Consider the following 82,744-nt stretch of genomic DNA (forward strand, 5'->3'; position numbering starts at 1 on the left):
CTGACATCTGCTCACCCCGTCCAGCAGCGTGTCGCTGCGGACGCGATGAGGTGGAGTGCGTTAAAGGGACCGGCCGCGCCGCGCGCCAAGCCCCGCGCACCGACGTGCGCGAGCGCAGACCGTGCCGCCACGAGAAGGCCGCGCGGGCACGCGGGACGCCGCAGCCCCACAAGGATGGCGTCCCGCCGTACGCCGTCGTTACGCGTCGAGCTGATTCGGCTCCCGCTGCGAGGGGGGGGGCTGGCGGCCGTCCGCAGCCGGTTGCGTCATGAGGGAGCGGCCATGGGGGCTTCGGAGAGGTGGCGGCGGTCGGACGAGTGCTCACGGAGGTGCTATGCCCACGGTGGAGGCTGACCCCGCTCGGTCCAAGTTCCTCTGTTTGCTGCCTAGTTGGTGCAGGCGCCGGGCCGCGAAAGCGGCTGGACAGGGGGTCAGGGCGATCGCCATGGCGGTCGGTTGTTGGGTGAGGGGATCGGTCAACAGCCCCCCGCGGCGCAGCCATTCCACGTCTACGGCGGTGCGTTCGCGCGGTATCTCCAGGGCGGCTACGGCGCACGCGTGCTCGACGGCCCGTCGGTGTTCCCCACCTCGACCACCCCGGTGGCCGGCAGGTCCGCGAGCGGCCGACGCGGCGCCGAGAAGCCGTCCGGGCCGTCGAACGGGTCGCCCGGCGTCGCTGTGTGGGGGCTGCGCCGCCGCCGGCCTGCCCCTCGAAGAGGGCCGGACGCTCCAGCAGCGCCGTGCGCTGTTCCCGGTCCCACAGGCGGGCCGTCTCGATGGCGGCGGCCCTGCCCGTGCGGAACGTCCGGCTGGAAGGTGCCTCTCCGTGCCCCAGGGCCCCCTCGATGGCGAGGACCCGGTGCGCCGGGTCCGGCGGCAGCACGGAACAGGAGTCGTAGCCCAGCAGTCGGCAGGCCGTCCTGGCCTCGAGTCCCGTGGACCAGGCCACCGGCGGACAGGACCGGTTCAGCGGCGCAGCACGTTGAAGGCGAAGGCGTCGCCCCGGTGGTAGTCCTCCGCGTACAGCACCGGCCGCCCCGCGGGCGTGATCACTGTCTCCGAGATCAGCAGCCAGGGCCCGAAGCCGCCCAAGGAGTACCGCCGCTGCACGTCCTCGGGCAGTTCCACCGCGCTCAGCCGGGCGGCGGAGGACACCGGTGGATGGCCGTGGGCGGCGAGCATGTCGCTCAGCGACCCGCTCCAGTCGAAGTGCCGCACGGGCCCCGGAATCGCGTCCCTGACGATGCTGGCCACGCTGTAGACGAGCGGATCGTCGCCGTCGGACCGCAGCCGTTCCAGCCGGATCACCGTGTCGTCGTCCGAGAGGCCCAGCGCCTCGCGGACGACATCGCCCGGGGCCTGCTCCGCGACGGAGAGCACGACGGTGTGCGCCTGGTAGCCCAGGGCTTCCAGCATGCTGCTGATCGACTCGAAGCGGGTGATGGGACGTTCCACCTTGAGCGCGCCGAGGGGGGACATGAACCGTCCGCGGCCACGCTCGGCGACCACCATGCCCTCCTGCTCCAGCAGCTTGAGCGCCTCCCGGGCGGTGGACCGGCCGACCCCGCACAGTTCCGCGATCTCCGCCTCGCTGGGCAACTGGTCGCCGGGGACCAGCCCACGGGACCGGAACAACTCCACCAGCCGGTCGCGCACTTGGGCCGACATGGGGCGTTTTGCGGGCATGTGGGGCTTCCTGTCGGGCGGAGCGGATCCGGCTGCGGACTAAGGCACCGCACAGTGTATGACGAGTGCCGTGCGGCGGGAGCGTACGGCGGACGCCCCCGTGCACCGGGGCCGTTCACCCGGCCGGAACGGTTTCCTGCGGCCATGCTCCCTCGTGGGCGCAGGTCTCGGCGGCGGTGCGGGAGCCCGCCCGCATCGACTGTGCGACGTCCGCTCCGGCGGTCCGCGCCGCGAGGAAACCGGCGATGTAGCTGTCCCCCGCGCCCGTGGTGTCCACGACGTTGGTCGGCAGGGCCGGCACCTGCCACCAGGAGCGCCCGTCGTGGCCGATGCTGCCGGCCGCACCGCAGGTGACGATCGCCAGTGCCGCTCCGCCGGCGACCGCCTGACCGGCCAGCAGGCGGGCGTGGGACACGTCCTCGCCGGCGGAGCAGAAGGCGATGCCGAGTCCGTCGAAGCCTTCGGTGACCGCGCAGTCCTGGCTGAGCAGTACGCCCCGGCCGGCGAGCGTGCGGCGGACCAGTGCGGCGGACTCGGCCGGCAGCATGCCGATGTGCACGGCGCCGCACCGGCCGAGCCGCTCCAGTTCGGCTTCGTCCGGCCGGTACTGGGCGCAGACGGCGAAGTCCTCGTACTCGAAGGACCGGTCGCCGGTGGCGTCCACCCGTATCCGGGAGACCGAGGTGTGGCCGGGCAGCACCACGAGTCCGTCGGTGCGCACGCCGTGGGCGGTGAGGGCCGCCCGGACGCGTTCGCCCGCCCGGTCGGGGCCGACGGCGCCGGAGTAACGGCAGGCGTTGCCCGCGCGGGCCAGGTCGACCGCGACGTTCAGGGCGTTCCCGCCCACATAGCTCCTGCTGAGGGTGCCGACGTACTCGTCGATGGTGTTGTCCCCGACCGTGGCGAACAGCAACGGGCTCTCCTCTCGTGGTGGACGCCGGTGTCAGTAGGACACGCGCTTGTAGTAGCGGCGCGTGGTCAGCGGGTGGTCCCGCTTGACCTCCAGGTGTGCGCTGACCCGCTCGAACACCGTGGCCAGCAGCACCGGGGAGATCAGCGACCGGGTGCGGGCGCCGACGCCGGGCAGCTCGAAGGCGGCGGTGTCGAAGACGGAGAGCTTGTCGGTGTAGCGGGGGGCGAAGGCCTCGACCCGCTCGACCAGCGCACGGCCGTCGTCCTCACCCTTAAAGGTGATGACGCTGACGTCCTTCTCGACCAGTTCGAGGGTGCCGTGGAAGAAGTCGGCCGCGTGCACCGGGCGGGTACGGATCCACTGCATCTCCTCCAGGATGCACATGCCGTAGTAGAAGGCCTCCGCCCAGGTGGAGCCCGCCCCGGTGATGATGTGGTACGGCTCGTCCTGGATCTGCGCGGCGAACCGCTCCGCCCTCTCCTCGAAGGCCTGCTTGACGTCCACCAGGAGCTTCGGCAGCAGCTTCAGGTCGGCCACCACCTCGTCGTAGTCGGTGATCTCGCCGCGCTCCTGCATCAGCGCCAGGGCGAGGATCAGGGACTGCACGTAGAACGACTCGCAGGAGGTGTCGTCCTCGGCGAAGTTCACGAAGGAGTGGTCCGCGCCTTCGGCGAGCGGGGTGTCCGCGTGCCCGGTGAGCGTGATGACGGTGGCGCCCCGGCTCTTGCAGTACGCGAGCGCCTCGACGCTCTCGGCCGTGGTGCCGGACAGGGACGGGATGACCACCACGGAGTGCGGGCCCAGGTGCACCGAGCCGCCCGCCACCAGCTCCGCCGGGGCCTCGACGTGCACCGGGAAGGTCGAGCGGGTCTGGAGCAACCGGGCGGCAGGCAGCATCAGGATGCCGGCTCCGCCGGAACCTACGAAGAAGAGGTTCTGCGCACCATCGCGCAGGCATCGGGCGACCGCGTCCCGCAGCCCGTCGGCCAGGTCGATCGCGCCGGACTGGATGCGCAGGAAACGGTCCGTGTCGAAGTTCAGCATTGACGCCTTCATCTCAGGTGGTCGGACGGCCGCGAGGCCGATTTGTTGTCTGACAAGTACGAATTGAAGTCAGACAAGTAGCGCCTGTCAAGGCGCCGGGAAACTCTTGACACCCGTCGTTCACCTCCGTGACAGTGGCCTCCACTCACGTCAGACTTCCGCAAATCCTGTCTGACAAGTTTTCCGTGAACAGTGCGAGAACCGAACCGGGAGGGCGCCCATGCCCGTCGACCACACATCGGGAACCGTCCGAGCCGGCGGGGAGAAAGAGCGTCCGCGTGACGGAGGAAGCGGCGGCGCGCCCGCCGGGCTACGCCGCAACCTCAGCCTGTGGCAGGTGCTCGGCGTATCGATCGGCGTCATGGGCCCGACCCTGTCCGCCAACATCAACCCGCAGGGCGCCGAGCCCGCCGTCGGCCGGGCCATTCCACTGGCGATCGCCATCGCCACGGTGGGCGTGCTCCTGCTGTCGTACAGCTTCGTGCGGCTCAGCCAGCACTTCAACACGTCCGGATCGGTGTTCGGCTTCGTCGGCGCCACCCTGGGCGCCCGCGCGGGCACCGTCGCCGGCTGGTGCCTGCTCGGCACCTATCTGCTGTTCGGCATGAGCAGCGCCTACTCGGCCGCCATCTTCTCGACCTCGCTGATCGAGTCGCTCGGCCTCCTGTCCGACCCCCCGAACTGGCTGCCCCACCTGATCGCCCTGCTCGTCCTGCTGGCCGCGGCGGTGATCACGGTGTTCCCGGCCCGACGCGGCGCCGACCTGCTGCTGTGGATCGAGGGGGCCACCGTCGTACTCATCCTGCTGATCAGCGCGGTGGTCGTCTACCGGATCAGCACCGCGCACGGCCCGCAGGGCCAGGAGTTCACCCTGTCCGTCTTCCGGCCCGCCGAAGGCACCGGCAGTTCGGCGCTCTTCCTCGGCGCCGTGTTCGGCTTCCTGGCCTTCGCGGGCTTCGAGAGCGCGGCCACCCTCGGAGAGGAAGCCCGCGAACCACGCCGCACCATCCCCAGGGCCGTCATCGGGACCGTACTGATCGGCGGCGTCTTCTACATCGTCACCAGCGCCGTGGAGGTCATGGGGTTCGGCACCCGCGCCTCGGATCTGGCCCGCCTCCATGCCAGCGGTTCGCTGTACGGTGATCTGGGCGCGGCCTACCTGTCCTCCTGGGTCGGTGACATCGTCACGGTCGGTACCACGGTCTCGGCGCTGGGCGGCGCGATCGGCTGCCTGATCGGCGCGTCCCGGATGCTGCTGTCCCTGTCCCGGGCGGCGACGACCAGGGACACGGTGGTCACCCGGGTGTCCGCGCGGTACGGCACGCCGGTCGGAGCCGTCGGCGTGGCCTTCGCCGTGATGGTGGCGTCCGTGGTGGTCTTCGGATGGGTGGCCCGCGTGCCCGTCGCCCTGCCCTGGGCGTGGATCGGGACCGTGGGGACCCTGATCGTTCTGGTGGTGTACCTGCTGGCGACGGTGGGCGCCGCCGGGATGCTGCTGCGCACCCGGCGGGTGCCGCGCCGGGAAATGGTCATCCCCGCCGCGACCGTGGCCGTGCTCGGCTACACGCTGTACCGCAACATCGTGCCCTACCCCACGGGCGCGGCCTTCTGGCTGCCGATCACCGCCGGCGCCTGGATAGCGGTGGCACTGGCCGCCGTCCTGCTCTCTCCGGCACTGGTACGGAGGATCGGGCACCGGCTCACCGAGGAGGAAGGACTCGCCTGACCCCGCCCCGCCCCGCCTCGCCCCGTGCCGGGTGGTGAGGCCGAGGCGAGGAGGACGGGGGACCCTCTGGCCGGGCGGCCCTCCGGCCCGGCGACCCTCCGGCCCCGCAGGCGTGACCCGTGTGCGCGGCAGCTGAGCCGGAGGATCGTCTTGTCATGGACCATCGCGTGGGCGAGGCGGAGATCGACGCCCGGGTCGGCCCGGAGTTCGTCGACGCCCCCTGCCTCCCCGCGGGCCGCCGCCTCCAGGACTGGCTGCGCGCGTTCCCGGACGACACCCGTCCGCTGAGCCTGGAGTTCGGCGCGGGCTTCAACACCCCTGGTGTCGTCCGCCGGCCCGGCGAACACCTCGTCCGCCACTTCCCCCGGGCGCGCGCTGTACGCGTCCATTCCGCGCACCCCGAGCGGGCGCCGCCCGCCCCGCAGACGCCGACCACCTGCTCGGCGTACTCACCGCCGGCGGGGGATGCCGACGCCCGTCGCCGGAGTCGTCGGCGAGCCGCGGCCGGCCGCAGGGGAGACCGGTGACCCATCCGCCGAACCGATGGCGGCGCGCACACGGGCCGACCCAACTGCCGCAGCGGACACGGCACTTGACCAGTCCCCCCGTGCGGCCCGGCGCCGTCGGCATCGATCTGCCGGTGCGGGTGGAGGGCGACACCCGCTTGGGTCCGTGGTCGGTGCGCAGCGCGGCGGGGTGACCGTACGGAACGACGACCCGAAGCCCGACGATCACCGTGGCGCCCGGGGCTGAGGAGGTCGCCGAGGGGCGGGACCCGCGACGCGCCAGGCACCGCTGTAGACGTTCATCGAGTCACCGCGCAGGAAGCCGACGAGTGTCATCCCGCTCTCGTCGGCGAGCTCGCACGCCAGTGACGAGGGGGCGGAGACCGCCGCGAGGACCGGGATGCCGGCCATGACGGCCTTCTGCACCAGTTCGAACGAGGCCCGCCCCGATACCATCAGCACACTGCGGAGAGCGGCAACAGCCCTTTCTGGAACGCACGTCCCACCAGCTTGTCCACCGCGTTGTGCCGGCCGACGTCCTCCTGGAGGTCGAGCAGGGTGCCCCGCTCGTCGAAGAGCCCGGCCGCGTGCAGTCCGCCGGTCCGTGAGAACACCTTCTGCTCCTGCCGCAGGCCGTCCGGCAGGGAGGCCAGCAGATCCGGGGAGAGCGAAAGAGAGGGGTGGTCGGACAACGCCCAGCGCGCGACCGTCCGTACGGCGTCCAGGCTCGCCTTGCCGCACAGGCCGCAGGACGACGTGGTGGAGAAGTTCCGCTGGAGCGTGAAGCGTTCGGCGCCGACCCCTTCGGCCGTGCGCACGTCGACCACGTTGTAGGTGTTGCACCCGTCCTCGGTGGCACCGGCGCAGTACGTCATGGTCCGCAGCTCCTCGACCGAGCCGAGCACACCCTCGCTGACGAGGAACCCGGCCGCCAGCGCGAAGTCGTCACCGGGTGTGCGCATCGTGATGGCCAGCGCCTCCCCGTTCAGCCGGATCTCCAGCGGTTCCTCGGCGGCCACCGTGTCCGCCCGCGTGGAGACGTTCCCCTGCCGCACGCGCACGACCTTGCGGCTCACCGCGGCTCTTCCCATGGCTGACGTCCTCACCGTGTGTCGGATGGCCGGCTGTCCGGGCGCCCGCCCCGTGTGGGCACCGCGCCGCACCCCTTCACCGTAGGCAGGCCGCGCGGGCGGAGGCATCCGTCATCCGACGGCGATACCCCCTCCGCCGCCCCTCCGCATCACCCCCTCACCGCATGTTCATGCGATGCGCGCCGGCTCGTCCCGCCCGCACACTGCGGGGCAGTGGCGAAAGGAGTCGTGGTGAGCCCTCTGTTCCGCACCGATGCCCGGACCGACGCCCGGCAGGACCCTGGACAGGGCCCTGGACAGGACCCCAACCGGTGGCGCGCCCTCTGGGTCACCCTGGTCGCCGGGTTCATGATCCTGCTGGACGTGACGATCGTGTCCGTGGCCCTGCCGTCCATGGCGCGCGACCTGGGCGCGAAGCCGTCGTCGGTGCAGTGGGTCGTGTCGGGCTACGCGCTCACCTTCGCCCTCGCCCTCGTGGTGGCGGGGCGGTTGGGCGACGCCGTGGGCCGCCGGCGGATCTTCCTCGTGGCGCTCGCCGCCTTCGTCGTGTGCAGCGCGGCCGTCGGCGCGGCCCCTACGATCGGGCTGGTCGTGGCGGCGCGGCTCGCCCAGGGGGTGTCGGCCGGCTTCCTGGCACCGCAGAACTCCGCGCTGATCCAGCAGCTCTTCACGGACTCCGAACGGCCGCGCGCCTTCGGTCTGTTCAGCGCCACCGTGGGCATCTCCAGCGCCGTCGGCCCCATCACCGGCGGCGTCATCCTCGCCCTGGCCACGGGCACGGACGGCTGGCGGTGGATCTTCTACGTCAACGTGCCCATCGGTGCGGCGGCCCTGCTCCTGGGCCGGCGGCTGCTGCCGAGGTCGGCCCCCGGCGTACGGGGGCACCTGGACCTGGTCGGGGTGGGCCTGCTGGGTGCGGGTGTCCTGGCGCTGATGCTGCCGCTGGTCGAGGCCGACTCCGGCGGGCTGCGCCGCATGGCGTGGTTGTTCCCCGTCGGCGCGCTGCTCCTGTGGGGCTTCGCCCGCTGGGAACGCCGTGTCTCCGCGCGTGGCCTGGAGCCCCTGCTGGACCCGCAGTTGCTGCGCGGGGTCCGAGGCTACGCGGCGGGGGCCGGGCTGGCCACCGTCTACTTCGTCGGCTTCAGCGGCATCTGGCTGGTGTTCGCCCTCTACTTCCAGGACGCGCTGGGCTACTCGCCGCTGGAGTCCGGACTGGCGGTCACACCGTTCGCGTTCGGTTCCGCGGCGGCCGCCGTGGTGGCCAGCCGGCTGGTGCAGCGCCTGGGGCGGCTGCTGACGGTCCTGGGCCTGGTCGCGGTGGCGGCGGGCCTGACGGCCACCGCGCTGCTGCTGTGGCTGGTCCCGGGGGCCGCCGCGATCTGGGCGGTCGTGCCGGCGCTCCTGGTGAGCGGGATCGGCAGCGGCTTCGTCATCTCGCCCAACGTGACGATGACCCTGCGTGAGGTCCCCGTGAGCATGGCGGGGGTCGCGGGCGGCGCGCTCCAGACGGGCCAGCGGCTGGGCGGCGCCGTCGGTACGGCCGTCCTGCCGGGGCTGTACTACCTGCTCCGGGGCACTCACGGCTCGGCGTCCGCCGCTGTCGCCGCGTCGGTGGGCGCGGGCATCATCGCGGTCCTGGCGGCGCTGCTGCTGGCGGTGGCGGACTGGCGGGTCGACCGGCGGCAGGGCCCACGCGAGCTGCCGTCCCCGGACCACCATGCCCACCTGGGATGAGCGGCGGGGGGAGGACCGGGAAGCCGGCTCCGTGACGAGGGAGCCACGGACGGCGGACGGCGGACGGCCGGGCGGGGGAGGGGGACGGACCCGCCCGGGCGCGGACACCGTGGTCCCCCTTCCCCGAGTACGGCCGCCGGACGGGCGCCGTCACGGGACGGACCGGACCGCCGGCCGCGCGTACGGGGAAGGCCCGCGAGGGGTGCGCGGGGGATTTCACCCGGCGGCTCCCCGCCGGTCGACCTCCGTCAGGTAGAGACGGGCCAGCTGCACACGCGACCGGATGCCCAGCTTCTCGAACGCGTGCCGCACATGGGTGTTCACCGTGTGCGGGGACACGAACAGCCGCTCCGCCACCTGCCGGTTGGTCGCCCCGTGCGCGATCAGGCGTACCACACCCAGCTCCGACGGGGTCAGCCCGCGCCACCCGGCGGCCGGTGCGTCGGCCGCCGGGGCTGTCGTGCCGGGTTCGGCGCCCGGCTCGACCCCGAGCTTGCGCAGTCGGCTCCGGACGCGCCGGACGTCCCGGTGGGCGCCGCACGCCTCGTACTCCTCCAGGGCCCGTTCGAAGCGGACTCGTGCCTCCGGTGCTCCCGCTGCCGCCGCCGGTCCGCCGGCGTCCTCCCACGCCTGCGCCGCGAGCAGCGGTCGAGCGGTTCCGTACCGCTCCACCGCCGCCAGGAGCCGGTCCGGGTCACCGTCCAGGAGCCCGCGCACATGGGTGGCCACTGCTCCGAAGAGGTGGAAACGGGGATTGCGCCGCGCCCGGTGCTCGGCGAACTGCACAGCGCGGGCGGCGACCTCACGCAGCCCCGAGCCGAGCGCGGTACGGACCAGCAGGACCGTCTCCGCGGGATCGGCCGGTGCCGCGTGGACGTGGCCTCGGCGCGAGTAGGCCACGGCGAGCGACATGTCACGCTCGGACAGGCCGGGATCGTCCCGGTAGGCCAGGGCGAGCAGGTTGATCCAGGCGCCGGTCCCGCGGCGCTGCGGGTCGTCGCTCGACAGGCAGGCGCCGGCCCGGGCCACGCACTCCTCCATCGTCGCGTCGTCCCCCATGTGGAAGGCCACGCGCGCCCGGGTGCACAGCGCCGCCGACGCCCCGGTGAAGGAGACCCCGGTGGCCGTGGCCTCGGCCTCGGCGGAGGCCAGTTCCCGCGCGGCCTCCGCCAACCGGCCCGCGTCCAGCAGGAGTCGGGCCCGCGCGGTCCGCCACAGGGGCAGCAGTGCCTGCCGGCCACGCTGTTCCGCCTCGTTCGCCGCCTCCTCCACGAGGTCCCGCGCGCTCCGGTCCGCCCCGGACAGGCCCAGCAGCGCGGCACGCCAGCTCGTGGCGAGGGCCACCTCGGGCAGGGTCGCGGCGCGGGCGGGGTCGAGGCGCGCGATACCCGCCGCGGCGGCCTCGCTGTGCTTCAGCGCGTCGGCCCAGTGGTGCCGGTGGCAGGCGCTCATCGACCGCATTGTCCGGTGCGTCAGTTCACCGACCGGGTGCGCACCGCGTGTCCGCATCAGGGACTCGGCCATGCCGTCGCCGGCTTCCTCGGCCTCGCCCGCCAGCAGGCGGTTGAGCAGGGTCGTCAACAGCAGTTGATCCTTCAGGGCGACCGGGACATCGCGCCGGCGGTGGACCTGGCGGACCTGGGCGTCAGGCTGCCGGACGTGGAACTGGCTTCCCATGCGGGCCAGTTCCAGGCATGCCTCGGCGTGGGTGAGGGCATCGGGCGGGGCCTGGACGACCCGGTGGGCCAGGTCTCGTGCCCCGGCGATGTCCCCGGACTGCCACAGCAGGGGGATGAGTTCCGCCGACAGCCGCTGTCGCTCGGGGCACACGTCCTCGGTGAGTTCCACGGCGCGCTGGAGATATCGGACCGCGCTGCCCGGCGCCACGGCGGCCAGCTCGTGTGCGGCGGCCCGCAGGACGCGCCCGGCCTGAGCGTCGCCGGGCTCCGCGAGGTCGAGGAGCTCGGAGGCCAGCGACACCGCCGGCACACCCGCCTTCATCCGCGCCTCCACCGAGCGCCTGCGGATGGACAGGCGCACGGGCCGGGGGAGGGTGGCCGCGATCGCCTCGCGCACCGCCGCGTGCGGGAAGGACAGCCGGTCGTGACCGGCGTGCAGCAACTGGGCGGCCAGGACCTCGCGCAAGGGCCGCAGCAGGGTCGGCTCGCGGCGGCCCATTACCTGGGACAGGTGCTTGACGGTGAGGGAACGGCCCAGCACCGAGGCGATCAGCACCAGTTCCCGCCCGTCCTCGGAGAGCTGGTGGAGGCGCCGGGTGACCAGCGGGGCGAGGACCGTCGACGCGTCGGCCGGGCCCTGCGCGGTGGTGGGGGAGCCGTGCTGGAGATGCGCGCAGAACTGCCGTACCAGGCCCGGGAGTCCGTCGAGGTAGGGCAGGTAGGGTGCCGCCGCCGCGACTCGCGGGCCCAGGATGTCCTGGGCCATCTGCCGTACCGCCTCCGGGGCGAGCGGCGGCAGTTCGAGGTGGGCGGCCTGTCCGGAGAGCAGATCCCGGCGCAGCGTGCGCACGGCCGGGGCGTCCGGGTGGGCGCGGGAGGCGAGCACCCACAGCAGGGGGAGCCCGGCGAGCCGCGCCGTGAGTGTGCGCACCGCCACCAGGGTCAGTTCGTCGCAGTCCTGCACGTCGTCGAGGAGCAGGACGACCGGCCGCTCCAGAGCGAGAGCGCGGAGCCGGTTCCCGACCTCCCGCAGCAGCCGGTACGACTCCCCCTCCTCGGGCGAGCCGGTGCGCGGCCCGTGAGCGAAGCCGCCGGTCTCGGCGCAGAGGGCGTCCAGCAGCGGCGCCAGCGGAGTGAGCTCCCCGCGTGCCGGCCCGGCACCCGTGAGCACCCGGGCCCCGGCCAGGGCCGCCTCGGTTCCGGCACCGGCCAGCATGCGGGTCCTGCCCGCACCGGGCGGTCCCTCGATCCACAGGACTCCGCCGCCGTTGCGGTGAACGTGCCGGCGTACCCACTGGGTGAGCCGTTCCTGTTCCGTGCCGCGTCCGCGTACGGGGAGCGCGGGCGCCTCGTCGGCGGCACCGGTCGCTGTCCGTGGGTCGTCAATCGCCTGGCTCAAGGCAACCTCCAGGGGTCCGTGTTCACAGCGGTGGACGGGGCGCCACACCGTGAGGCGTCGATGCCGGGGAACCGGTGCCCGAGGGCGGTACGGGTGCGGACACCGCATCGCCGGCCGATCGGGCGTATGGCCGCCCCCGGGCCAGGAGCGCGGTCTTCCCCGCGTCCACGGACATGGTGGTCGGTGCTGGACCCGCCTGGCTGTCGAGACCGCCTGAGAGGTGTTCCGGGTGCTCCCCAGGGGAGAAGTCGGGAGAACCCCACGGTTTCACCGGACCGTCCGTCGCCGACGCCCCCTGCGCTGCGCCGCGGTTTGCCGCGGTCCTCTCCCGGGTTCACACGCCCCAGCCGGCAGGCCCGCCACACATGTCTGCCCGCTGACACTGCCGTCCGGTTGTGGGGCCCTCCCCATGCCTGCCTCCGGGATGTCCCGTGGATGTTGTCGAGACCGCACTACAGCCGGGACGGCAGACCGGCCGTGAGACTGGAGGCCCGCCGATCACCGGCCGGACCACCACCATGACGAGGCACATGTGCCGGGTGCACTGGACGTGCCCCGGTCCCGAGGGACGGGGAAGCGAAAGAGATGGCGCAGATGGAAGCCGTGCGGTTCGAGGACCGGGCTGTCCCGGTCCGGGCGAGGGTGAGCGCGGTCCGCGGCATCCGCGTACGCAACCGCCCCACCAGGCTGACCGGGGCCTTGGTGTCCGTGGGTGTCGGCGGCACGCTGCTGCTGATGCCGGAACCGACCCGGATGGCGACGGGGATCGTCTTCGGGGTGCAGTTCGCCGTCCAAGGCGTGCTCCAGTTGTTCGCCGCGCGGGAGGCGAGGGTGCCACGGCCCGTCCGCTGGCTGCTCGCGGCCGGCGGAGGCGTCGTCCTCTTCCTGGCGGTCTCCTTCTTCCGGGGCCACGCCGACTCGGTGTTCCTGCTGGGGCTGTGGACGGGCTTCGGCCTGCTCCTGCGCGGCTTCACGATGGCGGTCTCGATGATGCCGTCCTCGGTCGTTCCCGTAGTCGCCTACGACGACCTGCTGAACGCGGTGATCGTCTCGGCCGGCCTCTTCATGACCGCCTTCCCCTTCTCGTCCCTGGGGCAACTGGCTTCCCTCGCCGGCCTCGCCCTGATGCTCACCGGGCTGGTGGAGACCGTCGGCGCCTCTCGCCGGCCGAGCCGCACGGCGCGAACCAGGTCCTAGGTCAGTTTCAGCAGAGGGGTGACACCAGGGCGAACCCAGGTGGTGGCACCGGACCAGCCATGGCAAGAGGACGAGACCTAGTATGTGTGGCAGTACATGAGACATGCCCCGCGTGACACACATCGACGTAGCGCCTTCGTCCGAGAGCCGAACCACAGGGAGGGTCCGCGGCATGCCGGAAGCCAAGTCGCCCGCCACTGAGCTGCTGACGCACTACAGTTCCCAGCCGGCACAGGACCTCGAACTGAATGCGCAGGAGCAGGACCAGGTCCGCAGCGAGATCGAGTCGCTTCAGGCCCGCCTGCTGACGTTGCAGCACGACCACACGGTGCTCGCGACCATGCGGCAGGCGCTGGAGAGCGGTATCCCGCTCCAGCAGGCCCCGGTGTCCGCGCCCGTGCGGGGGTACGGCCTGCCCACCGCCCCGGCGCCGGGTGCCGTCCGGCGGAAGCAGAAGACGCCGACGCTGGTCGCCCGGAGTACTGTGCAGCGCCTCAGGCAGGAGCATTCCGTGCGCTACACGAGCCCCGAACCGAACGGGCCGGACGAGGAAGGTCCTCGCTGAGGCCGCCCTTCTCACCGGCTCACCAGTTGCCTGCCGGTGGCCTCCGGCAGGTGCACGGATTCCCGCTTCCCGCACTCGTCACTGAGCCGGATCTACGCCGCCCCCTTGAGACCAGCCCGTCGCCTCGGCCTTCTCCGGGCGTCGCAGTCCGTAGCGGCTCCGTGGCGGAAGCCATCGGATGTCCACCCTCATCTCTCCGCGCCTTCGGCCCATGACCGTCATATGACGGATGGGAGCGGCCGAGTGCGACCCGCATGATGAGGACGCGGTACGGGGTGGTGCGGGACGGCCGCGCACCGGAAAAGGGAAGTGAGCCGATGGAACACCCGGAAACAGCGAATCACCACCTCTCCTCATTCCGGCCGGGAGCGAACGGAATGAGGAGAGCGCATCTGACCTTCGCGGCCACGTACTGGATCGCCAGACGGCTTCCCGTGATGATCAACTGCGAACTCTCGTACAGTGAGCGGGATCCCTACGCCGCCACGCTGATCCTCGATTCGGAGGGCGAGCATCCGGTGCGGTGGGTCTTCTCCCGGGAACTGCTCGCCGACGGGCTGGCGGGCAGCGCCGGCGAGGGTGATGTCAGCGTGTGGCCGGAGAACGCCGGGGCCGACGAGTGGTTCCTCTGGCTGGAAGTGGGCCGTGCCCCCCACACCGCCCTCTTCGAGATGGGGGCGGAGCCCATCACCAAGTGGCTCCTCGACACCTATCGCCTCGTTCCCGAGGGATACGAAGGGGCACATATGGGGTGGGACCGGATGACACACCTGATGGAATGAGTCGCGGATTCTCCTGACGCCGCGCCGCCCCGTCGTCCGGCCGTGGTGCGGCGCCTTTCCCACCCCAGGCCGGCGTCCACGCGATGCGGGACGCCGGTCGGCCGACGGCCTGCGGTAACGGGCGGCCCGCACGTCACCGGTCTTCGCGGCTCCGGTGTGAAGCGACGCCGTACGCCGTGCCGGAGAGCAGGCCGGTGATCGTGCCGCCGGCGGCCAGGAGCACTCCCGCGCCGGCGAGTCCGGCGGGGAGGGCGAGGTCCGTCGTGAACGGCAGCGGGTCCAGTGCCACGGTCACCAGCTCGGCGATCCAGGCTGTGCCGGCAGCGGAGGCACCGCGATCGTGGTGCGGATCCCGGTCCCGGACCGATCCGCCGGGTGCACCGCGCCCCCGCCGGACCAGGTCCCGCACCGCGACCGGACCACCCGCACAGCAGGGCCGCCTTCGCCCGGCGGGCGCCCCGGTGCTCGGGTGCGGATCGGGGTCCACCCGCGCCGGACGCGGCCGGATCGCCCGCCCTCACCGCCGGTCCTCTCGGCATCGCCTCGCGCAGGCCCCGCGTGAGCCTCCGTCGCGCTTCGGTGGTGTTCGGCCCTGGTCCGAACCGGATTCGGGTCGCGGCAGGCCCACGTCACATGACGGATGCGTCGCGGGGCCGTCCGCTGGAAGAGTCGTGCCATCGAGGCACGTTCTCGACATTTCCAGGAAAGGGGAAGGGTGATGACGTCAATCGCCGCCGAACTGATAAGCACCCTTGACGTCATTGAGCAGCCGGCCTGGGCCGTGGACGTCGATCACCGGGTGTCGTACGCCAATCCGCGGGCTGCCACGTTCACGGGTCACGCCCGTCCGTCCGATCTCCTGGGCACCGACGGCAGGCCGGCCGGACACCCCGGCGCGCGGTCGCGAAACAGCGCCGCCCCCTCCAGCCGGTGCGGCACCCTCACCCACGCGGACGGTTCCCTCCTCCACGTCGAGTGGTCCCTGGTGCCCCTGGCCCGGCCGGACGGCGAGGCGGCCGTGTACCTCTTCCGCACGAGCACGGGCGCGTCCGGCACCACCCGGGAATCCTCGCCGGAGGACGGGCTGCCACGGGCGCTCGCCGCGCAGGTGTGCGCCGACCGCTGCCGCACCGCCGCCGGCTCGCTCCAGCACGGTGCCCAGGAGCGTCTGGCCTCGCTGCTGCTCGGCCTGAGCCTGGCCCGTGAACAGCTGGCCGGACCGATCGTGTGTCGCCGGGGGCCCGGCTGGTCGACGACGCTGCCCGGGACGCCGAGGAGGCGCTGGCTCAGGTCCGGGAGGTCACGGCCGCGCTGTATCCGAGCGTGCTCAGACTCCGCGGGCTCACGGCCGCGCTCACCGCCCTCGCCGAGCAGTGGCCGCTGCCCGTCGCCGTCGTAGGGAACCTGCGGCGACGGCTGCCCGACGCCGTGGAGATGCACGCGTACTTCCTGGTCAGGGACGCGCTCAGCCGGGCGGTTCACGGCGCTGGAGCCGGCCGGGTGCGGGTGGTGGCCGAGCTGGGCCCGGACCTGGTGGTGACGGTCGCGGACGACGGCACGGCGCCCGGACACGGCCCGGAGCCGGCGCTCCTGGCGGCGGTCGCCGACCGGGTGGCCGTACTGGAGGGCACGCTGACCGTGCGGCACACGCCGGAGGAGGGCACCACCGTCCGCGCCGTCATCCCCGTCCCGCACTGATCCGCCGCCCCGCCGGAACAGGCACCACCGGGCGTCTCACCATGGCGTGACGTGACGGACGCCCTGGCGTACCGGCGTGCCGTGGTGGCCCTGTCACCGGCCCCGGCCGGCGCCTGACGCGGGAGCGGCACCGGGTGGACGTGGCCACCCGGTGCCCCGCCATGGCTCCAGCGGGCGGCGGCCCGTCCGGCGCGCGTGACGTCAGTCGAGCGGGCCCGTCGGCTGCGGCGGGGGAGTGCCCCCGGCCAGCACCGAGGTCAGCCGCGGTGCCCCCAGCCGTACGGCGAGCCCGGTGGTGACGTGGGAAGCGTCGGCCAGGCCGCCGTTGATCACTGTGATCGCGCTGTTGCCCGAGGTGACGAGGGCTACGTCGACCGATACGGTGAACGGCACGCCCTCCGTCGTCCCCTTCGCGACGACCGACAGTGCCTGCCGGGTGCCGTCGCCCTCCGGTACGGGCAGGGACGTGACCCGTACGTTCTCCGTAGTGCCGTCGGGCCGGGTGGCGGCGAAGACACCGCAGGTCTGCGCCAGGGTGCCGAACCAGCGTCGCTCTGCTCGGAGTCGGTCCGCCGAGTAGGTGCCGACCGCGTAGCGCAGCCGGTTGCCGTCGTCGGCGTCGAACACGGCCACGGCCTGTGTGCCGGGCAGCGGCGTGCCGAGGATCCGGTCGTCGCCCAGCCGGTCCAGCAACCGCCGGCAGACCGCGGCGTCCTCCTCGTGCGTGAGCCAGTCGCGGGCGTTCACGGTGCCGCGCAGCAGACCGTCGCGCCGGTCGGCGGAGTCCGTCACCTCGGTCCACTGGGACCCCAGGTACGCCTCCGTGAGCAGCGCGTGCCGCGCCTGTCGCGAGGTGAGCGTGCCGGCCGGCGCCGCGGGGCCCGCCGGGCGGCCCTCCCGGCCGCTCTCCGCGCCCTGCCGTTCCTGCCCCGCGCCGGCACAGGCCGCCGCGAACAGCGAGGTGCCGACGACGAAGGCGGCGATGTATCCCAGACGGCCCCGGAACACACGCCGGGCGCGGCGCGCACCGGACCCGGGAGGCCGTCCCGCGGTGCCCGCCGGCGGATGCGCAATGGTCGTCCTGGTCATCTCCCCGTCCTCTCCAGGGACTTGTTCCGCGGCACACAGGACGCGGATTCCGTTGATGCGCGCACACCATGCTGATCACGCCGGATCGGCCCTGCATCACTCGATCGCGTGATGAACGCGGATCCGCCGGACGACTGCCGGACGACTGCGGGACAGCGGCGTGCGGCGGTGGCACGCGCGGGACCCCGACCCGTCACGGCGCTCCCGGGAACGTCCCCCGGAGCGCCGTGACGTGCGGGCCGGTCAGTCGTGCGAGACGACGACCTTCTTCTCGTGCAGCGCGGCGATCTCCTCCTCGCTGTACCGGAGCGACGCCAGCACCTCGTCGGTGTGTTCACCGAGCAGGGGAGAACCGGTGATCGTCGGCGTGAACCCGGTGAACTTGATGGGGCTGCCGACCGTCAGATAGGTGCCGCGCTCCTTGTGCTCCACCTCCACGACGCTGCCGCTGCTGCGCAGCGCGGGATCGTAGGCGATCTCCTTCATGCTCAGCACCGGAGCGCACGGGACGGCGTACTTGCGCAGGATGTCCACGGCCTCGTACTTCGTCTTGTCGGCGAGCCACCGCTCGATCTCGGCGAAGATGTCGAAGATGTGCGGCTCGCGGGCCTTCGCCGTGCTGTACGCCGGGTCGTCGATCCACTCCGGCTTGCCGAGCGCCTGGCAGGTCGGCCCCCAGTCCTGCTCCTGGATGGTGAAGTAGATGTAGGCGTTGGGGTCCTCCTCCCAGCCCTTGCACTTGAGCACCCAGCCGGGCTGGCCGCCGCCGCCGGCGTTGCCGCCACGCGGGACGACGTCGGTGAACGTCCCGTTCGGGTACTGCGGGTACTCCTCCAGGTAGCCCACCCGCTCCAGCCGCTGCTGGTCGCGCAGCTTGACCCGGCACAGGTTGAGCACCGCGTCCTGCATGGACACCGATACGCGCTGGCCCCGGCCGGTGCGCTCGCGGTCCAGCAGCGCGGTGAGAATGCCGATCAGCAGGTGCATCCCGCTGTTGCTGTCGCCGAGTGCGGCGGCGCTGACGGTCGGCGGGCCGTCCCAGAATCCGGTGGTGGAGGCGGCGCCGCCCGCGCACTGGGCGACGTTCTCGTACACCTTGAGGTCGGACCACGGCGAGTCGTCGTTGAACCCCTTGACCGAGCCGAAGATCAGCCGGGGGTTCAGCTTGTGGAGGTGCTCCCAGCCCAGGCCCATCCGGTCCAGGGCGCCGGGGGCCATGTTCTCCACCAGGACGTCGGCGTCCTGGATCAGCTTCTCCATGATCTCCTCGCCCTCGGGTGTCTTGGTGTCGATGGCCAGGGAGCGCTTGTTGCTGTTCAGCATCGTGAAGTACAGGGCGTCGACGTCCGGGATGTCGCGAAGCTGGTGGCGGGTGACGTCACCGCCGTTGACGCGCTCCACCTTCAGTACGTCGGCGCCGAACCAGGCCATCATCTGGGTGCAGGCCGGGCCCGCCTGGACGCCGGTGAAGTCGATCACCTTGATTCCGGTGAGGGGCAGCTGTGACATGGTCGTACATCCCTTTCTTGAGGAGTGGGGGCGGGGCGGGAGGCCCTACTTGCCGGTGCCGGAGGGCCGGACCGCCACGCTGGGGTTGAGGTTCGTGAGGTGACCGCTCTCCGTGCCCGCCGTGGGATCGATGTGGCAGTCGATGAGCGCGGGCCGCCCGGACTCCAGGGCTTCGGTGAGTGCCGCGGCGAGCTCCACGGGGGACTCCACGTGGTACCCGCGTCCGCCGAAGGCCTCGATGAGCTTCTCGTGCCGGGCCGTGAGCGAGAGGGTGGTGGGGGAGGGGTCGGCGGAGGCGGGGTTGACCCCGTCGCCGCGGTAGACGCCGCCGTTGTTGAGGATCACGACGACCACCGGAAGGCCGTACCGGCAGATGGTCTCCAGCTCCATGCCGCTGAAGCCGAAGGCGCTGTCGCCCTCCACCGCGACGACCGGGCGGCCCGTCTCCACGGCCGCGGCGATGGCGTAGCCCATGCCGACGCCCATCACGCCCCAGGTGCCGCTGTCCAGGCGGTGCCGGGGCACCTGCATGTCGATGACGTTGCGCGCGAAGTCCAGCGCGTTGGCACCCTCGTTGACGAGATAGGTGTGCGGGTGGGCGCGCAGTACGTCCCGGATCGCCCGCAGGGCGCCGTAGAACTGCATGGGATGCGGGTCGGCGGCCAGTCGCTGCGCCATTTTCGCCGTGTTCTGCTCGGTGCGCTCGGCGAGTTCCCGCCGCCATGCCTCGGATACGGTGATCCGCCCCGGCTTCATCCGCTCCACCAGCGCGCCGACCACCGAGCCGATGTCTCCGACCAGCGGCGCCGCGATGGGCTGGTTGCTGTCCAGCTCGGTGGGTTCGATGTCGATCTGGAGGAACTTCGCGTCCGGGTTCCACTGCGGCGGTTCGCCGTGGCCCAGCAGCCAGTTCAGCCGCGCCCCGACGAGCAGCACCACGTCGGCCCGTTTCAGCGCCAGCGAACGGGCCGCGGCCACGGACTGCGGATGGTCGTCCGGGATCAGCCCCTTGGCCATGGACATCGGCAGGAAGGGCAGTCCGGTGGAGTCGACGAACTCCCGGATCACCTCGTCCGCCCGGGCGTAGGCGGCGCCCTTGCCGAGGACGACCAGCGGTCGCTCGGCGCCCGCGAGCAGTTCGATCGCCCGGTCCACCGCCTCCGGCGCGGGCAGTTGCCGGGGTGCCGGGTCCACCAGGCGCCACAGCGATGCCGCGCCCCGGTCCGCGTCGAGGGTCTCGCCCAGTACGGCGGCCGGGATGTCGAGGTAGACCCCGCCGGGACGGCCCGACGCGGCCGTACGCAGCGCCCGCGCCACGCCCCGGCCGATGTCCTGTGCCCGGCTCACCCGGTAGGCGGCCTTCACGAAGGGCCGGGCGGCGGCCAGTTGGTCCAGCTCCTCGTAGTCGCCCTGCTTGAGGTCCACGATGTGCCGCTCGCTGGAGCCGGAGATCTGCACCACCGGGAAGCAGTTGGTCGTCGCCTCCGCCAGGGCCACCAGACCGTTCAGGAAGCCGGGCGCGGACACGGTCAGCGACACGCCGGGACGGCCGGTGAGGAAACCCGCCGCTGCTGCCGCCCGGCCCGCGCTGCTCTCGTGCCGGAAGCCGATGAACCGGATGCCGGACGCCTGGGCGAGCCGCGCCAGGTCGGTGACGGGGATGCCGACCAGGCCGTAGAGGGTGTCGACGCCGTTCAGTTCGAGCGCGTCCACCACGAGGTGCGCACCATCGGTCAGCTCTGCACTCGTCATGATGTCAGTCCGCCTCCCTTATGTTCAGTCATTTTCGTCACTCATGCTGACATTACTTCTGGTTCGCTGCACTCTAAGGTGAGTCATACTGTTCAACACAACTCGGGTATAAAAGTCAGGAGTGCGTGTGTCTCTCGCAGTCAGCACGGGCGACCCTCATGCGGGCGGCTACCGGCCGCCACAGATCAGCGGCCTGCACGACGTGATCGACGCTCAGGTCAGGGACCGGCCGGACGCGCCGGCACTCGTCCTCGGCGAGGCCCGCGAGACGGTGTCGTACCGGACCCTCACTGCCCTGGCCAACGAACTGGCCCAGCGGCTGCTGGACGCGGGCCTGCACCCGCACCGGCCGGTCGGCCTGGTCAGCGCGGACAACCTGGAGTTCGTCGTCGCCCTGCTGGGCGCGGCCCGCGCCGGCCTGGTCCTCGCGCCCGTCGATCCGGCCCTGCCGGAAGCGGAACGACGGCACCGCTACACCGCCCTCGGAGCCCAGGTGGTGCTCACCGGCCCGCCGGTGCCCCCGCCCGCGCCGCCGGCCGCCGGCCCGCCGCACTGGCCGCTGACGGTACGCCGGTCCGGCGACGGGCGGTACGGCGTGGCGCTGGACGCCGGGACCACGGCGGGCGGCGCCCCGCACGGCGCCGCCGCCCGGCTGACCGGGGACGACGCCCTCGCCCTGTTCACGGCCGGCACCACGGGCCAGGCCAAGATCGTCCCGCTGACCCACGCCAATGTGGCCGCGTCCCTGCACGGCATCACGACGACGTACGAACTCACCCCCGCGGACGGCACGGTGGCGGCGATGCCGTTCTTCCACGGACACGGGCTGCTGGCCGGGCTGCTGGCCACGCTCGCCACCGGAGGCCGCCTGCTGCTGCCGGAACGCGGCCGGTTCACCGCCCATACCTTCTGGGACGACATGCGCGCGGTGTCCGCCACCTGGTACACGGCCGTGCCCACGATCCATCAGATCCTGCTCGGACGCGCACCCGAGGAGTACCCGGGCCGGTCGGTCCTTCCCCTCCGGTTCGCCCGCAGTTGCAGCGCCCCGCTCCCCGCGGCCGCCGCACGCGCCTTGGAACGCCTGCTCGACGCACCGGTGCTGTCCGCCTACGGGATGACCGAGACGACCCACCAGGCGGCGAGCGAACCGCTCTCCGTGCCCCGCGACCGCACACCCGGTTCCGTGGGCCGGGCGACCGCCGGGGAGATCCGTGTCCTCGACGCGGGCCGGCAGCCGTGCGCGGCGGGCGCCGAGGGCGAGGTCTGGGTGCACGGTCCCACGGTCGCGCGGGGGTACCTGGCCGAGCCCGCCGAGACGGCCGCCGCCTTCCACGACGGCTGGTTCCGCACCGGCGATCTGGGCTACCAGGACGCCGCGGGCCGGCTGTTCCTGACCGGCCGGATCAAGAACCTGATCAACCGGGGCGGAGAGAAGATCTCCCCGGAACACGTCGAGGAGATCCTCGCCGGCGCCCCCGGTGTCACCGAGGCCGCCGTCTTCGCCGTACCCGATCCCACCTACGGCCAGCGTGTCGGCGCGGCGGTCGTGCTCGCCGGGGGCGCTGCCGTCACCGAGCGGGACCTCCTCGCCCACTGCCGTGACCAGTTGGCCCCCTACGAGGTGCCGGAACGCCTCGCCATCGTGCCGTCCCTGCCCCACACGGCCAAGGGAGCACTGGACAGGAGCGCGGTGACCGCCCTGTACGGCGCCTGAACCGACGTGCGCCCGGGACACGGCAGCCGTGACGACGGCCCCGCAGCACCGCCGGGCACCGGGACCTGCGCCTGGGGCACGTGACGTGTTCCTCGGCCGCGGACCGAGGGCCCGAGCCGTACCGGCGGCGCGGACCGGACACCTCCGCGGCCGGGAAGCACACCTGGGTCCGCACCGCCCGCAGGCACGGCACCCCGCCACCGGAGCGCCCGCGGACACACCACCCCGCCTTCCGGACCGGTGCGACCGCTGGTCCCGGCATCCCGCGCCGGTTGCCGCCGAGGGGCCCCGCCCAACCGCTGGAGGCCCGTCCGCGGACCGGTCGGTACGGTCACCGGCCGTTACCGACCCCGTCGCGACGGCTGTGCGGCCCGCAGCCGCCGGCGCACACGGAGGTTGGGTGACAGACATCATGTGTTTCCCACCTGAACATGCAACGTGTCAGTGTCCTCGCAACACCTACCGGCACCCTCGGCCGTCGTCGCCCCCAGTTGGGAGAGCGCGTCACGCAGCGCCGCCCGCGAGCTGATGCCGAGTTTGGGGAAGGTCCGGTACAGGTGGGTGCTGACCGTGCGGGATGACAGGAAGAGCCGCTCGCCGATCTGCTTGTTCGTCAGCCCCTCGGCGGCGAGGAAGGCGACCTTCACCTCCTGCGAGGTCAGCCCCGCGGGCGCGGCACCGTCGTCGGCGGCGCTGTCGGCGGCGGGTCCGGACCGCGGCCGGCCGGCGGCCCGCAGTTCCGCGGCCGACCTCGCCGCCCAGGGAGCGGCACCCAGGCGTCTGAAGGTCTCCGTGGCGGCGCCCAGGTGGTGGCGGGACTCCGTGACCATGCGCAGGCGTCGTAGGCGTTCGCCGTACAGCAGCCGCACCCGCGCATGGTCGAACGGCCAGTCCCGCGCGCCGGGTGAGTCGACGGCCGCCCGGAACAGGAGCAGGGCTTCGGCGTCAGGGGCGACGAGGGCGCGGGCCGCCAGGGTGAGCATCGCGAACCGCGGTGAGGTGCCGCCCAAGCGGGCCTCCGCCATGGCGCGTGCATGGGCTTCGGCTTGCGCACGCCGGTTGGTGCGCAGGGCGGCCTCGACCAGATCCAGCGCCACCCAGGCAGCGTTCGGGGCGTTCGGCGCGAGGGTGCCGGCCGGGCTGACTTCGCAGAGGTGGTGGTACGCGGCCTCGAAGTCGCCTTGACCGAGCGCGCCGAGGGCCCTGGCGTGATGGGCGAAGCGGGCGGCGCCGTGGGCCCGGCGCAGGGTGGTCACGTGGGTCAGTTCGTCCGCCCGGGTGGTCCAGTCGGCTTCATCGCCTCGTGCCGCGGCGAGGAGGGCCAGGTGGAACAGGAAGTACCAGCCGGTGAATTCGTAGCCGTGGGCCTTGGCGAGAGCCAGGCCCTCGTCGGCGAGGCGCCGGCCCTCCTCCCAGCGTCCGGTGACGAAGTCGTCGAGGCAGAGGTGCATGAACCCGGTCAGGCCGCCGGCGACAGCGTTGCCGGCCCGGCCGCTCTCGACCAGCTGCCAGGCACCGGCTCTGCCGTCGGCGGGCAGATCGAGGAAGACGGCGGCGGTGTTGACCCGGACGAGACTGCGGGGATGTGCCCCGGCGGCCCGGTCCCGGACCAGTGCCGCCAGACGCCCTCGGGTGCCCTCTGATGACCGGGCGGGGTCGGGGACGGCCTCGCGCATGAGCAGCAGTTCCTCCGGCGGCTCGGGGACCAGGCGGTCGATCGCCCGCAGGAGCGGCGGCCAGTACTCCGCCCGGCCCGCCCACCGGCAGATGGCCAGGAGCGTCGACAGGGCATCGATCAGTTCGCTGTCGGTGGCGTCGTATCCGTGGGAGCCCTCCTCGATGGCGTCCACCACCAAGCGGTGCGCCGTTTCCACGGTGCCGTCGCCTTCGAGGAGGACGAGGGCGGTGGCCGCGGCGGCGTGCAGGGAGCCGCGGCCTGCCGTGGCGACGGTGCGGGCCCGGCGCAGCAGGTTCGACGCGTTCTCCAGTTCTCCGGTGACGCAGGCGCCGAGGTAGGCGGCCTCGGCCAGCCGGCGGCTCTGGTCGGCGGGGTGCGGGCTGAGGTCCGCGGCGCGGACGAGAGCGGTGACCGCGGCGGTGGCGTCTCCTCGTCGGACGGTGCGGTGGGCGGTCTTCTCCAGCAGTGCCGCGGTGGGTTCGTCGGGGGTGGCACAGGCCTCGGCCCGGTGCCACGCACGCCGGTCGGGGTCGCCCACGTGGCCGGCCAGTACGCGGTGTGCCCGGCGCCGCTCGGCACGGGTGGAGGAGCCGAGGACCGCCGACCGGACCAGCGGATGGCGGAAGAGCACCCGGTGGGCCTCGTCGTCCACCTCGACGAGCTGCGCGGTCTCGGCCGCTTCCAGCGCGGCCAGGGCCGCGTCGCCTCCCGCCCCCCGCAGCACGTTCATGTCGCCCTCGCCCTCGAGCGCGGCCAGCAGCAGCACGGTGCGCGTCGGTGCGGGAAGCCGCCCGACGCGTATGCTGAACAGGGCCTCGACGCCCTCGGCGAGGGGCACCACCTCCGGGAGCGCCTCCACCGGTGGGAACCGAATGGTCGGGGGAGCGACCGGCAGGTGCAGCAGGGCGAGCGGAGTTCTCCCGGTCCTGGCCAGCACGTGCCGCCTCTGGTGGAGGGGCATGGCAGGGAAGGCATGGTGCAGGAGCCGGTCCGCGGCCTCCTCGTCCCCGGGCCTCACGAGCAGCCCGGGGACGTCCGCCGACGGGGAACGGCTGCCCGCGTCCGTGCCGGCCCTGCTTCTCGGCAGCTCGTGAGCGAGGACCTCCAGCGCTGTCGTGGTGGGGCGGTGGACGGCGGACGGATCGTCGGCGGTGAGGAGCAGCGGGTGTCCCGCCGCCTCGTGCCGCACCACCAGCAGGTGAGCGCGGGCGACCACCGTGCCGTCCGCGACGTGGCCGGGCGGCAGCCCGAGGGCCACCGAGACCGCGTCGCGTTGCTCCTCGTCCAGACCGGAGAGTGACATCCCCACATGGGCGCCCCGGGCGTCGTGTGTCCTGGTCTCCATGATGTTCACCTGCTTGGATCGGCTCTTCGTTCGAGCAATCAACGCCTTCGCCGAGAGATTCCGCGGAGTAACGGGAGTGATCGTGGCAGACGAGGCACGGCGCCACATCGCCCGTTCTCACGGAGTACGGCGGACGCCCAGGTGATACGAAGGGGTCACTCTACGTGTTCACGGGCCCTGACGAGCTGGGTGAGTTCCGCCCGGGAGGTGGTTCCGAGTTTGGTGAACGCGTGCCGCAGGTGTGTGTTCACGGTGTGCGGTGAGTTTTCGAGGCGCTGCGCGACCTGTCTGTTCGTCAGCCCCTGCGCCACCAGCCGGATCACCGTCACTTCCGAGACCGTCAGCTCCGGCCACCCCTTGACGGTGCCCCTGGACGTCGTACGGCGCCGGGGTGCCCCCGCCGCACGCAGCCGACGGCGGACCCGCGCCGCCTCTCGCTCGGCGCCCGCCTCGGTGTACAGGTCGAGTGCCCGGTCGAGGTACGGCACCGCGTCCACCGTACGGATGGGCAGGAGTTTACGTCCGACGTCTTCGAGCGCCGAGGCACGGGGAAGCAGGCGGGGGATGTCCTGGTACAGGTCGACGGCTTGCAGCAGGAGGGACAGGTCGTTGTCGAACAGCCCGCGGGCGTGGGCAGCCGCCGCCGGCAGGATCGGGTACCGCGAGCCGACGGTCGCCCGGTGCACGGCGATCCGCACCGCGGCAGCGGCACGCTCCACCGCCCCGGCCCGCAGGGCCATGCGGACGAAGACGGGAAGGTCGGCCGGATCATCGGGGGTGGCGAGGGAGGGGCCGGCCTTGTCGAACGTGCTCACCGCCTCGTCGAGGACCTCCATGGCCTCCTGGGGGCGGCCTTCGGCGTCGGTCACCAGCGCGATCAGCCACGAGCCGGAGTTGCGTACGAGGATCGCCGCATCGTCCAGCATGCGTTCGGCTTCCTTCGCGTACCGCCGGGCCGCCTCAAGGTCGTTCCGGTACACGGCGGCACGGCCGAGCGCGTACAGCAGGGTGGTGTCGGCGAAGTTGCCCGTGCTCAGGTCGTCGAACATGGTGACCGCGGCTTCCGCCTCGACCTGGGCGTCCTCCAGCCGGCCCGCGTCCAGCAGGGCCCGGGCGCGGTTCGTGGTCCACAGGTACGTGGCAGCCGCCTGGCCCTGCCGCTGCGCCTCGCGAATGCCGGCCTGGGACTCGGCGAGCGCCTCGGGTGAGCGGCCGGCCGCGTTGAGCAGGAAGGCCTCCCACAGGGCCTCCGGTACCCAGAGCGAATGGTTGATCCCCACGTCCGCCGCCACGGCCGCGGCCTGGTTCGCGCGTGCGAACGCGGAGTCCCAGTCCAGTTGGTAGAAGCGCACCACCGACTCGACGGCGGTCGCTGTGGCCCAGGCCGTCCTGTTGCGGGCCCGTGCGGCGACCTCGAGTGTCTCGGCCACCACGGTGGCGGTCGCGTCGAGATCGCCCACCATGGAGAGGTTCAGGCACCGCAGTGCCAGCAGTTCGGCTCGCAGTGTGTCCGGAAGGCCGGCGAGAGCGGCTCCGACGCCGGCCTGCTCGGCCGCCTCCGCGAAGCTGTACTGGCTCGACACGCGTGCCAGGCCGAGCCGCAACCGTGCCTCGGCCTCAGGCTCCCGCTCACCTGGCAGCGCGGTCGAGGCGAGTAGTCTGGCCTGGGCCGGCTGTCCCGTCTGCCAGAGCAGAAGAACCGTTTCTGCAAGGAGTGCCGGCCGTTCCGGGTCGTCTTCGGCCGTCAGCTCCAGCGCCCGGCGGCTGAGGTGCACCGCCGACACCGGCGAGGTGGCGGCGAGTTCCTGCGCGGCCGTCCGCAACAGCCGGACGGCCGCCTGATCGCCCGGCTCCGCACTGTCCACCAGCAGGGCGGCCACCTCGGTCAGCGGCGCGTTCCGTTTCAGCAGGGCGTCCGCGGCGCAACGGCGCAGCGCCGTACGCACCGACGAGGGCAGGCCGCTCTCGACGGCCTCGCGGATCAGGTCATGGCGGAAGTGCAGGCGGTCGTCTTCCTCGAACAGCAGGTCGGTGCCGAGCAACTCCTGTACCGGTGCGATGAGTGCCGCCGGGGACCGATCGAGCAGTTCGGCGAGCAGACCGACGCTGACACTGCGGCCCACCGCGGACGCGGTCTGCACCACGTCCCTGGCCGGTGCGCCGAGTTGATCGATCCGTTGTCGCACGGAGGCGTGGAAGCTGGCGGGAAGGCGGTCGGTGGTGATCCGTGCCCTGTCGTTCTCGACGATCACGGCGTGTTCGTCGCGCAGGCCACGCAGCAGTTCGATCAGGAGCAGGGGAACGCCCTGCGCACGGCGGACGGCACGCAGGGTCCCGGCGTCGGGCGGCGCCCCGAGGACGTCCTCGGTGACCCCGGCGACGTCCTCGTCGGTCAGGGCGTTGAGGCGCAGGTGACGGGCACCGGACTTCTTCAGGTTCTCCAGGACCGAGGACACGGCAGGCGCCCGGACCCCGCTGCGTGCGGCCACGATCCACAGGATCCGGTGGTCGGCCAGCCGGGCCGGGAGTACGCGCAGAGCCAGCAGTGTCATGTCGTCCAGCCACTGGCCGTCGTCCACGGTGACGAGCAGCGGGGTGTCGAGCGCCGCTCGTTCGAGCCCGTCCTGCAACTCCTGGAGCAGCCAGAACCGTTGCTCGGGCTCCGCCGCGAGACCACGGAGCCTGTCCGTGTCGAAGAGCTGTCCGCCACCCGTCGACACACCGTCCAGCACAGGGCCCAGAGGGACGAACCGGTCATCCGGGTCCGCACCCGCCTGGAACACCCGGATTCCCTGCTGGAGCGCGACGGCACGGGCCTCGGCCAGCAAGCGGGTCTTGCCGCTGCCCGACGGCCCTTCGAGGTGGACGACACCGCCGTGTCCCCGGAGCAGGGCCTCGAAGCGCGCGCGCAGGAAGCGCATCTCCTCCTCCCGGCCTCGCAGCGGCAGTCGCCGGTCGTCAGCTCCGCCGGATTCGTACGTTCGTTGGAAACGGTGCATGGGGGTCCTCGGGAGGTCAGGCGCCGGAGCGGCGGCCGGTGGCCGCTCCCTCACCGGGCGCGCGTGTGAGCGTGTGCTGCCTTCGCCGGGCGGGCGGCGGGCCGACGGTGCCTCGCCCGGGCTGCGTTCCGCCGCCGTCGCCTCGTCGCGCGGGTGCGTCGGACGGACGGGGCGTCGCCCGCCGGAGTCGGTTCACGGAGGCGGCGGGGTCCTGTGGAGCCGACAGGCATGGTGTTCCGGCCGGTGTCGACGACGGTGTCGCTCACACGTGGGGAAACGCGTCGGCGGAGTGTGCATCGACTCGTTCACCTCTCCAGGAGGCACGTGGGACCGGGGTCGTGCCAGGCGCCATATGATCGACAGACGCCGTGACACTCACCGGTTGGCTGGGTTTTCGCGGACGCCTCATGATGTACGCGCAACTGTCCTCGGTCACGCCGGGCCGCTGCGCAGTACCTTCACAGGCAAGAGCTTGTGCGCTGTCAGGTGTAGACCTCTTGTCCGGTCGTGTCGGGTCCGGCCTCGCCGGCCCCGTGGCCGCAGGCTGCCCCCGCTCCGCGACGACGTCCCGTACGCCGCGCGGCGCCCGGCACAGGGCCCCGCTCCCCGATCCGGTCCCCGTGCCCGCCCGGTACGCCGGTGACCTGGGCGGCGCTCACCCGCCGAGGCAGGGGAGCCGGCCCCGGCCGGCACGACGGCACCGTGCGCCGGAGCCCTCCGGCCGCTCGCGGCCCGCCGACCAGCATGCCCCGCCGGGCTCCCTGGGCCGGCCGACCGAACGGCAGATGGAGCGGATGCCTGACCAGATCACACGAGGCGAGCCGTAGACGCAACCGGCCGGCCCCTCCGTATACCGCGTCAGCGGGCACCCGCCCGAACGGAACCCCCACCGCCAGAGCACGCTCGACCACGCGGCGAACGAGGACAGGTTTCGTGGCGAGGTCGACGTTGTCCGGAACGCTGGCCGCGCGACATCGCCCACGGTCGGAGGTCCACGCGCTCGGGAGATACAACGGCACTGGTGCGCCCATGCTCCCTTCGTCCGCCGCTGCCTCCGTGGGAACATGATCCCTGACAGGCAGTACACCCGCCAAGGAGACAGAACCAGGCATGTTCGACGCCCTGAAGAACCTCAAGGACAAGGCCGAGGATCTCGCCGCAGCCCACGGCGACAAGATCTCCGAAGGGCTTGAGAAGGTCGGCGACTTCATCGACGACAGGACCGACGGCAAGTACAGCGAGAAGATCGACACGGCTGTCGACAAGGCCCAGGACTACGTCGAGCAGCTGGGCGAGCACAAGAACTGACTGCCGTCAGGCCTATGGCGAGTCCGGGTGCCGCGCACGGTCGGGCACCCGGATCCGTATGCGGGCATCGGGCCCGCCGGACTCCGCCCGCTCAGGAAGCATCGCAGGACCATCCCGGACCCCGCCGCGGCGAAGGTGCCGATCGGCCGCAACCACACCGCGGACGAGGTGAACCGGACGTACATCGGTGACATCACTGAGCTGCCGCCGGCCGACGGGAGGTTCCGCTGTCTCGCGACCGTGATCGGTCTCCGCTCACGGCGCCCGGCCGGGTGGCCGATCGCCGCCCACATGCCCGCCGACCTCGTCGTCGACATCCTGGAAGCAGCCGAGCGGACCCGCGGCAGCCTCGCCGGCGCCGTGATGCACACCGATCAGGGGGCGCGGTACTGCGCCGGGCCTTCGCCGACGCCTGCCGCCGGACCGGCGTGACCCAGTCCATGGCGCCATCGGCGGCTCGGCGGACAACGCTCTGGCAGAGCCGTGCAACGCCACCCGCCATCGCGAGATACTCCAGCGCCGCAGGGACCGGAGGGACGAGCACGAGGCCCGCCTCGGCCTCGTCCGCCGGCTCCACCGCTACAACACCGTCCGACGCCTCCCGTCCGCTCTCCGACCGCTACCGAGCCGGAATCCACCTCGCCTTCGTCGGACAGGACCCGGCAGGAAGCGTGCATGCCAGGCTGTACGCGCGCGGGCCCCGGTGTTCGACGGCCCCGTCCAGCGCCAGGGCTTGCGGAGAGCGGTGAACCACCGATAACAGGGTTCCAGTAAAGCGAACTCCCCCTCATTGCCGCGGACCCATCGCGTCTCTCGCAATGTGCAAGGGATCCAGTGCGCGATCCTCCCCGGCCACCACTGGGCATGCCGGGGCCTGTGGGTTTCGGTCCGCGTATTTCAGGAATTTCCCCTTCCCGGTATTTCGACAGGTTCTCGCCGTCGAGAACCTGATCTGTCGGTGCGCCCCTTGGACGGGGCACGGGCAGCACTGAGCAGGGAAGAGCGGCGCGACCCTTCCCTGCGTCGCGATCTCTGCACACGATGCTCACCCGACCGAGAAAGGTCTATTCCACTTTCGACAGACGCCCAATCGTGTTGATCATCACGGTGTGCGGAGTGATCAATTCCACTATCTTTCCCAGCGTGACCGCCACCCAAATAGCTCATGACCAGGACATATCCGCAGAACTCGCTCGTATCCTGTTAGGACCCCGCGCAGAGCAGATCCACGAGCCCTGGAGACGCCTGTTCAGCGGACATCGTTTCGCCTTCCAGGAAGGCCTCAGTCCACAGGACCGCACGGCGCTGTCGTACGAGCGGCTCAGGATCATCGCCGAAGCCGTGCCGGACCCCGTCGGTCTCGCCTCGGACATCGAGCTGCTCGCGGCCATGCACGAGTGGGCGGGGGTGGTGGACGCAGGCATGGCGACGATCGCGAGCATCCACTGGAATCTGCATATCGGCAGCCTGCTGGACCATGACCGCGACGGACGGGACCTGTCCGTCTACAGCAACATCGAGCGCATCGGTACGTTTCTGTGCACCGAGTTGGATCACGGCAACGACGCCGCGGCCTTGGAGACGACAGCACGGTTCGACTTCGCCACGGGCGGCTTCATCCTTGACACACCAACTCCCGGCTCCTGCAAGTGGATGCCCAACACCAGCGGCACCGGCGGAGCCAAGAACGCCCTGGTAGCGGCCCGCTTGGTGGTCGGGGACGCCGATCACGGAGTGTTCCTGTTCCTGACACCGCTCACCGACAGCGAGGGGCGGCACTACCCAGGCGTGGAGGTACGCCCCCTTCCACAGACGGCCAGCGCACCGGTCGACCACTGTGCCACCTACTTCCACGGCGTGCGGCTTCCCTTCGAGGCCATGGTGCAGGGCGAGCAGGGACGGCTGTCGCCCGACGGCACCTTCACCAGCACCCTGGGGAATCCCCGGAAACGTTTCCTCAGGTCGGTCCGCCGCGTGCACGCCGGCAAGTTGTGCATGAGCGCCTACAGCCTCGGAGTGACGCGACACGCCTTGGCAGTCGCCATGCGGCACTCTCACCGCCGCCTCACGTCCGGGATGACGACGGGCCGCAAGGTCTCCCTCATCGAGCACCGCAGCCATCACGCGCCTCTTCTGTCCGCGGTGGCCACGACCTACGCCGCGACGTTACTGCACCGCCATGTGGTGCAGCGGTGGACCAGCGGCACGGACGCGGATCAGGACGAAGTCGAGCGTTTGGCGGCCGTGGCCAAGGCTTGGATCACCTGGCAGGCTCGGGCGGTCATGACCGAGTGCCGGGAGCGTTGCGGAGCACAGGGCCTGCTGCTGGCGAACGGGATCGCCTACCAGCTGGCTGCGAACGAGGGGACCGTCACCGCCGAGGGCGACAACCAGGTCATCTGGGTCAAGGCCGCAGGCGAGATGCTCATGGGCGGCTTCACCCCGATGCCGCCGTCAGAGGTACCTCCGGCCGGCCGCTCACTCCACGATGCGGAGTACCTGATGGAACTGCTGGCCGATGTCGAGCGCATCTGGCATGGCCGGGCACGGAGCCGACTGCGTACGGGACGCCGCGGTGATCCCCTGGCGCGGTGGAACGGAACCGTGCGACCGGCTTTGCAGCTGGTCGACGCTTACGTACACCGGCTCGCGGCGGAGGTACTGCTGCGCGAAGGTGGCGAGACGGCGGATCCGCAAGCTCGGGCACTCCTCGGACAGCTGCACCGCCTGTTCGCGCTGCGCCAGGTGAGGACACACGCTGGGGACTTGCTGGCCGACGGGCGTATCACCCCAGAGCACGTGCAGCAGCTGCCCGACGTAGAAGAGGCACTGATCGAGATGCTCGTGCCTTACTCCCTGCAACTGACCGAGGGATTCGCCGCCTTGGAAAGCGTCGTGGAGGGACATCCGATGTTGCGGGCCCGAGCTGCGAAGACCGAAATGACGCCCGCGTAGCCGGCGCGGGCTCGCACGCGTTGCCGGCCAGGAGGCGCGGGGGAGAAGGTGGGCGGAGAACCCGCAGTACGCGCCGGAAGCGATCAGTCACTGACGAGTGCTTCGAGCCCGTCGAGGGCGACGACGGCGGGGTTGGCCAGGCCGCGCCGTCGATCAGTGACCCGGTGGTACCTGGTTGGCGCCACCCTTCTCAAGGCCGGCGAGCGGGCTCTGAGCAGGCAGATCATGACCGGTGTCCGGATCCGGGCGTCCGGATCCGATCAAGGGGGCCTCGAGGACGCGGCGGCCGGGACGATGGCACCGGAGCCGTGCCTGTGCGGCGCCGCCGATGCGCTGCTGAGCCTGCCGGGCGCCCCGGCCGCCGTGCCTGCGGGCAGTCCCCCGGCCCGCCCGCGGACACGTCCGCCGCCGGCGGCGCCGGCATGAACACCACCGACGCCGAGGGAGGGCCCGGTCGCGGGAGACGGCCGCCGTGCCGCGCGGGCAGCTGAACCAGCCAGGCGGCTACCACCCGGCCCGGTCGGCGGGGATCGCCGAATGCCTGAGGGGCGTCAAGCCCGGCGCCGCCCGCCCGGGAGACGGTCCTGCGTGTGTGGGGCGAGGTGACCGGGAAGACCTCGGGCGCCCCGCACGGCGGTGCCATCGACCCGGCACGCGCCGCCGCCTCCACCGGTAACTGCCGGCGCCGCTCCGTAACCGCCGGTGGGCTGCCCGACCGCGCCGCGCGGGTTGTCGAGCCGGCCGCGCTCACCCGCCGGGGCGGGAAGGAGGCACGGGATGCCGGCGAGCGCCGGCACCGGCGGCGACACCCGGAACCCCCGTGAACCGCATGCGCGGACCGGGTGCGCCGCACGTCCCCGCAGGAGTCGAACAGTACGCTGATGGACTTGCCTTCGTGCAGCGAAAGACAACTGTCTCGGGTAGCCGTCGTTATCCTGGCGATTGCGCCACGAAACGACATTGCGGATCGAGCGGAGGTCTTCGTGAAGTCCCGGAGGGAACCCCTTTGGGACATGTGGACGTGGCAGGCCGACGCCGCGTGCCGTGGCACGGACAGCTCTGTCCTCCTCTCGCCCACCGGTGAGCGGGGATCTGCACGCCGACGGCGGAAGAGGCCGGCGCGTGCGATGCCCTGTCCGGTCAGTTCTGCTTGTGCTCCCTTCGCCAAGGCGTCTTGCCGGGCCTGCGGCATCTGGGGTGATCGCACCAGGCGGAGCGGCGGGAGAGGGCTCAGGACGTCCATCGCCGCCGACGCCTCAAGCGGCCCGCCGGGGGAAACTTCCACAGTCGTCTGTCCTTCGGACAGCTGACATCGAGATCCATCGCACTCAACAGGGAAGCGGTACGGGGTGTCCCGCGCTTGGTCCAGGGGAGAGCAGCAAGGAAGGCGCTCGATCGCCGTCACGCGTCATCGGCGAGCCAGGTCCCCGGCTCGTCCGCCATGAAGAAGGTTCCATGTCCCAGTCGCTCGATCCCCTCATATCCGATCACCGCAGGTCAGACCGTGCCGCATCCGCGCACGGCGTGCCCGGCCGGCTGGTCGCGTTGCTGGCCGTCGCCTCCGGCACGACGGTCGCCAACCTGTACTACGCGCAGCCCCTGCTGTCGTCCCTGAGGGACGTCTTCCCTATCAGCACGGCCACCGCGGGCACACTGATCACGCTCACCCAGGTCGGTTACGTGATCGGCATGCTCTTCCTGGTGCCGCTCGGCGACCGGCCGGAGAAGCGCGGCCTGATCACCATCCTGCTGACGGTCACCACCCTCGCCCAGGTGGCGGCCGGCCTCGCGACCGGGTTCCCGATGCTGCTGGCCGCCTCCCTGATCAGCGGTGCCACGTCTGTGGTCGCCCAGATCCTGGTCCCGTTCGCCGCGAGTCTCGCCCCGGACCACGCCCGCGGGGCGGATCGTGGGCCGGGTGATGAGCGGCCTGCTCACCGGCATCCTGCTCTCCCGCACGCTCAGCAGCCTGGTCTCCGACGCTGCCGGCCGGCGCGTCGTCTACCTCGGCTCCGCGGTCCTGACGGCCCTGCTGGCCGTGGCCCTGTGGGCCGCGCTGCCCAGGCACGCCCCGACCACGGCCGCCCTCTACCACCACGTGCTGCGCTCTGCCGCCGCACTCATGCGACGGCATCCCGCGCTGCTGCGCCGCGGCCTGTACCAGGCGGCGATGTTCGGTGCCTTCAGCGCCTTCTGGACCACCGTCTCCTACGTCCTCACCGGCCCCCGCTTCCCCTACTCCTCCGTCGGTGTCGGCCTCTTCGCCCTCGTCGGAGCCGCCGGTGCCGCCATCGCCCCGCCGGCCGGGCACTGGGCCGACCGCGAACTCGCCCGTCCCATGACCGGCCTCGCGTTCGCCGTCGCCGCCGTGGCCTTCGCCGTCGCGGGCTTCGGACAGCACAGCATCGTGTTGCTCGCCCTGGCCGCGATTCTCGTCGACATGGCCGTGCAGACCACCCTGGTTCTCGGCCGGCACACCATCTACCAGCTCGATGCCAGTGCCCGGGCTCGCCTCAACTCCGCCTTCATCGCCACCTTCTTCCTCGGCGGCGCCCTCGGCTCCCAGCTCGGCTCGATCGCCTACCACGCCGGCGGCCGGGGCGCGGTGAGCATCCTCAGCGCGGCTCTGCCGCTGCCGGTGCTGCTGTACTGGCCCACCGAACACCGGGCCGGGAGGCGGAAGACCGCCCCTGTGTTCAGCTGAGCCACAGAACCGTGAGGAAGTCGCCCGGCTCCCTGCTCGCCGACGGATCCGTGCGCACGCGGACGCAGAGCACGCCATGGAAGGCGAACGGCCGGCCGACCCGGCCATGCCTGCGAACTCATCCCCAGCACCACCACACATCGAACTGAAAGGCGCACATCATGAGCAGTGCGGCCCAGCAAGGGCGCGTAGGCACCGCTGTCGAATCGAACGGCGTCAATCCCGTGCCCGATGCCGAACGGCGCGGGAGACCGAGCGGCTTGTTCGCCGTCTGGTTCGCCTGGAACATCTCGATCCTCGGCATCAGCTACGGCATCTTCGTCTTCAGCCTCGGCCTGGACGTCTGGCAGACGATCATCGCTGGGACCATTGGCTACCTGGCCTCGTCCGCACTCGTCGGCATCCTCGCCGTGGGCGGGCCCCGCACAGGACTGCCGACCCTCACCCAGACGCGTTTCGCGTTCGGCATGAAGGGCAACAGGATCCCCGCGTTCTTCGCGTACCTCTCCAACATGGGCTGGAAGGTGACCATCATCACCCTGGCCTCCACCACCGGCGCGAAGCTGTTCGCCGAGCTGTGGCCGTCGGTGTTCGCTGACGCGGACGGGTCCAGCGCGACGTTCACCATCGTGCTGTGGTTCGTCCTCGTGCTCGCCGTGACGATGACGGTGTCCGTCCTCGGCCACGAGCTCATCATGAAGCTCGAAGTCTGGATCTCGTGGGTGACCGGCATCATGACGGTCGTGTTCCTGGGCTTCGTGGTGCCTCAGATCCGGTGGACTCACCTCGGAGACACCCCCGCGGGCGGACCGCTCGTGTTCGTCGGCGGCATCGTGATGGCAATGACCCTGGTCGGCCTCGGCTTCCTCAACTACGGCGGTGACTTCGCCCGTTACCTTCCGCGGAACACCCCGGCGCGCGGTGTGATCGGCTGGACGACCGCCGGACTCAGCCTGCCCGTCGTCACCCTCCTCGTCATCGGGGCGCTCCTCGTCGGCGGGGACCCGAAGCTCGGCGCCGCCACCGCGTCCGACCCGATCGGCGCGCTCACCGCGCTTCTGCCGATGTGGTTCTTCGTCCCGTTCTCCATCGTGATCGTCATCTCGCTCGTCTCGGCCGCGATCACCGGCATGTACAGCTCCGGACTGGCGCTCATGGCGGTCGGTGTGCCGCTGCGCCGCTCCGTGACGACCATGATCAACGCGATCATCATCGCGGCAGGCGCCTTCTACCTGCTGTTCATCTCCACCTCGTTCCTTGCGACGTTCCAGTCGTTCCTGTCGCTCATCGCCGTGATGATGGGCACGATGGGCGGCATCCAGCTCGTCGACTTCATCCGGCAGCGCCGCGCGGGCTGGAACACCGACATGGCGAATCCGCGCGGACACGGCGGCCGTGACGGGCGCTGGACAGCGATAGTGAGCCTGATCATCGGAACCGTCGTCGGCCTCGGCCTCGTGACGAGCGCCGACCCGAACCTGGGTGAAATCACCGGGTTCCTCCTCACCAAGAGCGGCCGAACCGGTGTGTTCGCGTCAAGCGGGCTCGGCATTGTCATAGCCATGGTGCTCGGCGCCGCGCTCTACGGGATCCTCACGTTCGGACTCCGGCTGGACCCGCGACCCGACTACTCGCTCGTGGCCGCGGGAGACACCGCCCGCGGGGAGGGCCGGCCCCAGCCGCCGGCTCGCGACGCAGCGGACAGCCCCGCGGCCGACTCCACCGAACACTGACCCGCTGACCGTACTGATGGCGGCGCGGCCCGTGCGGGCCTCGCCGCCATGCCGAGGAGCTGACACCCTTGTCCGCACGAGAGACCGCGCTCCAGCGATTCCGGAACCCGGACCCGTGGCACGCGCCTGCCGCCTACTGGTTCTGGCATCGGCTGCCGGACACGGACACCATCCGCGCCCAGGTGCGGCAGATGTACGACGCCGGGATCCGGAGCTTCCAGGTGCAGGCGCGCCTGTCCTACCCGATCGAGGGTTACCTGGACGACGACTATCTCGCCGCGTGCCGCGTCGCCATCGAGACAGCCGCCGGGCTCGGAATGATCGTCGGCATCTATGACGACTACAACTGGCAGACCGGTCACGCCGCAGGCCGAGCCGTGGCCGGGCACGACGAGCTGCGCGAACGGCATCTCTTCTGGGTGCGGATTCCTACCGGCGAGAGCGGGGGCACACTCAGCGGGATACGGTCGGCGACGGAGAACCTCGGCCCGACCGCGATGAACTGGCACTACGAGGGCGGCGTCGTCGCCTGGGCCGACTGGCGGGTGGAGTACGCGCTCGTCACCCGAAGGGCGCAGGGCACCGTCATCGAGCGACCCGATCTCGTCGACCGAGTGGACGGCGGGGCCGACGGATGCCGGGTCCGCCTTGTCGAGCCCGTCCCCGCCGACGCGGAGACGATCGTGTTCGTCTCCGCCCGTTGCGCGACCTCCCGGCTCGTGAACCCCGTCGACCCGGTCGCGGTAGATCGTTTCGTCGAGGCCGGCTACCAGCCCTTCGCCGAAGCGGTCGGTGACTTCTTCGGCGGCACGGTCGCCTACATGTTCTTCGACCAGCCCCACGCCGTGTACTACGACTGGGCGGAGCGCACAGGAGACCTGCGCTCGGCGATGCCCTTCCACGAGAGCCTGGCTGTCTCGATCCGGGAACGCTGGGGCGAGCGGACTCCCCAGGTGCTCGCCTCCGTGCTCGACGGGGACGACCCGGAGCGGCTGAGCCTGCGCGCCCAGTTCTACGAGCACTTCAGCGGCTACGCGATGGAGACGTTCCTCGGTCGGCTGCGGACCTGGAGCCACGCCCACGGCCTGCGCCAGTCCGGCCATGAAGTCCTCGGGCACGTCGGTGGCTGGACGCTCGACACCGCGTTCGCCAACTGGGATCTGCGGGTCAACTTCGGGCTCGACCACTTCGGCGTGGACGGCTACCGCGACCTCACCGCGGTGGACGCGCAGGACGCCCTGGTACAGCTCAGTCCCGTGTTCGGCGACTCGGTCGCCCGCCACCACGGCCGCAGCGGGACGATGGTCGAGCAGTACTTCCTCACCCCGCCCGAGGGCGGGACCCCTTGGTCCGGCCACTGGGGGCTCAGCCTTCAGGAGCTGCGCACAACGGCGATCAACCACCATCTCCAGGGCATGCGGCAGATGATCTTCCACGGCTTCTATCAGACCCACGGCCACGGCGACGATCACGAGTCGCTGCGGAACCCGCGCTTCGACTTCCCCCCGGGCATCAATTTCGAGCCGTGGTTCGCCGATCACCACCTGCGCTTCGCGCTGGAGAGCGCGCGGCTGAGCGAGTTCCTCGAACCGGTGTCACCGCAGAGCGATGTGGCGGTCCTCTACCCGTTGCGCACGATCTGGACGGCGGGCCAGCTCGGCGAGCAGGCGTCGGCACTGGGACAGTGGGCGCGCGCGCTCACCGAGTCCCGGGTGGGCTTCCACCTCGTGGACGAGCGCGATCTTGAGGCTGCCGTCGTAGAGGACGACCTGCTGTGCCTCGGGGACCGCCGGTACCGGGCGCTCGTACTTCCCGCCGTGACGACGCTGCGCTCGGCCGCATCACTGCGCCGGCTTCGCCGCCTGGCCGAGGCGGGGGTACGGGTGCTCGCGAGCGGCGCGACACCCGCCGTCTACCAGGAGGGTCCGCAGACCGCCGCCGAGGACTGGGCCGTGTTCGCCCAGGCCGTGGAGGTGTTCGACGCGGTCCCCGAGGAGGCAGTCCTGCGCGGGCTCGTCGCGCCGCGCGGGCAGACAGTACCGACGCTGCACGTGCCGGCGGGCTCGGCGGTGCGCTGGCGCGGTGGCCCGGACGGGGCCGACGGCTTCCGCTTCGCGTGCTTCGCCGAGACCGAGGGGACAGCGGAGCTCCTGCTGCCGGACGGGCCCTGGCAACTCGAAGAGTGGGTGGCCGCCGACGGCACCGTGCGCGCCCTCGACGCGGCCGAGGGCGCGGTCGTGCTGGGAGTGGAGCGCAACGAGCTGCGCCTGCTGCATGTACGGCGGGGCGCAGAGCCCGCCGACGGGCGCGCGGGTGCCACGGAAGGTTTCGAGGCCGCGACCGGTCACAACACGCCGGAATGGTCGGAACCCGAGGAGCTCGAATCCGGCTGGGTACTCGAAATCCCCGAGGACGCGTACGAGGAGGCGGGTACGGTCCGGCACATCGCGGTGACGTGCGGCTGGGAGCAGCAAGGCCTTTCGACGTTCGCGGGCACCGCTGACTACGTACGGCAGATCCGGCTCGACGCACCAGTCCTTCTGGAACTGACGCTCCCGGCCGTCGCCGGAGCTGTGCTCGTGTTCGTGAACGGCCTGCGCGTGGGAGAACGCGCCTGGCCGCCGTACCGCATCACGATCCCTGCCGACGCCCTGAAGCCCGGAGGCAACGAGCTCCGCGTTCAGGTCGCGCCGCCGGCGGCCAACCGCTACTACGCGGGGACCGGGCTTCGCGCCGAGCCCGAACCATGTGGGTTGCTCGCGCCCCCGCTGCTGCGCCACGCGGTCGCCCCGGACGCCGGTGCCGCCCCGGGCGGTCTCGACTCCGGCCTCCCCCCGTCTTCGGTCACGGAAGGCTGACCCGTCTTGCGCGGTGGGTGTGGAGGACAAGACGAAGACTGCCGGCGGCGGAGGTGCTCAGGGGGACCCTTGCCCGAGTCGATGGAGACCTGGCCGCCGGCCGGGTTCCGGTCGCGCGCCGGCGTTTGCGCAGGGGTCGTCTCATCCTTCCCGCACGACCTGACGCTCCGTCGGCGTCTGGCCGAGGTGAACCGGCTCTACGGCGATGCCGCCGCCGCTGCCACCGTCTTCGCGGAGAAGCAACTGGTCGCAGTGCGGGCCGCCTGTGCCGAGGAGCTCGGGCACCTCGTCGACTGCGACGACCCCGCCACCTACCGGGACAGCCTGGAGAAGAGGGACGAGGAGGCGCCCTCCGCATCGTGGCCGGTCGGCGGTGTGCTCGCGGGCGTCGGCTGCCTGGTGGGGGCCCTTGCGTTCCTCGCGATCCGGGTGAACGGAGTCGTAGCCCTCTTCGACTGATCCAAGTCACCAGGGGGCCGGCGGCGAGCGTCGCTCAAGCTTCGGTGGGACCGTCCGGAGCTGCCGTGAGCGGGACACCTGGCATCCAGTGCAGTCCGAGGGTTTCACCGTGGAGGGTGTCCAGCCCGAGGAGTTCCACCTCGACGGCGTCTACGTCGGCGACGTCCTCATGGGCCGCCGCGTGTGAGGCGTGGTGTTCAGCCGGTCCGGGTGTAGCGGTGCTTCACACCGACCGGGAAGTACTCGGGATCGCCGTGCGGGCGCAGCCGCACCAGGGGCGGCTGGAGTTCGGCGGGGACGTAGTTCGCGTACTCGCTGTTCTGCTCGCGCAGCGCGGCGAGGAGCGAGTCCGAGGTCTTCTCCGTCCGGACTTCCGAGGTGGAGTGACCCGGAGCGACCTCCGCGGTGACGCGCAGCCGGGGCCGTTCGCCGTCCTGGATCTCCATGACGAACTTTCCGGTGAGGTACGCGTAGCAGTCGTCCCGTTCCAGGCCCGCGGCGATGGTCTCGGGGAAGATGTTGGCGCCGTACATGGACAGGGCGAACAGCGGGCGACCGAAGAGCCAGACGTACGGGGCCGCCGGCCGCGGTACGGCCGAGGGCGCCGGGACGGCTGCCTGCGCGCACCGCTCGATCAGCGCCTCCTCGCTCGCCGTCCCTCCCGTGTCGCCCAGCGTGTAGCGCACCAGGGGCACCACGCCGTCCGTGGTGAGGAAGAGTTCGCCGTCCACGGCGTCGAAGTGACGCAGGGCCGGGTCGTACTCCATCAGGGACGGCAGCCGCTCGGAGCCGAACACGACCGGGGCCGCCCCCGCCGTGGCGGCGACGGCGCGGCGCAGCCGGATGCTCGACGGGGTCTCATAGGCGAGTACGCCGGCGTCCGCGGTGCCGTAGAGCCCGGCGGTGGCCGTCTCGGGGCTGACGATGCCCGCGCGCTCGCACACCGTGTCGCGCCAGGTCTCGCTGAACACCTCGCCGGCGAACACGAGGTGCATGCCGTAGCGCTCCCACGGCACGCCGTCGGCCCGTCCGGCGTCGACCACGTCCTTCAGGAACGGCGGATAGCCCAGCAGGACGGTCTGCTCGGCGAGCGGAGCCAGCGACCGGACGACCCGCAGCACGGCCGTGACGTCGTTGCCGGGTGCCGCGATGGTCAGGATCAGCCCGGTCCGCGCCAGGTGCTGGAGACACTGAAGCGTGTAAAGACCGCCGACCCAGGATCCGAGGGGGAAGCAGACGACGGCGAGGGTGTGGCGGCTGTCCGCGCCGAAGGTTCCGGCGAGGACGCGGCGGAAGGGCGTGGCCGCGTGTTCCTCGTCGTCGAGACGACGCGGCCAGACCGTGGGCGTGCCGGACGAGCCGGAGGACATCGACACCATCTGTATCGTGCGCGGGTCGGCGTCGCGGCACCGCTCGGCGAGCGGGAAGGCGTTGACGTAGCCGGGCTTGTCCATGGCGGGCAGACCGGGCAGGTCCGAGGGGGCCAACGCCGAGACGTCGATGTCCCGCTCCGCCAGGAAACGCCGGTAGGCGGGAACGGTTCGCGCCGCCTCCACGGCGAACCGTCCCCAGCGTCCGATGTCCGCGCTGTCGCTCATGCTCTCGTCGTCCTCGTCGTTCCGGCGGTGGCTGTTCCGGTGGTCGCGGTGCCCTGCTCACCGGCTGGGTGCCCACTCTAGCCGCGCCGTTTCGACGGGGGGCGATGAGATGTCGTTGAGGGACAACTGACGGGCGGCCGGGGCGATTTCGCTGCTCGGACAGGGTGCGGATCCGGGGCGGTGGTCGGGTTCTCCAGGGGCCTTCGGGCCGTGGGTGGTCAGGGGTTCGCCGGTCAGTCGGCGGGACGGGGCAGTGCGGCGAGGTGATGGACGGCTGCGTTCATCGGCGCCGTCCGGGCTGAAGACCACTGGGGTCGGTGGCCCGGAGGCGCCCGGTGGTTTCTCCACTCGCGCGCCGGTGATCAGCGTGAACGGCGGGCGGCTGGGCCCGGTTGTGATCGCCGGAGTGACCGGCGTATCCGCCGCCCCATCGCCTGGCTGTAGTCCTTCAGCGTGCACTCGTCCAGCAAGGCTGGGGCCAGGTACCGGCCCCGGTCACTCGGCCACGACTTCCTCGCCCACCGGCTCGACGACCCAGACACCCGACTGGTCGCGCCACGGACGATCTACACCAGCGACGAGGCTCCGGGACCACAGCACCACTGCTCCGACTCAGCTGATCAAGGAAGGCAGGGTCCGAAGGGACCGGGCTAGCAAACCAGCTCAGGGTCGTGCGCATCACCTGGGACGAGGCGCTGGAGCTTGCCGCGGCGGCTCATGTGCACACCTTGCAGGAGTACGGGCCGGACCGAATCGCCGGTTTCTCCCCGATCCCGGCGATGTCGATGGCCTCGCACGCGGCGGGCGCCCGGTTCATGGCGTTGATCGGCGCGCCGATGGTGTCGTTCTACGACTGGTACGCGGATCTGCCGATCGCCTCCCCGCAGGTGTTCGGCGACCAGACGGACGTACCGGAGCCCGGCGACTGGTGGGACGCGGCCTACCTGATGCTGTGGGGGTCGAACGTGCCGGTGACCCGCACCCCGGACGCGCACTGGATGACCGCGGCCCGCTACCGGGGTGTCGAGGGCGACGGATCTTCTGTCCCGGGCGACAGGACCCCTGGCCTGGACGGCGATGACGGCCTGGACGGTGGTGACGGCCGGGGCACTGGTGACCGCCGGGGCGGTGGTGACCGTCCGGGCCTCGGCGCCGCCCCGCCGGAGACCGGCCCGACCACGGTGAACTATCCGCCGGGCGAACCGCACTTGGTCCCCGACCTGTACCACCGCAGGCTGCGCCCCCCGCTCAGGCCGCACCTGGCCGGCCTGAGCGGGGGCGCAGCACCTGGTCCAGATCGACAGGGAGCTGTGAGGGCCCCAGGGCGTGAAAGACCATGGGCCACACCCGTATCGCCTCTCCCACTCCCACCTCACCGACTGCTTCAGCCAGAGCCGCGTCCTCGTAGCGCGGATGCCGGTACCCCGACAGCCACCGCACATCAGCCACCCGCACCGGTGGCGGCCCCCAGCAGCCAACACCCCCGCCCCACGGCGTGCGGCGGGCCTCGGCGGGCCGACCCGGCTGGCGCAACGGCCTGGGCCGCGATGGGGTACGCCGCTGCCATGCGCGCCCTCGCCCGTCGAGGTCGTCGGGGTGGGCTTCCTGACCGACCGGGCAACGTCGGCCGGTCCCACCGCGTCCTCGTCGGCGGCTGCCCCGTCGGCGCAAAGGCCTGAAGGGGGTCGTCGGTCCGGGTCAGGGCAACCATCGCGACGCCGCTGTCCCCGAATCGGCCGAGGCCCGGTCCCGGGTGGGGAGGGCCCGCTCGATCCGCACCCACTGCCGTCTCGAAATTTCGGACGGACTTCGTAAATCCATCAGGGGAGCGGATGCCGAAGCGGCCACCGGCTGTGTCTACGCCGTGTGCGAAACCGGCGCCGCTCCACCGCTGAGGGGCTCCCCATCCGCGCACCCCCGCCAGGTGATTCGGTCGGCTTGGTCTACGGCGTCGTGCGGTCACAGGCACTGCGAACGTTTCGAGGCGACTGCCGAATTTTGTGGGAGGTATTGACGCCGTTCGCTGGTTCCCTATTATCCACGTTGCCCGATACTCCGACATGTGTTCGGTATGACGAACAGGTGGGAGTTGCTCCACTCGCCCAGCAGTGCACCTCCGGGGTCGCTCACCGCAACGGCCGAGCCGTAAGGAGCCCGTCGCACATGTGTATGTCATGGCCGCATCAACACCCGCCGAGCACCGCCCGGGCCTGCCTGCCGCGTGCCTGCCCGCCGCGGCCAACCGGGCGCCTCCGCACCGACCCCGGACAGCCACGGCGCCGCCGTGCGGCGGCACCGTCACAGAGGAGGTCTCCATGATCGGACCAGCCGTCGATCGCCGGCGAAGGCGAGGGAAAGCCGCGCTCCTCGTCGTCCTGGCGATGGTCATGGCCGCGTTCGGCACAACGGCGTTCGCCGCGTCCTTACGGACCGGTACGGCCACCACCGCCCGCTCGGCCGCCCACTCGGCGCGGACCGGTACGGCCACCACCGCCCGCTCGGCGACCCACTCGGCGAAGGCCACCGCGGCCGACGCGTCGCTGCCGTGTGACATCTACGCCGCGGGCGGTACGCCGTGCGTGACGGCGCACTCGACCACCCGGGCGCTCTTCGCGTCGTACACCGGGCCGCTGTACCAGATCCAGAGGTCCTCCGATCACAGCTACCGCGACATCGGAGTGCTGAGCGCGGGCGGCTACGCCGACGCGGCGTCCCAGGTCTCCTTCTGCTCGGGCACGTCGTGCACGATCACGAAGATCTACGACCAGACCACCAAGCACAACGACCTGCCGATCTCCTGGGGCGGCTACTGGAAGGGGCCCGGTCCCAACGGAGCCGACGTCGGGGCCGACGCCATGGCCCTGCCGGTGACCGCGGGCGGTCACCAGGTCTTCGGTGTCAAGGTCAAGCCCGGTGTCGGCTACCGGATCGACCACGCGAACGGCGTGGCCACCGGTTCGCAGCCCGAGGGCATCTACATGGTGACGTCGTCGGACTACACGAACCAGTGGTGCTGCTTCGACTACGGCAGCGGCGAGAACTCCCACACCGACACGGGCAACGCCACCATGAACGCCATCTACTGGGGCAACGCCTGCTGGTTCGGCGGGTGCACCGGCAGCGGTCCCTGGGTCGAGGCCGACCTGGAGAACGGGATGTACCACACCAACACCGGCTCCAACAAGGATCCCAACAACACCGGTGTGCACTACCCGTTCGTCAGCGCGTGGCTGAAGAACAACGGCACGAGCAATTTCACCCTCAAATACGGCAACGGCGCCGGCGGCGGCCTGACCACCACGTTCTCCGGCCCACTGCCGAACGGCTACTCGCCGATGAAGCTCGACAGTTCGGTGCTGCTCGGCACCGGCGGCGACAACAGCGTCTCGGGCTCGGGCGAGTTCTTCGAGGGCGCGATGACGGCGGGCTACCCCTCCGACGCCACCGAGAACGCCGTGCAGGCCGCCATCACCGCGGCCGGCTACGGGACGGGCGGTGGCACCAAGACGGGCGCGCTGCGCGCCGTGGGTGCGGGCAGGTGTCTGGAGGTGCCGGGTTCGTCCACGACGGCGGGTACGCAGACCCAGATCCGGGACTGCACCAGCGCGGCGAACCAGACCTGGTCCCAGACCGGCGCACGGGAGCTCACCGTGTACTCCGGCAGCAGCCGCCTGTGCCTGGACGCCTCCGGTCAGGGCACCAGTCCCGGCACCAAGGTCATCACCTGGTCCTGCAACGGCCAGTCCAACCAGCAGTGGAACGTCAACGCGGACGGCACCGTCACCAGTGCCCAGTCGGGCCTGTGCCTGGACGTGACCGGCGCCGCCACCGCCAACGGCACGCCCGTTCAACTGTGGTCCTGCAACGGCCAGTCCAACCAGAAATGGTCGCTGAACTGACCCCCTGAAGGATCCGCAGCAGCCGGCCGGGGCGGCACGCGACCACCGCCCCGGCGCGTCGCCGCACCGCCTACGCGCGGGACCCGTCCCGCCCCTCACACACGCCGCAGCGACGGACCGCACAGGAGGACCGGATGAGGACGAGAAGGCGTCGGCACGCAGACCGTCGGCCGGCGTGGGCGAGGGGGCACACACCTCCGCGATGCACGGCGACCGGCGTGGGCGAGGGCGCACACCCACGCGATGTGCGGCGACCGGGCGTGCTGCGTCTCCCCGGACCCGGTCGGAGTGCTGATCCGGAACGGGGGCGGCCCGCAGCCGACCGGTAAAGGGTGACCGCACAGCCATCGGGCCCCGTGACCGGGATCCCCCCGCACGGGACACCTCCCACCTGTGAAAGGAATCCACCGTGTCAGCATTCAGCCGGTTGTTCCGGCGCCTGCGCGTCTTGACGGCCGTGCTCGCGGGCCTCCTCCTGACCGCCGGCGGCATCGTCGCCACGACCGCCGCCCCGGCCCAGGCCGCCACCTCCATCACGATCAACGGCACGTCCGGCGGCCGGACCTTCGACGGCGTCGGTGCCATCAGCGGCGGGGGCGGCAACAGCAGACTCCTGATCGACTATCCCGAGCCCCAGCGCGGCCAGATCCTGGACTACCTGTTCAAGCCCGGCTACGGCGCCTCCCTGCACATCCTCAAGGCGGAGATCGGCGGGGACACCAACTCCACCTCAGGGGCCGAACCGAGTCACCAGCACACCCGGTCCGACCTCAACTGCGACCGGGGCTACGAATGGTGGCTGATGGAGCAGGCCAAAGCCCGTAATCCCGGCATCAAGCTGTACGGCCTCGCCTGGGGCGCGCCCGGCTGGATCGGCGGCGGCAACTTCTGGTCCACCGACATGGTCGACTACCTGCTCTCGTGGCTGGGCTGCGCCAAGCAGCACGGGCTGAACATCGACTACCTCGGCGGGTGGAACGAGCGGGGCTACAGCATCTCCTGGTACGAACAACTGCGCGGCGCGCTCGACAGCAACGGCTACGGCAACGTCAAGATCGTCGCGGCCGACTCCGACTGGGCCGTGGCGAACGACATCAACTCCAACCCGGCGTTCGCCTCCGCGGTGAGCGCCATCGGCACGCACTACCCCTGCGGCTACCGGTCGTCCCAGTCCAACTGCTCGGTACCGTCGGCCGCCACGTCGTCCGGCAAGACGCTGTGGGCGAGCGAGAACGGCTCGGACGACTACAACGGGGGAGCGCAGGCCGTGGCCCGCGGCATCAACCGCGGATACATCGACGGCCGGATGACCGCGTACTTCAACTGGCCGGTCGTCGCCTCGATCACGCCCAACCTGCCGTACCCCACCATGGGGCTCGCCCTGGCCCCGCAGCCCTGGTCCGGCCACTACGCGATCGGCAAGAACGCCTGGGTAGTGGCGCAGACCAGCCAGTTCACCGCCCCGGGCTGGCACTACCTCGACGCCTCCAGCGGCTACATCGGCGGCAACCGGAACAACGGCAGCTACGTCTCGCTGAAGTCCACCAACGGCTCCGACTACTCCACCATCATCGAGACGATGGACGCCGGAAGCGCCCAGACGCTGAACCTCGACGTCACCGGGGGACTGTCCACGAAGACCGTCCACGTCTGGTCGACCGACGTCACCTCCGGCAACCCGGCCGACTACCTCGTGCACACCGCGGACATCACCCCGTCCGGCGGCGGCTTCGGCCTCACCGTCCAACCGGGCCGCGTGTACACCCTGACCACCACGACCGGCCAGGGCAAGGGCACCGCCACCGGCCCCGCCCAGGGCACGCTGAAGCTGCCGTACAGCGACTCCTTCGACGGCTACGCCACCGGCACCGAGGCCAGGTACCTCATGGACTGGCAGGGCGCCTTCGAGGAGGTGGGCTGCGGCGGCGGACGCGGTGGCAGGTGTGTGCGCCAGATGAGCCCGCAGAAGCCGATCACCTGGGACGCGCTGTCCGATCCGCACGCCCTGCTCGGTGACATGAGCTGGAGCAACTACACCGTCTCCTCGGACGTGATGCTCGAACAGTCCGGATACGCGGAGTTGATCGGCCGTGCGGGCGCACAGGACTACAGCAGTACCGGAGGACTGAACGCCTACCACCTGCGGGTGAGCGACACCGGTGCCTGGTCGGTCCTGAGCTCGAACACCAACGGCACCGTCTCCACCCTGGCCCGTGGCACGACCACGGCGCTGGGCACCAACCGGTGGCACTCCCTGTCCCTCACCTTCTCCGGCACCGCCATCACCGCCGTCATCGACGGTGCCACGGTCGGTTCCGTGAACGACCGGACCTGGGCCGGCGGACAGATCGGCTACGCGACCAGCCAGGGTGAGACGGCGCAGTTCGACAACCTGTCCATCACCCCCGGCAGCGGCGGGAACGACGGCGGCACGACAGGCGCGATCGTCGGAGCCGCGTCCGGCCGGTGCGTGGACGTGCCGAACCAGTCGCAGACGGCCGGCACCCAGGTGGAACTGTGGGACTGCAACGGAGGCACCAACCAGCAGTGGACGAACACCTCGGCCGGTGAGCTGCGCGTCTACGGAAACGTCTGCCTGGACGCCGAGGGCCAGGGCACCAGCCCCGGAACCAAGGTGGACATCTGGGACTGCAACGGCGGCGGCAACCAGAAGTGGACGCTCCACTCCGACGGCACGATCACCGGCGACCAGTCCGGCCTGTGCCTGGACGCGACCGGCGGGGGAACGGCCAACGGCACCCTCCTCCAACTGTGGACCTGCAACGGCAACAGGAACCAGCAGTGGACGCGCGACTGATCCGGTGACCGGCCGACGACCACCGGCTCCCGCACCATCCCAGTCGACCACCCCCGAGAGGCCCCCACATGTCTTCCTCCTCCCTGCCGGTCAGCCGCCGTCGACTGCTGGCGGCGGCCGGCGCGGCCACGGCCTTCGGCCTGCTGCGGTTCGCTCCCGAGGCCGCCGCGACCGACGGTCCCGGCAGCTACACCGCGAGCTGGCCGTCCGTGGACCAGCACCCCCCGGCCCCGGCCTGGTTCCAGGACGCCAAGTTCGGCATCTACTACCACTGGGGCGTCTTCAGCGTTCCCGCGTTCGGGAACGAGTGGTACCCGCGCAACATGTACATCGGCGGCTCGAACGAGAACAGGCACCACATCGCCACCTACGGCGACCCCTCGGTATGGCCGTACCACAACTTCATCGACGGTGCCCGCGACAAGGCCGGCACCTACGTGCAGTTCGCGCCCGAACTGGCCTCCAGGGGAGGCGACTTCGATCCGGACGCCTGGGCCCGGCTGTTCAGGTCCGCGGGCGCCAGGTTCGCCGGCCCGGTCGCCGAACACCACGACGGCTTCTCCATGTGGAACAGCCGTGCCAACCCGTGGAACTCGGTCCAGCACGGCCCCCGACTGGACCTCGTGGGACTGCACGCGCAAGCCATCCGCGGGCAGGGGCTGAAGTTCATGGCCTCGCTGCACCACGCCTACCACTTCAACGGCTACTACGACCACGTGCCGTCCCAGTCGGACGCGACGCTGCGCGTGCTCTACGGCCAGCAGGGCTCGGCAGCGGAGAACAAACTCTGGTTCGACAAGCTGGTCGAGGTCATCGACGGCTACCAGCCCGACCTGATCTGGCAGGACTTCGACCTGGGCCCGGTGCAGGAGTCCTACCGCCTCCAGTTCCTCGCGCACTACTACAACCAGGCCGTCTCCTGGAACAAGGACGTCGTCGCGACCTACAAGGACGGCCTCAACGCCAAGGGCGAGGTCTACGACTTCGAGCGCGGCGGCCCGGCCGGGCTGCTCACCCCCTACTGGCTGACCGACGACAGCATCTCCTCCTCCAGCTGGTGCTACACGACGGGCATCGGCTACTACTCGACGCAGGCACTGCTCCACTCGCTGATCGACCGGGTCAGCAAGGGCGGCAACATGCTGCTGAACATCGCACCGACGGCCGCCGGCGTCATCCCCTCCGGGCAGCAGTCCATCCTGCTCGGCATGGGCGACTGGCTCGGCCGCTTCGGGGAGGCGGTCTACTCCACCCGCTCCTGGACCAGCTACGGCGAGGGCCCCACCAAGATGGGCGGGGGCTCGTTCAGCGGACCGGTGGCCGGCACCGCCAAGGACGTCCGGTTCACCCGCAGCCAGGACGAGAAGATCCTCTACGCCACCGCGCTCGGCTGGCAGGGCGGCACCATGACCATCACGACCCTGAACTCCAACCAGTTCAACCTCAGCACCCTGACGAGCGCCCAACTGCTGGACAACACCGCCGGCCGTTACACCGACCTGCCCGCACCGGTCCAGGACGCCTCCGGCCTGCACCTCACCATGCCCTCGGCCAACCCGCCGTTCAGCGCCCTGGCCTACACGGTCAAGCTCACCTTCTCCGGCCGGATCCCCCCACTGGGCGGGCCGGGCGGCTCGACGACCTGGGTGAGGATTGCCAACGTGACCAGCGGGCTGGTGCTCGACAGCGGGGGCAATGTGGCCTCCGGATCCAATCTCAAGCAGTGGAACTACGACGGAAGCGTCAACCTGCACTGGCAGCTGATCGACCTCGGCAACGGCTACCACCGCATCATGAACCGCGCCAACGGCATGGCCGCCGACAGCTGGGGCGACTCCGCCAACGGCGCTCCCGCCCGCCAGGCGGCGTGGAACGGCGGCGACAACCAGCAGTGGTCGCTCAACAGCCTCGGCGGCAACCGCTACCAGATCGTCAACCGCGGAACCGGCACCGCACTCGACGGCAGTGGCAGCACCACGGTCGGCTCCACCACGGTGATGTGGACGCCGAACTCCAGCACCAACAACGCATGGACCATCACCGGCACCTGAAACGCCGGCCACCGCGCCCCCCGCACCTCCTCACCCACGGAAGAAGGAGTGTATGAAGCGCAAACCACTCTTGACGTCGATCGCGGCTGCGATGCTCCTCGTCCTGTCGGCCGCGGGCACCTCGTTCGGCAGCGCCCGCGCAGTGACCGCGCCGGCCACCACCGGCACCGTCAGGGCGACCGCCGGCTGCGGCAAGGCCCCGGCGCTGACGAGCGGCACCCACACGATCCAGAGCGGCGGCCAGACCCGCAGTTACCTCCTGCGGGTCCCCGCCGGCTACGACAACAACCACCCCTACCGGCTGATCTTCGGTTTCCACTGGCGGGGCGGCACGGCCAACGACGTCGACTCAGGCGGAACGGACGGGTACAACTGGTCCTACTACGGCCTGCGGCGCCTGGCCGACGCGAACAACAGCACCATCTTCGTCGCCCCCCAGGGCAACGGCAACGGCTGGGCCAACCCGGGCGGCCAGGACGTGGCCTTCGTCGACGCCATGGTCAGCCAGCTCGAAGCAGGCCTGTGCGTGGACACCACGCAGTTGTTCGCCGCCGGCTTCAGCTACGGCGGTGCGATGTCGTACGCCCTCGCCTGCTCCCGGGCCACGGTCTTCCGCGCGGTCGCGGTCTACTCCGGCGCGAACCTCAGCGGATGCGACGGCGGTACCCAGCCCATCGCCTACATGGGCCTGCACGGCATCAGGGACAACGTGCTGCCCATCGCGTCGGGACGGGAACTGCGCGACACCTTCGTCCGGAACAACGGCTGCACCCCGCAGAACCCGCCCGAGCCCGCCTACGGCAGCCTGACGCACACCATCACCGCCTACTCCGGCTGCCGGTCGGGATACCCCGTCGTCTGGGCCGCGTTCGACGGAGCGGGCCACGACCCCGGCCCCATAGACGGTTCCACCGGTGATGGCTGGCGCACCTGGACATCGGCGGCGGTGTGGCAGTTCTTCACACAGTTCGACTCGAATCCGCCGCCGTCCACCGGCAACCAGGAGATCGTCGGCCAGCAGTCAGGGCGCTGCCTCGACATCAACAACTCCACCACGGCCAACGGCACGCAGGCACAACTGTGGGACTGCAACGGTGGCTCCAACCAGAGGTGGACGTACACCTCCGGGAAGCAACTGGTCGTCTACGGCAACAAGTGCCTGGGCGCCGGCCAGACAGCGGCCAACGGCACCCCGGCGGCGATCTGGGACTGCAACGGACAGACAGACCAGCAATGGACCATCAATCCCGACGGCACGATCACAGCGCTGCGCTCGGGGCTCTGCCTGGATGCCGACGGCCAGGGGACCGCCAACGCAACGAAGATCCAGCTGTGGACCTGCACGGGCGGTACGAACCAGCGCTGGCGCTTACAGAACTGACACACCGGGGCCAGACACGACACCGTCGCGACCTGGCCCCGGACCAAACATCGCGACGTTGCGCCCCCGAGGGCCTGATCCCGCGCTCGTGGACACCTGCGAGCGCGGGATGAAGCGCGGCGGCACGCGTGACCGGCGACCCGGCGGAGTTCGCCGGCCGGGCGTGGTCCGGTCTTGGCGCACCAGCGACGCACATCTGGCCGACGATCAGCCGGCCGTCCCGGACCACCTGCGCTCCCGTGCCAGCCCAGCCCCTCACCCGCCCCGCCGCCACCCGGACGGCCCGGCCACGCCCGCGCTCAGCGTCGCCGGCCCGGTCGGCGACAGAGCGGTCGGGGCAGCCGGAGAGGAGAAGGGGGGGCTGGACGCGGGCCTGCCGGGCACCTGCGCGTCGGCTTCAGCGGCGACCCATCATCCGCGTACGTCCGGCTCGCCGGCTGGCGCGGCACGCCCCCCTGACACCGTCCGCCGCCGTGCCGCCTTTCGACGTCGAGGCGGCACCAACCTCACGCGACAGCACGACCAGCGGGGCGATCGCGTCCTCACGTAGCGGTACCTTGCGCACCGGGGCGCTGCCTCTGGGCGTCGACGACGGCCCGCTCCAGCACGGCGGTCCAGTTGATGACCGTGCCGGGCTTGATGCCGTCGGCCTGCTTGACCTGGACAGCGCGGCTGCCGAGATAGGCGTACGTCTTGGGGTCGAAGATCCACTCGGTGCGGTCGCCGCTCTTCTGGTCGACGTGGGCCAGGGCGATGCCCTCGAAAACACGCGAGGTCCGGGCCGTACCGTGCCCACCTGGGCCGTCCGGCACCCCGCGCACGGGCGAGAACCGGCCCGCCCGCATGGATCGCCGACGTCCCCCCGGGTACTCGCCGCCACGGCCCGGACCGGTCCCGGCGGCCCTCGCCGTTCTCGCGCCGCGCCGCACCCTGCGACCCCGGCCGCCGACCAACGCCAGTCCGCTGCAATGCCGTTCGCCGACCAGGCGCCCCGCCCCCGATCTCGCGGGCGACCTACGGCCGTCCTGGCCCCCATGTGCGACCTCGCCGAGCACCTCACCCACCCCGCCGCCGCGCCCGCGCCGGCAGATCTCGCATCACGTCGACCACCTGCCGGCGTCCGCGTGACTCGCCGGCGTCCGGGACTGAAGCGGTGATCGACGCACCCCTGGGTCACCGCCCCGTACCGTGGGGCTGCCCCGTGGACCCGTGGCGGCCGGCAATCGGGGGTCCGTTCCTGACCAGGCCCCCGGCCGGGCCGGTGCGGTGCTCCTTGTGGAGCAGCGAGGACCGTGGACCCGGTACAGCGGCACGACGCCGTACCGCACCCCCCGTTCTCAGGTACACCGTGACGAGGTCACCGGGCCCGACGGTCGGCGCGGCGGCTACGACTGGGCCCAGGCACCCGACCAGGTGCGGGTGGCGGCTCTCGTCGACGGGCAACTCCTCCTGGTCGAGCCGTACCACTACCTCGCCGACGCCCTGTGGCAGCTGCCCGGCGGGTCCGTCGACCCGGACGACGACGGTGCGTTGACCGCGGCGCGGCGCGAGCCGGCCGAGGAGACGGGGCACCACGGGGGCACCTGGATCGGGCACGGCTTCCTCCACCCCCGGCCGGGCCTCACCGACTGCCGGGTCCACCTGTGATGCGTCGACCGGCCGACATCCGGTCCGACCGCTGCGGAGCCGTCCGAGGCGGACCTCAGGGTCCTCCGCGTCCCTCAGCCGGAAGCCGTCGCCGCGGTACGCGAGGGCCGGCTCCGCTGCGCTCCCAGCGCCGCACTGGTCCTGTCGCTGACGGGCTGAACCGGACCGTCCACCGGCGCGGACCCGACTCCGGGATCCCCGGCACAACTCACCGCGGCCTCGGCCGGCGCGCGAAGGGCCCCTTCGTCGGACGGCGCGGACGACGAGTCGCCGACTCGGTTCCCGCTTCCCGTCCGTGAGGCCCCCCGCGCAGATCTTCACGCGAAGGTCAACGGTTCTCCGTGACCGCGGAAGACGGACGCTGTCGTTCAATCGACACACCCTCGCCGTACGGAGCGTAGTAACCATGGAGGGACTGCACCCCGTCGTCGGAGGCACTGTGTCACAGCACAGACGTACCCTACCGGTCCCTGCCCTGCCCGCCGTTCTTGTCGGGTTCATGGTCCTGCTGGCACTCGGGATCCCGCCCGCCCAGGCCGAGCCTTCCCGAACGTCGTCCGCGTGGGCCGAACTGGCGTCGTCCCAGGCCACCAAGGGCCGGCCGCTGTACGTCACGAACTCCCTGAGCGACAACGTCGCAGGGTTCACCGTCGGCGCGGACGGCTCGCCCGTTCCGAACGGTGCTCCGACTCCGACGCAGGCCCAGGGCAGCGCACCCAGCGCAATCGTGACGGCACCCGACGGACGCACGGTCTACGTCGTAGAACGGAACGCAGGCGTGGTGCAGCCCTATCGGGTGGGCGCCGACGGCACCCTTTCCCCACTGTCCGATCCGGTGCCCACCGGCGGCCAGACGCCCTTCGGTACCGCCATCGCACCGGACGGGCGGACGCTCTACACCGCCAACCTGGGCTCCGGGACCGTCTCGGTGTTCGCGGTCGACGCCGACGGCACCCTGACGCTGCGGGGCGATCCGGTTCCGGCCACGGACAACCCCCGCGGTCTAGCGGTGACGCCGGACGGCAGGTTCCTGTACGTGGGCCACGGGGTACCGCTCACCGACCTGACGAACACCCTCGACCGCTTCGCGATCGGCACCGACGGCACCCTGAGCGGCCGAAGCACGGTGGCCACTACCGGGGGCGCCGGAACCGGCATGGGGACCACGCCCGACGGGCAGTACCTGTACGTCGCGGCCACCACCACCGACCAGCTCTTCGGCTTCCGCGTGAGCAAGGACGGCGACCTGACCGCCACACCTGGCTCGCCCTACTCGGTCGCCGACCACCCCGAGGGCGTCGCCGTGTCGCCCGACGGCCGCCATCTGTTCCTCGCCAGCCCCAGTCAGGTGCGCCCGGACACCGTCCACGCCGTCTCCGCCTTCACCATCGGCACGGACGGGTCCCTGCGCGCGGTCCCGGGATCGCCCTTCACGGGCGGAGCGGGCCCGGTCGGCATCGCCGTGACCCCCGACGGCCGCTTCCTGTACGTGTCCCACTTCGACGGCGACGAGCTGTACGGCTTCGCGATCGGATCCACCGGCGCCCTCACCAGGACTCCCGGCTCTCCGGTGTCCTCAGGGGGCCGGGCCCCCGCGTTCGAGGCCCTCACCATCATCCCCGACCAGGGACCCACCGCCGTGCTCTCCACCCCGGCCAAGCGGAACCGGGCCGGGCAGGCCGCCGATCTCTACGCGAGCGCCTCAACGGATCCCGACGGCGGCAAGATCGCACGGTACGACTGGGACTTCGGAGACGGCACCGTCCTGCGCGACGCCGGCCTTGCGGTCCAGCACGTCTACACCGCCCCGGGCAGCTACACCGCCCGGGTCACCGTGACCGATGACGAAGGATGCTCCACCACCCGCGTCTTCACCGGCCAGACCCTGCTGTGCAACGGTTCGAACGCGGCCACCGACACCGTGACGGTGACCGTGAACTGACGTGCTCCGTCACACGGGCCTCTACCGGACGTCGACGCCCGGCCCGCCGGTCGGTGGGCCGGGCGTGTCCCCGCCGGCGGACAGGGCCTTGACCCCGCATCCCGGACACGGGTCATGCGGCTGGTGTCAGCGGAGTCGATGTTGTTCCGGAGGCTGTTCGCCGTGCCGCTGCGCGCGCAGCCGCCCGACCTCACGAGGTTCCCGTACGTCGTCGCACGGAGGGCAGGCATCGCCGGCGGCACCGGCCGGCCTCCGGTACAGCTTCAGTTCGCCGTCCAGTTCGACGGCGAGGACGGTGGCGTGCGGGTCGAGGTCGGACGCGGCCGGCGGGTCGATCCACAGCACCCCGACCGCCTCGTGGAGTCCGCCGATCACCCGGTGGCGGAGTTCGGTGCCGGTGCCGAGGACGGTGACCCTGTTGCAGGTCTTCATGCGGGCGAGGGCGTGCTCGACGCGGGCGCTGCTCCCGAAGCCCCGCTGCCAGCAGGCGGTGTGACCGGGGACCGCATGCCGAGCCACTGCTCGGCGTCCCAGGCGTGGAACCGCTCCACCTCGGTGAACCCCAGCTTCGCCGCGAGGCGCATCGAGCCGAGGTTGGCGGTCTGGGTGGTGAGCACCACGGGCTCGCCGGGAAGGACGCCGTCGAACCAGTCGAGTGCCGCCGCGCACGCCTCGGTGGCGTACCCGGATCCCCAGGCCCGCGGCAGGAACAGGTAGCCGAGGTCGGCCTTGCCCGCGGCGGCCGGGCGACGGTGCTCCGTCGCTCTCCTGAGCAGGATCTGGCCGATCATCGCCCCATCGCGCTCGACGACGAAGCTCCCGGGCCGCCGCCCGGGCACCTCGGGCATCTCGCGCTCAAGCTCGTCACGCGGCCGGGGGCCGCCGAGGTAGGTGTGCACCTCCGGCGAGGCGTACAGCTCGATGAACGCCGCTCGGTCCCGGGCCTCGGGTTCACGGAGCACGAGCCGCTCGGTCTGGAGCGGGGCAGGCGGCCAAACGACGGGTCCGAGATCAGTCATACCGACCAGCCAATCAGCGGGCTCGGCAACGATCAAGGCTCGCGGACCGTGCGATTCAGCCTGTCTGTCGCCCCTTGGGAGGGGCCGAGATCAGCGCCGGACCCGCCAGTGGTGTCGACGGTCAGCGGGGCGGCCTGCGGCGGGTGCGCAGCGCCAGTACGAGGCACACCGTGGTCGCGGTGATGGCGAGTGAGGCGGGCAGCCGTGCCCACGGGGTGTCCGCGACCGGCGCCTGGGCGGCGAGCAGAACCCCTGTGGTCGCGGCGGCAGCCGCCAGTGCGGGTGTCGCCCGCGGGGGGCCGGACGGGACGGTGACGCCGGCTGTCCACGCGGCGGTGACGCAAGTAGGCAGGCGGTAGGGCGGCGGTGCAGACGACCGGCCAGAGCGCGGGGCCGGTGGCCGTTGCGACCGCGACCGCCGCCGGCGACACGGTCGTCCTGAAGGGGGCCGCGCCGGTCCGCCGGCGCGTAGAGGTCGAGACGGGGCCCGCGTCGACCATCGGAGCGGCCCACCACGCGGCCGTCGCCGTCTCCAGGACCAGCACCCTGACCGGCAGTGGTGCGTGCAGAGCGGCCGGCGGGTCGCAGGCGGCGACGGCAAGGGCCGTTCCGAGCAAGCGGTCGGTGATGCGGGAGGTGAGCCCCGCGATGAGCAGGGCGGCTCGGCTGTCGGCCGGGTGCGCGTGTGGCCGGGCGGTCCGGGTGGGGGTGGTGGTCATCGCGTCCCCCCGGTGGGTGCGGGTGCGCAGTAGCGGCGCAAGGGCGAGGTCGTGGGTGCGCGGGTAGGCGCGGACCAGCCCGGCAGCGGCCCGGAAGGCCCGAGCGAGGACGCGTCGGTGACCGGGTCGACCACGTCGGCGAGAACTTCCGGCAGCACCACGGTGTCGGCGGTGCGCTCCGCGGTGAACTGGTGCCACGGCCCGGTGGCAGGCAGTCCCGGTCTCCCAGCCGCGGCGCCACCGTTCGATCCACTCACGGGCCTTGTCCTCGGAGTCAGCGATGTGCTGGTGCCGGTTGCCTCACCGTTCCTGTCACCGTGGGGAGCGCACAAGCCGATCGGCGCATGCGGGACCGCATGCGCCGATCGGCTTGGCCTGGCTCAGCTTGACTCAATGGTTACTTGATGTAGACGAGGCCGTCAGTGGTGATGGTGGGGCGGTCGCTGGTGCCCACGACGACGATCTTGATGGTGTGCTTGGCGCTGCTGGACCAGCTCTTGGTCCAGACCGCCTGCCGGTACAGGGTGGTTGCCGACTTGAGGTCGACAGTGGCCACCTTGGTGCCGTCGACGTAGACGTACGCCTGGCCGGAGCTGGAGGCCCGGGACACCACCCAGGCCGCGGAGCGGCCGGTGAAGGTCCAGGTGAGGCCGGCGCCCTTGGAGGCGCTGGAGTAGGACTTGCCGCCGAGGTAGCTGGTGGACGACCGGCTGGTCCAAGTGCCGGTCTTCGTGGCGGAGCTCTCCTGAAGGATCACAGGGGTATAGGCCGGGGAAGAGGTGCGGTAGTTGCCGGCGTAGTCGTAGGCCCGCATCGACCAGGTCGTGGCGGTCCCGGACTTGGCGGTGCGGCTGGAGCTGGTGGTGGTCGGGCTGAACGTCGCCGTGGTCGGGGACAGCAGCTGCACACTCCGCAGCGCCTTGTCGTCGGTGGCCTTCCAACCGAGAGTGACAGGCACGGCGGACGTGTTGACGGTGCCCGAACGCAGGGAGAGCCGCGGGGTGGTGGTGAAGGTCGGTGCGGTCGTCTCCGCCACGACGTTCAGCGCGGAGCTGGTCGCGGTCTTGCCGGACTGGTGTACGGCCCGCACGGCGATGGTGTGGCTGCCGAGGGGCAGGGTGGCGCCGACGGAGGTGGCGGTGCCGGAGGTGGTGGCCACGGTCTTGCCGTCGACGAGCAGTTGGACGTTCTTGATGAGCGAGCCAGGCGTGGTGGCTGTCCAGTGCGCGGTGATCGTGCCCTTGGTGTAGTAGGTCGATCCGGACGCGGTCGCGCCGCCCAGCGAGGTGACCTTCAGGCCCTGTACCGGTCCGGCAGCCCAGGCCCGGATGGTCGGCAGCTGGGGGTAGAGGGAGTTTCCGGGGCATTGGGTGTTGTAGCCGTCGCGGTGGCCGGAGATCCGCTGGAAGGTGTAGGCGCTTCCTGCGGTGAAACTGGTGCTGGAGAAGTTCTTCTGGGTGGCTCCGGCGGTGAGCTGGGTGGTGCCGGCCGGGTCGGCGCCGTACTGGCCGAGCTTCCAGGCCGCCAGACGGGCGATCGAGGCCAGCGCGGCGTTGGAGGCGCTGGTGGTGGTGTAGTCGCCGAGGACTGCGATGCCCGCGGCCTCACGGTTCCAGCCGTAGGTGTGGGCGCCCAGCACGGGCAGGTCCACGCCGCCCTTGCGGCCCTCGAAGAGGGTGCCGCACTTGTCGACGAGGAAGTTGTAGCCGATGTCCTTCCAGCCCTCGACCTGTACGTGGTAGGCGTAGATGCTCCGCACGATCGACGGCGAGTCGGTGCAGGAGTAGTCGTTGGCGCCGTCGGTGTGATGGACGAACACGGCCTTCACGTCCGCGTTGTACTCCGGCGCCTGCGGGCTGATCGACTCGTCGGCGCCCCAGCCTGCGCGGTCGACGATCGGCGGCTCGGGCACAGTGGACGGGGGCGCGGTCGGCCCGGTGGGCGACGGGCTGGCGGACGGGCTCGCCGTGGCGGAGGCGGAGCCCGAGTCGGTGGGAGTGGCCGTGGACGTGGTGGTGTCGGTCGGGGCCGGGGACGTGGCGGTCTGGCCATCCGTGGGCGTCACGGTGGTGCCGTCGCCGGGAGAGGCAGGATCGGCGGGGGTGCTGCCGCTCGTGGCGTCGGGGCTTCCCTCTGCGACGAACGCGGCCGGCTCGCTGCCGGGCGCCTTGGCCTCGGCGTCGGTCACCACACCCGGATCGACCAGGTTGACCTCCAGTCCCCTGGGCAGGGCAGTGGTGGTGCCGTTCTTGCGGACGACCTGTGCCTGAACACCGTTGGAGGACCCGACCCACAGCGGCTCGGACGCGCCGCGCACGCGGCGTCCCGGCTTCTCCAGCGGATCCACGTTCAGTTCCAGGTCGCGCCAGGCGCTCCACTCCCCGGTCGCCGTGCTGCGGGTGCGCACCTGCGCCGTGCCGTGCAGCCGCGTGGTGGCACCCGTCCAGGAGACGCCGAGCATCGAGAACTGCGAGGTGTCCGTGCGCGCCAGATCCTGCCGGTCGGCAGCGGTGCCTTTCAGCGCGAGGGCATAGACCTTGACCGGCCGCTTGGCCCGGCCGGTCGCGCCGGGATCGGCCGACGGGCTGGCGACGGCGTAGGTCACCCCTCCGCCGCCCAGAACCACGGCACCCAGTGTCAGCCACACCCGGCGTTTCAGGTTCAGCGGTCTGTACGCATGCGACGTACGACGGCTCACGACGTATCCACCCCACACAAGGCCAGCAAAAGGGCCGTAGAAGAACACAGGAAGCACACCCGTCACATGGGCGGCTCATCCGTCCAGCGCACCCCGGCCGTCAAACATCACCGGCCCCGGGAATGTTGTGGTGCAGATCACTGCGACTCGTGCGGGCGCCACCAGCGGTCGGGGCCAGACGTCAGGGGGCTACGGCGTCGGTGTCTGCCCGGGGTGGGGTCCACTGGGCGTCGTGGCTGTGGTGACGATCCGATACGTCCGCCCCGATGAGGACGACGCACCGCATCCGATGCGCACCGACAGCGGACGTGCACTCTGTGTCGGCCGCACCGGGTGCATCCCCTCGGGACGGTCCACTCGGGCCCGTCGTCGCGAGCGGCAGTGTTGTCGGTGGCGGCCGGCTGGAACGCTGGACGGCGTGAACAGCGACGACGAGCAGCTACCGCGCGGCCGGGTCAAGGGCGTGCCTGTCCATTCGGTCGCCTGGTCAGCGGTCTACCCAGTCCGGTGCCCACACGTCGTGCGCGGCTCGCGGGCCTGTGGTGCGCAGATGGTCGCGTAGCGCGGTCAGCACAGGGTGCTGGTCTCCGCTGCGGAACAGCAGCACGTGCGGGTAGACCGGGGTCGGGTCGTGCAACGGGATGCGCCGTAGGTCGTGGGTCTGGGGCCACAGGTACCGGTCCCCGCTGCTGACGAGGGTGGCCAGCGAGGCCGAGTCGGCCAGCGCGTCCATCAGGGCCTCGTCACCGAAGTTGGGGCCGAGCGCGTCGATGCTCAGGCCGAAGGCCTCGGACAGCGCCTGGTAGAACGCCGCCCACTCCGTGCCCGGCCTGATCCCGGGGATCCAGATGCGGTGGCCGGCCAGGTCCGTAGGTCTGACCCAGGGTGCGTCAGCCAGTGGGTGGCCGGGTCCGACCAGGAGTTCCAGGGGTGCGTCCAGGAGTCGCTCGGCGCTGATCCCGACCGGGACCTGGTCTGCCGGCAGGGCACGGAAGGACGCGTCGATGGTCCCTTCGAGGACCGCCTGGGCGGCCTGGGCGGCGTTCTCCTTGCTCAGCGTGACCGCGTCCAGGTCTGTCTCGGGGTGGGAGCGGTAAAACCGGTAGACAGCCTGGGCCGGGGAAATGCGCCGATTGAGGACATCGACGCGCCAGGGACGGCTTCCGGGGCGCACGGATTGCTCGGCCTGTTCGATGGCCGCCAAGACCTTCTTGGCGTGCGGCAGGAAGACCTGCCCGTCCAGGCTCAGCCGGGAGCCTCGGGAGGTCCGCACCAGCAGCGTGACCTCGACGCGCTTCTCCAGGGCCGCGATCCGCTTGGAGACCGCCTGCTGGCTGATCCCCAGCTCGTCGGCCGCAGCCTGGAACTGGCCGGTCTCAGCGACGGTCACGAACGTCCGCAGCGCTTCAACATCCACGTCACCACCGTACTTCCACAACCGTCAGTTGTGTCTGGTGCGGTGCTGGGTTGTTTGATCGAATGTACTGCGCGGTGTTGGGATCAGCACATGTCTACCCGCACAGAGCAGGTTATGTATGTCCAAACGCCTGAGTTCGCGCGTCATGCGGAGCGGATCATGGAGGTGACCGATGCGACGTCTCGACTGAATATGCTTCCGTTCAGCGACAGCGAAGGTCGCACGGAACTACTTTCCGTTGTGTTCGGGGGTCCGCTGCCGGAATCGGTGGTGATCTACCCGCCGTTCTTTACCGAGTACGGGCTGAACACGACGTTCGGGGAGAACGTCTTCGTCAACCAGGGATGCACCTTCATGGACAGGGGAGGCATCCGTATCGGGAACGGCGTCATGATCGCCCCGAAGGTCAGCCTCATCACCGGAGGCCATCCATTGCCCTTGGCCGAGCGCCGCGAGTACCTCTCCTTCGCCCCGATCGTCATCGAGGACGACGTCTGGATCGGGACGGCTGCTGTGATCACGCAGGGGGTGACCATCGGTGCCGGTGCGGTGGTCGCTGCCGGTGCGGTGGTCACTCGCGATGTCCCTGCCGGCACCGTTGTCGCGGGAGTGCCCGCCCGGGTGATCAAGAAGGTCGACTGAGTACGGCCGGACTGCTGTGGCCCGGGTGCGCAGCACCTCTGCGGTCTCATCCTGATGCCTCGTCACGCCCGGCTGACCGGCCGGCAGTGGGACCGCATCCAACCTCTGCTGCCCTCCGGCACCGTCGTCGTGGCAGGCCGTGGGCCGATCACCGCCGCGCCCATGCGGGAATCGTCGCGGACGCCGCGCTCGGCGGCCACACCGAGGCCAACGTCGACCTGACGCTCGCCGTCAACGTCAGGGGCCCACTGTTCACCGTTCAGAAGGCGCTGCTGGCGGAGAACGCCTTCATCCTGGTCGTCGGCTCAAGCAACAGCGTGCGCCCCAATGAGCAACTGGAGGTCTACAGCGCCTCGAAGGCGGCGGTGAGCAACCTCGTGCACAACTGGGCCCGGCAATCGCGCGAGCGCCGCTTCCGGGTCAACGTGCTCAGCCCGGGACCCCTGGCCCGCTGGGCGCCGCGGAGCCGGCCGGACGCCGGCCGGGGCACCGAGGCGACGGTGGTGACCGACCTCAGAGGCAGCGCGAGGCCGGTGGCCCCTGGCCGAGGACGCCGGGCGGCGGTGCGGGGCCGCGTCCCGGGACCGCAACCCGACCCACCTGCACCCGCTCACCGCCCGCGTCTTCGGCCTCCCCCGGGTCACAGCCCAGGGCATGTGGACCGTTGCCCGGTGCCTGGCCGCCCACGGCACGGCGGACGCGCCCGTGGTCTGTGCCCGGTTCCAGGCGCCCGTGCCGCTGCCGCCCACGGTCGCCTACGGCGCGGACGGCGACGGGCGCTTCACCCTGCGGGGCCTGGACGGCAGGCTCCACCTGTCCGGCGAGGTGCGTCCGCTGTCCGTGAGCAACTTCCTGGGCAGGAAGCAGAGTTGAACCGCCCGGTGGGCCGTACGCTGACTTGTGTGACGAGACATGTGCCAACGGGGACGGGAGCCGCCGTACTGACGGCGGTGCTGCTGGGAGCACTTACCGGTTGCGGAAGCGACGGTCCGGGCGCGCTGGAGAAGGAACTGGGCCGCAAATGCCAGGGCCGGGTGGCGGCCGACAGCGTGGATGTGAGGCTGGCCGAGGGAGTGACCGCCGAGGTCGTCTCCTCCTGGAAGCAAGACGGCCAGGGCCAGTGCTGGGTGAACGCGAGGGGCAGGAACAGCTTCTTCGAGCCGTTCGCCCTGGAGGTCACCGCCGCCGCCGACGCCGCGGGCGCCGAGAAGGCCCGCCGCGAACTCTGCTCCACCGTCCGCGCCGACGCCGACGCCTACCTGCTCTACACCGGCAGTCGGGACCACTGCTCGGCCTACTCGCTGAAGACCGGCGAGTACGTGGCACACGGCGCGGTCGGCCGCTACAACGCCTCGATACACATCCTCGGGGTGCGCCCCGTCGACGGTGTCGACGCGCCCCAGAAGAAGGCACGCGAGGAGTTCGAGCGGGTGATGGGCGACCTGCGTGAGCACTACCAGCGCTGATACCGGCCGCCCGCGCCGCCCGGAGCCAACGGGCGCCCTCCACCATGGTCGCGGCCGGCACAAGGACCGGACTTCGCCGCGAGCGGGGCGGAGGTCGAACGGGACCGGGTCCGGCGCACCGGGGACTGCTGGAGCGGGGTCCGCCGGGTCCTGCTGACCCGCGAGCAGACCATCGAGTACGCGCTGTTGTCGGCCGAGGGCAAGCACGGCGACCCCGGATGGCTTGCCTTCGCCGCCCGCTACGGCTTCGTCCCTCGGCACCTGGTGCAGGGGGAGGTGGAGGCGCTGGGGCCGGACGGATCGCAGCGCCTGGACCTCGTCGCCGTCGAACCGCACTCGACCGCCATGTGCTCGCGAAGCGTCATCGGTTTCCGTTCGACGAGGCCCGCGCCGCCGATGAGCCGATGGCCGGGCGGACCGCCTGGCGGATCCGCCGGGACAACGGCTGGTGGAGCGCCTTCGCCGAGCAAAGGGGCTGAGGGAAGCACGTCAAGGCGGGGCCGCCGGTCCGCGATGACCGGGTGCGGCGCACCTTCACCGCCGAGGAGCCCGACCGGTTGTGGCTGACGGACATCACCGAGCACCACACCAGCGAGGGCAAGTTCTGTCGCGCTCCCGCGGAAGAACGTCCTCGACCGCCGCACACCTGAGCCACCCGCCACGTCCGTCACCCCGGTCGGCTCGTCGACCGGGGTGACGATGACGTCGGCTGGGGCACCGCCGGAGACGTCGGGGGACTCATACCATCCGCAGGGTCCAGCTCCAGCGGTGCACCCCCGGTGTGACGAGGTAGGCGGGGAAGGTGTCGGGGCCGCAGGAGGCCGTACCGAGGCCCCGGTGTGCGGCGTCGATGTGGACCACACAGCCGGTCCGCGGCGCGAGTTCGTCGTGGTGCGCGGCGGCGGTGAGGTCCTCGGCGCGGTAGCGGGTGACGGAGACCTGGCGGGGCTCGTCCAGTTCGACCGCGAGTCCGGTGGCGTCGGGCGACGAGAGCGTGAACCGCCGTACGCCGTGCCGGCCGCCGCTTTCCTGGGGGCGCAGGTACGGGGTGAACAGGTCGTCGACGGGCAGTGCGTGGTGGCCGACCGGTGCCCCGGCGGCCCGGTCCGGGTACGACTCCCAGGGACCCTGTCCGAACCACTCCAGCAGGCCGAGCCCGGCCACCGTCTCGAAGACCGAGCCGATCCGGGCGACGTCGTGGAACTCCTCGGGCAGCTCGGCCGACTCGTCGACCCGGACGCCGCCTGCGACGGGCGTGAATTCCTGCCGGTGCCGGACCGCTCCGAGGGCGCACGTGTATGCAGCCTCCACGGTCACCCGTTCGCCGTCCCGGTGCACGGAGACCACCTTGCGCACCAGCCGGTCCAGGCCCCAGGCGCGCCAGCGCGTCGCCATCCCGCCCAGTTCGTCGTTGTCGGTGGGCGCCCGCCACAGCGACAGCGTCGGGGCGGTGGTCAGCAGCGGGTGGCGCAGCAGGCCCTCGGCGTCCACTTCGACGGCCGGCCCGGCCACGACCGGCTGCCTCGGCGCGTCCGCCGCCCGCAACCGGATCTGGGGCGCGCACACCTCCGTACCGGCCGGTGCCCACGCCTGGTCCTCGGCCGTCGTCACCCGCAGCGTCAGCCACGCCTCGCCGCCGTCGGCCGGCACCGGGAACGGCAGCGGTACGGCCGCGGTCCCACCCGGCCGCAGATCGGGCAGTCCGGCCGGGCCGGTCAGGGTACGGCCGTCGGCCAGCGCCAGCTCCCAGGTGCCGGTCAGCCAGTCCAGGCCGCGGAAGTGCTGGTGGTTGGCGAGGACGATGCCCTCGTGCCCGAGGGATCGGATGCGGACCGGTGCCGCGATCTCCCGGTGCTCGTACATCGCGGGCTTCGGGGTGCGGTCGGGAAAGACGATCCCGTCCGCGACGAACGCCCCGTCGTGCACCCTCTCGCCGAAGTCGCCGCCGTACGCCCAGCGGTGGCCGGGCGCGGCGACACCGTTGCCGTACAGTCCGGCGCCCGCGCGCCCGACCGGTCTGCCGTCGCTCACGCGCTGGAGGATTCCGTGGTCCCAGAACTCCCAGATGAACCCGCCCTGAAGGCCCTCAGTGGCCTCGATGGCGGCCCAGTGGTCGGCCAGCGTGCCGTTGCTGTTGCCCATCGCATGCGAGTACTCGCACTGGATCAGCGGCTTGGTCTGCTGTCCGGACAGCGCGTGGGCCAGACACTCCTCCAGCGGCGCGTACATGGGGCAGGCGATGTCGGATGCCACGTCCGGGTCCGCCCAGCCGCGCTTGGCCGCGCCCTCGTACTGGATCGGCCGGGTGGGATCGTGCCGGCGCACCCAGCCCGCCGCCGCGTCGTGGTTGGCGCCGTAGTCGGACTCGTTGCCCAGCGACCAGATGATGACCGAGGGGTGGTTCCTGTCGCGCAGCACCATGCGCGAGACGCGGTCCACGAAGGCGTTCAGGTAGCGCGGGTCGTCGGCGATCTCGTGGGCGTGGTCGTGGGACTCGATGTCCGCCTCGTCGACGACGTAGAAGCCCAGTTCGTCGGCGAGGTCGTACAGCCACGGGTCGTTCGGGTAGTGCGAGGTGCGGATCGCGTTGAAGCCGAACCTCTTCAGCAGCACCAGGTCCGCGCGCATGTCGTCGTACGACACAGTCCGCCCGGTCAGCGGATGGAAGTCGTGCCGGTTGACGCCCCGGATGAAGACCCGCTCGCCGTTGACCAGCAGGTCCCGGCCGACGATGTCGACGTCCCGGAAGCCGATGCGGTGGTGCGAGGAGTCGGCGACCGTGCCGTCCGATCGGTGCAGCCGGACGGTCAGCCCGTACAGCTCGGGCTGCTCCGCGTTCCAGGTGCGCACCTCGGGCACGACGGCGCGGATACGGACCTCGCCCAGGAAGTCGGAGACCCGCTCGTCCTCGGCGTTGAGCCGGTCGAACTCGGTGTCCTGGGCCAGGAGGTCACCGTCCAGGTCACCGGTGACGTACCAGCCCTCGGGCAGCGCCCGGTCGCCCGCCGCGTTGCGCACCAGGCAGTCCACTCGCAGGTCGCCGTCCTGGCGTGCCCGTACGGTCACGTCCGCGAGGTGCAGGGGATCGGTCGTGTACAGCAGTACGGAACGGGTGATCCCGCCGTGCCACCACTGGTCCTGGTCCTCGATGTGCGTGGCGTCGGACCACTTGACCACCGTCAGCCGTACGACCGACGGCTCACCGGGGCGTACCACGTCGGTCAGGTCGAACTCGGCGGCCAGGTGGGAGTCCTTGGAGATCCCGACGGGCCGTCCGTCGACGTGGACCAGCAGTACGCTCTCGGCGGCCCCGACGTGCAGGACGATCCGGCGGCCGGCCCAGTGGGCGGGGACGTCCACGTGTCGTTCGTACACACCGGTGGGATTGGCGGCGGGCGACCGGGGAGGGAATTCCGCGTACGGCATACGGACGTTGGTGTACTGCGGGAGGTCGTCGGTGTCCTGCATGGTCCACGCGCCCGGGACGTGTGCCGTCGACCATGTGCCGTGGAGCGTCGCCTCCGGCGTCGGCAGGAGCTGGAAGCGCCAGTCGCCGTCCAGGGACAGGGCGCCGGAGCGCCGGTCGACGGCGTTCATGGGCAGCCTCCCCCAGGAGGTCACCTCGGGTGCCTGCCAGGGGCGCAGTGCCAGGAGCGGGTCCGTCAACGGATGGCCCCCTTGCCGAGGTCGCCGATGATCTGTTTGGCGCCGATCGCGAAGACGATCAGCAGCGGGATGAGGGCGAGGAGCGCGCCGGTCACGACGATTCCGTAGTCGGTGGTGCCGTGCGTGCCGTTGAGCTGGGACAGGGCCACCTGGAGGGTGACGTTGCGGGGGTTGGTGAGGGCGATCAGGGGCCAGGCGTAGTCGTTCCACTGGCCCATGAAGGTGAAGATGCCGAGGAAGGCCAGGCCGGGCCGGACCACCGGCAGGGCCACGTGCCAGTACTGGCGCAGGAAGTTCGCGCCGTCGATGCGGGAGGCGTCGAGGAGTTCGTCGTGGATGGCGCCCCTCATGTACTGGCGCATCCAGAAGATGCCGAACGCGTTGGCCGCGGCGGGCACGATCAGCGAGGTCATCGTGCCGATCCAGCCCAGCTTCGCCATGATCACGAACTGCGGGATGGCGGACAGCTGCGCCGGCACCATGAAGATGAGCATCAGCAGCGCGAACAGCACGTTCTTGCCGGGGAAGTCGAACTTGGCGAAGACGAAGGCCGCCAGCGAGTCGAAGAACAGGACCAGGAAGGTCACCGAGCCCGCCACCAGCAGCGAGTTCCCCATCGAGCCGAAGAAGGCGACGCTGTGGAAGAGGTTGCGGACGTTCTCCAGGAAGTGCGAGCCCGGCAGCAGCTTCGGGGGATAGGCGAAGATCTCCGACGACGTGTGCGTCGACATGACGACGGCCCAGTAGAACGGGAAGGCCGACAGCAGCAGACCGACGACGAGTACGGCGTGCAGCGCGATGCCCCGGGTGCGGGTTCCCCGGATGCGCCCGTGCCCGCGGGTTCCTTGGATGGATGCCATGGTGATGGGCCTTCCTAGTCTTCGCCCCGGCGCTGCACCAGGCGCCAGTTGATGATCGAGAAGAGGATGACGACGAGGAAGACGCCCCACGCCACGGCGGCTCCGTAACCGAAGTCGTTGTTGTCGAAGGTCTGCTGGAAGAAGTAGAGGACCATCGTGCGGCCCGCGTGGCCGGGACCGCCGGAGAACGTGGACTCGTTGGCGGTGTTCTGGAGCAGCACCTGAGGTTCGGAGAAGCTCTGGAGGCCGGTGACCGTGGACACGACGAGTACGAACAGCAGCACCGGCCGCAGCATCGGCAGCGTGATCCGGAAGAAGGTCTGCACGGGACCGGCGCCGTCCATGCGGGCCGCCTCGTACAGCTCGCTCGGGATGGTCTGGAGGCCGGCCAGGAAGATGATCGCGTTGTAGCCGGTCCACTGCCAGGTCATCAGCGTGGCGATGGCGATCTTGATGCCCCACGGCGTGTTCAGCCATGCCACCTGATCGAGGCCGATCGCCTGCAAGAGGGCGTTCACCAGGCCGAAGTTGGTGGAGAAGACCGAGCCGAAGACGATCGCGACGGCCACCACCGAGGTGACGTTCGGCAGCAAGTAGGCGAAGCGGTAGACGTTCTTGAAGCGGACCGCCGAGTTGAGCATCACGGCCGTCACCATCGCCAGGAAGATCATGGGGAAGGTGGCCAGCGCCCAGATGACGATGGTGGTCCCGACCGACTGCCAGAAGTCGCTGTCGCTCAGCAGGTACTGGTACTGCGACAGGCCCGCCCACTCCATCGAGCCGAGGCCGTCCCAGCGGTGAAGGGAGACGTAGAGCGAGAAGCCGACCGGGATCAGGCCGAAGCAGAGGAAGAGGAGGTAGAAGGGGGAGATCGCGGCGTAGAGGTGCCAGTACCTGCGCAGACCCGTGCGGGGGCGGCCGGCCGGGAGGCTTTCCACGGTCGGCGCGGGCTTGTCGAGTGCGGTGGCCATCAGTAGCTCACCCCCAGGTGCTTGGCGATCCGGCGGCACTTGCCCATGGCGTCACTCCAGGCCTTCTCCGGGTCCTTGCCGAGGACGCCGACGTTCTTGATCTCGTCGAGGATGGGCTGCGAGAGCGCCACGTCGTACGGGCTGTTGTAGGCGACCACGATCTTCTGCGCGGCGGGGCCGAAGACGTCGGTGGTGACCTGACCGCCGAAGAAGGGGTCCGGCTCCCGCAGTTGCTTCATGTCGTACGTGGCGGGGGTGGAGGGGAACAGACCCGCATCGACGTACCCCTGGGCCTGGTTGGCGGCGTTCAGGATCCAGGTGATGATCCGGAACGCCTGCTCGGGCTCCCGGCACGCCTTGGTGATCGACAGGAACGATCCGCCGTTGTTGGAGGGCCGGACCGGCATCTGCGCCACGCGCCACTTGCCCTTGGTCCCCGGCACCCCGCTCTTGAGGTCGTACGTCGCCCACGAGGCGCCGAGCTGGCTGGGCAGCTTGCCGTCCTGCACGGCCGACAGCTGGTCCGGTGTGCCGGTGACCAGGTCGGACACGATCCTCCGCTGCTTGGCCTCCACGGCCAGCGCCCAGGCGTCGCGCACATGCGCCTGGTCGCCGATGAAGTGCCGGTCCTTGTCGACGTACCGCTTGCTGCCCTGCTGCACGGCGTTGGTGAAGACGGACGTGATGTCGGTGAGCAGGCAGGTCCCCGGGATCCGCTTCCTCAGCTGCTCGCCGGCCGCGAAGAACTTCTCCCAGGTGTTCAGCTGCCGGGAGACGTCGTCGGGTTCGTAGGGCAGCCCCGCCTTCTGGAAGACGGTGTACTGGTAGAAGTGCGCGACCGGCCCGCAGTCGATCGGGAACCCGACCATCGTGCCGTCGTCGGCGAGACCCTGCTCCCACTTCCACGGCAGGTACTGGCTCTTGTACGTGTCGGCGCCCAAGGTCCTGAGGTCGACGAACTGGTCGGCGTCGGGCAGGTAGGACGCCATGTCCTCGCCCTTGAGGCCCGCGATGTCGGGAATGTGGGCGCGGCCGGTCATGGTGGTGAGCAGTTTCGACCGGTAGTAGCCGCCGATCTTGATGGCCTGCACGTCGACGTTCGCTTCGTAGCGGGCCTTCGCCTTCTGGACGACCGTGTCGCCGAGACCGCCGTCCCAGTACCACAGGACCATGTTCCGGCCGGTGGAACCGGTCGGGACGGCACAGCCGGACGCCAGGCCGCCGAGCGCCGTGGCGGCCGTGCCGGCCAGGCCCGCGCGCAGCAGGCCTCTACGTGAGAGCCGCACAGCTCCCACCGCCTTTCGGATCTTTTCGTGACTTCGCATGAGCGTGGGTGTGGGGGTGGAGTCAGCGCTGCGGTGCGGGGGGAGTGACGGGCGCGTACCGCACCGGTGGTCCGGGGTCGGCCGGCAGCCGGTCCGCGAGGAAGCCGTAGGCGCGCCTCAGGTCGGGGTCGGTGAGCGCGTGGCGCCACCAGCGGTCGACGCCGTACCAGCCCGGTGCGGCGAGTGCGCCGCCGTGGTGCTGGACGGACAGTCCGGCGGCGAGGACGGCGAACCGCAGCCGCTCCGCCAGCGGCCAGCCGCCCAGCGAGGCGGCGACGAAGCTCGCCCCGAAGACGTCCCCGGCGCCCGTCGCGTCGAGGACGTCCACGTCGAGGGCCGGGGCCTCCGCGTACTCGCCGGTCGTCTGGTCGACGGCCACCGCGCCGTGACCGCCGCGCGTCACCACCGCCACCGGGACCAGTTCCGCCAGGGCGCGCAGCGCGGCGGCCGGGGAGTCGGTGCGGGTGTACGCCATGGCCTCCTGCTCGTTGGGGAGGAAGGCGTGGCACAGCGCGAGCTGGTCGAGGAGGGCGCGGGACCACTGCTGGGTGGGGTCCCAGCCGACGTCCGCGTAGACGCGGGTGCCGTTCGCGGCGGCCTTGGCGATCCACTCGCGGGGCTCGGCCTCAAGGTGCACCAGGGCGGTGCGCGCCTCGGGCGGGTCGCCCATCAGCGCGTCCTGGGAGTACGGCGGCTCCTGGCCGTGGGTGACGAGGGCGCGGTCGCCGCCGTGTGCGAGGGAGACGGTGACCGGGGTGGGCCAGCCGTCCGCGGTGCGGGAGAGCGAGAGGTCGACGCCCTCCTGGTCGCGCAGGACGTCCCGGCAGTGCGCGCCGTAGAAGTCGTCGCCGAAGACCGTGGCCAGCGAGGTGCGCAGACCGAACCGGGACGCGGCCACCGCGAGGTTCGCGATCCCGCCGGGGCCGCAGCCCATGCCGGCCGTCCAGATCTCCTCGCCCGGTGTCGGCGGCTTCGCGAGCCCCGTGAGGACGAGGTCGTAGAAGAGCAGCCCGGTCAGCAGCACATCGGGCCTGTCGTCGTCCACACGCCACCCTCTCGTCAGAACGCGTCAATTTCGATGACGGGAATCGTGCGCCGCTCGCCGAGATTGGTCAATAGTCGAGCAGAAGTGAGCATGGATTTGATTGAAGATGAAGAGTACTGTTCACGGCGTGCTGGCAGAACGACGACATCAACTCATCCTGCGGGCCCTGCGCTCGGGTGGTCCCGCCGCCGTCACCGATCTCTCCGAGCAGCTGGGTGTGAGCCCCGCCACGATCCGGCGCGACCTGGTCAAGCTGGAGGAGGACGGGCTGCTCACGCGGGTGCACGGCGGCGCGGTCGTGGAGGAGGGCGACCAGCCCTTCGCCGACGTCGCCGAGGTGCACGTGGCCGAGAAGGACGCCATAGCGGAGCGTGCCGCGGCCATGGTCGCCGACGGCCAGACGGTGCTGCTCGACATCGGCACCACCGCCTACCGGCTGGCCCGCCACTTGCACGGCCGCCGCCTCACGGTCATCACCAGCAACCTGGTGGTCTACGAGGAGCTCGCCGACGACGAGGGCATCGAACTGGTGCTGCTCGGCGGCATGGTCCGGCGCGAGTACCGGTCCCTGGTCGGCTTCCTCACCGAGGACAACCTGCGCCAGCTGCACGCCGACTGGCTGTTCCTGGGCACCAGCGGGGTCCGTCCGGGCGGACAGGTGATGGACACGACGGTCGTGGAGGTGCCGGTCAAGCGGGCCATGATCAACGTGAGTGACAAGGTCGTGCTGCTCGCCGACGCGGCCAAGTTCCCGGGTACGGGCATGGCGAAGGTATGCGGTCCCGAGCACCTGGACATGGTGGTGACCAACGCTCCCGTCGACCCGGCGACCCGGTCCTCCCTGGAGGAGGCCGGTGTCGAGGTGGTCATGGCAGGAGCAGGAAAGGTACGGACGTGAAACTGACGATCCTGGGCGGCGGCGGGTTCCGGGTGCCGCTGGTGTACGGAGCACTGCTGACGGACCGCGGCGAAGGGCGGGTGACCGAGGTCGTCCTGCACGATCTCGACGACGGCCGACTGCGGGCGGTCGCCCGTGTGCTGGCCGAACAGGCGTCGACCGTGGACGACGCCCCGACCGTGACCGTCAGCACGTCCCTGGACGAGGCCCTGCGCGGTGCCGACTTCGTCTTCTCCGCGATCCGCGTCGGCGGCCTGGAGGGCCGCGCGAACGACGAGCGGGTCGCGCTGGACGAGGGCGTCCTCGGCCAGGAGACGGTCGGCGCGGGCGGTATCGCCTACGGTCTGCGGACGGTCCCCGTCGCCGTCGACATCGCCCAGCGGGTGGCCCGCCTCGCCCCCGACGCCTGGGTCATCAACTTCACCAACCCCGCCGGCCTGGTCACCGAGGCCATGTCCCGCCACCTCGGAGACCGAGTCATCGGCATCTGCGACTCCCCGGTCGGCCTCGGCCGCCGCATCGCCCGGGTCCTCGGTGCCGATCCGCGGGAGGCATGGATCGACTACGTCGGCCTCAACCACCTCGGCTGGGTACGCGGCCTGCGCATCGCGGGCCGGGACGAACTCCCGCGCCTGCTCGCCGACCCCGGCCTGCTCGGCTCCTTCGAGGAGGGCAAGCTCTTCGGCACCGACTGGCTGCGGTCCCTCGGCGCGATCCCCAACGAATACCTGCACTACTACTACTTCAACCGCGAGGCCGTCCGCGCCTACCAGCAGGCCGAGAGGACCCGGGGCGCCTTCCTGCGCGACCAGCAGGCGCAGTTCTACCAGCAGGTCAGGGACCCGGGCAGGAAGGCCCTGGACGTCTGGAACCGCACCCGTGCCGAGCGCGAGGCGACCTACATGGCCGAGAACCGCGAGACCGCGGGCGCCGGCGAACGCGACGCCGACGACCTCTCCGGCGGCTACGAGAAGGTCGCCCTCGCCCTGATGCGCGCCATCGCCCGCGACGAGCGCACCACCCTGATCCTCAACGTCCGCAACCGCAGCACCCTGTCGGTGCTCGACGGTGAGGCCGTCATCGAAGTGCCCTGCCTCGTCGACGCCAACGGCGCCCACCCGGTCGCCGTCGACCCGCTGCCCGACCACGCCACCGGGCTGGTCTGCGCGGTGAAGGCCGTCGAGCGCGAGGTGCTCGTGGCCGCCGAGTCCGGCTCCCGCGCGACGGCCGTGAAGGCGTTCGCGCTGCACCCACTGGTCGACTCGGTCAACGTCGCCCGCCGGCTGGTCGAAGGCTACACCGCGGTCCATCCCGGCTTGGCCTACCTCACCTAGCCAGCCGCTGAGCAAGCGCTTCCAGCCCTCTTCTGGAGACCTCCATGCACGACGAACGCCGCCGGATCGAGGAGCGCGTAGAGCGCCTCCACAACCAGCGCATCAAGCCCGCGATCCACGCGGCCACCGTCCCCTTCGAGGTGTCGGCCTGGCAGGCACCCGGGGAGCCGGTGCCCTTCGAGGAAGCCGCCGCCGCCCCGTACGAACCGTTCGCCATGAACACCCCGTGGGGCCCGCCCTGGGGCACCACCTGGTTCCGGCTGCACGGCCAGGTGCCCGCCGAGTTCGCGGGTCGCCGCGTCGAGGCCGTCATCGACCTCGGCTTCGTGGGCGACTGGCCCGGCAACCAGGCCGAGGCCCTGGTCCACCTCACCGACGGGACCCCGCTGAAGGCGGTCAACCCGCTCAACCAGTACGTGCCGATCGCCAACCCTGCGACCGGCGGCGAGGTCATCGACTACCTGCTCGAAGCCGCCTCCAACCCCGACATCCTCGCGAACGACTTCGCGGCCCCGACCCCGCTCGGCGACGTCCTGACGGCCGGCGACGAGCCGCTGTACACCTTCAAGCGCGCCGACATCGCCGTCCTCGACGAAGAGGTCTGGCACCTCGACCTGGACCTGCGGGTGCTCCGAGAGCTGATGCTGGAGCTGGGCGAGCACGACCCGCGCCGGCACGAGATCACGCACGCCCTCGACCACGCGATGGACCTGCTCGACCTGGACGACATCTCCGGCTCGGCGCCCGCCGTCCGCGAGGCCCTGAAGCCGGTGCTGTCGAAGCCGGCGCACGCGAGCGCCCACCGCATCTCCGGCGTGGGCCACGCGCACATCGACTCGGCCTGGCTGTGGCCGATCCGCGAGACCAAGCGCAAGACCTCCCGGACCTTCTCCAACGTGACCTCGCTGGCGGACGAGTACGAGGAGTTCGTCTTCGCCTGCTCGCAGGCCCAGCAGTACGAGTGGGTGCGCGACAACTACCCGCGCGTGTGGGCCCGCATCCAGGAGTCGGTCAAGAAGGGCCAGTGGGCGCCGGTCGGCGGCATGTGGGTGGAGGCCGACGGCAACCTGCCCGGCGGCGAGGCCGTCGCCCGCCAGTTCGTGCACGGCAAGCGGTTCTTCATCGAGCACTTCGGCGTGGAGACCAAGGGCGTCTGGCTGCCCGACTCCTTCGGCTACAACGCGGCCTACCCGCAGCTCGCCAAGCTGGCCGGCAACGAGTGGTTCCTCACCCAGAAGATCTCCTGGAACCAGACCAACAAGTTCCCCCACCACACCTTCTGGTGGGAGGGCATCGACGGCACCCGCATCTTCACCCACTTCCCGCCGGTCGACACCTACAACGCCTGCTTCAGCGGCGAGGAGATGTCCCGCGCGGTCCGCAACTACGCCGAGAAGGGCGCCGCGACCCGGTCGCTGGCCCCGTTCGGCTGGGGCGACGGCGGTGGCGGGCCCACCCGCGAGATCATGGAGCGGGCCCGGCGCCTGAGGAACCTGGAGGGCTCCCCGCGGGTCGAGATCGAGCACCCGGACGCCTTCTTCGCCAAAGCACGTGCCGAGTACGAGGACGCGCCGGTCTGGGTCGGCGAACTCTACCTGGAGCTGCACCGTGCCACCTACACCTCCCAGGCCCGCACCAAGCAGGGCAACCGGCGCAGTGAACACAAGCTGCGCGAGGCCGAGTTGTGGGCCACGACGGCCGCCCTGCACGCGCCCGGCTACCGGTACCCGCACGAGCAGCTCGACCGGCTCTGGAAGACCGTCCTGCTCCACCAGTTCCACGACATCCTGCCGGGCTCCTCGATCGCCTGGGTGCACCGCGAGGCCGAGGCCGAATACGCGCGTGTCGCCGAGGAACTGGAGGCGCTGACCGCCGAGGCGATCGCCGCGCTGGGCACCGGCACCGCCCGGGTCTTCAACACCAGCCCCTACGCCCGCGCCGAGGTCGTCCGCGACGGCGCGGGTGCGCCGGTGTACGTCGAGGTCCCGGCGAGCGGCAGCGCGCCCCTGACGGGCGGCGCCAAGGCTCCGCAGCCGGTGACGGTCGACGGCCGGGTCATGGACAACGGCCTGGTGCGCGTACGGATCGCGGACGACGGCACCCTGTCCTCCGTGTACGACCTGCGGGCGAACCGCGAGGTCCTCGCCGGCCAGGGCAACCTCCTGCGCCTGCACACCGACCTCCCGAACTACTGGGACGCCTGGGACGTCGACAAGCACTACAGGAATCGCTACACGGACCTGCTGGACCCCTCGGAGATCACGGTCGTCGAGCAGGACCCGCTCCTCGGCGCGATCCGTGTCAGCCGTTCGTTCGGCAACGGCTCGACGATCACCCAGACGATCACGCTCCGGGCCGGCAGCCCCCGGATCGACTTCGAGACGGACATCGACTGGCACGAGGCGGAGAAGTTCCTCAAGGCCGGCTTCCCGGTGGACATCCGCGCCCCGCACTCCTCCGCCGAGATCCAGTTCGGCCATGTCCAACGGCCCACCCACACCAACACCAGCTGGGAGGCGGCCCGCTTCGAGGTCTCCGGCCACCGCTGGCTGCACATCGCGGAGCCCGGCTACGGCGTCGCCGTCGTCAACGACTCGACGTACGGCCACGACGTCTCCCGCACGGTCCGCGAGGACGGCGGCACGACCACCACCGTCCGCCTCTCCCTGGTCCGCGCCCCGCGCGTCCCGGACCCCGGGGCCGACCAGGGCCGGCACCGCCTGACCTACTCCCTCCTGCCCGGCGCGAGCATCGCGGACGCGGTCGCCGAGGGCTACGCCCTCAACCTGCCGCTGCGGGTCGCCGAGGCGGCGGGCGAGCCGCAGCCCGTGGTCTCGGTGGACGGCGAGGGAGTGACCGTCGAAGCGGTCAAGCTCGCCGACGACTCCTCCGGCGATGTCGTGGTCCGCCTCTACGAGTCCCGCGGCGGGCGCGCCCAGGGCCTCCTGCGCACCGGCTTCCCCCTCGCCGCCGCCCAGGTCACCGACCTGCTCGAGCGACCCCTGGAGGACGCCGCCACCGACGGCGACACCGTGCCCGTCGAGCTGCGCCCCTTCCAGATCCTCACCCTCCGTCTGCGCAGGAGCTGACCGATGGCGATGCAACCCTGGTTCACCGACGCCAAGTTGGGGATCTTCGTGCACTGGGGCATCTACGCCGTCGACGGGGTCCAGGAGTCCTGGTCCTTCTACGACGACATCGTGCCGCACGACCAGTACATGTCCCAGCTGGAGCGCTTCACCGGCGCCCACTACGACCCCCGGGCGTGGGCGGACCTGTTCGCCCGCGCGGGCGCCAGGTACGCCGTCCTGACCAGCCGCCACCACGACGGCGTCGCCCTGTGGGACACGGCGTACGGCGACCTCGGCCTCGGCAGGGACTACCTCGGCCCCTACGCCGACGCCCTGCGCGACAGGGGCCTGAAGGTCGGCCTGTACTACTCGCACTCCGACTGGAACCACCCCGACTACGCGAGCACCCGCAAGCCGGGCCGCCCGCCGGAGCTGGAGGACAACCGCTACTCGGAAGTGGCCGCCGAGGACGAGGACCTGGACGCCTGGGAGCGTTTCATCGCCTACCGGGACGGCCAGATACGAGAGCTGGCCTCCCGCTACCGGCCGGACCTGATGTGGTTCGACGGCGAGTGGGAGCGCAGCGAGGAGCAGTGGCGCATCCCCGAACTGGCCGCGCTCGTCCGCTCGTACGTCCCCCACGTGGTCTTCAACGCGCGCATGCTCAGCGAGGGCGACTACGCCACCCCCGAACAGGGCGTCCCCGTCGTGCCCCCGGACGGCCCCTGGGAACTGTGCCTGACGATCAACGACTCGTGGGGATACCAGCACCACGACCACAACCACAAGTCCCTCGCCCAGCTGATCCGTTACTTCACCGAGACCATCGGCGGCGGCGGCAACCTGCTGCTCGACGTCGGTCCCATGGAGGACGGCACCATCCCGCAGCCGCAGGTCGACCGCCTGGAAGGGCTGGGAGAGTGGATCCGCACACACGCGGAGGCGGTGTACGGCACCGTGCGCGGCCTCCCGGCCGGGCACCACTACGGTCCCAGCACCCTCTCTCCCGACCGGCGCACCCTCTACCTCACCGTGTTCGACGCCCCGCGCGCCGAGATCGGCGTCCGGGGCCTGGCCACCAAGGTCAACAGGGTCACCGTCCTAGGCACCGGCACCGAACTCCGCCACCGGGTGATCGGCGGACTCCACGAGGCGGTCGGGGTGCTGTGGATCGACCCGCCGGCCGCGTCCGACCTCGACCCGCACGCCACCGTCCTCGCCGTCGAACTGGACGGCGAACTGAAGCTGTACCGGGGGGCCGGCCGGTCCTGACCCCGGCGACGCCTGCCCTCCGGACGACGACGTACGGGACCCTCGTGAGCGCGGGCGGCTCCGCGCGCAGCGGCGCGGCGAACAGCCCCGTCCTGTACCCGGCCTGCGTACAGTGGGGAGGCGAAGGGCTGCGCCGCCCGGGCGCCCGGCCCTCCGACTGCCGAAGAGAGCGAAGCTTCCCGCGCCGGAGGGCCTGAGCCAGGGCCGGTCAGTCTGATCGAGATCCGCGACAACCTGCTTCATCGGATCGCCGAAGCTCGGCACGAGGGCTGGATCGGCGAGGTCGAGGACTTGGAGATCAGCCTGGCCGGTGCCGAGGAGAAGCCGGCCCGGCCCGATCGGAGGGGAGAAGGATGCAGCCCGGACAGTACGAAGAGGTGGCCGACGCCGCAGAGCTTCCGGCACGGCTGCACAACGTTTTCTGGATCGGTGGCGGGAGCGGTGCAGGCAAGTCGACCATCGCCCGCCGACTCGCCGATCGCTACGGGTGGCGTCTCTACGCGACCGACGACGTGATGCCTGATCACGCCAGTCGGACCACCCCCGAACAGGCCCCCCACCTGCACGAGTTCATCGCCATGGACATGGACGAGCGATGGGTGAACCGGACTCCGCAGGTCATGCTTGAGACCTTCCACTGGTATCAAGGCGAGGGCTTCGGCCTGATCATCGAAGATCTCCTGCGCCTGCCGCAGGAGCCATGCGTCATCGTCGAGGGATTCCGGCTGCTGCCGCACCTCGTGAAACCTCTGCTTGCTGCTCCTGAGCACGCCGTCTGGCTGCTTCCCACACCCGGGTTCCGCCAGGCCGCCATCCGGAGCCGGTCGGTACCGGGGCAAGGGTTCGTATGGAAGACCAGCGATCCCGCGAAGGCCGGCCGCAACCTCGCGGAACGCGACCACATGTTCACCAGGCGCCTCGCGGAGGAAACCGAGCGTCTCCACCTGCACACCATCCACGTCGGTACGACGACGACGGAAGACGACCTCACGGAGCAGGTGACCACCGCGTTCGGACTGTGACGTCGGCGGCTGGCTGTGCGGGCGTGCGACTCTGCCCCGGGCACCAGAGGCAGAGCCCGCGTGCGCTGGCGCAATGCCCTGCCGCTCCAACGGCGTTGGTAATCTCGGCGCGTGCCGACCGGTGTGAACGTCGGTCGCCGGTTCCGGCCGCTCCTTCGAAGGGTTGACGTGATCAAACAGGTGCACCAGGCCGCGGTGGTCGTGGCGGCAGTCCTCGCCCTGAGCGGATGCGGCGGCGCGGAATCGGGGAAGGAGAAGCCGTCCGCGTCACCGGTGTCCACGCCGACCGGCGGCGCTGTGGACGGCACGCCCTCGGCTCAGGACACCGACGACAAGGTCGATGCCACCCTCACCGGATCCTGGGCGTCCTTCTCGGCCGGCCCCCCGGTCGTCCTGCGCATCGAAGGCTCCCGGGTGGAGTTGCTGGGCGAAAGCCACTGTCGGGGAACTCTGAGCAAGGAGGACGGGGGGCACGTGATCAGACTCAAGTGCGATGACGGGAACACCGACCGGACTCTGGGCAAGGTCTACAGGTCGAGGACATCCACCATGACGGTGGACTGGGAAGGCTACGGGGCCGACAGCTTGGAGCGAATCGGCAACGAATCATTGGCGGCCTGAAGCGGCCCCGGTGCGCGGAAGACCATGGCGACCACTTCGGTCGGGCTACTTCGTGTCCTCACTCTTCGCGGAGTTGGGCTGGGCGTTCTTCCTCTCGGTCGTGGTGGTTGGTGCCCTCCGAGGCGTCCCGGTAGCCGCGGCACTGCCGGCACGCGCGCCACAGGTCCTTGGCCACAGCGCTCCCGGCGACCGGGTCCGTGTCACAACGTGGTCGCCTCCGCGTGTGCCGAGTAATGTGACTCCGCATGATCGAATCCGAGATCGAGATCGGCGAGGATCTGGTACGCGACCTGCTGCGGGACCAGCATCCGGACTTGGCCGCGCTGCCCATCCGCGAGGTGGCGGGCGGCTGGGGCAACCAGATGTGGCGCCTGGGCGACGAGTTGGCGGTCCGGATGCAGCGGATGGACACCAACCCGGATCTCCAGCTCAAGGAGCGCCGGTGGCTGCCGGCCCTGGCCTCGCGCCTGCCGCTGCCGATCCCGGTCCCCGTGCGGGACGGTGCGCCGTCCGAGCGCTTCCCCAAGATCTGGACCGTCATGACATGGGTCGAGGGCACACCGCTGGACCACGGCTCGATCACCCGCACCGACCATGCGGCCGACAACCTGGCGGCCTTCCTCAAGGCACTGCATGTGGAGGCGCCCGCCGAAGCACCGGACGCCTCGGACCGCGGCGGCCACCCCAAGGAGTGCACGGAGGGCTTCGAGCGCTTCCTGCGGGCCGTGGACCTCGGCCACTTCGCCGAGGACGACATCCGGGCCGTGTGGGACGACGCGGTCGCGGCTCCCGGATGGGAGGGCCCGCGAGTGTGGGTTCACGGCGACCTGCATCCCGCGAACGTCGTCGTCGCGGAGGGGACACTGGCAGGTGTCGTCGACTTTGGCGATGTCTTCGCCGGCGACCCGGCCTGGGACCTCGCCGCCGCCTGGGTGCTGCTCCCCGAGGGCGGCGCCTCGCGGTTCTTCGACAGCTACGCACAGGCGGACGAGGCGGCGGTCCGACGGGCGCGTGGGCTGGCCGCGATGAAGAGCCTGTTCCTGATGCTGATGGGCCAGAACGGCGACCGCGGCCTGCCGGGCGGCAAGCCGAACTGGGGGCCCGCAGGCCGGTCGGCGCTTGAGCGTGTCCTGACGGGCCTTTGACGTCGGCGTTGATCGACCAACGCAGGATGCTCCCGGCCACCGGTGGGGCTTCGGGCACCTGCTCGGCGCGCGCCACCAACTCGGCGCCCCGGGGAAACACGGCGGTGCCCCGCAGACCTGTACGTGACCGTGCGCATCTTCGACTGGGAGCAGGCCGCGCGGTATTCGGCCAGGTCCGATGCCTTTGTGCCATTCGCGGGCGACCCGCCTCCAACATCACCGACGCCCGGCTACACAAGAAGGCCAGGGCGGCGTTTCGCCGTCCCGGTGCAGTGGTGGCCGGTCGGTGGGGGAGGTCTGGACGGTTGCTGAGGGCGGCGCCCACTGCGGGCCACGGGTGCGGGGAGCGGGGGAGTGATGACAGCACGTCGACGGCGCCGGCGCTTGAAGAAGCGGACGCGCAGGCAGTTGCAGGGCTGGGGTGCGGTGGGGGCGGTGGTCGCCGCGGTGTGGGTGGCCGGGCACTGGTCGGTGGTGTGGCCCGTCCTGGTGGCCATCCTCGCCGTGGCCGTGGTGGGCGGGGCCGGATGGGCGCTGCTGCGGGCGCACCGCCGTGCGGTCGGTCAGGACCGCGCGTGGCGGGAGCAGGAGGAGGCCAAGGCGCGGGAGTTGTCGATGGCCGAGGTCGACGCGTTGTCGTGGCAGGAGTTCGAGGCGTACGTAGCCGATCTGTGCCGGCGCGACGGCTGCACGAGAGTCGTCGTCAGCGGCAAGAGCGGCGATCTGGGCGCGGATGTCGTCGGCTACCTGGCCGACGGCCGCAAGCTGGTCGTCCAGTGCAAGAAGTACGCGCCGCACCGCAGCGTGTCCTCGCAGGACATGCAGAAGTTCGTCGGCACCGCCCGCCTCGAACACGGCGCCGACGTCGCCCTGTTCGTCACCACCTGCCGCACGTTCACGAAGGCCGCGCTGGGCCTGGCGCTGCGCCAGGACATCGTGGCCCTGCACCGCGACCTGCTGGGCTCCTGGGTCCGGGGTGCTCATCTGGAGACCCTGCTCCCGTTGAACGGAAGCGGCGACGGCACCAGACGGCGCCCCTCTGCCTGAATGCCACCCCGGAAACCATGGCCACCTGGCGGGAGACCGGCTGAGTACCGCAGTCCTGAGCAGCGCCTCAACGGCCGTCGGATCGCCGGCCCTCGCCGGTCCGACGGTCGCAGCGGGGCCCGCCCAAGGTCTGAGCAGCCGAGCCGGGCCACATACGACATCGAACGCCCCGTCGCCGAACCGGCTCCCCGCCGCGCCCTCGACCACGGCACCCAGGCTGAACCGTCCGCGTAGTCCTCGCGGACGTTGAACATGTCCGGTACCCGGTGGCATCGTGCAGGCATGCTTCCTAGTGCCGCATCAGGCAACGTTTGCCCTGTCGACCACTTCACGTAGCCGTTCGTCGGCGGCGTGCTTGTTCCGCCAGATGATGTAGCGGCGGATCATGCTGCCCTGCTCTTTGTGGCTGGCATGGTCCGTGCCGTCCATGGCGAAGTAGCGCAGGGCGGTGAACTGGGCCTCGATGCGGTTCAGCCAGGAGCTGTTGGTCGGTGTGTAGGCGAACTCGACGTTGTTGGCTGCGGCCCAGTCGCCGACCCGGGTGTCCTTCTTCGTGGTCAGGTGCGGGGAGTAGTTGTCGAGCACGATCGCGATGCGGATCTTGGGCGGGTAGAGGCTGCGCAGGTAGCGGCAGAACTGAAGGAACCTTGTGCGGTTCTTCTTCGGCTTGATGTGGCCGTAGAGCTTGTCCTTGGCCAGGTCGTAGGCGGCGTACAGGTGGCGGACACCGTGCGGCCGGGTGTAGGTCGCCCGCCTGCGGGGTCTCGGCTCACGGTCGGGGTTCTTGTGCTTCCCGCCGCGCTCGGCCCACTGCCGCCCGGGGTGGGGCATCAGATTGAGCGGCCCGAACTCGTCGAGGCAGAAGACGACGTCGGGCTCGCCGTCCTCGGGTATGACCTCGCCGTCGGCGATCGCGTAGAGGTGCTCGACGCGGGCCTTCTTGGCCGCGTAGTCCGGATCGCGGGGGGTCTTCCAGGTCTTTACTGACTTCGGCTGGTCAAGGTGACGTTGGATCGCTGAGGGTCAGACCGGTGCCTGCTATGA

Annotated in this window: 53 protein-coding genes and 10 pseudogenes; 38 read left to right on the plus strand and 25 right to left on the minus strand. The window is 71.1% G+C overall.

Translation table 11 applies throughout. The annotated features are described in order from the left end of the window. Nucleotides 1–966: 966 nt before the first annotated feature. From IE294_RS36445 to IE294_RS36455, 3 genes are all read right to left on the minus strand, one after another. A complete protein-coding gene (locus IE294_RS36445; protein ID WP_229917675.1) occupies nt 967–1,686 on the minus strand; it encodes a GntR family transcriptional regulator in 720 nt (239 codons plus the stop codon). Between the two features lie 115 nt (nt 1,687–1,801). Next, nucleotides 1,802–2,599 carry a PfkB family carbohydrate kinase gene (locus IE294_RS36450; RefSeq protein ID WP_189893368.1) on the minus strand — a complete coding sequence of 266 codons (798 nt, stop codon included), beginning with the start codon at nt 2,597–2,599 and terminating at the stop codon, nt 1,802–1,804. 30 nt (nt 2,600–2,629) lie between these two features. Continuing rightward, on the minus strand, nt 2,630–3,643 hold the full coding sequence (locus IE294_RS36455) for an SIS domain-containing protein (protein ID WP_189893370.1): 1,014 nt from the start codon (nt 3,641–3,643) through the stop codon (nt 2,630–2,632). A gap of 220 nt (nt 3,644–3,863) precedes the next feature. On the opposite strand from IE294_RS36455, the gene IE294_RS36460 reads away from it, so the two are divergent. Next, nucleotides 3,864–5,369, plus strand: coding sequence for an APC family permease (locus IE294_RS36460; RefSeq protein WP_268252835.1), 1,506 nt, complete (start codon nt 3,864–3,866; stop codon nt 5,367–5,369). Between the two features lie 155 nt (nt 5,370–5,524). Then, nucleotides 5,525–5,896, plus strand: coding sequence for a hypothetical protein (locus IE294_RS36465; protein WP_189893373.1), 372 nt, complete (start codon nt 5,525–5,527; stop codon nt 5,894–5,896). Between the two features lie 204 nt (nt 5,897–6,100). Here IE294_RS36465 and fdhD read toward each other — a convergent pair. Further along, nucleotides 6,101–6,966, minus strand: a pseudogene (gene fdhD, locus IE294_RS36470) (formate dehydrogenase accessory sulfurtransferase FdhD). A 231-nt stretch (nt 6,967–7,197) separates the two neighbouring features. Here fdhD and IE294_RS36475 point away from each other — a divergent pair. After that, a complete protein-coding gene (locus IE294_RS36475) occupies nt 7,198–8,700 on the plus strand; it encodes an MFS transporter (RefSeq protein ID WP_373315912.1) in 1,503 nt (500 codons plus the stop codon). Between the two features lie 216 nt (nt 8,701–8,916). Here IE294_RS36475 and IE294_RS36480 read toward each other — a convergent pair whose 3' ends face one another. Then, nucleotides 8,917–11,778 carry a helix-turn-helix transcriptional regulator gene (locus IE294_RS36480; RefSeq protein ID WP_189893375.1) on the minus strand — a complete coding sequence of 954 codons (2,862 nt, stop codon included), beginning with the start codon at nt 11,776–11,778 and terminating at the stop codon, nt 8,917–8,919. Between the two features lie 585 nt (nt 11,779–12,363). On the opposite strand from IE294_RS36480, the gene IE294_RS36485 reads away from it, so the two are divergent. The 3 genes from IE294_RS36485 to IE294_RS36495 all read left to right on the plus strand — a co-directional run bounded on the left by IE294_RS36485 (nt 12,364) and on the right by IE294_RS36495 (nt 14,322). Next, entirely contained in the window at nt 12,364–12,975 is a 612-nt protein-coding gene (locus tag IE294_RS36485; RefSeq protein ID WP_189893377.1) for a DUF308 domain-containing protein, read from the plus strand. Nucleotides 12,976–13,147: 172 nt separating this feature from the next. Next, nucleotides 13,148–13,540 carry a hypothetical protein gene (locus IE294_RS36490; protein WP_189893379.1) on the plus strand — a complete coding sequence of 131 codons (393 nt, stop codon included), beginning with the start codon at nt 13,148–13,150 and terminating at the stop codon, nt 13,538–13,540. A gap of 377 nt (nt 13,541–13,917) precedes the next feature. Continuing rightward, nucleotides 13,918–14,322 (plus strand): SsgA family sporulation/cell division regulator, encoded by a 405-nt coding sequence (locus IE294_RS36495; protein ID WP_189893381.1) that lies wholly within the window; start codon nt 13,918–13,920, stop codon nt 14,320–14,322. A 133-nt stretch (nt 14,323–14,455) separates the two neighbouring features. On the opposite strand, the gene IE294_RS36500 is transcribed toward IE294_RS36495, so the two are convergent. Further along, on the minus strand, nt 14,456–14,617 hold the full coding sequence (locus tag IE294_RS36500; protein ID WP_189893383.1) for a hypothetical protein: 162 nt from the start codon (nt 14,615–14,617) through the stop codon (nt 14,456–14,458). A gap of 932 nt (nt 14,618–15,549) precedes the next feature. Between IE294_RS36500 and IE294_RS48120 the strand changes: the two genes are divergently transcribed. Further along, on the plus strand, nt 15,550–16,020 hold the full coding sequence (locus IE294_RS48120; RefSeq protein WP_229917677.1) for a sensor histidine kinase: 471 nt from the start codon (nt 15,550–15,552) through the stop codon (nt 16,018–16,020). A gap of 201 nt (nt 16,021–16,221) precedes the next feature. Here IE294_RS48120 and IE294_RS36510 read toward each other — a convergent pair whose 3' ends face one another. The 3 genes from IE294_RS36510 to oxc all read right to left on the minus strand — a co-directional run bounded on the left by IE294_RS36510 (nt 16,222) and on the right by oxc (nt 20,370). Continuing rightward, nucleotides 16,222–17,109: a hypothetical protein gene (locus IE294_RS36510; RefSeq protein ID WP_229917679.1), complete on the minus strand. Its 888-nt coding sequence runs from the start codon at nt 17,107–17,109 to the stop codon at nt 16,222–16,224. A gap of 243 nt (nt 17,110–17,352) precedes the next feature. Then, nucleotides 17,353–18,618, minus strand: a complete 1,266-nt coding sequence (gene frc / locus IE294_RS36515; RefSeq protein ID WP_189893385.1) for a formyl-CoA transferase — start codon at nt 18,616–18,618, stop codon at nt 17,353–17,355. Between the two features lie 45 nt (nt 18,619–18,663). Next, nucleotides 18,664–20,370, minus strand: coding sequence for an oxalyl-CoA decarboxylase (gene oxc / locus IE294_RS36520; protein ID WP_189893387.1), 1,707 nt, complete (start codon nt 20,368–20,370; stop codon nt 18,664–18,666). 127 nt (nt 20,371–20,497) lie between these two features. On the opposite strand from oxc, the gene IE294_RS36525 reads away from it, so the two are divergent. Further along, complete coding sequence (locus IE294_RS36525) at nt 20,498–22,087, plus strand: FadD7 family fatty acid--CoA ligase (protein ID WP_189893389.1); 1,590 nt, start codon at nt 20,498–20,500, stop codon at nt 22,085–22,087. A gap of 410 nt (nt 22,088–22,497) precedes the next feature. Here the strand turns inward: IE294_RS36525 and IE294_RS36530 are convergent, their stop codons facing one another. The 3 genes from IE294_RS36530 to IE294_RS49150 all read right to left on the minus strand — a co-directional run bounded on the left by IE294_RS36530 (nt 22,498) and on the right by IE294_RS49150 (nt 29,221). Beyond that, the gene (locus tag IE294_RS36530; protein WP_189893391.1) at nt 22,498–25,110 is read right to left on the minus strand and encodes a helix-turn-helix domain-containing protein; all 2,613 of its coding nucleotides are present in this window, start codon (nt 25,108–25,110) and stop codon (nt 22,498–22,500) included. A 155-nt stretch (nt 25,111–25,265) separates the two neighbouring features. Beyond that, the gene (locus IE294_RS36535) at nt 25,266–28,109 is read right to left on the minus strand and encodes an ATP-binding protein (protein ID WP_189893393.1); all 2,844 of its coding nucleotides are present in this window, start codon (nt 28,107–28,109) and stop codon (nt 25,266–25,268) included. A 482-nt stretch (nt 28,110–28,591) separates the two neighbouring features. Further along, nucleotides 28,592–29,221, minus strand: a complete 630-nt coding sequence (locus IE294_RS49150; RefSeq protein ID WP_373315913.1) for a transposase — start codon at nt 29,219–29,221, stop codon at nt 28,592–28,594. Between IE294_RS49150 and IE294_RS36545 the strand changes: the two genes are divergently transcribed. From IE294_RS36545 to IE294_RS36585, 10 genes and pseudogenes are all read left to right on the plus strand, one after another. Continuing rightward, complete coding sequence (locus IE294_RS36545) at nt 29,220–29,417, plus strand: antitoxin (protein WP_189819198.1); 198 nt, start codon at nt 29,220–29,222, stop codon at nt 29,415–29,417. The genes IE294_RS49150 and IE294_RS36545 overlap by 2 nt on opposite strands. Nucleotides 29,418–29,444: 27 nt before the next feature. After that, nucleotides 29,445–29,849, plus strand: coding sequence for a DDE-type integrase/transposase/recombinase (locus tag IE294_RS36550; RefSeq protein WP_189893397.1), 405 nt, complete (start codon nt 29,445–29,447; stop codon nt 29,847–29,849). 660 nt (nt 29,850–30,509) lie between these two features. Further along, nucleotides 30,510–32,372: an acyl-CoA dehydrogenase family protein gene (locus IE294_RS36555; RefSeq protein WP_189893399.1), complete on the plus strand. Its 1,863-nt coding sequence runs from the start codon at nt 30,510–30,512 to the stop codon at nt 32,370–32,372. A 1,013-nt stretch (nt 32,373–33,385) separates the two neighbouring features. After that, complete coding sequence (locus IE294_RS36560) at nt 33,386–33,682, plus strand: WhiB family transcriptional regulator (RefSeq protein WP_229917681.1); 297 nt, start codon at nt 33,386–33,388, stop codon at nt 33,680–33,682. Nucleotides 33,683–33,827: 145 nt separating this feature from the next. Next, nucleotides 33,828–34,217, plus strand: a pseudogene (locus IE294_RS48130) (MFS transporter); the annotation flags it as partial. Nucleotides 34,218–34,293: 76 nt separating this feature from the next. Beyond that, nucleotides 34,294–35,076, plus strand: coding sequence for an MFS transporter (locus IE294_RS48135; protein WP_229917683.1), 783 nt, complete (start codon nt 34,294–34,296; stop codon nt 35,074–35,076). Between the two features lie 161 nt (nt 35,077–35,237). Continuing rightward, on the plus strand, nt 35,238–36,809 hold the full coding sequence (locus IE294_RS36570) for a purine-cytosine permease family protein (protein WP_268252836.1): 1,572 nt from the start codon (nt 35,238–35,240) through the stop codon (nt 36,807–36,809). 68 nt (nt 36,810–36,877) lie between these two features. Further along, nucleotides 36,878–39,667 carry a hypothetical protein gene (locus IE294_RS36575; RefSeq protein ID WP_189893401.1) on the plus strand — a complete coding sequence of 930 codons (2,790 nt, stop codon included), beginning with the start codon at nt 36,878–36,880 and terminating at the stop codon, nt 39,665–39,667. Between the two features lie 38 nt (nt 39,668–39,705). After that, nucleotides 39,706–40,126 (plus strand): annotated as a pseudogene (locus tag IE294_RS36580) (DUF6584 family protein). Nucleotides 40,127–40,217: 91 nt separating this feature from the next. After that, nucleotides 40,218–40,313 (plus strand): annotated as a pseudogene (locus IE294_RS36585) (GNAT family N-acetyltransferase); the annotation flags it as partial. 10 nt (nt 40,314–40,323) lie between these two features. On the opposite strand, the gene IE294_RS36590 reads toward IE294_RS36585, so the two are convergent. Further along, nucleotides 40,324–41,724, minus strand: a complete 1,401-nt coding sequence (locus tag IE294_RS36590) for a phenylacetate--CoA ligase family protein (RefSeq protein WP_189893403.1) — start codon at nt 41,722–41,724, stop codon at nt 40,324–40,326. Nucleotides 41,725–42,392: 668 nt separating this feature from the next. Between IE294_RS36590 and IE294_RS36595 the strand changes: the two are divergent. The 5 genes and pseudogenes from IE294_RS36595 to IE294_RS36615 all read left to right on the plus strand — a co-directional run. Continuing rightward, nucleotides 42,393–42,746: pseudogene (locus IE294_RS36595) on the plus strand (molybdopterin-dependent oxidoreductase); the annotation flags it as partial. A gap of 1,293 nt (nt 42,747–44,039) precedes the next feature. Beyond that, entirely contained in the window at nt 44,040–45,623 is a 1,584-nt protein-coding gene (locus tag IE294_RS36600; RefSeq protein ID WP_189893404.1) for an arabinofuranosidase catalytic domain-containing protein, read from the plus strand. 409 nt (nt 45,624–46,032) lie between these two features. Continuing rightward, nucleotides 46,033–48,441 carry a ricin-type beta-trefoil lectin domain protein gene (locus IE294_RS36605; RefSeq protein ID WP_189893406.1) on the plus strand — a complete coding sequence of 803 codons (2,409 nt, stop codon included), beginning with the start codon at nt 46,033–46,035 and terminating at the stop codon, nt 48,439–48,441. 68 nt (nt 48,442–48,509) lie between these two features. Then, entirely contained in the window at nt 48,510–50,492 is a 1,983-nt protein-coding gene (locus IE294_RS36610) for an alpha-L-fucosidase (RefSeq protein WP_189893408.1), read from the plus strand. A 52-nt stretch (nt 50,493–50,544) separates the two neighbouring features. Then, nucleotides 50,545–51,873: a ricin-type beta-trefoil lectin domain protein gene (locus tag IE294_RS36615; RefSeq protein WP_189893410.1), complete on the plus strand. Its 1,329-nt coding sequence runs from the start codon at nt 50,545–50,547 to the stop codon at nt 51,871–51,873. Nucleotides 51,874–52,415: 542 nt separating this feature from the next. On the opposite strand, the gene IE294_RS36620 is transcribed toward IE294_RS36615, so the two are convergent. Beyond that, nucleotides 52,416–52,718: a hypothetical protein gene (locus IE294_RS36620; protein ID WP_189893412.1), complete on the minus strand. Its 303-nt coding sequence runs from the start codon at nt 52,716–52,718 to the stop codon at nt 52,416–52,418. Between the two features lie 430 nt (nt 52,719–53,148). Here IE294_RS36620 and IE294_RS36625 point away from each other — a divergent pair, with 430 nt between their 5' ends. Both IE294_RS36625 and IE294_RS36630 read left to right on the plus strand, forming a co-directional pair. Continuing rightward, the gene (locus tag IE294_RS36625) at nt 53,149–53,520 is read left to right on the plus strand and encodes an NUDIX domain-containing protein (RefSeq protein ID WP_189893414.1); all 372 of its coding nucleotides are present in this window, start codon (nt 53,149–53,151) and stop codon (nt 53,518–53,520) included. Between the two features lie 499 nt (nt 53,521–54,019). Beyond that, nucleotides 54,020–55,462, plus strand: coding sequence for a beta-propeller fold lactonase family protein (locus IE294_RS36630; protein WP_189893416.1), 1,443 nt, complete (start codon nt 54,020–54,022; stop codon nt 55,460–55,462). Between the two features lie 252 nt (nt 55,463–55,714). Here the strand turns inward: IE294_RS36630 and IE294_RS36635 are convergent. The 5 genes and pseudogenes from IE294_RS36635 to IE294_RS36655 form a co-directional block, all read right to left on the minus strand. Then, nucleotides 55,715–55,879 (minus strand): annotated as a pseudogene (locus tag IE294_RS36635) (alpha-L-fucosidase); the annotation flags it as partial. Between the two features lie 11 nt (nt 55,880–55,890). Further along, nucleotides 55,891–56,481, minus strand: coding sequence for a GNAT family N-acetyltransferase (locus tag IE294_RS36640; protein ID WP_189893418.1), 591 nt, complete (start codon nt 56,479–56,481; stop codon nt 55,891–55,893). A gap of 715 nt (nt 56,482–57,196) precedes the next feature. Continuing rightward, nucleotides 57,197–57,457: a hypothetical protein gene (locus IE294_RS48140; protein WP_229917687.1), complete on the minus strand. Its 261-nt coding sequence runs from the start codon at nt 57,455–57,457 to the stop codon at nt 57,197–57,199. A 140-nt stretch (nt 57,458–57,597) separates the two neighbouring features. After that, nucleotides 57,598–59,859, minus strand: a complete 2,262-nt coding sequence (locus tag IE294_RS36650; RefSeq protein WP_373315914.1) for a peptidoglycan recognition protein family protein — start codon at nt 59,857–59,859, stop codon at nt 57,598–57,600. A gap of 526 nt (nt 59,860–60,385) precedes the next feature. Further along, nucleotides 60,386–61,315, minus strand: a complete 930-nt coding sequence (locus IE294_RS36655; protein ID WP_189893422.1) for a LysR family transcriptional regulator — start codon at nt 61,313–61,315, stop codon at nt 60,386–60,388. Between the two features lie 114 nt (nt 61,316–61,429). Here IE294_RS36655 and IE294_RS36660 point away from each other — a divergent pair, with 114 nt between their 5' ends. The 5 genes and pseudogenes from IE294_RS36660 to IE294_RS48145 all read left to right on the plus strand — a co-directional run. Further along, a complete protein-coding gene (locus IE294_RS36660; RefSeq protein ID WP_189893452.1) occupies nt 61,430–61,957 on the plus strand; it encodes a sugar O-acetyltransferase in 528 nt (175 codons plus the stop codon). An 86-nt stretch (nt 61,958–62,043) separates the two neighbouring features. Beyond that, a pseudogene (locus IE294_RS36665) lies at nt 62,044–62,361 on the plus strand (SDR family NAD(P)-dependent oxidoreductase); the annotation flags it as partial. A gap of 121 nt (nt 62,362–62,482) precedes the next feature. Next, a pseudogene (locus tag IE294_RS36670) lies at nt 62,483–62,830 on the plus strand (hypothetical protein); the annotation flags it as partial. A gap of 29 nt (nt 62,831–62,859) precedes the next feature. Further along, the gene (locus IE294_RS36675) at nt 62,860–63,423 is read left to right on the plus strand and encodes a hypothetical protein (protein ID WP_189893462.1); all 564 of its coding nucleotides are present in this window, start codon (nt 62,860–62,862) and stop codon (nt 63,421–63,423) included. A gap of 482 nt (nt 63,424–63,905) precedes the next feature. Beyond that, nucleotides 63,906–64,025, plus strand: a pseudogene (locus IE294_RS48145) (IS3-like element ISAar45 family transposase); the annotation flags it as partial. A 136-nt stretch (nt 64,026–64,161) separates the two neighbouring features. Here IE294_RS48145 and IE294_RS36680 read toward each other — a convergent pair. The 5 genes from IE294_RS36680 to IE294_RS36700 all read right to left on the minus strand — a co-directional run bounded on the left by IE294_RS36680 (nt 64,162) and on the right by IE294_RS36700 (nt 71,290). Beyond that, a complete protein-coding gene (locus tag IE294_RS36680; protein WP_189893423.1) occupies nt 64,162–67,089 on the minus strand; it encodes a glycoside hydrolase family 2 TIM barrel-domain containing protein in 2,928 nt (975 codons plus the stop codon). Next, a complete protein-coding gene (locus IE294_RS36685) occupies nt 67,086–67,949 on the minus strand; it encodes a carbohydrate ABC transporter permease (protein ID WP_189893425.1) in 864 nt (287 codons plus the stop codon). The genes IE294_RS36680 and IE294_RS36685 overlap by 4 nt, the downstream gene beginning before the upstream one ends. 14 nt (nt 67,950–67,963) lie before the next feature. Further along, nucleotides 67,964–68,920, minus strand: a complete 957-nt coding sequence (locus IE294_RS36690; protein ID WP_189893427.1) for a carbohydrate ABC transporter permease — start codon at nt 68,918–68,920, stop codon at nt 67,964–67,966. Beyond that, entirely contained in the window at nt 68,920–70,206 is a 1,287-nt protein-coding gene (locus IE294_RS36695) for an ABC transporter substrate-binding protein (protein WP_189893429.1), read from the minus strand. The genes IE294_RS36690 and IE294_RS36695 overlap by 1 nt, the downstream gene beginning before the upstream one ends. Nucleotides 70,207–70,267: 61 nt before the next feature. Then, nucleotides 70,268–71,290, minus strand: coding sequence for a carbohydrate kinase family protein (locus tag IE294_RS36700; protein WP_189893431.1), 1,023 nt, complete (start codon nt 71,288–71,290; stop codon nt 70,268–70,270). A gap of 127 nt (nt 71,291–71,417) precedes the next feature. Here IE294_RS36700 and IE294_RS36705 point away from each other — a divergent pair, with 127 nt between their 5' ends. From IE294_RS36705 to IE294_RS36740, 8 genes are all read left to right on the plus strand, one after another. Further along, nucleotides 71,418–72,188: a DeoR/GlpR family DNA-binding transcription regulator gene (locus IE294_RS36705; RefSeq protein ID WP_189893456.1), complete on the plus strand. Its 771-nt coding sequence runs from the start codon at nt 71,418–71,420 to the stop codon at nt 72,186–72,188. Further along, a complete protein-coding gene (locus IE294_RS36710) occupies nt 72,185–73,522 on the plus strand; it encodes a 6-phospho-beta-glucosidase (RefSeq protein ID WP_189893433.1) in 1,338 nt (445 codons plus the stop codon). Before IE294_RS36705 ends, IE294_RS36710 begins: the two co-directional genes overlap by 4 nt. A gap of 44 nt (nt 73,523–73,566) precedes the next feature. Then, entirely contained in the window at nt 73,567–76,611 is a 3,045-nt protein-coding gene (locus IE294_RS36715; protein ID WP_189893435.1) for an alpha-mannosidase, read from the plus strand. Between the two features lie 3 nt (nt 76,612–76,614). Further along, complete coding sequence (locus IE294_RS36720; RefSeq protein ID WP_189893437.1) at nt 76,615–77,865, plus strand: alpha-L-fucosidase; 1,251 nt, start codon at nt 76,615–76,617, stop codon at nt 77,863–77,865. A gap of 353 nt (nt 77,866–78,218) precedes the next feature. Further along, nucleotides 78,219–78,887: a hypothetical protein gene (locus IE294_RS36725; RefSeq protein WP_189893439.1), complete on the plus strand. Its 669-nt coding sequence runs from the start codon at nt 78,219–78,221 to the stop codon at nt 78,885–78,887. A gap of 111 nt (nt 78,888–78,998) precedes the next feature. Then, on the plus strand, nt 78,999–79,508 hold the full coding sequence (locus IE294_RS48150; protein WP_229917689.1) for a hypothetical protein: 510 nt from the start codon (nt 78,999–79,001) through the stop codon (nt 79,506–79,508). 245 nt (nt 79,509–79,753) lie between these two features. Next, nucleotides 79,754–80,653, plus strand: a complete 900-nt coding sequence (locus IE294_RS36735; protein ID WP_189893441.1) for an aminoglycoside phosphotransferase family protein — start codon at nt 79,754–79,756, stop codon at nt 80,651–80,653. 357 nt (nt 80,654–81,010) lie between these two features. After that, nucleotides 81,011–81,700 (plus strand): restriction endonuclease, encoded by a 690-nt coding sequence (locus IE294_RS36740; RefSeq protein ID WP_229917691.1) that lies wholly within the window; start codon nt 81,011–81,013, stop codon nt 81,698–81,700. 300 nt (nt 81,701–82,000) lie between these two features. Here the strand turns inward: IE294_RS36740 and IE294_RS36745 are convergent. Continuing rightward, a pseudogene (locus IE294_RS36745) lies at nt 82,001–82,684 on the minus strand (transposase); the annotation flags it as partial. Nucleotides 82,685–82,744: the final 60 nt, after the last annotated feature.

This window comes from Streptomyces canarius, from assembly GCF_014650735.1.
GTDB lineage: Bacteria > Actinomycetota > Actinomycetes > Streptomycetales > Streptomycetaceae > Streptomyces > Streptomyces olivaceoviridis.

Excerpts from the sequence above, each read along its gene's own strand:
- IE294_RS36445 (WP_229917675.1), bottom strand. The coding sequence starts at position 1,686 with ATGCCCGCAAAACGCCCCATGTCGGCCCAAGTGCGCGACCGGCTGGTG.
- IE294_RS36455 (WP_189893370.1), bottom strand. The coding sequence starts at position 3,643 with ATGCTGAACTTCGACACGGACCGTTTCCTGCGCATCCAGTCCGGCGCG.
- IE294_RS36460 (WP_268252835.1), top strand. The coding sequence starts at position 3,864 with ATGCCCGTCGACCACACATCGGGAACCGTCCGAGCCGGCGGGGAGAAA.
- IE294_RS36465 (WP_189893373.1), top strand. The coding sequence starts at position 5,525 with ATGGACCATCGCGTGGGCGAGGCGGAGATCGACGCCCGGGTCGGCCCG.
- IE294_RS36485 (WP_189893377.1), top strand. The coding sequence starts at position 12,364 with ATGGCGCAGATGGAAGCCGTGCGGTTCGAGGACCGGGCTGTCCCGGTC.
- IE294_RS36490 (WP_189893379.1), top strand. The coding sequence starts at position 13,148 with ATGCCGGAAGCCAAGTCGCCCGCCACTGAGCTGCTGACGCACTACAGT.
- IE294_RS36495 (WP_189893381.1), top strand. The coding sequence starts at position 13,918 with ATGAGGAGAGCGCATCTGACCTTCGCGGCCACGTACTGGATCGCCAGA.
- IE294_RS36510 (WP_229917679.1), bottom strand. The coding sequence starts at position 17,109 with ATGACCAGGACGACCATTGCGCATCCGCCGGCGGGCACCGCGGGACGG.
- frc (WP_189893385.1), bottom strand. The coding sequence starts at position 18,618 with ATGTCACAGCTGCCCCTCACCGGAATCAAGGTGATCGACTTCACCGGC.
- oxc (WP_189893387.1), bottom strand. The coding sequence starts at position 20,370 with ATGACGAGTGCAGAGCTGACCGATGGTGCGCACCTCGTGGTGGACGCG.
- IE294_RS36530 (WP_189893391.1), bottom strand. The coding sequence starts at position 25,110 with ATGGAGACCAGGACACACGACGCCCGGGGCGCCCATGTGGGGATGTCA.
- IE294_RS36535 (WP_189893393.1), bottom strand. The coding sequence starts at position 28,109 with ATGCACCGTTTCCAACGAACGTACGAATCCGGCGGAGCTGACGACCGG.
- IE294_RS36545 (WP_189819198.1), top strand. The coding sequence starts at position 29,220 with ATGTTCGACGCCCTGAAGAACCTCAAGGACAAGGCCGAGGATCTCGCC.
- IE294_RS49150 (WP_373315913.1), bottom strand. The coding sequence starts at position 29,221 with ATGCCTGGTTCTGTCTCCTTGGCGGGTGTACTGCCTGTCAGGGATCAT.
- IE294_RS36560 (WP_229917681.1), top strand. The coding sequence starts at position 33,386 with ATGTGGACGTGGCAGGCCGACGCCGCGTGCCGTGGCACGGACAGCTCT.
- IE294_RS48135 (WP_229917683.1), top strand. The coding sequence starts at position 34,294 with ATGAGCGGCCTGCTCACCGGCATCCTGCTCTCCCGCACGCTCAGCAGC.
- IE294_RS36570 (WP_268252836.1), top strand. The coding sequence starts at position 35,238 with ATGAGCAGTGCGGCCCAGCAAGGGCGCGTAGGCACCGCTGTCGAATCG.
- IE294_RS36590 (WP_189893403.1), bottom strand. The coding sequence starts at position 41,724 with ATGAGCGACAGCGCGGACATCGGACGCTGGGGACGGTTCGCCGTGGAG.
- IE294_RS36600 (WP_189893404.1), top strand. The coding sequence starts at position 44,040 with ATGATCGGACCAGCCGTCGATCGCCGGCGAAGGCGAGGGAAAGCCGCG.
- IE294_RS36610 (WP_189893408.1), top strand. The coding sequence starts at position 48,510 with ATGTCTTCCTCCTCCCTGCCGGTCAGCCGCCGTCGACTGCTGGCGGCG.
- IE294_RS36615 (WP_189893410.1), top strand. The coding sequence starts at position 50,545 with ATGAAGCGCAAACCACTCTTGACGTCGATCGCGGCTGCGATGCTCCTC.
- IE294_RS36620 (WP_189893412.1), bottom strand. The coding sequence starts at position 52,718 with ATGCGGGCGGGCCGGTTCTCGCCCGTGCGCGGGGTGCCGGACGGCCCA.
- IE294_RS36630 (WP_189893416.1), top strand. The coding sequence starts at position 54,020 with ATGGTCCTGCTGGCACTCGGGATCCCGCCCGCCCAGGCCGAGCCTTCC.
- IE294_RS36640 (WP_189893418.1), bottom strand. The coding sequence starts at position 56,481 with ATGACTGATCTCGGACCCGTCGTTTGGCCGCCTGCCCCGCTCCAGACC.
- IE294_RS36660 (WP_189893452.1), top strand. The coding sequence starts at position 61,430 with ATGTATGTCCAAACGCCTGAGTTCGCGCGTCATGCGGAGCGGATCATG.
- IE294_RS36685 (WP_189893425.1), bottom strand. The coding sequence starts at position 67,949 with ATGGCATCCATCCAAGGAACCCGCGGGCACGGGCGCATCCGGGGAACC.
- IE294_RS36690 (WP_189893427.1), bottom strand. The coding sequence starts at position 68,920 with ATGGCCACCGCACTCGACAAGCCCGCGCCGACCGTGGAAAGCCTCCCG.
- IE294_RS36715 (WP_189893435.1), top strand. The coding sequence starts at position 73,567 with ATGCACGACGAACGCCGCCGGATCGAGGAGCGCGTAGAGCGCCTCCAC.
- IE294_RS36720 (WP_189893437.1), top strand. The coding sequence starts at position 76,615 with ATGGCGATGCAACCCTGGTTCACCGACGCCAAGTTGGGGATCTTCGTG.
- IE294_RS36725 (WP_189893439.1), top strand. The coding sequence starts at position 78,219 with ATGCAGCCCGGACAGTACGAAGAGGTGGCCGACGCCGCAGAGCTTCCG.
- IE294_RS36735 (WP_189893441.1), top strand. The coding sequence starts at position 79,754 with ATGATCGAATCCGAGATCGAGATCGGCGAGGATCTGGTACGCGACCTG.
- IE294_RS36740 (WP_229917691.1), top strand. The coding sequence starts at position 81,011 with ATGACAGCACGTCGACGGCGCCGGCGCTTGAAGAAGCGGACGCGCAGG.